At 44.1% G+C, this 115,343-nt stretch carries 91 protein-coding genes, 1 pseudogene and 1 riboswitch; of the genes and pseudogenes, 63 read left to right on the plus strand and 29 right to left on the minus strand.

Going from position 1 to position 115,343, the window contains the following annotated elements; genetic code table 11:
• Positions 1 to 126 precede the first annotated feature (126 nt).
• From mnhG to J2T19_RS21730, 6 genes are read right to left on the minus strand one after another with little or no spacing between them, the layout of a single operon-like run.
• Positions 127 to 519, minus strand: a complete 393-nt coding sequence (gene mnhG / locus J2T19_RS21705) for a monovalent cation/H(+) antiporter subunit G (RefSeq protein ID WP_145048429.1) — start codon at positions 517 to 519, stop codon at positions 127 to 129.
• A complete protein-coding gene (locus tag J2T19_RS21710; RefSeq protein WP_056692373.1) occupies positions 503 to 787 on the minus strand; it encodes a Na(+)/H(+) antiporter subunit F1 in 285 nt (94 codons plus the stop codon). The genes mnhG and J2T19_RS21710 overlap by 17 nt, the downstream gene beginning before the upstream one ends.
• Positions 787 to 1,263, minus strand: a complete 477-nt coding sequence (locus tag J2T19_RS21715) for a Na+/H+ antiporter subunit E (RefSeq protein WP_056692370.1) — start codon at positions 1,261 to 1,263, stop codon at positions 787 to 789. Before J2T19_RS21715 ends, J2T19_RS21710 begins: the two co-directional genes overlap by 1 nt.
• A gap of 6 nt (positions 1,264 to 1,269) precedes the next feature.
• Entirely contained in the window at positions 1,270 to 2,748 is a 1,479-nt protein-coding gene (locus J2T19_RS21720; protein WP_307219485.1) for a Na+/H+ antiporter subunit D, read from the minus strand.
• Positions 2,741 to 3,079, minus strand: a complete 339-nt coding sequence (locus tag J2T19_RS21725) for a Na(+)/H(+) antiporter subunit C (protein WP_024631879.1) — start codon at positions 3,077 to 3,079, stop codon at positions 2,741 to 2,743. Before J2T19_RS21725 ends, J2T19_RS21720 begins: the two co-directional genes overlap by 8 nt.
• A gap of 1 nt (position 3,080) precedes the next feature.
• Positions 3,081 to 6,035, minus strand: a complete 2,955-nt coding sequence (locus J2T19_RS21730) for a Na+/H+ antiporter subunit A (RefSeq protein ID WP_307219495.1) — start codon at positions 6,033 to 6,035, stop codon at positions 3,081 to 3,083.
• A gap of 300 nt (positions 6,036 to 6,335) precedes the next feature.
• Between J2T19_RS21730 and J2T19_RS21735 the strand changes: the two genes are divergently transcribed.
• Both J2T19_RS21735 and J2T19_RS21740 read left to right on the plus strand, forming a co-directional pair.
• Positions 6,336 to 7,976 (plus strand): sensor domain-containing diguanylate cyclase, encoded by a 1,641-nt coding sequence (locus tag J2T19_RS21735; RefSeq protein WP_307219496.1) that lies wholly within the window; start codon positions 6,336 to 6,338, stop codon positions 7,974 to 7,976.
• 64 nt (positions 7,977 to 8,040) lie between these two features.
• Complete coding sequence (locus J2T19_RS21740) at positions 8,041 to 8,562, plus strand: hypothetical protein (protein ID WP_307219498.1); 522 nt, start codon at positions 8,041 to 8,043, stop codon at positions 8,560 to 8,562.
• A 141-nt stretch (positions 8,563 to 8,703) separates the two neighbouring features.
• Here the strand turns inward: J2T19_RS21740 and J2T19_RS21745 are convergent, their stop codons facing one another.
• Positions 8,704 to 9,828, minus strand: a complete 1,125-nt coding sequence (locus J2T19_RS21745; RefSeq protein ID WP_307219500.1) for a GGDEF domain-containing protein — start codon at positions 9,826 to 9,828, stop codon at positions 8,704 to 8,706.
• Between the two features lie 203 nt (positions 9,829 to 10,031).
• On the opposite strand from J2T19_RS21745, the gene J2T19_RS21750 reads away from it, so the two are divergent.
• The 4 genes from J2T19_RS21750 to J2T19_RS21765 all read left to right on the plus strand — a co-directional run bounded on the left by J2T19_RS21750 (position 10,032) and on the right by J2T19_RS21765 (position 19,142).
• On the plus strand, positions 10,032 to 16,778 hold the full coding sequence (locus J2T19_RS21750) for a CLIPPER-2 domain-containing protein (protein ID WP_442418858.1): 6,747 nt from the start codon (positions 10,032 to 10,034) through the stop codon (positions 16,776 to 16,778).
• Positions 16,775 to 18,469: a COG1361 family protein gene (locus tag J2T19_RS21755; RefSeq protein WP_307219504.1), complete on the plus strand. Its 1,695-nt coding sequence runs from the start codon at positions 16,775 to 16,777 to the stop codon at positions 18,467 to 18,469. Before J2T19_RS21750 ends, J2T19_RS21755 begins: the two co-directional genes overlap by 4 nt.
• Before the next feature lie 197 nt (positions 18,470 to 18,666).
• A complete protein-coding gene (locus J2T19_RS21760) occupies positions 18,667 to 18,927 on the plus strand; it encodes a YolD-like family protein (RefSeq protein WP_307219506.1) in 261 nt (86 codons plus the stop codon).
• 95 nt (positions 18,928 to 19,022) lie between these two features.
• Positions 19,023 to 19,142, plus strand: a complete 120-nt coding sequence (locus J2T19_RS21765) for a hypothetical protein (protein WP_056692350.1) — start codon at positions 19,023 to 19,025, stop codon at positions 19,140 to 19,142.
• A 59-nt stretch (positions 19,143 to 19,201) separates the two neighbouring features.
• Here the strand turns inward: J2T19_RS21765 and J2T19_RS21770 are convergent.
• Positions 19,202 to 20,460, minus strand: a pseudogene (locus J2T19_RS21770) (amino acid permease).
• A gap of 171 nt (positions 20,461 to 20,631) precedes the next feature.
• Here J2T19_RS21770 and J2T19_RS21775 point away from each other — a divergent pair.
• The 3 genes from J2T19_RS21775 (at position 20,632) to J2T19_RS21785 (ending at position 23,242) form a co-directional block, all read left to right on the plus strand.
• Positions 20,632 to 21,135 carry a ferritin gene (locus J2T19_RS21775; protein WP_056692344.1) on the plus strand — a complete coding sequence of 168 codons (504 nt, stop codon included), beginning with the start codon at positions 20,632 to 20,634 and terminating at the stop codon, positions 21,133 to 21,135.
• Positions 21,136 to 21,524: 389 nt separating this feature from the next.
• Positions 21,525 to 22,262, plus strand: a complete 738-nt coding sequence (locus tag J2T19_RS21780) for a polysaccharide deacetylase family protein (protein WP_307219508.1) — start codon at positions 21,525 to 21,527, stop codon at positions 22,260 to 22,262.
• A 56-nt stretch (positions 22,263 to 22,318) separates the two neighbouring features.
• Positions 22,319 to 23,242: a hypothetical protein gene (locus tag J2T19_RS21785; RefSeq protein WP_307219510.1), complete on the plus strand. Its 924-nt coding sequence runs from the start codon at positions 22,319 to 22,321 to the stop codon at positions 23,240 to 23,242.
• 147 nt (positions 23,243 to 23,389) lie between these two features.
• On the opposite strand, the gene J2T19_RS21790 is transcribed toward J2T19_RS21785, so the two are convergent.
• The 3 genes from J2T19_RS21790 to desA all read right to left on the minus strand — a co-directional run bounded on the left by J2T19_RS21790 (position 23,390) and on the right by desA (position 26,326).
• On the minus strand, positions 23,390 to 23,989 hold the full coding sequence (locus tag J2T19_RS21790) for a response regulator transcription factor (RefSeq protein WP_307219513.1): 600 nt from the start codon (positions 23,987 to 23,989) through the stop codon (positions 23,390 to 23,392).
• A complete protein-coding gene (locus J2T19_RS21795) occupies positions 23,986 to 25,134 on the minus strand; it encodes a sensor histidine kinase (protein ID WP_307219685.1) in 1,149 nt (382 codons plus the stop codon). The genes J2T19_RS21790 and J2T19_RS21795 overlap by 4 nt, the downstream gene beginning before the upstream one ends.
• 133 nt (positions 25,135 to 25,267) lie before the next feature.
• Complete coding sequence (desA, locus tag J2T19_RS21800; protein ID WP_307219514.1) at positions 25,268 to 26,326, minus strand: Delta(5) desaturase DesA; 1,059 nt, start codon at positions 26,324 to 26,326, stop codon at positions 25,268 to 25,270.
• Positions 26,327 to 26,718: 392 nt separating this feature from the next.
• On the opposite strand from desA, the gene J2T19_RS21805 reads away from it, so the two are divergent.
• From J2T19_RS21805 to J2T19_RS21850, 10 genes are all read left to right on the plus strand, one after another.
• On the plus strand, positions 26,719 to 27,558 hold the full coding sequence (locus J2T19_RS21805; RefSeq protein ID WP_056692613.1) for a YitT family protein: 840 nt from the start codon (positions 26,719 to 26,721) through the stop codon (positions 27,556 to 27,558).
• A 194-nt stretch (positions 27,559 to 27,752) separates the two neighbouring features.
• Entirely contained in the window at positions 27,753 to 28,946 is a 1,194-nt protein-coding gene (locus J2T19_RS21810) for an ROK family transcriptional regulator (protein ID WP_307219518.1), read from the plus strand.
• A gap of 36 nt (positions 28,947 to 28,982) precedes the next feature.
• Positions 28,983 to 30,065 carry an ROK family protein gene (locus J2T19_RS21815; protein ID WP_307219519.1) on the plus strand — a complete coding sequence of 361 codons (1,083 nt, stop codon included), beginning with the start codon at positions 28,983 to 28,985 and terminating at the stop codon, positions 30,063 to 30,065.
• 128 nt (positions 30,066 to 30,193) lie between these two features.
• On the plus strand, positions 30,194 to 31,405 hold the full coding sequence (locus J2T19_RS21820; protein ID WP_307219520.1) for an MFS transporter: 1,212 nt from the start codon (positions 30,194 to 30,196) through the stop codon (positions 31,403 to 31,405).
• A 96-nt stretch (positions 31,406 to 31,501) separates the two neighbouring features.
• Entirely contained in the window at positions 31,502 to 33,742 is a 2,241-nt protein-coding gene (locus J2T19_RS21825) for a helix-turn-helix domain-containing protein (protein ID WP_307219522.1), read from the plus strand.
• Between the two features lie 468 nt (positions 33,743 to 34,210).
• Entirely contained in the window at positions 34,211 to 35,812 is a 1,602-nt protein-coding gene (locus J2T19_RS21830) for an extracellular solute-binding protein (RefSeq protein ID WP_307219524.1), read from the plus strand.
• A 121-nt stretch (positions 35,813 to 35,933) separates the two neighbouring features.
• Positions 35,934 to 36,836 carry an ABC transporter permease gene (locus J2T19_RS21835; RefSeq protein WP_056692323.1) on the plus strand — a complete coding sequence of 301 codons (903 nt, stop codon included), beginning with the start codon at positions 35,934 to 35,936 and terminating at the stop codon, positions 36,834 to 36,836.
• Positions 36,837 to 36,912: 76 nt separating this feature from the next.
• A complete protein-coding gene (locus J2T19_RS21840) occupies positions 36,913 to 37,785 on the plus strand; it encodes a carbohydrate ABC transporter permease (protein WP_056692320.1) in 873 nt (290 codons plus the stop codon).
• A 25-nt stretch (positions 37,786 to 37,810) separates the two neighbouring features.
• A complete protein-coding gene (locus J2T19_RS21845) occupies positions 37,811 to 39,496 on the plus strand; it encodes a DUF8769 domain-containing protein (protein ID WP_307219687.1) in 1,686 nt (561 codons plus the stop codon).
• Between the two features lie 121 nt (positions 39,497 to 39,617).
• Positions 39,618 to 40,583, plus strand: a complete 966-nt coding sequence (locus J2T19_RS21850; RefSeq protein ID WP_307219527.1) for a sugar phosphate isomerase/epimerase family protein — start codon at positions 39,618 to 39,620, stop codon at positions 40,581 to 40,583.
• 117 nt (positions 40,584 to 40,700) lie between these two features.
• On the opposite strand, the gene J2T19_RS21855 is transcribed toward J2T19_RS21850, so the two are convergent.
• From J2T19_RS21855 to J2T19_RS21870, 4 genes are all read right to left on the minus strand, one after another.
• Complete coding sequence (locus tag J2T19_RS21855) at positions 40,701 to 41,336, minus strand: response regulator transcription factor (RefSeq protein ID WP_307219530.1); 636 nt, start codon at positions 41,334 to 41,336, stop codon at positions 40,701 to 40,703.
• Entirely contained in the window at positions 41,329 to 43,635 is a 2,307-nt protein-coding gene (locus J2T19_RS21860; protein WP_307219532.1) for a sensor histidine kinase, read from the minus strand. Before J2T19_RS21860 ends, J2T19_RS21855 begins: the two co-directional genes overlap by 8 nt.
• 181 nt (positions 43,636 to 43,816) lie before the next feature.
• On the minus strand, positions 43,817 to 45,838 hold the full coding sequence (locus J2T19_RS21865; protein ID WP_307219535.1) for a serine hydrolase domain-containing protein: 2,022 nt from the start codon (positions 45,836 to 45,838) through the stop codon (positions 43,817 to 43,819).
• Positions 45,839 to 46,147: 309 nt separating this feature from the next.
• Entirely contained in the window at positions 46,148 to 46,732 is a 585-nt protein-coding gene (locus J2T19_RS21870) for a P-loop nucleotide/nucleoside kinase family protein (protein ID WP_307219537.1), read from the minus strand.
• Between the two features lie 267 nt (positions 46,733 to 46,999).
• Here J2T19_RS21870 and J2T19_RS21875 point away from each other — a divergent pair, with 267 nt between their 5' ends.
• A complete protein-coding gene (locus J2T19_RS21875; protein WP_186380946.1) occupies positions 47,000 to 47,335 on the plus strand; it encodes a PadR family transcriptional regulator in 336 nt (111 codons plus the stop codon).
• Positions 47,332 to 48,657: an FtsW/RodA/SpoVE family cell cycle protein gene (locus tag J2T19_RS21880; protein WP_307219539.1), complete on the plus strand. Its 1,326-nt coding sequence runs from the start codon at positions 47,332 to 47,334 to the stop codon at positions 48,655 to 48,657. The genes J2T19_RS21875 and J2T19_RS21880 overlap by 4 nt, the downstream gene beginning before the upstream one ends.
• Before the next feature lie 60 nt (positions 48,658 to 48,717).
• Here J2T19_RS21880 and J2T19_RS21885 read toward each other — a convergent pair whose 3' ends face one another.
• Entirely contained in the window at positions 48,718 to 50,541 is a 1,824-nt protein-coding gene (locus J2T19_RS21885) for an ABC transporter substrate-binding protein (RefSeq protein ID WP_307219541.1), read from the minus strand.
• Positions 50,542 to 50,652: 111 nt separating this feature from the next.
• Between J2T19_RS21885 and J2T19_RS21890 the strand changes: the two genes are divergently transcribed.
• From J2T19_RS21890 to yidC, 3 genes are all read left to right on the plus strand, one after another.
• The gene (locus J2T19_RS21890; protein ID WP_307219543.1) at positions 50,653 to 52,275 is read left to right on the plus strand and encodes a DUF4153 domain-containing protein; all 1,623 of its coding nucleotides are present in this window, start codon (positions 50,653 to 50,655) and stop codon (positions 52,273 to 52,275) included.
• Between the two features lie 92 nt (positions 52,276 to 52,367).
• Positions 52,368 to 52,718 (plus strand): hypothetical protein, encoded by a 351-nt coding sequence (locus J2T19_RS21895; protein ID WP_307219545.1) that lies wholly within the window; start codon positions 52,368 to 52,370, stop codon positions 52,716 to 52,718.
• Positions 52,655 to 53,548, plus strand: coding sequence for a membrane protein insertase YidC (yidC, locus tag J2T19_RS21900; RefSeq protein ID WP_307219547.1), 894 nt, complete (start codon positions 52,655 to 52,657; stop codon positions 53,546 to 53,548). Before J2T19_RS21895 ends, yidC begins: the two co-directional genes overlap by 64 nt.
• Before the next feature lie 68 nt (positions 53,549 to 53,616).
• Here the strand turns inward: yidC and J2T19_RS21905 are convergent, their stop codons facing one another.
• Complete coding sequence (locus J2T19_RS21905) at positions 53,617 to 54,738, minus strand: helix-turn-helix transcriptional regulator (RefSeq protein WP_307219549.1); 1,122 nt, start codon at positions 54,736 to 54,738, stop codon at positions 53,617 to 53,619.
• A gap of 278 nt (positions 54,739 to 55,016) precedes the next feature.
• On the opposite strand from J2T19_RS21905, the gene J2T19_RS21910 reads away from it, so the two are divergent.
• From J2T19_RS21910 to J2T19_RS21955, 10 genes are all read left to right on the plus strand, one after another.
• Positions 55,017 to 55,730, plus strand: coding sequence for a class I SAM-dependent methyltransferase (locus J2T19_RS21910; RefSeq protein ID WP_307219552.1), 714 nt, complete (start codon positions 55,017 to 55,019; stop codon positions 55,728 to 55,730).
• Complete coding sequence (locus J2T19_RS21915) at positions 55,714 to 56,811, plus strand: saccharopine dehydrogenase family protein (protein WP_307219554.1); 1,098 nt, start codon at positions 55,714 to 55,716, stop codon at positions 56,809 to 56,811. The genes J2T19_RS21910 and J2T19_RS21915 overlap by 17 nt, the downstream gene beginning before the upstream one ends.
• Before the next feature lie 78 nt (positions 56,812 to 56,889).
• Positions 56,890 to 57,183 carry a hypothetical protein gene (locus J2T19_RS21920; protein WP_307219556.1) on the plus strand — a complete coding sequence of 98 codons (294 nt, stop codon included), beginning with the start codon at positions 56,890 to 56,892 and terminating at the stop codon, positions 57,181 to 57,183.
• A gap of 151 nt (positions 57,184 to 57,334) precedes the next feature.
• Positions 57,335 to 58,627, plus strand: a complete 1,293-nt coding sequence (locus J2T19_RS21925) for an amidohydrolase (protein WP_307219558.1) — start codon at positions 57,335 to 57,337, stop codon at positions 58,625 to 58,627.
• 215 nt (positions 58,628 to 58,842) lie between these two features.
• Positions 58,843 to 60,204 (plus strand): dockerin type I domain-containing protein, encoded by a 1,362-nt coding sequence (locus J2T19_RS21930; RefSeq protein ID WP_307219560.1) that lies wholly within the window; start codon positions 58,843 to 58,845, stop codon positions 60,202 to 60,204.
• 89 nt (positions 60,205 to 60,293) lie between these two features.
• A complete protein-coding gene (locus tag J2T19_RS21935; protein WP_307219563.1) occupies positions 60,294 to 62,234 on the plus strand; it encodes an S-layer homology domain-containing protein in 1,941 nt (646 codons plus the stop codon).
• A gap of 441 nt (positions 62,235 to 62,675) precedes the next feature.
• Entirely contained in the window at positions 62,676 to 64,511 is a 1,836-nt protein-coding gene (locus J2T19_RS21940) for a UbiD family decarboxylase (protein ID WP_307219565.1), read from the plus strand.
• 292 nt (positions 64,512 to 64,803) lie between these two features.
• Positions 64,804 to 65,892: an HD-GYP domain-containing protein gene (locus J2T19_RS21945; RefSeq protein ID WP_145048497.1), complete on the plus strand. Its 1,089-nt coding sequence runs from the start codon at positions 64,804 to 64,806 to the stop codon at positions 65,890 to 65,892.
• A gap of 201 nt (positions 65,893 to 66,093) precedes the next feature.
• Positions 66,094 to 66,612 (plus strand): SRPBCC family protein, encoded by a 519-nt coding sequence (locus J2T19_RS21950; RefSeq protein ID WP_307219568.1) that lies wholly within the window; start codon positions 66,094 to 66,096, stop codon positions 66,610 to 66,612.
• A 17-nt stretch (positions 66,613 to 66,629) separates the two neighbouring features.
• Positions 66,630 to 66,785, plus strand: coding sequence for a hypothetical protein (locus J2T19_RS21955; protein WP_186380949.1), 156 nt, complete (start codon positions 66,630 to 66,632; stop codon positions 66,783 to 66,785).
• 36 nt (positions 66,786 to 66,821) lie between these two features.
• Here J2T19_RS21955 and J2T19_RS21960 read toward each other — a convergent pair whose 3' ends face one another.
• Positions 66,822 to 68,045: an MFS transporter gene (locus J2T19_RS21960; protein ID WP_307219571.1), complete on the minus strand. Its 1,224-nt coding sequence runs from the start codon at positions 68,043 to 68,045 to the stop codon at positions 66,822 to 66,824.
• Positions 68,046 to 68,264: 219 nt separating this feature from the next.
• Between J2T19_RS21960 and J2T19_RS21965 the strand changes: the two genes are divergently transcribed.
• The gene (locus tag J2T19_RS21965) at positions 68,265 to 68,858 is read left to right on the plus strand and encodes a TetR/AcrR family transcriptional regulator (protein WP_307219573.1); all 594 of its coding nucleotides are present in this window, start codon (positions 68,265 to 68,267) and stop codon (positions 68,856 to 68,858) included.
• Positions 68,859 to 69,040: 182 nt separating this feature from the next.
• Positions 69,041 to 69,304, plus strand: coding sequence for a hypothetical protein (locus tag J2T19_RS21970; RefSeq protein ID WP_307219575.1), 264 nt, complete (start codon positions 69,041 to 69,043; stop codon positions 69,302 to 69,304).
• Positions 69,305 to 69,339: 35 nt separating this feature from the next.
• Here the strand turns inward: J2T19_RS21970 and J2T19_RS21975 are convergent, their stop codons facing one another.
• Positions 69,340 to 70,374 (minus strand): LacI family DNA-binding transcriptional regulator, encoded by a 1,035-nt coding sequence (locus J2T19_RS21975; protein ID WP_307219577.1) that lies wholly within the window; start codon positions 70,372 to 70,374, stop codon positions 69,340 to 69,342.
• Between the two features lie 367 nt (positions 70,375 to 70,741).
• Between J2T19_RS21975 and J2T19_RS21980 the strand changes: the two genes are divergently transcribed.
• From J2T19_RS21980 to J2T19_RS22035, 12 genes are all read left to right on the plus strand, one after another.
• On the plus strand, positions 70,742 to 71,791 hold the full coding sequence (locus J2T19_RS21980; protein WP_307219579.1) for a 2,3-butanediol dehydrogenase: 1,050 nt from the start codon (positions 70,742 to 70,744) through the stop codon (positions 71,789 to 71,791).
• Between the two features lie 238 nt (positions 71,792 to 72,029).
• Positions 72,030 to 73,349 carry a hypothetical protein gene (locus J2T19_RS21985; RefSeq protein ID WP_307219581.1) on the plus strand — a complete coding sequence of 440 codons (1,320 nt, stop codon included), beginning with the start codon at positions 72,030 to 72,032 and terminating at the stop codon, positions 73,347 to 73,349.
• A gap of 615 nt (positions 73,350 to 73,964) precedes the next feature.
• Positions 73,965 to 75,350: a beta-N-acetylhexosaminidase gene (nagZ, locus tag J2T19_RS21990; RefSeq protein WP_307219583.1), complete on the plus strand. Its 1,386-nt coding sequence runs from the start codon at positions 73,965 to 73,967 to the stop codon at positions 75,348 to 75,350.
• Between the two features lie 88 nt (positions 75,351 to 75,438).
• The gene (locus J2T19_RS21995; protein ID WP_307219586.1) at positions 75,439 to 76,143 is read left to right on the plus strand and encodes a response regulator transcription factor; all 705 of its coding nucleotides are present in this window, start codon (positions 75,439 to 75,441) and stop codon (positions 76,141 to 76,143) included.
• On the plus strand, positions 76,140 to 77,123 hold the full coding sequence (locus J2T19_RS22000) for a sensor histidine kinase (RefSeq protein ID WP_307219588.1): 984 nt from the start codon (positions 76,140 to 76,142) through the stop codon (positions 77,121 to 77,123). Before J2T19_RS21995 ends, J2T19_RS22000 begins: the two co-directional genes overlap by 4 nt.
• A gap of 300 nt (positions 77,124 to 77,423) precedes the next feature.
• Positions 77,424 to 78,194 (plus strand): ABC transporter ATP-binding protein, encoded by a 771-nt coding sequence (locus J2T19_RS22005; RefSeq protein ID WP_145048517.1) that lies wholly within the window; start codon positions 77,424 to 77,426, stop codon positions 78,192 to 78,194.
• Positions 78,169 to 80,124, plus strand: coding sequence for an FtsX-like permease family protein (locus tag J2T19_RS22010; protein WP_307219590.1), 1,956 nt, complete (start codon positions 78,169 to 78,171; stop codon positions 80,122 to 80,124). Before J2T19_RS22005 ends, J2T19_RS22010 begins: the two co-directional genes overlap by 26 nt.
• Positions 80,125 to 80,334: 210 nt before the next feature.
• Positions 80,335 to 81,759 carry a 4-hydroxyphenylacetate 3-hydroxylase family protein gene (locus J2T19_RS22015; protein WP_307219689.1) on the plus strand — a complete coding sequence of 475 codons (1,425 nt, stop codon included), beginning with the start codon at positions 80,335 to 80,337 and terminating at the stop codon, positions 81,757 to 81,759.
• 201 nt (positions 81,760 to 81,960) lie between these two features.
• Positions 81,961 to 82,668, plus strand: coding sequence for a response regulator transcription factor (locus J2T19_RS22020; protein WP_307219592.1), 708 nt, complete (start codon positions 81,961 to 81,963; stop codon positions 82,666 to 82,668).
• The gene (locus J2T19_RS22025) at positions 82,646 to 84,097 is read left to right on the plus strand and encodes a sensor histidine kinase (RefSeq protein ID WP_307219594.1); all 1,452 of its coding nucleotides are present in this window, start codon (positions 82,646 to 82,648) and stop codon (positions 84,095 to 84,097) included. The genes J2T19_RS22020 and J2T19_RS22025 overlap by 23 nt, the downstream gene beginning before the upstream one ends.
• A gap of 92 nt (positions 84,098 to 84,189) precedes the next feature.
• Positions 84,190 to 85,275 carry an AI-2E family transporter gene (locus J2T19_RS22030; protein ID WP_370874925.1) on the plus strand — a complete coding sequence of 362 codons (1,086 nt, stop codon included), beginning with the start codon at positions 84,190 to 84,192 and terminating at the stop codon, positions 85,273 to 85,275.
• 50 nt (positions 85,276 to 85,325) lie between these two features.
• The gene (locus J2T19_RS22035; protein ID WP_307219598.1) at positions 85,326 to 85,733 is read left to right on the plus strand and encodes an Asp23/Gls24 family envelope stress response protein; all 408 of its coding nucleotides are present in this window, start codon (positions 85,326 to 85,328) and stop codon (positions 85,731 to 85,733) included.
• Between the two features lie 93 nt (positions 85,734 to 85,826).
• Here J2T19_RS22035 and J2T19_RS22040 read toward each other — a convergent pair whose 3' ends face one another.
• A complete protein-coding gene (locus J2T19_RS22040) occupies positions 85,827 to 86,669 on the minus strand; it encodes an AraC family transcriptional regulator (RefSeq protein WP_307219600.1) in 843 nt (280 codons plus the stop codon).
• Between the two features lie 217 nt (positions 86,670 to 86,886).
• Here J2T19_RS22040 and J2T19_RS22045 point away from each other — a divergent pair, with 217 nt between their 5' ends.
• From J2T19_RS22045 to J2T19_RS22055, 3 genes are all read left to right on the plus strand, one after another.
• Positions 86,887 to 87,891: an aldo/keto reductase gene (locus J2T19_RS22045; RefSeq protein ID WP_307219602.1), complete on the plus strand. Its 1,005-nt coding sequence runs from the start codon at positions 86,887 to 86,889 to the stop codon at positions 87,889 to 87,891.
• A 251-nt stretch (positions 87,892 to 88,142) separates the two neighbouring features.
• Positions 88,143 to 89,735: an acyl-CoA synthetase MbcS gene (mbcS, locus tag J2T19_RS22050; protein WP_370874924.1), complete on the plus strand. Its 1,593-nt coding sequence runs from the start codon at positions 88,143 to 88,145 to the stop codon at positions 89,733 to 89,735.
• A gap of 49 nt (positions 89,736 to 89,784) precedes the next feature.
• Entirely contained in the window at positions 89,785 to 91,029 is a 1,245-nt protein-coding gene (locus J2T19_RS22055) for an aminopeptidase (RefSeq protein WP_307219604.1), read from the plus strand.
• Positions 91,030 to 91,234: 205 nt separating this feature from the next.
• On the opposite strand, the gene J2T19_RS22060 is transcribed toward J2T19_RS22055, so the two are convergent.
• Complete coding sequence (locus J2T19_RS22060) at positions 91,235 to 91,696, minus strand: AraC family transcriptional regulator (RefSeq protein WP_307219607.1); 462 nt, start codon at positions 91,694 to 91,696, stop codon at positions 91,235 to 91,237.
• Between the two features lie 230 nt (positions 91,697 to 91,926).
• On the opposite strand from J2T19_RS22060, the gene J2T19_RS22065 reads away from it, so the two are divergent.
• On the plus strand, positions 91,927 to 92,094 hold the full coding sequence (locus J2T19_RS22065) for a hypothetical protein (RefSeq protein ID WP_307219610.1): 168 nt from the start codon (positions 91,927 to 91,929) through the stop codon (positions 92,092 to 92,094).
• Between the two features lie 181 nt (positions 92,095 to 92,275).
• On the opposite strand, the gene J2T19_RS22070 is transcribed toward J2T19_RS22065, so the two are convergent.
• Positions 92,276 to 92,908: a nitroreductase family protein gene (locus tag J2T19_RS22070; RefSeq protein ID WP_307219612.1), complete on the minus strand. Its 633-nt coding sequence runs from the start codon at positions 92,906 to 92,908 to the stop codon at positions 92,276 to 92,278.
• 131 nt (positions 92,909 to 93,039) lie between these two features.
• Between J2T19_RS22070 and J2T19_RS22075 the strand changes: the two genes are divergently transcribed.
• Positions 93,040 to 93,279, plus strand: coding sequence for a hypothetical protein (locus J2T19_RS22075; RefSeq protein ID WP_260866133.1), 240 nt, complete (start codon positions 93,040 to 93,042; stop codon positions 93,277 to 93,279).
• Positions 93,280 to 93,491: 212 nt separating this feature from the next.
• Here J2T19_RS22075 and J2T19_RS22080 read toward each other — a convergent pair whose 3' ends face one another.
• Positions 93,492 to 94,265: a M15 family metallopeptidase gene (locus J2T19_RS22080; protein ID WP_307219614.1), complete on the minus strand. Its 774-nt coding sequence runs from the start codon at positions 94,263 to 94,265 to the stop codon at positions 93,492 to 93,494.
• A 289-nt stretch (positions 94,266 to 94,554) separates the two neighbouring features.
• A complete protein-coding gene (locus tag J2T19_RS22085; RefSeq protein ID WP_307219616.1) occupies positions 94,555 to 94,920 on the minus strand; it encodes an iron-sulfur cluster biosynthesis family protein in 366 nt (121 codons plus the stop codon).
• A 224-nt stretch (positions 94,921 to 95,144) separates the two neighbouring features.
• On the opposite strand from J2T19_RS22085, the gene J2T19_RS22090 reads away from it, so the two are divergent.
• Positions 95,145 to 95,753, plus strand: coding sequence for a DUF1349 domain-containing protein (locus J2T19_RS22090; RefSeq protein ID WP_307219618.1), 609 nt, complete (start codon positions 95,145 to 95,147; stop codon positions 95,751 to 95,753).
• 140 nt (positions 95,754 to 95,893) lie between these two features.
• Here the strand turns inward: J2T19_RS22090 and J2T19_RS22095 are convergent, their stop codons facing one another.
• A complete protein-coding gene (locus J2T19_RS22095; RefSeq protein WP_307219620.1) occupies positions 95,894 to 96,364 on the minus strand; it encodes an SET domain-containing protein in 471 nt (156 codons plus the stop codon).
• Between the two features lie 240 nt (positions 96,365 to 96,604).
• On the opposite strand from J2T19_RS22095, the gene J2T19_RS22100 reads away from it, so the two are divergent.
• The 4 genes from J2T19_RS22100 (at position 96,605) to J2T19_RS22115 (ending at position 103,231) form a co-directional block, all read left to right on the plus strand.
• The gene (locus J2T19_RS22100; RefSeq protein WP_145048547.1) at positions 96,605 to 98,161 is read left to right on the plus strand and encodes an ABC-F family ATP-binding cassette domain-containing protein; all 1,557 of its coding nucleotides are present in this window, start codon (positions 96,605 to 96,607) and stop codon (positions 98,159 to 98,161) included.
• Positions 98,162 to 98,547: 386 nt separating this feature from the next.
• Positions 98,548 to 100,383, plus strand: coding sequence for an assimilatory sulfite reductase (NADPH) flavoprotein subunit (locus J2T19_RS22105; protein ID WP_307219623.1), 1,836 nt, complete (start codon positions 98,548 to 98,550; stop codon positions 100,381 to 100,383).
• A gap of 49 nt (positions 100,384 to 100,432) precedes the next feature.
• Positions 100,433 to 102,154 carry an assimilatory sulfite reductase (NADPH) hemoprotein subunit gene (cysI, locus tag J2T19_RS22110; RefSeq protein ID WP_307219625.1) on the plus strand — a complete coding sequence of 574 codons (1,722 nt, stop codon included), beginning with the start codon at positions 100,433 to 100,435 and terminating at the stop codon, positions 102,152 to 102,154.
• Positions 102,155 to 102,511: 357 nt separating this feature from the next.
• On the plus strand, positions 102,512 to 103,231 hold the full coding sequence (locus tag J2T19_RS22115) for a YebC/PmpR family DNA-binding transcriptional regulator (protein WP_145048685.1): 720 nt from the start codon (positions 102,512 to 102,514) through the stop codon (positions 103,229 to 103,231).
• A 76-nt stretch (positions 103,232 to 103,307) separates the two neighbouring features.
• Here J2T19_RS22115 and J2T19_RS22120 read toward each other — a convergent pair whose 3' ends face one another.
• The 4 genes from J2T19_RS22120 to J2T19_RS22135 all read right to left on the minus strand — a co-directional run bounded on the left by J2T19_RS22120 (position 103,308) and on the right by J2T19_RS22135 (position 105,990).
• Positions 103,308 to 103,778 (minus strand): DMT family transporter, encoded by a 471-nt coding sequence (locus J2T19_RS22120; RefSeq protein ID WP_239289861.1) that lies wholly within the window; start codon positions 103,776 to 103,778, stop codon positions 103,308 to 103,310.
• Between the two features lie 18 nt (positions 103,779 to 103,796).
• Complete coding sequence (locus J2T19_RS22125; RefSeq protein ID WP_307219627.1) at positions 103,797 to 104,495, minus strand: Crp/Fnr family transcriptional regulator; 699 nt, start codon at positions 104,493 to 104,495, stop codon at positions 103,797 to 103,799.
• 34 nt (positions 104,496 to 104,529) lie between these two features.
• Positions 104,530 to 104,955 (minus strand): DMT family transporter, encoded by a 426-nt coding sequence (locus J2T19_RS22130; protein WP_145048565.1) that lies wholly within the window; start codon positions 104,953 to 104,955, stop codon positions 104,530 to 104,532.
• Between the two features lie 237 nt (positions 104,956 to 105,192).
• The gene (locus J2T19_RS22135) at positions 105,193 to 105,990 is read right to left on the minus strand and encodes a Nif3-like dinuclear metal center hexameric protein (RefSeq protein WP_307219629.1); all 798 of its coding nucleotides are present in this window, start codon (positions 105,988 to 105,990) and stop codon (positions 105,193 to 105,195) included.
• Positions 105,991 to 106,440: 450 nt separating this feature from the next.
• Between J2T19_RS22135 and J2T19_RS22140 the strand changes: the two genes are divergently transcribed.
• The 5 genes from J2T19_RS22140 (at position 106,441) to J2T19_RS22160 (ending at position 114,954) form a co-directional block, all read left to right on the plus strand.
• Positions 106,441 to 107,037 (plus strand): biliverdin-producing heme oxygenase, encoded by a 597-nt coding sequence (locus J2T19_RS22140; protein ID WP_307219632.1) that lies wholly within the window; start codon positions 106,441 to 106,443, stop codon positions 107,035 to 107,037.
• A 49-nt stretch (positions 107,038 to 107,086) separates the two neighbouring features.
• Complete coding sequence (locus tag J2T19_RS22145; RefSeq protein ID WP_307219634.1) at positions 107,087 to 109,633, plus strand: diguanylate cyclase domain-containing protein; 2,547 nt, start codon at positions 107,087 to 107,089, stop codon at positions 109,631 to 109,633.
• A gap of 144 nt (positions 109,634 to 109,777) precedes the next feature.
• On the plus strand, positions 109,778 to 111,397 hold the full coding sequence (locus J2T19_RS22150; protein WP_307219635.1) for a TerB N-terminal domain-containing protein: 1,620 nt from the start codon (positions 109,778 to 109,780) through the stop codon (positions 111,395 to 111,397).
• Positions 111,398 to 111,403: 6 nt separating this feature from the next.
• Complete coding sequence (locus tag J2T19_RS22155) at positions 111,404 to 112,744, plus strand: ATP-binding protein (protein ID WP_307219637.1); 1,341 nt, start codon at positions 111,404 to 111,406, stop codon at positions 112,742 to 112,744.
• Positions 112,741 to 114,954: a DEAD/DEAH box helicase gene (locus tag J2T19_RS22160; RefSeq protein ID WP_307219640.1), complete on the plus strand. Its 2,214-nt coding sequence runs from the start codon at positions 112,741 to 112,743 to the stop codon at positions 114,952 to 114,954. Before J2T19_RS22155 ends, J2T19_RS22160 begins: the two co-directional genes overlap by 4 nt.
• A gap of 116 nt (positions 114,955 to 115,070) precedes the next feature.
• Positions 115,071 to 115,181: riboswitch (purine riboswitch) on the plus strand.
• The last annotated feature ends 162 nt before the right edge of the window (positions 115,182 to 115,343 follow it).

Here is a 115,343-nt window from a genome sequence, read left to right on the forward strand (position 1 = left end):
TTCAAGCGAAACTCAAACAGCGCGCACCGATTGAATATCGATGCGCGCTGGCAGCATAGCTTTTTTCATCTGTCTACTTGACAGGGGTATGACCACATCGCAGGTCTTTTTTTTCATGTTATGAGGTTACTCCATCATGTCCTTCTCTTCATGGTTAACCTTCTTACCTTTCAGTAATGGTTCGAGTTCATCTTGAATGCTCTGTTCCCAGAGAGGTACATCCGTACGGTAGGCAGCACGCCCGTTGAGATGCCCTGCAACAGGAGCAGTGATGAATACAAACAGGATACCTAATAATACGCGTGCACTAATGTAATTATCGAAGATCCAGAAGAAAAAAAAGGCTCCGCTTAACACACACAGGACTCCAAGAGTCATACTTTTGGTCGCGGCATGTGCTCGTAAGTAGACATCAGGTAACCGAATGAGACCAAATGCACTAAATGCACTCAGTAAAGCCCCCAGCAGAACGAGCAGACCAATGGTAGTTTCAGCGGCTGCATTAACGATCTCCATCATTTTTGAACACCGCCCCCCGTTCGATATAACGTGCAAAGGCTACGGTACTTAGAAATGCGAGAATACCAATCAATAAAATAATATCCAAATAGGCTTGTGTCTTAAGCATCATGGATAATACAGCTACAATGGCAATGACATTAATGCCTATCGTATCTAGCGCTGTAATTCGGTCAGCCATTGAGGGTCCTCGAAGGACACGATACAGACAGCCGAGAATAGCCAGCGATAGAATTAGCAATGAAATAAACAGTAGTGAGGACAACATTAACGTGTCACCTCCATTATTGCTTTTTCGAACGTGTTTTTAATATCATCTCTCAACTTTTGCTCATCCTTAATATCCAGTGCATGGATAAACAGCTTCCGTTGATTCCCTGAGATTTCGAGTGGCAAGGAACCCGGTGTTAGCGAGATCAGCAGACAGAGCAGGGTAACTTCCCAATCGGAAGATAATTCTGTTCGATAGGTGAAAATACCTGGTCGAATATCAAGCTTAGGTTTAATGATCTGACGGATGACCTCAATACTGGCTCGCACCAGTTCCCTAAACAGCAGTATAAGCAACTTAATAATTGCCCAGACGCGTACAACATACAACCGTTGCGGGAAGAAACGTCGCATGCCTCCAATGAGCAACAAACCGAGTAAATAACCCGTAATAAAACCAACACCGTTCCAGGCATTGTTCAGAAACATCCATACAAAAGCGATAATAAGATTGAGTATTATCTGAAAGGCCATACGCATCTACTCCTTCAATACGGCATCTATATACAGATTCGGATGCAGTAGAATGTCGCCTGCGCGCGAGGTTAATTGGAACATGCCTTCAGCCCCCACACCCATCACGATGATAAAAATAAACAGAATACCCGCTGGAATCAGCAAACCATTCACCGGATAAGGTCGACGGACAACGCCCGCAGGTGGCTCACCCCAGAACGCTTGGATAAAGATACGTAGTACAGAGTAGAGCATTAACAAGCTGGAGAGTACCGCAATTCCGGTCAGTCCGTACAAGCCTGTCTGCAAGCCGCCCTCGAACAGCAACAGTTTACCTGGGAATCCACTGAATGGCGGTATACCCGCCAATGCAAGTGCACTGATGAAGAACATCCAGCCGAGCATGGGATAGCGTTTAATGAGCCCGCCCATATTGTCGAGTTTAGATGTGCCTGCGACTGCAATCAATGCACCGCCTAATAGGAAGAGCAGTGTTTTGATCAGCATATCATGCAACATGTAGAAGAGCAGACCTTCAAGTGCTGTACGACTGGCCGATGCCATACCGAAGGCGACAAAACCGACACCTGCGATAACGTTGTAGATCAAAATTTTGTTCACGTCACGATAGGAGATTGCCCCAATAACCCCCAGGATCATGGTAGCTCCGGCCATCCACCCAATTAAGGCGTGGAAGAAATCCGGATCATGATAGAAGATGAGTGTGAATGTACGCACAATCGCATACAGTCCCACCTTGGTTAACAATCCAGCGAACAGTGCCGTGACTACGGCTGGTGGAGCTGCATAGGAACCGGATAGCCAGAAGAATAGGAACAATCCGGCCTTAATACTAAATACAATCAAGAACAATACAGCAATAAGTGTTACGACACCACTTTGACCGATCTCAGCAATTCGAACCGACAAATCCGCCATATTTAATGTGCCAGTGATGGAATACAAGAAGCCGATCGAAGCAACAAAGAGTGCAGAAGAAACGATGTTAATCAGGACATATTTGATCGTTTCCTGTAATTGTCGTTCCGTTCCTCCAAGCACGATTAAGGCATAGGAAGAGATCAGCATCAATTCAAAGCTTACAAATAGGTTGAAGATATCCCCTGTAAGGAACGATCCGTTTACTCCAGCGATCAAAAAGTGAAAGAAAGGATAGAAGTGATGCTCTTCCCGTTCCTTATTAACGCTTTGAAAAGCATAGAGAAGACAGGCTAACGCTATGATCGATGCGGCAACAACGAGCAGTGCAGATACCATATCGGCAACAAGCACTATACCATAAGGGGGTGTCCAGCCTCCCATATTCAACGTTTGGATGCCGGATTGGGCAACTTGAACAATTAACACCGTTGAAGCTGCGGCGGTGAGCAAAAGTCCAATAACACTGACGAACCGCTGAATGCTAACCTTACGGAAAAAAAGGATAGCGATAACGCCAGTAATTAAGGGCAGTAGAATCGGTAGAACAACAAGATTATTCATATGGCCGCCCCCTTACTTCTTCCATATCGTCGGTTTTCAGTTTCAGATATGAACGGTAGGACAGAACAAAGAAAAAGGCAGTTAGACCAAAATTAATAACGATCGATGTCAAAATAAGCGCCTGGGGCAGCGGATCAACATAACGTTCCGCCTGCTCCCCAAGTAGAGGCGGAGCTCCGGTCTTAAGGCGAGACATCGTGATTAGCAACAGATGCACGCCATGCGTGAGGATAGACATGCCGAGAACAATCCGGAGCAGGCTCCGCGATAAGATTAAGAAGACGGCGACCGCAAACAAAATGCCAACGGCCACACACATCAATATTTCCATATCAGCGATCCTCCCCGATCTGTAGAATAATAGTCATGGTGACGCCAAGGACGGCTAGATACACGCCTATATCGAACAGCATTGCCGTGGCAAGTTCAGTCTCTCCGAGTAAAGGAAGTTCAAAATATCCAAAGGTTTGACTGAGGAATGGGGCACCGAACAAAAATGAACCCGCCCCTGTTAATAAGGCAATTGCCAGACCAATCGATGTCAACATACGAAAATCAATAGGTAACGCTTTGCGTATCGTATCTGTACTGAACGCAAGGGCAATGAGAACCAGTGCAGCAGCTGTAACGAGACCGCCGATAAATCCGCCGCCTGGGTTGTGATGCCCTGCGAAGAACAAGTGCAAGGCGAAGGTCAAAATAATAAATACGACAACCTTGGTCGTGGTTTGCAGTAATACATCATTACTTTGCAAAGGAACCGTATCCCAGGAAGATGTAGTTCCTTCCCGATTCCCATATTTCTTCGTGTTATCATCTTTATCGTCAAGCTCGACGTCATTTTCATCTGTGGTTTCTTTCTTACGAAATTTCAATCGTGCGCCCAGATCTTTTGCTTCTAGATTCAGATTGATCATGGAGTAGATGGATAATGAAGCCACACCAAGCACCATAATTTCAAGTAACGTATCGTAACCACGGAAATCGACGAGCAATACATTAACGACATTTTTACCACCAGCCGAGTTATAAGCTTCTTGCAGGAAGAAGGTCGAAATGCTCTCCAATGAGGCTGTTCCGCTCGCTGCTAATGCAACAAACGTCATGACAATTCCCACAGCAATTGCCACAATGCCATTTACCGTGAGGTATCGACGACTCGACTTACCCCGCTGAAGCTCAGGCAAATGATAGAAGCAGAGTAGGAATAGGGCAACCGACACGGTCTCTACGATCATTTGGGTCAATGCCAGATCCGGTGCTCGGAACAGAACAAAGAGCAGGGTTACGAGGTATCCGACGGCTCCAGTCATGATAACCGCGGATAGCCTATTTTTGGCAAAAGGAATGGATACTGCAGCCGCAATAAGCGTAATCAGTAAGACGGCTTCATAGAACGAGAAGGGCGCGTTACCCTGGAAATTCCAAGTTATATTTTCACCCGAACGGAAGAAGGCATACACAAGAAGTGCAACTGTGAACGAAAAGATATAAACCAGGTAATTGCGCACAGAGCCATTCATATATGCTTCTGTCCATTTGCGAGCATAGTGCTGCAAATTATCAAGCACGACATGATACATATTGTTAATGGTTAAACCTTGTGGATAATGCTCATACAAGTTTCTCCATTTAGGCAAAAGTTTATATAATGTAACACCCAGTGCAACTACACCAACGGTCATGATGAGTTCTGGTGTGAGACCATGCCAGAGGGAGAAATGTACATCGAATCGTTCGTTACCACTCAGCAGTTGAGGCAACACTGCAGCCATCGCAGGTTCAATCAGTGTCATCGCGACCAGATTTGGGAAGAGGCCGAACACAATGACCAGAATGCCAAGCGTAACAGGTGGAATGAGCATGCCGATCGGAGCTTCATGCATCTTCTCGGCAGGTAGTTCACTGCGGGTGCTTCCTAGGAATGTTTTGAAAGCAATAATTAAGGCATAGATTAATGTGAATACACTCGCCAGCCAGGCAAGCACAGGTAATAGGATGCTCCAAGAGCCAAGTCCGAAAATCCGCAGATGTGTGATCTCAACCATAGCTTGGAAGAACAATTCCTTGCTCAAAAAGCCGTTGAATGGTGGAATGCCAGCCATTGCAAGTGAGCCTATAAGGGCAACCGTGAATGTGATTGGCATAAATGAAGCGAGCCCACCGAGCTTGCGAATGTCACGTGTGCCGGTTTCATGATCCACAATACCAACGACCATAAAGAGAGCTGCTTTGAACGTGGCATGATTAAACAAATGCAGCAAGGCGGCGGTTGTTGCCACCGTATACATTGCGGAGGAGTCACCGTATCCAAAGTACAGAGCGGCAGACCCAACACCGAACAGGGACATAATTAAGCCAAGCTGAGAAATCGTAGAATAGGCTAAGATCGCTTTCAGATCATTTTTCTTTACAGCCAAAAAGGAGCCATAACAGAGGGTGAGGATACCCACCCCTGTGACGAGCCAAAACCACAGTCCTTGCCCGCCAAAAATAGGCGTGAACCGCGCAACAACATAGATACCGGCCTTAACCATCGTTGCGGAGTGCAGATATGCACTAACGGGAGTAGGGGCTTCCATTGCATCCGGTAGCCAGATGTGAAACGGGAACTGTGCCGATTTGGTAAACGCACCAATGAGTATGAGTACCAATGCAGGCAGAAATAATGCGTTCTCCTGAATCTGTCCCCAGTCTGCAATGGTGGCGCGAATGCTGAACGTACCTGTCATCAGATACATCAGCATGAAACCGGCAAGCATTGCGAAGCCGCCAAATACAGTAATTAAAAATGATTTTTGCGCACCTGAAGTAGATGCTTTACGTTTGTAATGAAAGGCAATCAGCAGGAACGACGTAATACTGGTCAATTCCCAGAAACCATACAGTACAATCATATTGTCGGATAGAACTACGCCGAGCATGGCGCCCATGAACATTAATAGATACAGGTAGAAGCGATGCAAGGCTTCTTTCTGATCCATATAATAAATCGAGTAGAGTACAACGAGTATGCCGATTCCAGTGATTAGAAGTGACAGCAGAAGACTCAGACCATCCAGATAAAAATTAAAACCGATATCCAGTGATGGAATCCATGGAATTAATCCAGACAAGGTGTTACGTTCAGACACGTTAGAAATAAGACTTACAAAATAAACAAATAATGAAACTGGAACGAGTAGAACTGCCCATCCCATATGTACTTTTCGGAAAAAGCGATGTAGCATGGACAGCAACATACCTACAACAAAAGGCAAAATAACAGCAACATGAAGCAGGCTCAACATTACACCCCCAAATTCTAGTTGAAGTTCTTCTGTGTGTGACAAACATGATGAATGAACATTGTATCGCATGCTTGCTCTCTAAATACATAACCCAAGTATGTATATACAGAATCGTGACTATTTTTTGAATGGAAGAAACTCGGGGTAAATAAAAGCAACATATTATATGGGTATGTATAATAAAAAAGCACATCGATTCCGATAAATATGAAAACAAATAGGTGACATCTCGTGTGTCTTTTGCAACATGATCATGTTATAAAAGCAGGATGGTTTCACCGCTTTATGGAGGCAACAATGTCATTCAAACTTAGAACCGTACTCACTGCAATTTTTGCTACGTTATCTCTGCTTGTATCGTTAACCATCGGTTATATTTTTAGTCAAAAATCCTTTCTTGCGCTGGAAACCGAGATCGGTCACTCGTTAAGGGGAACGGCTACACAAGCCTCTGATAAATTAGATCGCTTCATGTGGTCACGTTCAAGCGAACTGGATCTGTTAGGTCGAATGGCTGCTCTGGAGAATCGGTTCGAACCTTCTGAAATCCAGATGTTACTGGATCAGCTCCAGGATAGCTTTCCCTCCTATTCCTGGGTTGGATACATGAATCCTGAAGGAAAAGTTCTAGCGGCAACCGATGGTATTTTGTTAGGAGAAAATTTGTCCGAGAGACCTGTGTATCAAGAAGGAATTAAGGGTAAATTCATTGGAGATGTTCACAATGCGGTGTTGCTAGCCAAGCTATTGCCTAACCCCACAGGTGAACCACTGCAATTTGTCGATATCAGCTTTCCATTAAAGGACACTAACGGCAAGACACGTGGCGTTCTCGCTGCACATTTGAGCTGGGCATGGGCGAAAGAAGTGGAAGAATCCATTCTTACTCCGTTACTTCATGAGGAGAAGGATATTGAATTTTTTATCGTAAGTAAGAAAGAAAACACGGTGCTACTAGGTCCCAAAGATTGGATTGGTAAACCATTAAAACTGACTGGAATTGAACAAGCACAGTTGCATAAGAGTACTTGGACTACCGAGAGATGGCCGGATGGGAAGGAATATGTAACCGGAATTGCACACAGCCAAGGTCATTTGGATTACCCAGGGCTCGGATGGACTGTAGTGATTCGTCAGGTTCAATCCACCGCTTTTGCGTCTGTATCCGATATGCTCTGGTTCAACATTTGGTCTGGGCTTGCGGTGACTGTACTCTTTGTCCTGATCGGATGGTGTGTCTCCCGGAAAATTGCTGCTCCATTGATGCGACTTACGCAAGTAGCTAATGAGCTTCGGGTAGGAGAGCAAGTACAGATTCCAGAAAACAAAGGATTTAGTGAAATTGAGGAGCTATCACGTTCTCTTAGGGAAATGGTTGTTTCACTTAAAAATAAAGACTCCGAGCTTGTTGTGATGCAGAACTTAGCGCACTATGATCAATTAACTGGATTGCCGAATAGAACGGCACTTGAATTTTATTTGGAAGAATCGCTGGAGACGGAAAGCGTGAATCATACACTCACCTTCCTTTATCTTGATCTCGACGGATTCAAACGTGTGAATGACTCCCTTGGGCATCAAACGGGAGATGTCTTGTTGCAAAAAGTAGCTCAACGTCTCAATGCATTAAGTCTGGATAAAGGCATAACCGTCAGGTTGGGCGGTGATGAGTTTCTGATTGTGCTTCGTTCGGTGGGAAGTAATCCACGAGAGGAAGCAAAATTGTATGCTGAGGAGATTATCCAAAGCCTAAACAAACCTTTTGTGATTGAATATGAACGTATTCGGATTGGATGTAGTATCGGTGGTGCGGAGTATCCAACCAACAGTGGGAATCCAAGCGAAATTATTCGCATGGCTGATGAGGCGTTATATGAGTCCAAACGTGCAGGCAAAAATCGGATGACATTTTACTCGGATTTGAAAAGTGATAGGTAGTCCATAATAATAAGCACATAGATGCTTGCTTCAGTGAAACAATGATAAGGAAGGAGGAGTGAGAATGGCCAATTCACATACTAACGTGCCATACGGCTATGAACCCCCGGTGGCGAGCCGCAAGGGTACACTCATTTTCTATGATACATTCGATCAGATCACAGACGAACAATTGGAGAACGCATTGAATTTGACGAACAGTCGTTCTTTTGCACAATTGGTGTTGTATCCCCTTCACGAGAGTACATTCAAACGAATGAGATCAGGGAATATACAGCCTTACTTCAAACGCGAGGATCGACTCCATGATTGGAAACGGGAACATGCAGATGCCCGTATACGTGTGGAAGGACTGGAGGGCAAGCGCAAGAAGTATACACCGATGGATACCGCCTTACGACATATTAAAGCAGAGTATCCAGCACCTCATTTCTTATATCTAACGACTGAAATGGCCAATCTATTTGCTTCCTTTGATTCCTTCAAGGAATGGATCAAAGAAGTACGAATCGTTATAGATGGCCCAGCTACTGAGCTGCATCCCAGATTGGAGCAAAACAAGAATCGCTGGGATTGGGCGGAGTAGTCCCCCGAACCTTCGAATTGAAAGAGCCGAATATATGCCAAAAAAGTTGTGTTGTTCAACCGTTTCACGGTTAACAGCACAACTTTTTTAATTTTGATCATGTTGATCCCCCTTTACACGTAATACACGGGGGATGACGGATTATACATTGGGCAGATCAAGGGCGGTAACGGTTTTGTTTTTGCCTGTCCGTTTAGCGGCATATAAGCAGGCATCCACCTCTTCAAACAGCTTGTCCTTTGAGAGATGCGGGCTATAGCTCTTGAGACCAACACTAACGGTAACGAATGCACCATCGAGTTCCAGATGTCCCATATGTGCAATTTTTTGCCGAATCTGCTCTACCATAGCATAAGCTTGCTCAAAAGATTGCTCAAACATTAATATGGCGAACTCTTCTCCACCATATCGAGCAGCAATATCACTCGAAGTTATATTTTTTTGAATAATCAAGGAGACTTTCTCTAATATAACATCGCCCACGCGGTGTCCATAGGTATCATTAATCGCTTTGAAATCGTCAATATCGATCAACGCGAGGTGAAGGCTCATGCCATTATTGGCGTATTCATAAGCTTTATCGTAGTAATCCTTGAATGAACTTTGGTTATACAGATTGGTTAATCCATCCGTTTTGGATTGTTTGGTCATAATGGCATTCCTGACGATCAGATCCTGTTTAGCTAACATGCTGTCCTTAAGATCATCCAGAACTTCAATACTGCTGGTAACAATGACTTGAGAAACATAAGTGCCGGCAAGCAGAAACACAGGTATGGAAACGATATCAAATGAACTTAAAAATTGACGATAGCTAGGGACTCCGAGTAATAGAAAATACCCTATCATTTGCATGGCAAAAGAGACCCATACTCCCTTTTTGTTGAAGAACAACACGGAGGAAAATATAGGCAATAAGCATGCGGCCATAATAATCCGAATGTCATAATTGACGTGTATGATCGTCCAAGCAATGATGGTGCTGGCTGCCGACATGGCATACGAGGAATAGGAGCTAAATCGTCGATCTATCCAACTAGCGAAGAGAATACCTGCACTTCCCGCCGCCGTAGGCCAAATGACGACATTCACTATAAAATCGGCTGGAGTGCGATCATAAACGAGAAATACGTAGCAAGCAATCTGAACGAGTGCATGGAGGCTGATAACAAGCCAGTAGGCTCGTAATATTTTCTTCATCCACTTGGAATGTTTGAACTCATAATCTGTAGGGATATGGCTACGTTGTGTAAAAGGAATTTTCAATATATCACCGCTGACTGCATCATAATGATACGAAACTTCTTCTCTCGTATATGATGATTATAAATCACATTGAACAAAAGGCAATCATTAAATTTGAAATAAAATGTACAAGTATACACCAAAAGAAAGAAATTTTCACCATAGAATAAACAAATTCTTAGAGGGTACGTCATAGACTTTTATAAGGCTCCATATCAAGGAATATGATTTTGGATGAAGGGGAGGTGAACTCCATTCCTCTTGTCGTTCGCTCAACCGTTAACGCTACAGGAGCAATCACTTTTACGGGCAATACCCTTGGTTTAAGTCGCTCGGATACGGCAGGGGTACCTGGAACGCAAGACAGTATCGGAGGCTTTACTACAACGAATGCTGATGTGCGATACGGAACATATCCTCTTGGGACTACAAGTGCATATCAGAGCAACAGTTCCGCAGCCGTTCTAAATCTTCCTGCTGGTAGTACCGTCTTATACGCGGAATTAATCTGGGGAGGCAGTTATATTAATGGCACGGTCAATCTTAGTACAGCCATTAACAACCCCGTCAGCTTTACGACCCCGGTAGGAACGTTTAACATTACTCCAGATCCGGTCACCTACAATCAATTTGATCTAGGGAACGGTGCTGCCGGATATGTTCGTTCAGCAAATGTAACCACATTAGTGGCGAATGGCGGGGCAGGTACATACATCACCGGGGGAGTCGTAGGCACGATTGTCATTACGAATGACGCTACAGCGAATCACGCGGGTTGGACACTAGGGGTTATTTACCAGAACGGAAATCTTCCGTTTCGAAACATGTCTCTTCGGGCTGGAGGTGTTCTTGTACAATCCACTTCCCCGCCAGTAGTCACCACATTGACCGGGTTTGCTACGCCACTATCCGGTACGCTTGGGGGCAGGGCTTTATTCAGTGCACAGGAGGGAGATGCCAACCGAACCGGAGACCAGGCGCTCTTTGGCCCGACATCAGCGACTTCGGTCGCTTTATCAGGTCCGAATAACTTGGCAGCGAATTTTTTTGCGTCTCAAATTAATGGAGATACCGGAGCGCTGAACACAACAGGTACGTTTGGGACGCGTAATCAGGTGAATGGAGCTCCTGGTTCTAACATTGTTGGTGGGCGCCAAGGGTGGGATATTACAAATGTAGACGTATCTGCAAGGCTAATTAATAACCAGTCCTCAGCGGTACTAACGCTCACCACTTCGGGAGATGCCTACATTGTTAATGCCAATGCCATACAGGTTGATATCAATGCACCCCGAATTACGGTTGCTAAGGCTTCCGTCGCCACCGGAGCTGTTGCAGGGGACAGCATCCTGTATACCGTAACGATTAGTAACGGAGGTACAGCTAGTGCCGCTAGTGTGGTACTTTCGGATACATTGCCACCGGGTCTCACCTTTATTCCAGGCAGTGTCACTGTGGCAGGCGTATCTCGGCCAACGCTGGATGTGACAACTGGTATACCTCTGGGCTCATTAAATCTATCTAGTAGTATCGTCGTCACATATCGCGCATTAATCGGACCCGATGCTAATATTTTGCAACTAGTCAATTCTGCTAGTGCGGCTTTTACTTTTCAGAGTGTAGCAGGTGGATCGGTCATCACGGGTGTAATTCCATCCAACAGCTCTGTATTACCGGTATATTCTCCTAACCTGTCTATTGTGAAATCAGCGAGTACTACCAATGCTACGGTTGGGGATCAGGTGACCTACACACTTCAAGTGAACAATGGAGGCAATGTAGCGGCAAACGTGACCCTCACGGATAACATTCCTGCAGGCAGCTCTTATGTTGCAGGCAGCTTTCGTGTGAATGGCAATGTCGTGGCAGGAGCCAACCCGGCGACAGGTGTAAATCTTGGAAGCCTTGCAGCAGGGAGTGTAACGACGGTAACCTTTCAGGTACTTGTAACGTCTCTGCCTTCGCCCCCGACACTGGTGGATCAAGCTACGGCAGTCTACTCGTTCAACTCACCTGATGGACGAACGGTCAACGGTACAGTGGCATCTAACATTTTATCTATTCCTGTTACGTTACCAAATGTATTTGTGGTCAAATCAGCAACGATTACGGACGTTGCCGTTGGCGAATCGTTTACGTATTCCATCGTTACAACGAATGGTGGCATTCAGGCGATCAACAACGTTGTGCTTACGGACATTCTTCCCGCTGGAACAGCATTTTTACCTGGTAGTGTAGTCGTTAGAGGAACGAGTGTACCATCTGCCAATCCAATCAGTGGGATAACGCTTGGCACGCTGGCAGCAGGCACTTCGGCAACAGTTACATTTCAGGTTAGTGTGCAGTCCTTACCTGCGTCGGGCTCACTAGGTAATCAGGCAGTAGTGTCGTACAGCTCTGGTGCGTTCTCAGGGATTTCGAACTCGAATTCAATAAGTACACCTGTATTCCAACCTGTAATTTCAATCAATAAGTCGGCTAGCACAACAAATGCAACGTTGGGTGATCAGATTGAGTATACGTTGGTTGTTAGAAATACAGGGAATCTAAGTGCTCAAGTGAATGTAACAGATACGATTCCGGCAGGTCTTACCTTTATTGCTGGATCTGTAACCGTGAATGGCACGGCTCGACCAGGAACGAGTCCAGTAACAGGAATTTCACTGGGAACTCTTGCACCGGGAGGAACCTCGACGGTTGTTTTTCAAACAACATTGAGCTCGATTCCTTCACCACCTACCCTACAGAATCAGGCGACATCCAGTTACACGTATCAACTGCCAAGTGGTCGGAGTTTATCGGGAAGCGTAGTGTCTAATCAAGTGCAGATCGCGGCCTCTGCTCCCAATGTGACCATCACCAAAACCGTTAATGCGCCTGATGTTACAGTGGGTGAGATTCTAACCTATACGGTGGTAGTTACAAACGCAGGCATCGCTGCTGTACAAAATGTCATTGTCTCGGATGCCCCATCCACAGGTCTTGAATTTGTGTCAGGCAGTGTAACCATTAATGGGACTGCTGCGAGAGCAGCAAGTCCAATTGCTGGTATTGCGATAGGCACATTAGGTAGCTCCAGCAGTAGCTCGAACAGTGCAACCATCACGTATCAGGCAAGAGTTACAGCGGTACCGACCACAGGTTCTGTTAGCAATCGAGCGGGTGCTGCATTTACAACCGGTAGTTTTAATGGCGTATCTTCCTCCGTTGTTGTCACAACTCCAGTTTTTCAACCGATCATACAATTGGTGAAATCCGCGAGTACAAACAATCTGACAGTAGGAGATTCGTTTAACTATACCATTCAAGTTAGTAACAGGGGGAATATCGCTGCAGTAGTGACGATAAACGACCCTGTACCCGCCGGAGCAGTATTTAACACGAATAGTGTCATCATTAACGGTGCTCCAGCCCCAGGCGTAAGTCCGAATACCGGAATTAATATAGGGCAAATTCCTGCCGGGGGCAGCGCTACGGTAACCTTTGTTGCCACCGTAACAAGTCTGCCAAGTTCAAGGCAATTAACGAACCAGTCAGGAGCGGTATACAACTTTACTCTCCCAAGCGGAAGAATCATTACAGCTACTTCTTCCTCCAACACAGTTACTGTTCCGGTATCTCTTCCCAATGTAACGGTTGTCAACAGCGATAATCTAGACTATGCCGTGTCTGGCGATACCGTTATTTATACGTCAGTCATTCGGAATAATGGAACGGTTGCGGTCAACAATGTTGTATTTAACAACCCACTTCCAGCGAATACCCCGTTAGTACCCGGAAGCGTCATTGTGAACGGGGTTTCATTCCCGCTCTCCAATCCGTCAGCCGGTATTCCAATCGGTACTCTGGCTCCAGGAGCGGAAGCTACCGTAACATTTGAGGTGAGGATTACTATGCCGGTTCCTTCGCAGATTAGCAATCAGTCTACGGTTAGCTTTACATCAGGTACATTCTCGGGATCATCATCCTCCAACACAACAGTGACCCCGGTGATACAACCGCAGATCTCGCTTGTGAAAACGGCCAACACAGTCAATGCAACCGTAGGGGATACAATCGTCTACACCGTGACTGTAAGTAACACAGGAAATCTGGAAGCTATCGTCACGTTAACGGATGCAATTCCTGCGGTGACTGCCTTTGTACCCAATAGTGTCGTTGTCGCTGGAGTGCCTCAACCCGGAACTTCACCTGTAACGGGAATCCCAGTAGGGAATGTAGCTGCGGGAGTAACAGCTACTGTAACGTTTGCTGTGATTCTATCTTCATTGCCAACACCTCAACAACTGAGCAATTTTGCCACAGCATCATTTACATTCACTCCACCGGATGGAAGGACATTAACGGGATCGGCCACGTCCAACACACTTACATTCCCTGTATCTGCTCCAAATGTGGCTGTGGTGAAAAGTACAGCATCCACCGCAGCAGCAGTTAATGATACGGTCACGTATTCTGTTCTTATCACGAATAGTGGTATTGCGCCAGTAAGCAATATTCAATTTTCTGATCCGATCCCAGCCGGGTCTTCCTTTGTTGCAGGAAGTGTTACGGTCAATGGTGTTGTCCAACCTACAGCTAATCCGGCAGGAGGAGTAGCACTTGGCACACTGGCACCAGGAGCAAATGCTACCGTAACTTTCAATGTAAGAGTCAATGAGATTCCACCAGGAGGACAGTTAAGCAATCGTTCCACAGTTACTTTTACCTCAGGTGCATTCTCAGGAACAACCTTCTCCAATACGGTAGTAACTCCTGTTTTCCAACCTATACTGTCTGCTGTCTTAACCGCAAGCACACAGAATGCAACGGTAGGAGACACGGTTAGTTACACAGTAACAGTAAACAATCAAGGGAATTATGGTGCTCAGATTAACTTGTCTGCCGCAGTGCCGACGGGTACGATTTTTGTCCCGAACAGCGTCATTGTGAATGGTCAACCACTACCTGCAGCGAGTCCTATAACAGGTATTCCGGCAGGGAATGTGGCTGCTGGAGCAACAACAACGATTACGTACTCGGTTGTCGTTGATAGTCTGCCAACGCCGCAGCAATTGGTTAATCAGGCCACTGTAGCGCTTGCCTTTACACTTCCAGATGGAAGAAATATTACAAGTTCTATTCAATCCAATGTCGTCACGATTCCTGTTTCTGCTCCAGATATCGCTGTTGTTAAATCAACAACGTCTACGGCAGTCTCCGTTGGAGATGTTGTAACCTATAGCATCGCTGTAACAAATAACGGTATTGCCAGTGTCAGCAATGTCATATTTACGGATGCGATCCCAGCCAGTACAGTACTGGTGGCAGATAGTGTTTATGTAGACGGCGTGTTGCGTCCCGGAGTTAATCCATCAACTGGACTTGCATTAGGCTCTATTGCACCAGGAGCAACGGTAACGGTTGTATTTAGCATAAGAGTAACGGCTCTTCCAGCAAGCGCGGTACTCAACAATCAATCCACGGTCAGCTTCACTTCGGGAGCTTTCTCTGCAACAACCTTCTCAAATACGGTAACGACACCGGTATATCAGCCCATTTTGACTGCGGTCAAAACAGGAGATCAGGCTCTTGCTACGGTTGGGGATACGGTCGTGTACAGCATTGCCATCTCCAATGCCGGAAACTATGGAGCAACAGTGACACTTACTGATACGATTCCTGCAGGAACCGAACTGGTTCCTAACAGTGTCATTATTAATGGAGCAAGTGCACCTGGTGCTGATCCTGCTTCAGGCATTCCTCTGGGCGTCGTCTCTACGACAACGATGGTCATGTTTTCGGTTGTAATCGTAACATTGCCGCTCAGTCAGTCGATTGTTAACCAAGCTTCCGCAACGTTTTCGTATACGCTACCTGATGGTAGAACGCTTGGAGGAAGTTTAACTTCTAATTCACTCGCGATTCAGGTATCGGCTCCTGATGTTACGGTTGTCAAAACAACACCTGCAACGGACGCTGTAGTGGGGGACACCATTGTTTATGAGATGGTCATTACGAACAACGGAATAGACCCAGTCAACAATGTATTATTAACAGACCCTATTAGTCCAGCGGTAACATTTGTTACAGGCAGTGTGCTAGTGGACGGCGTCGTTAGGGCATCGGCAAACCCTGCCTTAGGTATAGCTATCGGCACACTTGCGCCAGGGGCTTCTGCATCAGTGTCTTATGCTGTACGTGTTAATACGTTACCTTCACCGCCTCAAGTGAGCAGCCAGTCCTATGTAAGTTTCACATCTGGGGTGTTCTCTGGTGCTTCATATTCCAATACGGTCGTAACGCCGATCTATCAGCCGATTATTGCTGTAACCAAAACAGCCAGTACTTCAAATGCCACAATTGGTGACACCATTATTTATTCTTTCTCTCTAACGAATACAGGAAATCTGGCTGTTCAATTAACATTGACGGATTCCATCCCAGATGGGACCGTGTTGCTCCCGAATAGTGTACTGATCGATGGTGTGCCACAACCGGGAGCTGATCCTAATACAGGTATTGTCGTTGGTACGCTGCCTCCGGGTGCATCTGTTAATGTGACGGTTACCCTTGGAGTAACGGTGGATTCGTTGCCACAGAATCAGCAACTTATTAACCAAGCTGTCGCTGACTTTACGTTTAGCCCACCAGATGGTCGTCAGTTGTCAGGCAGCGTTGATTCCAATGTTCTTGTCATCCCTGTGTCCGCACCGAATGTGGTCGTTGTCAAGAGTACAAGTGCTATTGATGCAGTGGTAGGCGATGTTATCACGTATACTATTGTTGTAACGAACAGCGGTATTGAGGTCGTCAACAATGTCGTCATGGTCGATCCTGTGCCAACAGGCAGTGTGTTTGTACCAGGGAGTGTAACCGTGGATGGCGCAGCACGTCCAACCGCTAATCCGAATACTGGAATTACGCTGGGCTCTATTGCCGCAGGCGCTTCAGTCACAATTACATTTAGGGTTGAGGTTGTGGTGATATGAGTTCGACTTCCGATTCGTGGTCACATTGGCTGCAGAATCAATCATTGGTTCGATTTAATTCTGGTACGGCTGAACAGGAGCAAGTTGCTTATTCGAATACGGTCGTTACACCATGGGTAGGGCCAAGACTGGAAGTTCATAAGCAATGTAGTGCCACGGTAGCCACATTGGGTCAGTCCTTGATCTATCTAATTGAAATCGTCAACTCTGGCAATCGCACGGCTACCGTATATGTCACAGATCAGCTATCGGCTGAGACTGCTTTATTGCCCAATAGCGTGCTTCGTGATGGAATTCCATTGCCTGGTTCTTCGCCAGAACAAGGCTTGCCACCGAGTGAGATAGCGCCTGGAGCGAGGCTGCGGTTCCATTTTCAAGTGATGATTATTCGTTTACCCGAAAGTTTGAAGTTACTGAACCAGGCTCTTGTCCGTTATGAGTTTGTAACATCGGAGGGGAGAGCGTACAGGGGGGAGGAGAGGTCGAACACGGTGGAGGTCAGTCTCGTCTCTCCGCGTCTTGAGATTGCTCTGCAAGCAGACCGTGTTCAGACTTTTCCAGGTGACATCGTAACGTATAACATCATTGTACGTAATCCTGGATTCGTGACCGCGACAGATGCTCAAGTAACGGTCTTATTACCTTCAGGTATTCAATTTATTCCTGGAAGTGTTGTTGTGAATGACATGTTCGTTCCTCAGATGACACCAGATTCGGGAATCCTGATTGGGAATGTGTTACCAGAACGTTCGATACAGATTCAATATCGTGCCCAAGTGACAGCTGTACTGGACACAGAAGGGATTACTAGTCAGGCGAATCTAAGTTACATTTCAGCGGGTCAGCGAGAAACGGTCTCCTCCAATGTAGTTACACTTGAGGTCATTCAGCCTCGAATTTCCATCAGCAAAACGGTGACTCCAGAGCTCGCGACGGTGGAGGAGACAGTGTGTTATGACATTACGATTGCAAACGAGAGCCGTTATGCAGTAGATGCAACGATGCTGGATGTGCTGCCCAAGGGAGTGAGGTTTGTTGAAGGAAGTCTTGGTTGGAACGGAGTCAAACGACCCGGTGCCAATCCGACTCTAGGATTCAATCTAGGAACGCTGACTGCGCGCTCTACCATGCATATTCAGTTCGAGGCACAACTTGTGAGGGTAGATCAAGTGAATCCTCAGCAGCTTGAGATTGTTAATCAGGCTCGTCTGCTCTATACGTTTCGATTACCTGATTCGCGAAATGTGCAGCGGACAGTGATGTCGAATGATGCAACCATTCAATTAAAGGTTCCCATAATTACAGTCTATGTGGAGGTGTCTCCGACACTTGTTGAAGCAGGTGGGGAGGTCGTCTTCCATGTTCGAGTTACCAATATTGGCAGTTGGCCTGCGCGAGTACAATTAACGGATATATTGCCGCCGGGAGCTAAGTGGGTTGGGCGCGCCCAGGGAGAGTTACAATTAAATATTCCCGAATATTCTACACCACGAAATCTGCATTTAGGAGATTTGGAGCCAGGCAAGGAGAAAGAGCTTTCGTATGTTGTTCAAATTACCTCTGATGGAGATATAACGAAGCAGCAAGGTTCGCTAACCGCGAATTATTCCTATGAATGGAGAGGACAGCGCAGAATAGGACAGTCTTTTTCCAATGAGTATACGATTTTAGTGGAAGAAACAGACGAATAGCACCAACGAGGTTTTCATTCCCTTGTTGAGTAATTTTGAGTAAGTTGTTTGCTTCCAGAACTTGTTCAACAGTTGTGACCTTCGAATCTTCGCCAAAACATTACACGAGCGTAAATGAATGGTATACTAATTGAATATGGCTGCAGTAATCACCCTGCGGATCGGGATACCGGATTAGTTGTAGAGGAGGTCGTATTTTGGCAAAAGCAAAGGTTGCAAAGAGACCCACGCGGGATGAATTTGAACTTGAGGAGCTAGGCAATCAATTGGTCGAAGCCTACCATGAGCGTTCAGAGGTATTGTTGACGGTATGGGGGAAGGAAGAGCAGGTTCGAGGCGTAATTATCAAGCTTGATTCACGTACAAGGCTGGTGCATGTAGAGCATACCGAAGAGGAGTTTATGGCTAAGGTTCCTTTCTTGGATATTATGCGTGTAGATTCACCCAGATTTATGTAAAATAGCCCAACATATAAAATTAGGGATATTCGCCTTGTCAAAACCCTCCGTCCTGCATAAGATAACCCATACCTGTTGCAGAGGAGGTACGGTCAATGAGCGAAGTATTAGGTGGAGACACTAGAGGCTACGGATACGGAGGTTTCACTTCTGTAGGTGCCATTTTGGTTCTGTTCATCCTGTTGGTTATCATCTCCAAAGCGTTCTTGGTATAATTGCATAATGGAATGAAGTAAGCTCTGCCGCCGAGGCAGAGCTTTTTCGTATAGTGGTTTCATTGGATGGCCTTTCGATTACGACTGAGTAGCCCATAGAGAATGATGATAACTACTGGATATAATACCGCCCAGCCTACAAAAGGAAAAATGACTGCTGTAGCGATGAAAGAGACCCAACTTATCACGACTCCAGCACGATTGCCTCTAAGTAATCGAATCCCTGCTGCGCAACCTCCTAGATAGGTTAGGATAAAGGTTGCGTTCGGAAGCTGGATCAATGTGGTTAAGGAAACCAATCCCGACCCATAAATGCCGAGAACGAGGATAAAACAGATGGCCAGGAAACCGAGTGCTGCAATTGGCGTATGGAAACGACCGGATAGACGAGTTAGCCATTGGGGTGCAGCGCCTTGTCTCGCTAGTGCAAATGCCACGCGGGAAGCAGCACCGGTATAAGCGATGACCGTAGCTGTGCAGATAAATACTCCCGTTAAACCTGCGATTAAACTCCCCCAAGAGCCGAGCGCTTGACTAATAATCCATACAAGAGAAACGTCTGCTCCACCATGCAGATAACTCTGAGTACCTACTGTGGCAAGAGCCGTTAGGAAATAGAGTACGCCGACAACAATGGCGGCTATGGTCACACCTTTGATCGCAGCCTTTCGGGATCGGTAAACTCTTCAGAGAGATGGGATACAGCCTCCCAGCCGATGAAGCACCAGAATAATATGGCTCCTGCTTGTCCTACACTTACCCACCCATGGGGCACTAAGGGTTTAAAATGATTGGAATCCAGATGAGGCACAGCGAGAATAAAGGTCATGATCAGTACGGCAACAATTGCGATGACAACGCCGATTTGAACTTTGCCGGCGAGCTGCATACCGACGATATTAATGAGGAGTCCCACCGTTAACATCATGGCTGCAATGGCAATACGAGCACCTTCACCCAGTCCAAGAGCAGCCGTCATATAGCCTGCACCGGTTAGTGAAGCGACTGGAGCACCGATGGGCACAGACATGAGGAAAAACCAGCCGATCATCGTTCCTGCCCGTGAGCCAAAAGCAAGTGTAACGAAATGAGACACACCACCTGCATTCGGATAACGGGCGGAGAGAAGACCCATGGACAAAGCGAGTGGAAGGATAAGCAGAACCATCCCTCCCCAGGCTAATAACGAAGCCGGTCCAGCTAGTTCAGCAGCAAGGCCAGGGACAATTAAGACACCCGAGCCGAGAACAGCACTTACATACAGTGCAACCGCTTGCGGCATACCAATGGTTTTTTTGAGCTCGGTTGATGATTGCATAAGAGAGATGTACCTGCTTTCTAGGTGGGAATAGTGAACCTGTAACTATGACATTATATAGGAGAAACCAGCGTCTAGTCATTGACGAATTTTGTAGAAAAACAATGTTAGTCCTATGGACAATATGGTAAGATAGGAACATCCCGAGAGAAAGTAAGAGGTGTATTCACGATGAGTAAAGAACTGACAGAAGCGCTGAATGAACAGATGAATTTTGAGTTTTATTCAGCTCATGTATATCTTGCAATGGCTGCATACTGTTCCAGCAAAAGTCTAGACGGTTTTGCTAACTTCTTCATTGTACAAGCAGAAGAGGAACGTTTTCATGGTATGAAAATCTACAAGTTCTTGAATGACCGCGGACAACGTGCAACACTTGCGGCATTGCCTGAACCAAAGAATGAGTATTCTTCCATGTTGGATGTGTTCGAACATGGTTATGCCCATGAACAACAAAATACGAAGAAGTTCTACAATTTGGCGGACATTGCATTGAACGAGCGTGAACACGCAACAATGTATTTCCTGAAATGGTTCATTGATGAGCAGGTGGAAGAAGAGGCGTTGTTTGATAATATCATTCAAAAGCTCCGTCGCATCGAGAAAGACAGCAATGCATTCTATATGCTAGATGCTGAATTTGCTAAACGCTCATTTACAGCTCCAGCAGAGTGAATGGTTCGATACATTCGGCTCATGTGATGTGAGAATGATATGAATCCGTCTGAGCTTGTGCGAACATAGATTTACATACAAGAGGCCTGTGCTGTGCAGGCTTTTTTGCGTTGTGTTCTAATTAATTTTACTGAGTCTATCAAATGGGTCAAATTAGGTTAATAGAATAATATGTAATTATTTATTTATCCTGCAGGGCATTATTCAACTCAAATCTATCATTTTCGTTTTATTTTTTCGGTTAATCTGACAAAAGTGTAACTCGACCGTAGCATTTAAAGCGAGATTGATAGGCATCTTTCTTGATAGAATTGGTGTTAATCGCCAAGGGATGCAATGAGAGATTTCTACACCCGGGGAAATACAAGACACAAGGGAGACTTCAATTTATGTTACATATCCGCAGATCATGGATCACCGCACTTGCTATTCTACTTATTATTCCATTACTTCTACCACAGTCGGTTTCTGCTAAAGCTTCTTCGAAAGATAACGGAGCTAAGGCTAACAGCAAAATCATATATCTGACGTTCGACGATGGGCCAACAGCACATACGGGGCAGCTCTTAGATATTCTCGATCAATATCATGCCAAAGCCACATTCTTCATGCTCGGCCCTCACATGGAAACCTATCCAAAAGCGACGAAGCGTATCGTTGCTGACGGGCATGGCTTAGGTCTTCATGGCGTAACACATGTTCCGGGCAAGTTTTACAAAACACCTTATACTGCTCTGAAAGAAATGCAACAGGCCAATGTTAGTTTGAATAAAGTGGCTGGTGTCAAAACAAGTTTGGTACGTACACCATATGGCAGTAAGCCATATATGAAAGCTCCATATCGGAACGTGATGCTTGCACAGGGTGGATTTCATATGTGGGATTGGAATGTAGACTCTGAGGATTGGAAATACAAGAAAGACCATCAGAGAGTTTACAACAGTGTAATGAAGCAAATTCATAATGTCCAAAAAAGTGGAACAACTCCAATTGTACTGATGCACGACCAGGAGGCGACTTTGAAAGTGTTACCGAAAGTGTTGCAAACCCTCAAATCCGAGGGGTACAAATTTGAAGTATTGAACAAGAGTGTGCAACCGGTGAACTTTTGGAATGACAAACGATAAGACATACGAATGACGTAGAAATGACATTCAAGGACGGATTAGAGGAGGAACACAACATGAGAAAACAAAAACGATGGGTTATTATTCCTGTTACGACAGCAGTTCTCCTTGCGCTTGCGGGATGTGGTGGTCAAGACACCAATACAGCAGCAGAGCACACACCTTCGGCAACCGCTGGAGATCAAATAGGCTCAGGAAACAATAGTATAGACTCCACTGCTAGTCAAAGCAATGCAGGGGGAGCAACGAGTAATACAGATACGTCCAATGGAGATACCGCTACTACTTCTAATACAGAAACATCTGGAACAAAGAGTGGAAGTGCAGAGACTTCACAGCATGAGGCTACCATTAGCGATGTAGTTAAAGAAATACGTTCTCAAGTTAAAATGAAAAATGTAGTTATGCCAACTTCATTCAATTTAGAAAAAGGCAAACACTTAGGAGCATATATTGGGACGAATACGGCTGCTGATTTTCAAGTTAACTTTTATGCTACGGACAAGGCTCTACCTGTTAATGATTCATCGCTTTCCTCCAGTAGCGGTCTAACACCGCTGGCATCCTACGAAGTCAAAACTTACAAGGATCCAGATTCTACAGGAATTTTCCCTGAAACGGATCTGAACAACATCCCACAAGAGATGACAGTTGATCTTGGTCACGGCATTAAGGGCATGGTGGAAGGTGCAGCTGGCAGCCAGTACCTGACGTGGATGGAAGGTAGATGGACACTTCAGATCCGCTCTGTATCCGAGGATAATATGAACAATCCTGGCATTGCGAAGAAGATGGTGGAATATCTAGAGTCACATACCTTACCAGCACCGAAAGACAAGGGATTCGTTAGCGTGAATTATCCGAGTGGCGGTAAATCGGTGAATGTCGTTATTTCATGGCAGAATGGTCAGCAGATTCACCAATTGAAGACTTCTTTGGTACCTAATGAAGCACTAGGTATTGTGGCATCTGTGAAATAAGATCGTTATCCTGGTATCCTAAAAGGCATGTGTAGGACTACTTGGAATCAGAAGATCCAATAAAAAAAAGCTTGGCAGGAATGAGGGGACTAACCTCATTTCCTGACCAAGCTTTTATTTCGTTCTTAATGATTTAAAGCGGTGCTTTCATTTAAACCAGCCCTTTTCTTTAGAGCGAGTAATGGCTTCAATGCGGTTGCTTGCATTGAGTTTATTGAGAATAATGGAAATATAGTTGCGTACCGTTCCTGTTGTGATAAATAAATGACCTGCAATTTCCTTGGTATTCTTCCCATCTGCCATCAGACCAAGTACAGCGTGCTCACGTTCGGTGAGTGGATTCTCTTCTACATATGCCTCGTCCACCAAATCCGGTGCAAAGATGCGTCGTCCGTTCATCACTTGGCGGATGGCTTCAGCCAGCTCCTCAATTGGACTATCTTTCAGTAGATATCCACGTACGCCGCCTTTCAAAGCACGTTCAAAGTAGCCGGTTCGTGCAAACGTAGTCAGAATAATAACTTTACAGTTCAGACCTTTCATTTCTTCAGCGGCCTCCAGACCGCTTTTGACAGGCATTTCGATATCCATCAGACAGATATCCGGTTTGAGCTCTTGAACAAGGTCAAGGGCTTCTTGACCATTGCCCGCTTGTCCGACAACCTCCATATCCTCCTCCAGATTGAGCAGGGAAGATAAGGCGCCTAACATCATACGCTGATCTTCGGCGATTACGATTCGGATCATTGTTCTTCCTCCTTTATCGGTTTGCGAACCAGTTTCGGTACTTGGATGGCAATGCGCGTTCCTTCCATGTCCTCTCCAGATTGAATATCCAGACAGCCATTGACGAATTCTAAACGTTCTTTCATGCCTAATATGCCAGTACCGCGCCGATCTTGTTTACGTGTTCGTTCTATACCTATGCCATTATCCTGAACCGTCAGAATGTTGGCTGAGGGGGTCTCTTGAAGACGGATGGTGCATTCCGTTGCCTGACTATGCTTAACAACATTCGTAACAGCTTCTTTCAGACACATGCCCAGCACATTCTCGTTAAGCTGAGAGGTATCCTGCAATTTAGGATTGCCTTCCAATACAAAATCAATGGAGGCCGCCTTCAGAATTTGTTCGGCTCGGAATAATTCGTCAACTAACTGAGTGCCGCGCATCGTTGTAACCATCTCACGTACTTCCTTGAGGGCTGTGCTTGCCGTCTGCCTCAGATCATTCAATTCAATTTCAGCTTGGTCTGGATTCATACGAAGCAGACGTTTCGCCAAATCGGTTTTGAGGCCGATTAAGGAGAGCTTTTGTCCAAGGGTATCATGCAGATCACGTGCGATCCGTTGGCGTTCTTCCATTTTGACTAGATCATCTAGACGTTTATTGGCATTTTCCAATTGGCCTTCCAATTGTTCACGCTTATTTTTGTTATACGTACTGACCGGAAGTAGGATGGAGGCCATGAGACAGATGAAGACAAACGGAAATTGACTAAGTAGCAATGAGCTTTGATTGATAAAGCCATAATTAATCGTCAGAAAACTGGTTCCCAGATTCACCGAATATAATGTGATGAATCCTGCTTTATTTTTAATATTTCCAATAAAGAAAGCAAGAAACAAAGAGAAATAAGCATAGTCATAGGCGATAGTCATCGTAATGGAAATGGCAATTAAAAGTCCGATCCACATGTAAACCTGCCAGCCCTTGGTGATGAAGGCGAGCAGATAACACACAAAGAACACCAGGATGATGACAATCCCCGTAACTAAAGTCCACAATTTAGAATATTGGGAGATATAATAGAACGGCAGTATGAAGAAAACAAGCCATACATAGGGGTTTAATCCTGTGTTTTTATAAAAAAGTTGCGACCACTTCTGAATGGAAATTCTCCTCCTTGGAACTATAAGGCACTGCTCAAACACACTGATTTTGAACCGTGTCTATAGTGTACTCAAACTTAGCCTGACTGTAGCACGACTTTGGCTTGAATACAAGAAAACGAATCCGACAGAGTTAAGGCTTCTCTGTCAGACCCGCTTGGTTGGTTACACGAATTGTTGGTTGAACATAAGGCTTGCGGGGAAGACTCTTGATCTGTCTGAAACTAATAAATTGCTTAGATTCTTCGTCCCACAGGCGGAATCGCAAAGCAGCTAGACTTGAACGTAAAGTGATTGTCGTTGCTTTTTGCAAAGGTGGTGTTGAATTATGTGCCTCTTCAAGATAATAGTTCGGTACACGAGGACTCAGATGATGCACATGGTGGAAACCAATGTTACCACTGATCCATTGAAGCAGTTTGGGTAGCTTGTAGTACGAGCTTCCTTCCACAGCAGCTTTGACATAACTCCACTCATCTTCATGCTCGAAGTAAGTTTCTTCAAACTGATGCTGCACGTAGAACAACCAGATGCCGAAGAAACCAGAGAAGAAGAAAACAGGTATCTGTACCAGGACAAATGCCTGCCAGCCAATCAACCAGCACATAAGTGCATAAAGACCGATGATGAGAACTGTAGTTAAGTGAGTATTGATGCGCTCTTTGCGTCGTGCTGCCTTACGATTAAATCGGTAAGCAACGAGGAACACATAGAATGGACCAATGCCAAACATCACAAGTGGATTGCGATAAACACGATAGAACAAGCGAACCCAAGGGGAAGCGGCTTGGTATTCTTCCACAGTCATAATCCATATATCACCCACACCGCGTTTATCCAGATTACTGCTGGTAGCGTGATGAATGGAGTGCTCATTTTTCCATTGCAGATAAGGTGTCAGGGTCACTACACCCGTAATGGTTCCCAATATGTCGTTTGCACGTTTGCTTTTGAAGAATGAACCATGGCAGCAGTCATGGAAAATAATAAACGTTCGAAGTACAAATCCCGAGGCTACAAGAGCGATCGGTAATGTCAGCCAGTAGGATATGGATAAGCTATAATATGCTGCCGCCCACAGCAAGAATAATGGGATCAGAGTATTAATCATTTGTTGGATACTTAATTTGAGATTGTTTTTTTCATAAGGGGTGACTTCTTTTTTTAATGCCATTTCTTTCGTTTTGCTCATTAGCGAATGTCCTCCTTCAATCATTACAACTTTACGAGTATGAACTCGGGCTTTAAGTTGTAACTCTCGTTTCCCGTTAGAGTCTATTTGGGAAGCGTTTTTATTATTGTAAAAGAATCAGCTCGTGACAGTAAGTCATAAATGTCATGCTTTATCATGATAAATATCAAGGATCGACCATGACATTTATCATATACAGATAGGATATAAAATGCGTGTATGGCGGGGATCGAAACATATTATTAAAATCCTTTGTACAATTTGTGTAACAGTTTGTATTTTGTATACAAATTTTGGCGATGACATGGTAGAATCTATTTTGGAGTAAAACATGACAACTTATGAGTTATGAAGTATAGGTTGAATTTTTGATGGATTGGATGGAATGCATGATGAAGAAAAGAATAACGGATATTTTATTTATTATGGCGGGTGCATTTCTATTTGCGCTGGCTGTTAATCTGTTTGTCATCCCGAATGATCTGGCTGAGGGCGGCGTAACAGGGATTACGATTATTTTGTATTATCTCTTTGAGTGGTCGCCTGGATTAATGAACTTGCTGCTCAATGGGATATTATTGATTGTAGGTTATAAATTTCTGGATAGAACAACGACGATTTATACGATTGTTGCCGTCGTATTTAACTCGTTATTTCTACATTTAACAGAGAGCTGGACGATTGATTCGCATGAACTCTGGATTAATACGATTTTTGGTGGATTATTTGCCGGTCTAGGGATTGGATTGATTGTAAGAGTAGGAGGAACTACAGCAGGGACTGTAATACTAGCTCGTCTGGCAAATAAGTACTTGGACTGGAATATCAGTTATGGGTTATTGTTCTTCGATCTGATTGTAGCGTTCTCGTCTTTCTTCATTATAGGACCACAAGGATTGATGTGCACGATCGTGATGCTCTTTGTAGGTACCAAAACGATGGAGTTTATTATTGAAGGTTTGAATCCAAAAAAAGCAGTCACGATAATTTCGACCAAACAGGATGCGATTGCCAAGCAAGTTATTGAGAAGATGGATCGCGGGGTTACTGTTTTGTCCGGGCACGGTTATTATACGAAAAACCCAAAAGAAATCCTCTATATAGTTATTAGTAAACAAGAGGTATCCATGTTGAAGAAAATTGTACGTGCAGAGGACGAAATTGCTTTTATTACGATTCATGATGTACGTGACGTATTTGGAGAAGGATTTATTGAACTGTCCAAATCATAATGGGAATTAAAATGAAATATGTGAGAGCTGTGGTGTCTACACACTGCAGCTTTTTCTATGGTGAGATAGATTAGATTGTATATAAAGTCACAGACGAATTTACAGACAAAACGCTGTACACACCCCAATCTCGATGCTATATTGAATACAATTAGTTAATAAACTTAACTAACTATTATAAGGAGGTGATTCAGGTGGCTGGTACACCGCAATACATACGCAATCTGAACGAGAATCTAATTCTTGATGCCCTGATTGCTCATGGGATGTTGTCTAGAGCGGATATCAGCCGGCAGACCGGACTGAGCAAACCTACGGTATCGTCGGCAGTAGAACATTTAATTGCACGAAATCTCGTGTTGGAAACAGGAAGAGCGGAAAATGCACAAGGACGCAAAGCCACGCTCATTCGTTTCAATGAACTAGCCTATTACATCTGCGGGGTTGATATCGGAGCTACCCGAATTCGCATAGCTCTATCTAACCTGAATGGAGAAATCTTAGATTACCAAACCTATCCGATGTCTATTCAGCAGTCGGAGCCTGGGCAAGGGGAACAATTACTCCAGACGGTTCAGAAGCACCTGGATGAACTATTGCAGCATAATCATCTGAATTGGAACGAGGTTCAGTGTATAGGGTTTGGTATTCCTGGTGTTGTTCTGCCTGGCTCCGGAGAGATCAGTCGGATTGTAGACCCTCTAGCTGGGCTAGAACAAGCGTTGTCCCTGGATTCCCTATCCGCCGCTTTTCCCTGTGAAGTGATCTTGGATAATGACGTCAATCTGGCTGCGTTAGGGGAATACAGGGATGGTGCAGCATCCGATTCAGAACTGTTTGTATTTATTTCTCTTGGAGTGGGCACTGGTGCGGGTATTATGGTGAATGGTCAATTATTGCGTGGCATGAGAGGGCTAACTGGAGAAGTAGCAGAGATGATGCAGGAGGGGCGAAGATTAGAGGACGTTCTGTCTGCTGGTGGTTTGACAGATATGGCCACCAATCTACTGGATGAAGCTCAGCTTCAGCATAACGACCCAAGGATCATAGAGCTACGTAGTCAACTAACTCCTGAGAAGTTGTTTGAGGCGGCTCGTCTGGGGAACAGTTATGCTGTGGAGGTTATCAAAAAGTACTGTCAGATGCTGGCATTAACATTGCGAAATATCAGCGTGCTTCTGGCGCCACATTTAATTGTACTTGGTGGAGGGATCGGAGGTAACGGAGACGTGTTATTGCCTTACCTGCAAGAGATAATGAACGAACAATTCCCTGTTCAACCTGAATTAATCTGCTCCAAGCTTGGTGAACGGACAGTTGTGACTGGCGCGGTGCATATTGCTCTACAGCAAACCATGCTAAAGCTCCAACAAGAGACAGACGAATGATGGACTGACAATAAGGACGAGAGGTAGGGACAGAGAATGAATAATTTTAACAGTAATACTCAAGGGACTAGACCTCAAAAACCTCTTCGCGCAACAGAGCCAGTACGTTCTCATGGTCAAGCTGATGCTTTAGATCGTTGGGTCATGGGAATTGATATTGGTGGTACCAAAACATTGATGTTATTGTCATCGGAAAAACCAGGCAGTGAAGTACGGGAGCGGAAGATTCCAACCTCTGCGGCAGAGCAACCGGATGCATTCTTTAAGTGGTTATTTGATGAAGTCGCCGAATTTTGTAGGGATAGTGGAATTGAAATAGCTCTGGTAAATGGAATAGGGATGGGCTTTCCAGGCGTTATCCTCAATGATGAAGGAATTCTTCGCAATGCGCCAGTGTTCCAGTGGGCAGAGGAAGATATCAGACCTGTGATTGCAGCATATTTTAATGGAGATATCTATCTCGATAACGATGTAAATATGGCAGCCATGGGAGAATTCGATCGTGGTGCAGCACAGGGTCATCGACACTGTGTGATGGTGACGGTGGGGACAGGGATCGGTTCGGCGCTTATTCTTAACGGACAATTATATAGTGGACAAGACGGAGCTGCAGGAGAAATTGGACATTTTATTGTTGGAGACGAAGGAATTAATAGTCAGTACAAGGCATCTTCAGATACATTTGGTGCGTTCGAGCTAAATACATCAGGTACAGGCATTACGCAACAGGCACGACGTTATTTTACAGATGGAGCTGGCAATACACACTCGTTACTTCATAGCCTTGCCGATGGAGACATAAGCCAGATTGAGGCTCGGCATGTGTTCAAAGCTGCTGAAGCTGGCGATGTTGCCGCTCTTGAGATTCTGGAGGTGCCATTACAATATATGGCGAGAGGGCTGGCTAATATTGTCGCACTACTCAATCCATCCATTATTGTCGTTGGAGGCGGTGTAGCAGCTTCTAATCCTGAGTATTACTTAAATGAGGTACGCAACCGTCTAAGTCGATATACCACATTGGCTACAAAAGTCGTTGTCGCTGAACTTGGCAATACGGCAGGGGCCATCGGCGCATTGGCGGCGATCCGCTTGAGATTGCCAAACGGTAAGATGTGACCCCATTTGAACAGCAAACGGAATGTTATTCTATTATTGGAGTGGTCAGATAAGCGTTCTTAGGTTGAACTTATATACAACTTATATAGAAAGAGATGCCATTACAGGATTAAAGGATGGAGATCCGGATGAGAAGACATATGAAGGCATACACAGAGATAGAAAAAGCCGATTCCAACGAAGCAAGGCATGTATTAATGAAACTGCAGGGTCTATATTTGTTTATGGGACTTGCTGGAGGGATATTCAATCCCTATATTAATCCGATTTTGGTGGCACAAGGCTTCTCTAGTAAAGAGACCGGATTTATTATGGCGTTTGGCACACTTATATCCATAATCCTTCAACCGATATGGGGGATTATGGTAGATAAGTTTAAAAAAACTCGCTTTGTGTTAGTAATAAGTTTGCTAGTTCCTGCGTTGTTAGCGTATTTCTATAATATTGAAGTGTACATTATATTAATATTGATTTATACTTTATGCACTATATTTCAAGTAACTCAGATCCCTGTTGCTGACTCTTATGCAGTTACCGCAGCTAAGGCAGCCAATACTTCCTATGGTATGATTCGATTGTTTGGAAGTTTAGGAACAGGGCTTGGAGGATTTGCAGCCGGGATATATCTCTCCCAATTCTCCATTCATATGTTATGGCTGCCCTTTCTAGTATTTAATGTGCTAAGCGCCATTCTGGCCAGCACACTTCCCCGGCAAACCAGTATTTCTTCTTCCTCGGTGACCTTCTCCGTAGGATTAGCAAGATTGTTGCGTAACCGAACATTCCTTCTATTTTTAATCGGCTGTTTCCTAGTGAATCAAACGCTAACGGCGTTTAACTCCTTTTTTGTCATATCATTTCAAATGGCAGGTGGATCTGTTGCTATGACAGGCACAGCACTGCTCCTAGCCTCTATAACGAATGTGCCATCCATGCTTGCTGCTGCATTTATTCTTCGAAAATGGGGACATGAACGAACCATGTTATTGGCTGCAGGCGCGTATATGCTTCGTTGGGGGATACAATGGCTCTGGCCAACACCCGAAGTAATGATCGGGATTCAAGTATTACATGGGCTATCCTTTGGGTTCTTTTATATCGCAGCCGTTGAATATGTAGCTTCCGTTACAGGACGGGAAATGCAAGCGACAGGTCAAAGCCTATTTAATATGGTATTCGCAGGACTTGGTGGCATTGTAGGCAACATGTTAAATGGTTATTTATTAGATTCAGGTGGGCCTTCACTTATGTATTTGGCTTGTACAATCAGCGCTGCGTTGGGAGCATTTATTTTGTTTTTCGTTAGCAGACAGGCCAAGACTCAACAATCGTTGAACTAATTTAGAGGAAGAGAGCTCAACAATGGAGCCAAACCAGCGGTCAGAAGCATGTTCTAATTTTGTAATTACAGCATGAAGTGGAAGGAGAGGATGCTTTTGAAAATACATTTGAAACGGAATTGGTATTCAAAACTGTTATATTCATATTTTCCTATTTTTTTGCTGACAATCTCCGTCTTGATTTTTCTCTCCTTCCTGATTGTTAATGAACTCTCGCGCAACGAAACGAAAAAAGCTGATCTGATCTCAACTCGTTATATTGTGGATACATTGGAACGCCAACTGGGGGATATCGAACTTCGTTTACTGGAAGACATCGGCTCGAATAAACTTTATAGTCGCTTTCTAGAAGCGGGTCAAAGGCAACAATCAACACAATTTATTTACGATGCTGCAAGTGGATTAGCCCAAATGACGGATCAGCAAGATATGATCCAATCCATTTACCTGTATCGCACGTCTGATTCTCAAATTTTGACCTCAAGAGGTTTGGTTCGTGTGGAGGACTTCGAAGATCGTGCATATATCGAACAATCGTTGAACAGTCGCCAAAATCTGAATTGGAATCTGCCCCGAGATTATAAAGAACGTTCATTTGATACGCCAACCCAAGTCATTAGCATGAATAAGTGGTTACCTCTGCCGTGGGGTGGTGAGGGTTTACTCGTTATTTCAGTGAAAATGTATGCCGTGCAGCGTCAGATTGAAGCCATGACGAATGAACAATTATCTTTTATTCAGATAAAAGATCCCAGTGAGCGTATCATCTATAAGACACATGCAACAGATGGCTCTGTCGGTGAAGTTCTGAATCGGGTGTCTGCTGACAATCTTGGCATAGTCTTTGAGAGTGGGATTCAATCCGGGCAATTGTATGCTTGGGTATCCTTAATCTCTTATGTATGGATTGGCATCGGAGTGCTTACGATCGTTGGCGCTATCGCTGGGATTATCTATATTACTCGCCGGAATTATAGACCCATTCAGTTGATGATGAACCGAATTCAGGCGTTGCAACCACGCGCAGAAGAAGATGAAGCGACACCTTCGGTTAAGGATGAATTGGCTCTCATTGATCGGGCGTTGGAACATCTTATCGCGCAGACGGTAGATTATGAGAAGCAGCACCATGAAAACCTCCTTATTCACCGTAGACAGCTACTCGTCGATCTGATGGAAGGCGAACGAATGGATTCATTTCGCCAAAGACTGCGTCACCTGAGGCCACTTGATGAACGTTTCATGGAACCTGCAAGCGTTGCTGTATTGATTGCTGAGATGAATAGTGAGGATCTGTCATCGAATCAGAGTATATTGAAACTCGCAATCATGAATGTCGTGGAGGAGCTTGTACACAACGAGCCCAATTTAGGTGCATGGGCCGAATGGTTTGGCAATCGTAGACTTGTTGTGGTCATCACCTCGGATGAAAAGGAAGGGTTAGACCGCGAAATGCTAATGGAGCTGGCGAAACAGCTACATATGTGGATCGCGGAACATTTCCGCATTCGATTCACGTTTGGGATTGGACGCACTGTTACGGGATGGGAGCAGATTACGCAATCGTATACGAGTGCGGACGCAGGCTTACAGCATCGACTGACATTGGGGAAAGATGCCATCGTCTTAAGTGAGCAATTGCCAGATCGTGCGGAACTGCAATCCTACAAGTATTTGCAAATGTTGGCTGACATTGTTCGAGAATTTAGGTTAACCGGTGATGGCTGGCGTGTAAAATTGGACGAAATGTTTATTGCCTTTAGTGAGGAGCAGATCAAGGATAATGAGATTCGAATGATGCTTCAGGCTCTAATACAGATGTTATCGCGTGAATTTGGTGATTGGTCTGAACGATTACAGGGCCAGTTTAATGAGGAAGTTCTAGACACGCTGCGCAGCGAGATTCAGCAGGCAGATACGTTAGTTCATATCCGAGAGATTTTATTAGGCTGGCTGAAAGAGCTCTATCGGAACTATGTATCTGTTCATGAGACGAAGAGCCATAGAGCGATGATTAATGAGCTGCGAACCTATATTGAAGAACATTTTGATGATCCTGATCTGTCTCTTAAACATCTTAGTGATCGTTTTCAAATCTCTGGCAAGTATGCAAGTTATCTGTTCAAAGAAGAATTTGATATGAAATTTGTTGATTTTCTAATGAAGTTGCGAGTTGAAAAGGCATGCCGACTGCTGACCTCGTCCGATACAACCGTTCAAGATATTGCTCCGCAGGTGGGATATGCAAACGCCATTTCGTTCGGGAGAGTTTTCAAACGGATTACAGGGTTTACTCCTGGCGATTACCGCAAGCAACATGGTAAACATGAAAGCTAAGGTCTTTCCAGGCTATGTTGCTGATACGTTAACGAGGACAGATATGAGATTAAACTTAAAATAAACCAAGATGTACTTACAATGTACATCTTGGGCAATGGAGACCACGGTTAATGGTGGTCTTTTTGTATGGAGATAAATCCATTTAGACTAAACCGAATAGGAAAAGATAATGACTATAATTCGTTAAAACTTACATATTAATAACATCATGAGTTTATTCTTTGAACATATAAGTTACATATAACTCAAGAAAATTGTATAATTGCAGGATTTCAGTTTATTTTCGCTATAAACGCATCATTTGGAAGCGTTTGCTTACATTTGAAAATAGTTTATTGTGCTTTTCATAGTTTCGATGTAATAATTAGTGACATTCACAGGTGCAACAAACGGGGAGTGGACATCCGAGTTGGCATGTCATTGCTGTGAATCTAATCAGAGTGTGTGCGAAAGGGGAAAGGTCAGATGAAGTTATTACAAAAACGTTGGGGAAGAAAATCAAGTTCGGTTCTTGCAGTGGTCACCGCATTCTCTCTATTATTATCTGCGTGTTCGTCAGGAAGTGAATCTGTTTCGTCAACAGGAGGAACAGGCGCGGGGGATAAAACAACGTTAAAAGTAGAAATATTTGACCGGGGTAATACACCTGCAGGTTACACCATCTCAGATAGTTATCTAACCCGATTCATTCAAGAGAAGTTCGGCACACCGAATAATATTGATGTTCAATTCGTTCCGGTTCCACGCTCTGAAGAAGTACAGAAGCTTAATGTTCTGATGGCGAGTGGCTCAGAAGTTCCTGATATTGTATTCACGTACGATTCGGGCACGTTCAATCGTTACGCTCAACAAGGCGGGCTAACAGAGCTTACCGAACTGATTGATCAGCATGGTACGAATCTGAAGAAGTTACTTGGAGATGAAACGCTGGCTTATGGTCAATATGATGGTCAGCAGTTCGCCGTTCCAGGCAAACGTCTAGTGTTGGGTAAATACGCATCCTATGTCCGTCAGGACTGGTTAGATAAGTTAGGCTTGCCTGCTCCGCAAACGGCGGAAGAATTGCACGCTACATTGAAGGCATTCAAAGAAAAAGATCCAGGCAATATGGGGGCAAGTCTGATTCCATTCGGGATGTCCATTGCCTCTGCACAGTATGAGCCGTTACTCTGGTCTTTCATTGAACCATTGACCGAAGAACAGCGGTATACATTAACCCAACAACTCGGTTCTAATGATTATCCAACACTGTTACCTGGTTTCAAAGAAGGTCTTCAATATATGAATACACTCTATAACGAAGGATTAATGAGCAAAGACTTTGGGCTCGACAAAGACAAGAAGAAGCTATGGGAAGATGTATCGAACGGTAAGGTTGGTTTTTACTCTGAAGATGCAGGGGAAATCTATATCTCTGGCACTTACAAAAACCTGCAAACCAATCAGTCTGATGCTGTCATGACCCCAATCGATGCATTCCAAAACTCAGAAGGTAAGTTTGCTAAACCGGCATACGCACCCAATGCAATGTATGTCATGATTCCAAAATCAAGTCAGAACGGGGAAAATGCAATGAAGTATCTGGATTGGATGGCTTCGGGCAACAATCTGTTCGATCTGCAATTCGGTGTTGAAAATGAAAACTATGAACTTGTTGACGGTGTGCCGTTGATTAAAGACGACGCTTCACCAGAGATCTCCGGTCGGATCTACAATGCAGGTGACATCGCCATTATCGTTAACGGGAAGTACGTTGGAGACGATAAGAAAAATGAAGAAGCTTATGTTGTTCAGGTGGAATCGAAGTATCGCGATGATATGCGTAAATCAGTAGCGATCTCGAACACCGATACGATCCAGCCTGTGCGTTTCCCTAAACCTATTGAAGCTGAAGCGAAGTATGGTAATGGACTAAGAGATAAGTTCCAGGAGTTTATCGTAAAAACAACCATTGCTAAACCGGCCGATTTTGAAGCGACGTATGAGAATATGATGAAGGATTATATGGCAAGTGGTGGTCAGGCTATTCTGGACGAGCGTACAGCGGCCTACAACGAGATGAAATAATTCGAACGTATTACGACTGAGATATATATTGATGAAGTATGACAGAGACACGAATCTGGAGAGCAGTGATCCCACAAGACACTGACTTTCCGGAACATGTCTGATATGGGGGGAAGAGTGGATGAAGAATGGTACGTATCTCCGTAGAAACTGGCAATTGTATGCTTTGCTCCTGCTGCCCATGATTTACTTCATTATTTTTAAATACGGGCCAATGTATGGAGTGCAGATCGCTTTTAAAGACTTTAACTTCTTTCAGGGTATTGCTGGTAGTGAATGGATTGGACTAGAAGCATTTCGAGAAGTGTTCCAAAATCAGGATTTCTTCGATGCTCTCCGCAACACCATTATGCTGAACTTTCTAGATCTTATTGTGTCATTCCCGGCACCTTTAATATTGGCGATTCTACTCTTCGAACTGAAGAAGGCTTGGTTCAAAAAGATGGCTCAAACGTTGCTGTACATCCCACACTTTATCTCATGGGTTATTATCGGAGGGATCGTACTTCAGGTATTCGGCACACAATCCGGGTTCATTAACAATGTACTGATAAGCTTCGGCTTGGATCCGCTGCCGTTCCTGAGTGACAAAAACTACTGGCTCTTCACGTACCTGGCGGTTGGGGTATGGCAAAGCGCAGGCTGGGGAACCATTCTCTATCTAGCATCCTTAACGGGAATTAATAGGGAACTGTTTGAAGCAGCGGAAGTAGATGGTGCAAGTCGTCTGCGCCGAATCTGGCATATCTCACTTCCAGGCATCAAAACAACAATTGTTACCTTGCTCATTATCAATGTCGGTAACATGATCTCTATCGGTTTTGATCGTCCCTTCATTATTGGTAACGTTGCTGTACGGGAATATTCGGATGTGCTCAGCACGTTTGTATACCGTATTGGACTCCAGTCCGGTCAGGTCACTCTTGCGACTGCGGTAGGTTTGTTCCAAGCCATTGTAGGACTTGTGTTCATCTTAGGAGCTAACTATGCATCCAAGAAACTAACGGATGAGAGCATTATGTAATTGGTGGAACAGTTGAAATATCTAATTGGTTTTTATAGTTCATTTACTTATAGCTGAAGAGTAAGGGGTGGCAGGCATGTCTGAGAACACAGCCAATCGGATTTTTAACACGGTGAACGTTATTCTTATTATCATTGCGATGGTACTGTGTCTTGCGCCATTCATTCACATTATTGCTATCTCACTTAGTTCGAACCGGGCGATCGGTTCAGGGGAGGTTTCATTTTTTCCAAAAGAGTTATCATTTGAAGCTTACGCCAAAGTGTTTGCCGATACGTCGATGATTCGTTCACTTCTATACACGGTATGGTTAACGGTATTAACCACAGTGCTCAGTATGGTGATGACGATTGCAGCGGCATACCCGCTTGCTAAGAGCAGTCTCAAAGGACGGAAATGGTTCATGCTTGTTATCGTCGTTACGATGTTTTTTAGTGGTGGGATTATTCCAGAGTACATTCTGATCAAAAACCTTCACTTACTGGATAGCACATGGGGACTTGTTCTTCCGGGTCTGATTAGTCCATTTTATATGATCATCTTGATTACGTTCTTCAAAGGCATTCCGGAAAGTTTGGAGGAGGCTGCCCAGATCGATGGAAGTACACATTTTGGAACGCTGTTACGCATTATTTTGCCTTTGTCCTTGCCGGTCATGGCAACCCTAAGTCTATTCTATGCTGTTGGACGCTGGAACGGTTTCCAAGATGCGCTAATGTATATTACCAAACCTGATCTGTTTCCATTGCAATTAAAAATGTATCAGATGATCCAGCAAAACCAAATTACTGAATTGATGCAGAACGAAGGCATAGGTTCTGTTAAAGTTCTTCCGGAAAGTCTGAAAGCAGCTAGCGTCATCTTCTCTACATTACCGATTTTGCTCGTGTACCCTTGGTTGCAACGGTATTTTATTAGTGGAGTTATGGTAGGTGCTGTAAAAGGCTGAATTTTGAGGGGGATGCGCATTGAAGATGACAGAACAAGTGTTAGAGCATATGACCAAAGCGCAGCAACATCTTGTGAATCAATCGATGATTTATATGGATGGTCATTATGTTGACGAAGCCAAACTCATTCAAGGGTACGAAAATACGGAAGAGCTGGACACGCGGGGGAGTGCCCACTATGCACTCGGGCTCCTTCTTCGTAACGGTGAAGGGGATGTGCATCGTGCGGAGCAAGTGATTCAAAAGGTGCTTGCCATGCAATATGAAGCTCCAGATGAAATATATCATGGGACATTTCGTACTCGTCCAGATGTGAGTGATCCACCAAGAGGTAACTACAATTGGAAAGAGTTTGCGCCAGGAACTGCCTATTTTTTGGAGCGTACGTTCGAAAAGGTGTCAGCCAAGTTTATTGATGCATTATGGAACGAAGAATCCATACTGAATGAATCTGCAGAGCGAAAACAAGTGAAGAAACTGTTCCAATCCGCGATGGATCAGGTTTTGCCTCCAGTGTGGACAAGTTATGATCCCAATTGGCGTGAATTTATTGCCTGTGCTTTTGCAGTGATTCTCGCTGAATTCTCTCACCGATTACCGCAGCAGTTAGTTGAGCAGATGGAGTATGCGATGAAGCTGGCTGTCGCGGCTTCAGTGGATCGCTTTAAGTCGGACGTCATTCCGATGAATACGAATATTGAACTGATGCATATTTTTATCACGCATTTCTACGGACATCGGTTCAAGCATCAAGATTGGATCGCCCATTCGGCTGAGCAGGCTGAGCGTATGCTGAAAGAATTCATGGTCTATGACAGCTTTGCTGAATTCAATTCGACCACCTATTACGGGGTGGATCTCACGGTACTCGGGATGTGGAGAACATATGGAAGTACTGCACAGTTTATTGAAATTGGTCGTATGGTCGAAGCGGGGCTTTGGAACAATATTGCGCTGTTCTACAATGCTAATTTGGAAAATCTGTCCGGTCCCTTCGCCCGGGCTTATGATATGGAGATGACAGCACACAGTTCGGTGGGCATGTTCATCTATCTCCTATTAGGTGAAGTGTATGTACACTTGGCTGATGTTAATTGTGAAGTGGAGCATGGGCCTTTAATTGCATTAATAGGGGGAGAAGCGCCATTAGAGGTGATCCCTTATCTGAAGGAACATCAAGGAAACCGACTCGTACAGAAGCAGTTCATTGAATTATGTGAACGCAACGAACCTACGTCGAATCGTAATCTATGTACCGCTACAGCGTGGATCGGTGAGAAGCGAATGATGGGGGCGATGTCAGGCAGCCGCAATACCAATGGACAGATGTTTCCCGCTACGATCCATTGGCAATCGGATCAGGGTGACCGATATGATCTGCGATTGACGCGCCGGGAGGTGGGAGAAGGCTGGAATACACATCTCCGGGGGATCACATTTGAAGCTGATCTGACGGAAGATTCATTAATGATCGAGGTTCGTTTAGAGACAACGGATGAGATTGAAGTTTATTTTGAGATCAGGGGCCCATTCATAGAAAAGGATAACATTCAAGATCATCAGTGGAGCTTACCGGGGTTGCTATGTGCAGTGACGGCTGAAGCGCCTGCTCCAACGGTACTTAACTATCCTGAATATACCGAGATCATCTATCGATATGTACCCGGAGTAAGTTCCAATATGATGCGATTTAAGTTGAACTTTCAATAACGAAGTATTGTAACGTGATCAACGTTCAATTAAACGTTACCTAATTGAACATGTACAGATGAAAGATGAATGTAGCGCAGTCGCACAAATGACCGAATCACATCGATATGGAGGACATGACATGTATACCGACAAACAGGAATATTCCTTCTCGACGTGCTGGAATATTAAACGTCAGACGACAGGATCAAGCATGATTCAGGAGATTAAGTCGTTAGGATTTAGACGAGTGGAATTAAACTATAATGTTACGGCTGAACTGCTGCGGACGATTGAACCTATGATTGAGCGGGGAGAGATTGGCATCTCCAGTGTACACAATACGTTTCCTCATGTGGTTGACCCGGATTACGGTACGGATTCTGTACTGCTCGGTTTCGATGATGAGCCTCGCCGGAAACGAGCTATTGAATTATTGCTCCGTTCAGCTGAGTATGCACACCGTTATGGCGCACAGGCTGTCGTGGTTCATCCAGGGGAAGTTCCATTTGAATATAATGTGGATGAAGAACTCAAAAAAATCTATCATGACCAGGGGAAAGACTCTCCGGCATATCAAGCTTTATGGCAGGAAATGCTGGAAAAGCGGGAAGCGGGTAGTGCGCACTATTTGAAACGAATTCAACAAAGTCTGGAAGAGGTATGCGAAATTTCTGAGCAGCGTGGATATGGAGTGAATTTTGGAATCGAGACGAGATCACGCTGTTATCAGATGCCGACCTTACAGGAGGCAGCAATCCTGATCGATAATCTGAAGGGTGCACCCCTCGGACTCTGGTACGATATTGGTCATGGCATGATGATGGATCGCATGGGACTGTATGATAATGTACGTGAAGCTAATGCATTGATCGATAACGTCGTTGGTGTGCATATCCATGAAACGGTTGGTTTGTCGGATCACTGGTGTCCATATGTACATAGTAACGATATGACATTCTTTGATTCATTTCTGGATATCATTGAACATTCCCCGGTAAAAGTATATGAGCTTAAATCTGCTTGCACACCGGAAGATATTGACGCAAGTCATGAGTTAATCACAAATCGTATTGCACAGCGCCAAGCAGCGCGATTCTCTGAATAAGAACATTCTAATAAAGCATATGAGTATCCAAAATAAATAGAGCGGTCAAAACCTTCCTTTTGTTGGACTCTTGGAGGTTCTGCCGCTCTATTGATGTTACAGTTACAATCGCTGTGCTTAATTTTTGGGTGGGAGAATGATATCTCCGAGAATTCCGGCCTGATAGCCTTTCACTACCGCTCCTATTCTTGATTTGACTCCAAACTTTTGCGTAATGGAAGTGATATGATACTCCACTGTACGCGGGCTGATATTCAAATCTTGTGCAATTTCCTTGTTAGTCATCTCCATTGCAATGCGATTAAGAACTTCACGCTCTGTTGGTGTAAGGGATTCTTCCAAATTAGCAGAAAGCATTTTCTCAGGTACAAGCACATGACCCAACATGCTCTGGTGGATGGCATTTATAATTTGTCCATATGTTGCTTGCTTTGATAGATAGGAATGAACGCCTAGATCATAAGCCTTTAATTGAAATTCGTGGTAGTTGTATCCTGAGAGTAGTATGATTTTGACGGATAAGCCGTACTGCTCCTTCAACCTTTTTGTTACTTCAAATCCGTCAAGTTGAGGCATGCGAATGTCCATCACAACGACGTCCGGTTCCAACTTCTCTATTTCAGATAAGAAAAGCACAGGATCATTAAATGTCTTTAGCACATGTATGCCGGGTTCTCGATTTAGACGATTATTGAGACCTTCCATGACAAGAGGGTGATCATCAAGTAATACGACAGTTATAGGTTCACTCATTGTTGTGTAGCTCCTTTGCTCGTAAAGGCAAACAAATGTGTATCGAAGTTCCTTTACCAGGGGAAGAATGTATAGTGATTTCTCCAGAGAGATGCTGGATATTGCTGTGTATGGAAATTAAACCAAAGTGTCCTGATGTAGCTTTTGAAAAATCAAATGTGGAATGAACATCGAAACCTAAGCCATCATCCTTGACTTGGCATATTAAATCATTATCTCTAATGTACACTTGAATGGAGCAGCGCGAAGCCTGGGAATGCTTCATCACATTAATAATGAGTTCACGTATGGTTCGAAATACAGTGGATTTCAGAGGTTCCTGCTCCACTTCAGCAGAAAGAGTGTCACAGCTCAGTTCCAACATGATGTCACTCTTCACTTGAAGTGTGCGAACGAGCCATTGCAGAGATTCCTGAAGCTCACTACGATCTATGATATGAGGATACAGATCATCACATAACTGTCGAATATCCTTCTGAGAAGTATATAGGCAATCTAGCCAAACGGCGGTCTGTTCCGTATTTGTCTCACCTGTATCATGGAATTCTTCCAAATCACGTGACAGAAATATTAGGTTTTGAAGTAGTTGGTCATGTAGAAAATATGAGGTCTTTATTCGTTCAGCCTGCTGGGCTTCCATTAAAATATCATTAAACTCACGATGACGACGTATCTGTTGTTCATGGCGCGCGGTTTGACTCACACGATGTTCATAACGCTTCTGCAGATCGGAGAGAAGCCTGCTGTTCACGAGCATTCGAATTGCTTCGAGTCTACCTTGATCAATGATATCCTGTTCTTCTGCCGAAAAAAGAGTATGATTTCTTTTGTGACCAATCCCCAAATATCCAGCTATCTCTGCTCCTGGTTCCCCTGACAATTCCCAAACCTGGGCAAATCCATATTGTTGTAGTAAACCCTCAACATTCAACGTGTCGTTGTTTATATCTCCAATGGTAGCGTATGTACCTGTACCTTCTTGAGAGAATCTATTATGATCATCTGCCCAAATAATAGCTACACCTTCAATATCCAACATTTTGTGAAACATCTCGGCAAATAGGCGAAACATATCTCGCATGCTCTGCTGCTCGGCCATACGAACGGTTAACCGTAGTTGTTGACGTTCGAGCCATTCTTTATTGAGTTTATTCTTCCTACGGGAGTAGGTTTGGCTATACTGGTAAACCCAAGTGATTAGGAGAAATAAGACAAAGAGCATGCCAATTTGAATTAATTTATCTAGCTTTGAAGCAATCACGAGTAATGCAAATACGCTTAAAGCATACATCACATGGATGATTAGACGTGGCATCACCAGCTTGAAGTCAAGCATACTTCTCTGTACAAGTACGTATGTGAACATCCATGATAAAGGAATGAACCCGATTAATGTATATTCAACAGGTAACAGCGGATCACCTTGCAGCAGGGTCGGAACAGCAAAACCAAAGATGAAGGGGATCAGACTAACGATTATACCTGTCGACATAAGCAACAGCTGATTCTGCTCCTTGCGACTATAGTTTTTGCGATTAAACCATGTAATCCCGAACACAATAATTAGCGTCATACAAAAAATGAAATTAAGTAGGTTTGTAGGGCCAGACTGTGCAATTGATGTCTTAACAATAGTCATCCCGTGATTCAGCTGAATTTCGGACATTAACCAACGTTTAATATATAGGAAAACTAAGCCAGCGCTGTACGTAATGGCAACGCATTTGCTAATGAACAACAGTAACCGAAAGCGATGTTGTTGGGTGCGGAATGCAAATGATAAATAAAAAGCGATCAGCCAATAAGGCAACCACGCTGCACAAAAAGCCAAGATATAATTAGATAAGGACAGCTGAGAGGTATAGATGGTGAGTATACATATCGCCATAGACAGGTTCAGAAGATAGAAGAGACGCATCACTCGTGAACCAGGCTGGCTAAACAATGCATAACTTCCAGTAAACAAAAGCAGCAGCTCCATGGTAGATGAGAACAGAATCTTGAACAGTTCTCTAAAGCCGGGCTTCATGGAATAATGAACTGTCTGACCGAGAGGATTCTCTACATGGATCGCAGAGGCATCACTAACAGTATAGATGTCATCCTGATTCAGCAATTTAGTTATTCCTTGTGGTTCAATAGAGACAACTATCTCACCTGATCTGATCCCTGATGAAGAAGCTACACCTTCCGGGTCTACCTCGTGTACCACCCATTGATTGGTGTGAGAGAGTTTCAGAGAAAGTCCTATATACGGATGAAGATAAGAAGAGGTATGGAGATAAGTGGCTGTCAGCACAAAACACAATATTGTTACAAACCATAACACGCTCACTTTATGCCTTATGAATCTATGTAATGAAGAGGTTGGGCTCATTGAGAGAAATCATCCGTTCTTATAATGTAGATAGGTTATTCATAGAATATATGAAAAAAGCAAGCCGTGCTGCAATGGCAAGGCTTGCGATTGATCACGCTCTTTAATGTAGCAGAGTCCCTAGCATTTTGTACATCAAAACCGAGGATTCCTGTTTCAACATGGGCTGTTTTGCTTTGTAATCGACAGCACCGCTGCTCGATACCTTTACTTCGGGCCCATACAGACCAAGAGCGACAACGAATTGAATGCCCTCCGTTGCCCATGCATCATGTGAACCCATAAGGTTAGCCTGCTGGGATGGGGCTTCAAGTAGGAGAGATGCTGTCCTCCAGATCATTAGTGCGGCTTCCTGTCGGGTTATGGGTTGATTGGGACGGAACAAACCATGTGGATCTCCTTGCACAATTCCAAGTTCAAGAGCCGTTTGAATATAGGTGGCATAAGGGCTTGTTGCTGTATCTTGTAGTTTTGGAGCTTGAGTGGATAGCGTTATTCCTGTTATTCCTACAATCTGTGCGACAAATTCTCCTCGGTTTACGGGTTTCTCAGGTTCAAAGAGAGCATGATCTTGTGAGTATAGACCAATCTGTGCCAAACGATAGATATATGGAGCATATGGATGGTCTGTGGGAACGTCTTGATAATTCTGGGCTTCAGGTAGTTTCTCAGACCAGCTATCTGGTTTGTTATAGTAGAAATAGGCAATATGGCCCGAAATATCTTTCTGAAAACCTGCGAGTGTACCGTTCTCATCACGGAACAGCATGTCCTTCACAGGTGTTAGTATGTGTATGCCATAAGCATCGGTAACTTGTAACTTGTTCTCTATTGCTGAAATATCATATAACCATGCTGGCAGTCGGATATCACGGTACAGCCCTTCGTAGGAACGGAGTGTAGCTTCAGGTACGTTGTAATCGGCATAATCGCTCTTGGTATTGGGATAATAATGTTCCATAAATGCCCGGAAGAGCGCTTCTCTAAGATCAGGACCATCACTGTTGAATACGATGAATAGTCCAGTGTGTTGGTCGGGGAGTAACCACATATTGGAATGGAAGCCAGTAAGGTCACCTGCTTTACTCACAACCTGATGTCCGTGATTATACTGTGAGTAAGTGGATTCGAAACCATAACCCGTACCTGGTATATCAGGGTGTATGGATACATTTAGGGATTGCATGGCCTGTACAGAAGATGGTTTAAGTATTTGTGACCCATGGTAAGAACCTTGGTTAAGCTGAGCAAGCATGAAATGCGCCATGTCTCGTCCCGTTGTAATTAATCCGCCTTCAGGTGAACTACTGGGTACATTAGGGTACTGAGGCAGTTCTTTTCCTTCGGCATCATAAGGAATAGCGAGTTTATTTAACATTTCCGAAGTAAGAGAGAAACTACTATTAGACATTCCGATTGGATCGAAAATATGCTGCTGTACATAGGTCTCAAACGGAATACCAGACAGTTTTTGAACGATGTATCCTTGAAGGGTGTAAGCGTAATTGTCGTAACGGAACACTTCTCCGGGACTTCGAACAATTGCCGGTTTATTATCCTTTACAAATTGTTCAAGCGAATAAGAGTCGTTCGGTTCGCTAACCGAAGTTATGGGATCGGTGTAATCAAACCCGCTCGTATGGGTCATTAGATGTTTCAGTGTCAACGGAGTCTTCGTGTTGTTGGTAATGTTAAGATCATCTGTATATGCGCTTATATCTCGACTGAGATCTACCTTACCTCCTTCAACTAATTGCATGATGGCGGTTGCGGTGAATGTTTTGGAGATGGAAGCTACTCGAAACAGGGTTGAGTTGGCATCGACAGGAGTGTTTTTTTCTACATTGGAATATCCGTAACCTTTATTAAGAACAACCTGATTGTTGTGAACTACGGTGACGACAGCACCTTTTAGTACGGACTGTACTTCAGGTTTCTCCATAAAATCATCCATAAATGCTTCGGTTTCTTGAGGATTGGAGGGGCCATTCAGTGATCCGTGTTCTGCTGATACATGTGCCAAAGGTGTCAAGCTCATGGATACAACCAGCATCAAATGAACGACTTTTCGTTTCCACATGGTATTGCATTTAGAACCTTGGTTAGTTACAAAAATAGATTTCATGAAATACTCCTTTGAGTTGAGATGTGGTTAAGCTCAATAATATTCAGCCTACATTTGTAATCTATCACTTAGACAGAATTATCGATTCCGTAGTAAGCGTGAAATATTGAGGTGCTTCCGCAATCCTTTTGCGTGATTCCGCAAAGTCATAGTTAAAATTGCACGATGTAAAAAAAGGATAGGGTCAACACGAGCATCTAAGCTCGGCGAACCTATCCCTTTATTTTTTGTTTTGCTGCGTGAAAAAGAAGAATTAGAATTATAGGAAGTGAAGAATCAAGGTAAGATCATCCGCATAAGGTACGAGCGTTACTCGTATATGTCTTGTTCGAGTTTTGCAAAAGCAATCCCTGGATCATCCGCCGAGTTATCAATATACGTCACGGATTTAGCGGGAAGTGGCCAGGCCACTTGTTTCCGAGCGAGGGAAGCTATAAAGGCATCCCAGTTGGCAAGCTTCCACTCATCTAACGGAGACTGCCTTGCCATAATTCGTTCACGGTATAATGCTTCGTCCTTCAAATAAATGTAAGCTACACGTACATCAGTATCCTGAAGAGAACGACCGATCTTGGCAAGTTCCTGTTCGATCCAATCAGGTGTATCGGTTTCTTTGGTGAAGGGACCCACTACAATGCTATCGATCCCCAGTTGCACATTATCGAGCACAGCATCCATCGTAATACGATACCCGAGATCCCTGCAGAGCCGCTTGTATTCAGGTGAATCGCGATCGGAAGGGTCAAGCCCTTGCAGTGTCATAATAGCTTCAGCGGCAGGCCGAAGCAGAATATCCATATCGAAGAAAGCGGCTTTATATTTACGAGACAAAGTTTTGGCAAGTGTTGTCTTGCCGCTCCCAGCCCCACCTAGGAAGAAAATAAGTTTGCTCACAGACGGTAGCCTCCTTGTAATCCATAACATATGTAATTAGTAGTTAGCGATTAGTTTGTTAATCGTGTCTCTGTGTTGCTGCTGATGCAGACTTGCGACCACAGACACATAGATTATTTTATCATAAAAGATGGGGTTAAAAGGATAGACAATAAAGGAAGAATTAGGTAGTATAATACCTAGATTATCTATGCATAGGTTTCCGATGTATATCATTTGGAGCTTATGTAAGAGGTGTGAATCTGGTTGGAAAGGAGGTAGAACGTATTGCAGGTCAATAAACAAATGATTAAAGGAAGCACTGAAACGTTGATTTTGACATTACTTCAGGAAAAGCCGCTATATGGGTATGAGCTAATTAAGGAGCTTCACCGTCAGTCGGAGGGTGTGTTCAATCTGAAAGAGGGAACATTATATCCTATTTTGCATGCGATGGAGATTGAACGTTGGGTTGAGTCGTATTGGATGGAGGTAGAGGGCAGAAAACGTAAATATTACTCTATTCGGGATGAGGGGATTCAAGCACTGAAGAATAAGAAAGAAGAGTGGCGTCTATTCCGCCGTGCTGTGGATCAAGTTCTTGGAGAGGGGGGACTAACGTGAAGGAGTCTAATCGTGATGTAGAGCATTACTTGGATGAGATATGCAGTCAAGTCAAAGCACGTGAAGTACATAAAGATTTGCGTGATGAGTTAGGTAATCATATGGAGGAAATGATGCTCGACAGAGAGCAAGAGGGGTTCAGCCGTAGCGAGGCAGCCGCATATGCGATTGAGCAGATGGGTAATCCAGAGGTAGTAGGCAAACGACTGCATCGACTGCACCGTCAACGAATACACTGGGGGTTACTGACAGGGCTTTTAACTATGGCGTTGATTAGTTTATTAACAGTGTGGATCTATACGACGAATGTTCTACAAGAGACTTATCAGTTCTTGTACGTTAGTCATATTGTCCGTACCGTCATATGTTTACTTGTTTTAGGCGTTTTTATCTGGTTTGATTATCGGAAATGGAGAAAGCTTGCTTGGCCAATCTACATCTTGTTAAATTTAATGATGTTAATGAGTGCAATTTATCCATTGATGGAAGGCCAGAACCGTTTCTTTAAAGTTCCCGGTTTCGCTTTTGATCTGAGTAGCGCTGCTTTATGGATATTACCGCTTGCCATAGGTGCAATTATGTTGGACAAGTTGCGTTCCGAAATTAAAATAAGATTTTTACTAACCTATATTGGGCTTGTATTGCTCCCAGCAGTGCTGTTCTTCCAACTAGTTGATTGGGTGAGATTGGTACTATTTGTAGTTGTTATGATCCTATTATTTGCGTATTTTACGAAAAAATGGCTTTACACTACCGTGACAGTTATTTTTACTGCAATCCCAACTTCTATTTTAATGTTAGCCAATGATAACTACCATCGCTTAGAGAAAATATGGATTGTATTTGATCTCCAAGATGATCCTTATGGCATGGGATATTACAATCGCTCGATTATTGACATTGTTCAGTCAGCAGGATGGTGGGGCAACGGATTGGAGTCTACATTCACTGCATTTGGAATTAGTTACCTTGATTATCCGCTAGTCATGCTTATCGATGTATTTGGTTGGTCAGCGGGTGTCGTATTCGTCCTAGGCATCGTCTGGTTTATCGCTCACATGATTACAATGATTCCTAGCATACGAGATGAATTTGGTCGCATGATGATAGTGGCGATTACCATGATATTTGGAATACAGATGTTCTATTCCGTTGTAATGACCACAGGCTACGTGCCTATCGTAAGTGTGATCTTTCCTTTTCTTAGTCACGGTAGTCATTTGACCTTTGAATACGCAGTGCTGGGGTTGGTTCTTGGCATATACCGTCGCAAAGACACCATTTCTATACGAAATGAGAAACTTGCTAAATCGCAAGGCTGAAACCAATTTACTATAGATGCTCATGCTCTGTGTTCAGTCGTATAGAGTAGCTCTGAACCGTTAACGCCGTGATGACTTTACTGTGACTTCATCTAAACTTGTAGGAAACCAGATATGACGTAGGTTCACCCAACCCTGACTATTGAAGGATACACCGCGAACGGATGGTAGATAGGCTGTTTCTATCGGTTTTTCAGTTAAATGCATGAGGAGAGAATGCTCCTGTAAAAATTGTTCGATCTGATCTAAGCCTAATGTTCGATCTGTGGGGTGTCTGGAAGAAATCACGCGGGTCAGCATATTCTGCACCGTTTCCTTGCTTCGTTCATCCAGATGTTCAGATAGCGTGATGTACAGATCGTATCTGCGCAGTTCCACATCTCGATCACGGATGAGAGAGAACAGAATGAGATCCGATTCTAGCCGCAGATCGCCCTTGAATTGTTCCATCGTTCCGGTGCGAACCGTACAGGTATATCCGTGACGCTCCAGAGCCTTCGCTAATCGGGCTGCATCTTCACGATATTGTGCGATGGTTGCGATCTGGAGCGTTTTTGGGTTGATGGGCGTAATTCTATCTAGTGAGTCATTAGCATGCTCCCGATTGGTTGATACGTGCTCTGAATTATGTGAAGAGGTTGCGAAAGTCCCTTCTTTGAAAAGTAAATTACCCTCGCTGGCAACACATGCTTGCACGTGAGCTCTTATCGTCGGATCGCTGAGCGGTCCGATTTTTTGCGTATTACAGGTAATTAATTTGCGAACGGTCACACCAGCGCTAATCTGGCTCCAGTCTGCTCCCGTAGAGGATAAAGGGTTATGGACAAGATGGAAAAAGGGTGACTCCATTGCTGTGTGGTTGTTCCAATTCGTAGGTGCGCTCCATGGAATTTGCAAAATCTCTACCCGATCTAACTGAGCTCTACCTTGAAAATAAGCAGGATGTGCGTCAAGTCTACACAGATGCTCGTCCCACACACTAACCTTGAACGGACCAGTTCCCACAGGTTTTAATGCCGGATAAGGCTCCTCTTGTACTACTGAATCGGATGAGTCAGACATGGGGTGTAGACGTGGGGATACAATAGATGCCCGGCTGGTTGACAGAAAATCGATAAACATCTCATGTGGTTTGGTGAGCCGGAAGCATACCGTTAATGAGTCCCATGCCTCAATCGACAAGATGTGTTTGCTCACATCCTTGTATAAATTCCTCCGCTTCGTAGACTGTAATCTCTCGAATGTATAGACCACATCCTCAGCGGTGAGAAACTGACCGTCATGGAAGCTCACGCCTTTACGCAAATAAAAAATCCAAGTCATGCGATCCTCACTTACATCCCAAGTGTGCGCCAAACAAGGTCTGATCTCTCCCGCTTCATTGCGTTGAACCAATCCATCAAATACATGACTGGTAATGAAAGATTCAGCTAACAGATTAATATACATAGGATCAAGGGCATGAATCTGTTGTCTAATGGGCAGTCGTAGGGTATCAATTCGTTCATTATGTATTCCTTCTTCGGTATGATGTCCGGAATAACCGAGCAACCACTGGTTTAGATGATGCTGCATCGTGACCGAGCTCGAGAATGCACCAATGTGCTCTGCTGCCTGCTGGAGTTCACGACGGTTCATGGCTTGCATCATATATTCTGCCGCAATTTTCTCAGCGGGGATGAGCAGGGTAAGCGTGGATCTTCGTCCACGTCCACGCTGGGACATCCAATGGATCCAGTGGAGTCCGATCATTTTTTTGACAATGGTTAATGTGTTTCGGTGTGTGCAATCCAGCAGTTCTCCAAGTTCAGCGAGTGTGACCTCATGTTCAGATAAATGGCCAAATTGTTGATGTAACAGCAGATATTGTTGATGCAATTTCATTGTAATTCATTCCCTTCCTAAAATAAGAACTTTTCCGATTCGATATTTCTATTTATCTTCTTATTTTATCATCTAGAATGAAACGTAGAAAGTTTAATGGAGGTAATTCCCATGATTAAGAAAATATTGGATTCACCCAATCGTGCGTTAATTACGCTATGTTCTGCGTTGGTACTGGCTATTGTGCATCAGTATCTATTCTTTGACAAAGGGGTAGGTGTATCTTATCCACTGTTTGTTGTGCTTTTCTATGGTTATATGTTTGTATTTGCGAGAGATCGAGTAAGGGCATTTGCTTGGGTAGATCTGTTCATCGCGAGTGTAGTGTTGTTATTATCTTTAACTTTTGCGTTGTTCGATAATGAGCTGTTTCATGCGCTCAATTTCCTAACTATACCGGGATTAATTATCTTACATATGGCTTATCTGATTGGCCGGAAGCAGACACAATGGTGGCAGATTAGTTTAATTGGTTTAGCTGTGGATCATCTGCTGCCTCAGTCTATACGCCATTGGCCGACCATCGGAAGAACTCTGATGAAAAAAGGTGGACGCAAACTGGCTAGCAAGCAGAAAGTTGTTGTTACCAAAGTATTTATTGGTTTAATCGTATCACTGCCCATCCTAATCGTCGTAGTGGGGTTGTTAACTTCTGCCGATGGCATCTTTGATCAGTACCTATCCGGAATTCCAGCATGGTTGAACGATTTAACGTTGACACCCGGTCTACCAAGGGTGATCTGGATTATCATTGCAAGTGTGTTCTTCTTTAGCTACGTATGGGGATTTGTGCAGCCGATGGAGTATGAGTCGGAGAGGCGGGAGAACACTCATTGGAAAAATCAGTCCGTAGCACTTCCGCTCGCGCATCGTGATGAAAATGATGGAGAGAACTCGGATCCAGTCATGGTGAACCCTTCCTATGAAGGAACAATACCAAATTCGAATCTTTCGAAACCTCAGCTCGTGGAACCATTACGGCTAGATCCAATCATTATTGGAACCGTGTTATTCGTTATCAACAGTGTATATCTGTTATTTGTTTTTGTTCAATTCTCTTATCTCTTCGGGGCAGGCATGGGTAATCTGCCTTCAGAGTTGTCGTATGCGGAGTATGCCCGAAGTGGATTCATTGAACTTGTTCTGGTGACAGGCATTAACTTCTTCATTCTCGTGATTGCACTGCAATTTACACGATCAGGCGGCACAATAAGCAACATCGTGCATCAGGTATTGCTGACGTTGTTGATTGTGTGTTCTGCTGTCATGCTGTATTCGGCCTTCATGCGCCTTAGTCTCTATGAAGAGGCGTATGGATATACGTATATCCGATTCCTTGTGCATGCATTTATGATCTTTCTCGCGCTCTTGTTGTTGATCGCAGGTTTACGCATTCGGTACACAACGATTCCTTTAATCCGCTGTTATATCGTACTCGCACTCACAGCGTACGTGGCAATGAACTACGTCGGGATGGATAACCAGATTGCAGAGCGTAACATCGAGCGCTATCACCAATCGGGTCAGATTGATGCCAATTATTTGGCTAATCTATCAGCAGATGCGGTTCCACAATTAAAGCAATTTGCTGATGAGAGTTACCCGGAGCTTCACGAGCTGCTGCTGTTGAACCAATCACAGTATTTATTAGAAAGGAATGACCGCTCATGGTCTTCGTTTAACCTATCGAGAACCATCGCTTCACGTGAATTAGAAGAGCTTCGAAAGCAGTAAAATAAGGCAACGCTCTTTGCCGATCCAGTACATGCAAATTCAATATGTAAGTGTTATAATATAAAAATAAACTTATAAAGGGGGTGAATCCCTTGTTTGAATTACATGAGTTGTTACCTTACATTTTCTCCATCGGGCTCATCTTCACAGTAAGTTATGCATATATTGCACATCTACACTGTGGCATGACTGAGTATTGGATTGGAGATCGAGCTGGTGGTGGACTAGATCCCATTCTTCCGGCACTTTCTCTGCATAGCCAATACAGAAGAGAAGATCTAAGTCGCATGGTCAGACGAAGAGAAGCGCCAGATGAAGATGAACCGGATTGTATGTCCTCGTTGATTGAACGTCGTACAAATCAACGAGGAGGATATATATGGATCAACAATCAAACAAGGGATTCACTTTTACATCAGGCAGGGGACGGACGTATGGGCTGATTGCGATTTTGTTCGCAGTTATGTTATTGGCCGGATGTAGCAACAATGTATCGGAGATTAATTCGACGACACCGGGATTCTTTAATCACTATATCGTGTTCCCGCTGTCTTACCTGATTCAGCACATCGCAACGATCTTTAATGGGAGCTATGGAGTTGCCATTATCGCGATTACACTGATCATTCGATTAGCCTTATTGCCTCTGATGATGCGTCAAGCGAAGTCTCAACAAGGCACACGTGTTATTATGAACGCCATGAAGCCAGAGCTTGATGCGATTAAGAAGAAGTATGAGGGCAAGAATGATGCGGCGGATCGTCAGAAGTTATCCCAGGAGACGATGGAGTTATACAAGAAGCATAAGTTCAATCCACTGAATATTGGCTGTCTGCCACTTCTGATTCAGTTGCCGATTCTGTCAGGGATATACACTGCAATTCGGCTCACGCCGGAACTGTCGTCACATTCCTTCTTGTGGTTTAAGCTTGGTGCACCAGACTATGTACTTGCGGTTGTTGTGGCGGTCATTTATCTCATTCAAGCGAAGGTATCTCAGGCCAATATGGCACCTGAACAGCGTAAGCAATTTGCCATTATGGGTTATCTTTCGCCGGTGATGATGGCGTTCTTCTCCTTATCCGCACCAGCTGCAATGCCGCTGTATTGGACGATCGGTGGCTCGTTCTTGGTATTACAAACGTTATTGTTCCGCAAACTGTACCCAGTTGAACATCCGCAGGAGGCACCCGTTGCTCCTGTGAAGAACGTTCATAACAAAAAAGGTAAAACGACCAAAACCGTTAAACCTGCGAAACCAGCAAAATCATAATGATTGGGCATGAAACCTATGCTTGATGAGTAAGAAGCCTATTCCAAGAGCGGAGTAGGCTTCTTTTTTCATTTCATTTGATTGTCGCTTAGATGAAAACGGGAAACGAAAAACCAGATTAGCTCGCGTCGAGAATAGACACCTGTTTTCGCAAAAACAGATTTTAGATGATCCTGTACGGTATACGCCGAGATGAACATCGCTGCAGCAATTTCTTTGGAGGAATAGCTGCGAAGAACATATCCGAGCAGTTCCCGTTCACGATGAGATAACCCATGACTGTCTGCGAGCAGGGGGAGTAAATCCCGCGGCATCGCTTGTTCCAAACGGATAGCAATCTGTCCTGATTCGTCAAGTGTTCGCATACGACTCGCATGTAGCACAAGATACCGACCATCCAACAATTGGATACAGACCTTGGATTGCGAGGTAGGGGCTTCACTAGGTTCGGAATCCGGATTGGGACTAGATTGACGAAGCAGTCGACTTAGTAAATGAGAACTGACAGCGCGGACTGGACGGGGGATCACATCATCTTCTAATTGCTCTAATACACGTAATTGTGTAAGCCAGTGATCGGCAGCATCATTAAGCGACAACAATTGGAATGCATCCGAGACTACCATAATCCCCGGTTCTTGAGGACTCCCACTCAGGATCTCATCCATAAGGCTCTGCTGAGTCTTACGAAGCATTCGTGCAAGAGAACCTGTCCATTCCTGTAAAAGTTCACACTCTTCCTTCGTAAATGGAGCAGTTTCCATTCTACGATATAAGGTTAGGTATCCCCAGCAAGCCCCATCACAAATTAAGACAGCACGTAGCTCATCACTAAATCCCGCTGGTTTCAAAATCATTTCGTAGCGCGTACTACGTTCAGTTGTTTCATCCAAAGCAGCGCGAAGACTGGCCGTATGCTTGCCTAAACGAATCATATCCGCATATTTATGGAGGTCTTCTTCTGTATATTCATTCAAGAAAAGACGATCATGTATGGCCTCTATACCATCTTCCGTCACGGCACCTGTCGAGAGAAGGGTATGGGGATCAACCGTTGTGAAGCAATATGCATCATAAGGTATCCGAGTTTGGATATGTTGGAGAGCGGCCTCGCGGTAAGTACGAGAGGTCCAGGTTTCTTTTTCGAGATAGGTGATGGATTGCTCTTTACGTCCGGTATGTATGTTCATTCTTGTTGCTCCTTTCCCCTAAGAATCCCAATGTTCTGGGATAGGAGTGCTTGGATCACGCTTTTATAATGAAAGTATATCAGTTAACGCCATATTTAACACGAGAACGAAGAGAGCAGGGATGACAGGAAGCAGCTAAGCTAAGGACTTCTCAAGTGAGAAGGCTACTTCAAATGCATGCTTTTCTCCTGAATGTTTAGTGTCATTGAGATATGTAAGATGCAACGATGTTCCTCTTTTGTTAACTATAGATTCTCAATAAGGAGTGTAAAGCACAGATGAGAGAAAAAGATGATCCACAACGAATGAGCTGGGATACAGCGGACGAGAATCGTTACGAACAAACGATAGCGATGAAAATTCCAGGGTATGCACACATGCATGACCTAATGGAACGGCTGCTTGCTGCTTCGCTAATGAATGGGCCACAAGCTAGATTGCTTGTTGTTGGAGCCGGCGGAGGCAAAGAGGTGACACTGCTTGGAAGCCGTCATCCTGAATGGTCTTTTACAGGTATAGATCTATCAGAACCAATGCTTCAACTTGCTGCAAGACGGGTCGCTGAATTGAAGTTGGAATCTAGAGTGGACCTTCGCATGACTTCCATTGAAGCGATGTCGGAAGAGGTGATGTACGATGGCGCAACGTGTATGCTAATGCTTCATTTTGTCCAGGGTCTGGAAGCGAAAAAGCGGTTGTTGCATAATCTTGCTGCTAAACTTAAGCCTGGATCACCACTCCTTATTGCTGCAGTTAATGCTGACCTGCATTCACCAGCCTATGCAACGATAATGAACGCTTGGCGAGAGCATATGCTTCACGTTGGAATAACATTGGACGAGTGGGAGCGATTCGCTGATTCCTTGCGGCGAGAGTCAGATCCTATATCATCTGAGGTGATGGTTCAGTTGCTGAAGGAATGCTGGTTTGCCGATATTACACGCTATTTTGGGTCGTTCTGGGTGGAGGGTTATTATGCAAGACGTATCTAAGGTTGAAACGGTTAAGGATCAAATCTGGGTAGTCGGCGGGTATGGACAGGTTGGTCAGATGATCTGTATTCAGTTAGGAAAATCGTTTCCCGGAAAAGTTTGGGCTGTGGGTCCGAGATTGAATCGTGCTGAGGAATTCAGCCAATCTACGAATGGAAGTGTGCTCCCACTCCAGCTTGATGTAACAAAGCATATCGATCCTTTGATGTTATCAACGGTTAAGCTTGTGGTGATGTGTGTGGATCAGATGGATACTCGTTTTATCGAAGCATGTGCTGAGGCTGGAACAGATTATATCGATATTACAGCGAAATACGATTTTTTGGTTCAGGTGGAGCGATTGCATGAACATATGCAGGTTAAACAAGCAACGGTGATGTTAAGTGTAGGACTATCGCCAGGAGTCACTAACCTACTTGTTCGAGAAGCCGTAGATGGTATGGATCAGACGGAAGAGGTAGATATTACGGTGATGTTAGGTCTTGGCGAAAAACATGGCAAAGCCGCTGTGCAGTGGACGGTGGATCAGATGAATACGACATATCAGGTTACCCAAAATGGAAAGTATGCTGAGGTATCTAGCTTTGAAGATGGCAGATGGATTGATTTTGGAGAACAACTTGGATGGAGAAAAGCGTATCGATTCAACTTCTCCGATCAGCATGCTGTAGCTCGTACATTGCAGATTCCAACCGTTTCAACCCGGCTGTGTCTGGACTCTCGCTGGATCACGAGAGCGATGTCGGTTGCGAAGCGTGTAGGGTTGTTTCGATTGTTGCGAGTATCTTCGATTCGTAATGCCACGGTTAAGGCATTTGGTCTGATTCCAGGCGGGGAAGAAATGTATGCCGTTAAGGTAGATGCAAAAGGATGGAAGAAAGGAAAACCTGTTGTAATCGAGCAGCTTATTGTTGGACAGCGTGAAGCGGATGTGACGGCAGCGATCGCAGCCACTACCGCGGATAAGATGTACCGAGAAGAGCTTGCGAGCGGCGTATTTCATATGGAGCAGTCGTTCTCTATTCAGGATGTACAGCGGGTACTTCATACCCCCCTCCAGATTACAACGAAGATTAATTAAGCCTATCTGCTGATTTTGCTCAACCCCTTCGACTTCTGTTATCATAATTTCAAGATGATGCGAGGACGGAGGGAGATCATGAGCACGATTGCTGTATTACCTTATTACAAAATACAGAGAGAATTGACGGGTCTCGCACAGGAAATCGTATCCAGTGACCGTTCGATGATCCTATATGCGGACAAGATCGTAACTCAATATCGCGAGTTTAAAATTACAGAAGTGTTCGACATGTCCTTTCGTAGAATGGGGAATGAGGGTGGTTTCTTTTATCTGCATACAAGCACTGGGGTTTATCCATATATGGTCAAAATTGATCCCAAGCCCTTCATTCAGAAATTTCGGACAATGACATCTAAGCGATTAACCTAAGAAAAATCTTATCGGCTACTTCACACAAGACCGCAGAGTGAGGAATCGTCGATGATTGCTCGTATCCTATTTCTTCTTGACCTTCACGTTACGTCAAGGCTTATCCTCAGTTTGGAAGATCGAAAGCAAACGAAGAGGAGCTGTGTATAGAATGAGTATATTGATTCAGCAAGCAATGATTATGACGATGAACGATAATGATGCCCCCTTTATGGGGGATATTCGTGTTGAAGGAGATCGGATTGTTGAAATTGCGGCTCATATCACGAGTCAACCGGGAGATGAAGTGATTCATGGAAATGACATGCTCGCTATGCCTGGGTTAATAAATGCACATCAACATTCCCCAATGAGCTTATTACGCGGTTTCTCGGATGATCTGAAGCTTATGGACTGGTTAGATCGCAAAATGCTGCCTGCAGAAGCCAATATGACGCCAGAAGATATATACTGGGGGGCGCAGTTGTCCCATGCTGAGATGATAAGATCAGGCACAACGACGTATGCTGATATGTATGTACACATGAATGAGATCGCAGAGGCTGTGATGTTAACCGGGATTCGAGCTTCGTTAACACGTGGTATGGTGTTTATGGAGGATGATGGTGGGCGCAGGCTGCAGGAAGCCATTGATCTTGTACAGCGTTGGTCGGGTAAGGCGGAAGGACGAATCACAACCATGTATGGACCGCACTCCCCTTATACTTGTGCGCCGGAACCACTGCGGGATGTAATCGCCATGGCGGTAAAGGAAGATGTCCCCATCCATATTCATCTGGCTGAAACGAGCGAAGAAGTCGTTAAGATTCGGGAGAGATATGGGATGACCCCAACTGAATATCTTGAGAGTCTAGGCATGTTTGAGCAGGCACATGTACTATTAGCTCACGCTGTTCATCTGGATCGACAAGATGTTGAACGGTTAAAAGGAATGCGTGGAGGGGTATCTCATAACCCAGTGAGTAATCTGAAGCTTGGCTGCGGCATTGCCCCTATAACCGAAATGATGGCGCAAGGGATTCAAGTCGGACTTGGCACGGACGGGGCAGGAAGTGCGACCACGGTTGATATGTTCGAGGAAATCAAGGCAGCGACCTGGTTGCAAAAACTCAATTACGGTGATCCTACACGTTTACCTGCACGAAATGTACTACAGGTGGCTACCCGTGGAAGTGCAGGATTGTTAAATCTGGAAGAACAGGTGGGGGTATTGGAAGTAGGACGCAAAGCGGATATCATTTTAATAGATCTGTCAAAACCACATCTGCAACCTGTGCATAATCTGGAGTCCCTAGTGGCCTACAGTGTTAATGGTTCGGACGTAGATACAACCATTGTAAACGGTAAAATCCTGATGAAAGGCAGACAGTTGCTTACGATTGATGAAGAAATACTATTTCACGAGACTCGTACACGCGCTAAACGGATTGTTGAAGGAATCTAAAAGAAATACTGAAAAAAATAAATTTAATGGTAATAAATACCTTTTATAGAATATGAATTATAAATTATGCGTCTCGAACATACTGTTCGCGGCGCTTTTTGTCGTTGTTAGTTGGAAAATGTAGAAATTTGATGTTCAGAATTGGTCCAGAATTACTTACTATACTGAGCTTAAAGTTGTTCAAATTCGAAGGTTAATCAAGGAGGAACATGAGCGTGAAGGGGAAAACAGACAAAAAAACACTTGCTCCGTTGATGAGAAAAAGCATGTTAACTGTGCTTGGGTTGAGCATTGCTATACCGTTAGGTGGATCGATCCCTCAGGCTACGGCCGATGCCGGCCATGAGCAGGTTTTTATTAAAGGGCCTGTTTTGAACGATAGAATCGTATGGTTAAACAATTCATCAGATAACTTGGATACAGGATTGACAGATATTTGGGTTAATCATTCAGAGGTTTCTATTGACCTAAGTCAACACTTTCCAATTAATTATTTTAAGGATTTATCTGCGAGTTCAGATAATCCTCAAGTCGCACAGGCTTATGTATCAAGTAATCGACTGTATGTAGTCCCATCTAAGACGGGAACTGTGAATATTAAGTTGACTGCAAGACATGCCGTGTCTGATGAAGAGGTTTCGGACTATATTAGACTTTATGTTAATAAGCAAGGCGATGTTAACAATGACGGAAAAGTAAATTCAACAGATGTGGTTGAAATTCTTCGTTACATCCGGAATGAAATGGTACAACGCTCTAGTATCTCCAACCTAAAACTTAACAGGTTAGACGTGGATCGGGATGGAGAAGTGCAATGGTCAGACGCACGTATCTTGATGGAAAAATATACGATCAAGCAGTTAGGTGCGGAGAATAAAAATGTTGTGTTGACATTTGAACAGGCGACTGATGCTCCTTATGCACTAAACGGGAAAATCATGGGTGACATGAACGTAGGAAGTGTATTGACGAGTAGTTTCGAGTATTATGATTTTGATAATCCTACCGATACGCCAGGAAACTCCATTTATCAATGGTACCGGTCATCCGATGCTGAAGGGTTGAATAAAATAGCAATTTCACAAGCGACCACTAGGGATTATACAATTACGTCAGAGGACGAGAACAAGTATCTCTTTTTAGAGATTACACCGTTTACTTCATTTGGTAGACAAGGGAATAAACTGCTTATCCCAGCCTCGGGGGCTGTAAATGCAGAAGAAGATATTGTAAGCTTGTCTCCTGCCAATGAATCTATCCAAGTGAAAATGAATGATGATTTAGTCGTCACATATAAACGTCCAATATTCAGTACAGAACTCGGTGGTTCGATTGTCATTAAAGAATGGCCTTCCGGTGAAAATGCAGTTATCTATACGGAACCTTTTGGATTCTCAATCCAAGGAAATCAATTATCGATACATCCAACAAACTTGGAGCCGGATACCCAATATTCGGTCGAGATTCCAAATGATTTAGTACTTATTGGTGATGAAGACAATCATGACTCAGCTAAAGGTACCGGAACTGAGGATGGGATGAAATCGTGGGTTTTTAAAACTGAAGTCCCCCGTTAACAACTAAAATGTTTTCACTACTAATAAATAATCACGGAGGTTATCATATGGGTCATCCGAATAAAAAGCGTGTTAGAGTCAAGAGAACAATGTCTAATTTAATCGCTTTATCGCTCCTTTCATCACTTGCATTGCCGAGTATCGCAGGAGCAGCACCATCAGAGACGTTTAAGATCCAAATTGATAATGTCAGCGTACAAGTAGGACAGTCGGTTCATGTACCTGTAACTTTGAAAAAACCAGAACGCAATGAGGTAACCAGTTACAATATGCAGGTTGACTATGATTCAACTGCTTTGGAAATTGTTCGCATCACCCCGAAATATGGAAATAATGAGTTTCCTGGCTGTGCAGAGGACACAGAAGGTTGCTTCCAGTATTTTTATGATAATCAATCCGGTTTTTTAAGAATTATCTGGGCAGATTTTACGGCTGGAGATCACAATATTTCATCTGAACAGCAACTATTTGATATCGAGTTTAAAGCCAAAGCCAATGCAACATCGGGAATCAAACAACTTAATATAAAAGATGATTCCGAGCATTGGAACTTTACCAATTCGATCTACGAACAGCCTGCTCAATGGTCCGGAGGGGCAATTACGATTACAGGTGGAGGCTCATCTGGTGGTGGGAATTCGGGCACGCCTACACCAACTAACCCATCTACACCGTCCAACCCATCTACACCACCTTCATCGTCTTCAGGTGGAACACCTTCTACAACTACAACAACGCCAACAGCCACGACGACTCCTACAACACCTGCAGTAACCAAAGGTGTGGATATTTATGTCAATGGACAGAAACAGGAGCAGTCGGCAACAGCTTCAACAGTGACGAATGGCAAACAGGTAACGACTACTGTAAAGGTGGATAATGACAAAGTTATTACTCAAATCGGCAGTGGACTAAGATCGGTTATGCTCCCAATTACCGGCACAGGTGCTGACAGAGTAGTTGGTGAACTGAATGGTAAGTTGGTTAAGGCGATGGTCGGAAAGGATGCAGAAGTTGTCCTCCAAACGGATTTTGGTACCTACACACTTCCAGCGAACCAGCTGCAAATTGATCGACTTGCGTCTGAACTGGGAGCGGGCACTTCGCTGGAGAATATCGTAATTCAGCTGACGGTTTCTAAAAGCTCTGAAACAACTAAAGCCACTGTGGAAGCTGCTGCAGCCAAACAAAGTAACACTAGCATCGTTGGTTCACCTATCGACTTTGAAGTTAGAGCAACTGTAGGCGAGAAGCAAGTTCAAGTGAATCAGTTCGACACGTATGTAGAACGTACCATTACACTACCAGATGATATTGACCCTACCAAAATCACGACCGGTGTAGTGCTGCTATCTGATGGAAGCGTGTTACATGTACCTACCAAAGTAAGCAATACAGACGGTCACTACTCGGCTGTTATTAACAGTCTGACCAATAACACATACGCATTAGTTTATCATCAGGCCACATTTGACGATATCGCATCACATTGGAGTCGTAACGATGTGGAGGATCTTGCGTCCCGGATGATTATCCAGGGAACATCAGAGGGTACTTTTGCGCCAGATCGCAGCATTACACGTGCAGAGTTCACGGCTGTTCTTCTGCGTAGTCTTGGACTGCATACTCCAAAAGGAACAGAAGCGATTGCATTCTCGGATGTTTCGGGGAGTAGTTGGTATGCGGATGAAGTACAGACAGCAGTTTCCTATGGGCTAGTGAACGGATATTCAGATGATAGCTTCCGTCCAAGTGGTGTTATTACACGTGCAGAAGCGTTAACGATCATATCTCGTGCCATGAATCTAGTGGAATTGGAGCAAGCTTCTTCATCTGAGACGGCTGCTCTGTTGAATTCCTATACCGATGGAAATAACGTACAGACGTGGGCTGCAGATCCGGTGGCATCAGCCATTAAACAAGGTTTGGTAGAAGGCAGTGACGGCAAATTAATGGCGAATTCATCCATTAGTCGTTCTCAAACCGTAGCTATTGTCAAACGCCTATTGAGCAAGGCAGGGCTTATCTAAGTGAGATAATATATTCAATATACTTAATAGAATCCAAAACGAGTGCTCGTCCCGATAGGGGCGAGGCTTTTTTTGTTCCGATCTAGTAAGGAGCCACAGTTACACCGTTGCCCAATCATATTGCGTTTGTCGAAGCAGCAGGACATCTGATAATATAGAGTAGGTGAATCATATTCACAATTCACATCTCTTATGAGTTATTTGTATGGAAAGAGATAGATAGAATTATTCCGATGAATATCTAGCCCTGGCTTAAAGCAACTAGTGGAACTATTGAATGGTTTAAGCATAAGCATGGAAAGCTTTGTACTGAGGCCGCTCAAAGAAAATAGTGCATACAGGCTTGTGTCAGGTACATGTCTGCTAATGTATGTGAATAGTTGAACATAACAATACGTATATAATCCTATTTGAGAATCTATTGAAGAATGGAGCCGTCCGATGAAATATCGCAATATGGAAGATTGTATTAACGATCTGGAACAGCATGGACATCTGATTCGTGTGAAGGAAGAGGTTGATCCGGATCTAGAGATGGCAGCGATTCATATGAAAGTGTTTGAAGCTCAAGGGCCTGCGTTGTTATTTGAACAGGTAAAAGGTTCTAAGTTCCGGGCGCTTTCCAACCTTTTTGGCAACATGGAACGTAGTAAATTTCTATTCCGTGAGACGCTTGAAGGTGTGCAACGTGTCATGGAGGTAAGGGGAGACCCGATGAAAGCCTTGAAAAGGCCTTTTGCCCATATGGGGACAGCTCTCGCTGCTTGGCAAGCGTTGCCTAAGCAAAAATCGATTAGCTTGCCGGTGTCTGCTCAGGAGATTCAAATCTCGGATTTGCCATTGATTAAGCATTGGCCGATGGATGGAGGCGCATTTGTTACGTTGCCGCAAGTCTATTCGGAGGATCCAGACAAACCAGGCATTATGAACTCCAACTTAGGCATGTACCGTGTACAGCTTAGTGGTAATGAGTATGACATGAACAAGGAGATCGGATTGCATTACCAGATTCATCGGGGAATCGGTGTGCATCAGGCGAAAGCAGTCAAAAAGGGTGAGCCGTTAAAAGTTAGTATTTTCATCGGTGGACCACCTGCACATACGTTATCTGCTGTAATGCCGCTGCCCGAAGGACTCAGTGAGATGACCTTTGCCGGACTGCTTGCCGGACGTCGTTTCCGGTATAGTTACAAGGATGGTTATTGTATCAGTAACGATGCTGATTTTGTTATTACAGGAGATATTTATCCTGGGGAAACGAAACCGGAAGGACCATTCGGTGACCATCTCGGATACTACAGTCTTACGCATGAGTTCCCGTTAATGAGAGTGCACAAGGTGTATGCCAAACCGAATGCAATTTGGCCATTTACTGTCGTTGGTCGTCCGCCGCAGGAGGACACGGCATTTGGTGACTTGATTCACGAAATAACAGGTGACGCAATCAAGCAGGAGATTCCAGGTGTGAAAGAAGTACATGCGGTCGATGCTGCGGGTGTACACCCGCTCTTGTTTGCAATCGGAAGTGAGCGTTATACACCGTACCAAGTGGTCAAACAACCAACAGAGCTACTGACCATCGCTAACCGCATTCTGGGTACAGGACAGCTTAGTTTAGCGAAGTATCTATTTATTACAGCTGAGGATCAACAACCGCTAAGCACCCATCGGGAGGTTGAGTTCCTGACTTATATCTTAGAGCGGTTAAATCTGAAGAGAGATATCCATTTCTATACGAATACAACAATGGATACACTCGATTATTCGGGCACGGGCTTGAATAGCGGGAGCAAGGTTGTTTTTGCAGCTTATGGAGATCGAGTTAGAGAGTTATGCAAGGAAGTGCCTGAGACATTCAAGGGAATCCGTGGCTATGACAATCCTCAGCTGGTCATGCCGGGAATTGTGTCCATGCAGACGTCGCCGTTCATTAGTTATGAAGATACTGCGAAGGAAATGAACGCATTTACGGCAATGTTGAAGGAAAAAGGGGATATGTCTTCGACTCCGATGATTATTCTGTGCGACGATAGCACATTCATCAGCGAGAACCTCAGTAATTTCTTATGGGCAACATTTACTCGCAGCAATCCATCCCATGATATGTATGGGGTTAACAGCGGCTATGAGAACAAGCACTGGGGCTGTGACCAGATCATTATTGATGCACGTGTGAAGCCACATCAAGCTCCGCCACTCATTGCTGATCCAGCGGTAGAGAAAAGAATAGAACGCTTATTTGCCAAAGGTGGCAGCCTGGCTTCCATTAAAATCTAATCAACATAATTGAACTCGATGAGCAGTCCAAACACTTCATTTGGGCTGTTTTTCACATACATAAATGAAGGCGCTTAACATTATATAGGCAATTCACTGTGAATTAGCATTTTTAGCGTAATGCGCATGAGAATAAAGTCTTAGTTATTCGTGTTTCCCGTTGTGATTAAGGTCATAAGAACTATGGATAAAATGGTCGAAAAACTCGATATAAAGAAGTAGAGGGATTTTTGGAACCCATGTTACGTGGGAGCCGTTGACTATAAATGAAACATTCAGGGGGAATACCGAGTTGAGAATCCATATTATGAACCTGCAAGACGGGGATCGTCTGACTGCTGACACGTTTAGCGATGCAGGATTACACGTTTTGGGTCAAGGGACTGTACTAAAAAGTGAGGATATTACCTTACTGATGCAGCACCGTGTGGACTATGTGGATATCGAACCACGCGAGGAAGAAATTACGGAAGCTGAATTTTTTGCAGCCGCTGCGGTACATTCGACTAGAATGAATGGAGATATACCTCCCGAAGAAGAAATGAAATCGCAATTTGTGCAAACCGTACATAATTATCAATCTGCTTTTCTTGAGGCGCTCACTGTGGGGAAATTTAACGCCACGATGGTAGACGATGCGCTACAGCCAATGGTTGAAGGTTTGGATGAGCAAAAGGACGTTGTTCACTTGCTGATGATGCTAGAGCGGGACGATGTAAATAACTATACACATTCCATTCAAGTTGGATTGTTGTCCTTCTATATGGCTACCTGGTTGGGATATTCCCCTAAGGAATGTTATCAAATAAGCCGCGGGGGATATCTGCACGATATCGGAAAATGCAAAGTATCTCATCGCATCCGGAATAAAACGGAACCTTTAACACCAGATGAGCAGTTAGAGTATCAGCGCCACACCATCTATGGGCATGATATTATTAAGAGCTCCATGAGAGATGAGGCAACAGCCCTTGTTGCACTCCAACATCATGAACGTGAAGATGGCTCAGGATATCCAATGCAGATCAAGAAAGACGAGATACACCCATATACCCAAATCGTCTCCGTGGCGGATGTTTACATCAGTATGAGATCTGGGGATTTCGGAAGTAGTAATCCTAACTTGATCAACAATCTTCGCGATATTTATTCCATGGGCTTCGGTAAATTGAATGAAAAGCCCGTTCAGGCGTTAATGCAGCATCTACTGCCTAACTTTATTGGTAAACAAGTGTTACTTAGCAATGGGGAGAAGGGGGTTATTGTTATGAATAATCCATCTGATATCTTCAAGCCATTGATTAAAGTGGAATCAGAGCAGTACCGCGACCTGTCCAAGGAACGTAGTCTCTCGATCGACGACTTAATTATTAACAGCTAGTTTCAGCAAAATTAGAAATGATAGATAAGAAGTTGAAAGAGTCTCCTGTACGATCGGGAGGCTTTTTTTGGCATCATATATCATCATTACATTGTTCTTCCAATCGAGGAACGGTATACTTTCCCTGAACCCTATGATTCTATCAACGAAGTTCATCCTCATTCAGTGTATTATTGTGAACATCCAAAAGGGGAGATCTACTTGATTCAAGTTGTAACGGAGATAACCATTAACGCGCCAATTGAACGATGCTTCGATGCTGCTCGTGACATTAGTTTACATACGCAGACCGTATGGGCACATACCCGTGAACAAGCAGTTTCGGGGGTGACTACAGGTCTTATTGGGGATGGAGATACGGTAACTTTCGAAGCGACACATTTAGGAGTACGTCAGAGATTAACCTCTGAGATTGCCGAGTATGAGCGTCCCTATCGCTTTGTTGACCAGATGCTGAACGGCGCCTTCAAAAGTATGCGTCATGAACACAGCTTCACCCAGCTGGATAATCACACTACACGTATGACCGATACGCTTAAATTTGAAGCGCCTCTTGGTGTTCTGGGTTGGATTGCTGAACGAATTGTATTGAAACGATATATGACGGCATTCTTAGAGAGTCGAAATCGGAAGTTGAAGATCATTGTGGAGTCAGGTTATGTCAGACCTGTCTATAATGACAATAGTCAAAATGTGAATATACAGACAAATAAAAAGTAACTAAGGAGCGATCTTTTATGGAAAATGGATATTTTGTCGGCTGGGGAACACTTGCCTTAATCAATGCTGGACTTGCACAAGGGAAAAACAGAAGTGGTTTAAACTGGTTCCTGCTCTCCCTGTTGCTTGGTCCGTTAGCAACGCTATTTCTCGTTTTATCGAGTAAATATTAGACGCCGAGTAGTCAGTCAAGATAAAGTGTATTACTTTTAACCATGAGCGGCTTGCTTTGTTGCGAAACGGTCCCAGATCCAAAATGCAAGAGCAGCGGCGCTAACCCCTGCACCTAACCAGCATACACCGATCCAGCCTGTTAAGGCGTACATCTGCGTAGAAGCGATGGAACCCACGGCACTTCCAATGGAATAAAAGATCATATACGCAGCAGTTAAACGGCTCTGTGCCTCAGGACGTACTGCATAAATCAGACTTTGATTCGTTACATGTACGGCTTGCACGGATAGGTCAAGAAGAATTACACCTACGATCAGAAACCCTAGGGATTGATGGATATAGCTAATAGGCAGCCAGGATGCAAGCAAAATAAGTAGCGAGACTCCAGTGGTCTTTTGCCCAAGACCTCGGTCTGCGAGCTTACCAGCCCGTGTAGCTGCAAGTGCACCGGCTACACCCGCAAGCCCGAATGCGCCAATCGCCGTGTGGGAAAGGTTGAACGGTGAATCGCTTAGAGGCAAAACCATGGAAGTCCACAATATACTAAAGGCTGTGAATACAAGCATGGCTAGCACTCCGCGTACACGTAAGATGCGCATGTCACGATACAATTGAAGGACAGACAACAGCAACGTGCCATAGCGAAGTGTCGCTTTGATGGATTGCTGTTTGGGCATGATCAAGCTCATAGCAACCACTCCCAGCAAGGTTAAACTGGCAGAGACGAGATAGACTGATCGCCACCCGAGCCAGTCGTTTAACACGCCGGCAACTGTTCGAGCCAACAAAATACCAATAACAATTCCGCTCGTAACCAAACCTACAATGTACCCGCGCTCCGAAGGGGAGGCAAGGGAAGCCGCAGAGGCAACGAGAGTTTGTGTAACGACAGCCAGCAGGCCTACGATGGCCATGCCAATAAATAAAACAGAGCTTGACCCAGCTGTTCCAACAACAACTAAAGCGAGTATAGATAGGGACATTTGCACGATGATTAGTTTTCGTCGATTCAGAAGATCTCCTAAAGGTACCAGTAACAACAAACCTATGGCATAACAGATTTGCGTTACTGTAACTACAATGCCTATGGAAGAAGTCGTGATGTTAAACTCTTGAGCCATGGAATCGAGTAGAGGCTGAGCATAGTAGATGTTTGCGACAGCAAGCCCGCTGCATAATGCAAATAATAATGCGACCATTCGGGAGATACCAGGTTGTTTTTGTGAGGTGAGCTGAATTAGTTGAGCTGAGGTATTCATAAAAGACTCCTTTTTGAGATAGTAAAGTATGTATTTAACACAATGTACCGATCGATACATAATTATTACGTAAAACATACTCCACATTTCAGGAGGAAGTCAATTCATTTATTATTTTACTGTGGATCGAACTAGACATAACGATAACCTTGTTTGACATGTACTACAGTGAAAGATATATTTTATTTGTACCTAACGATATAAAAAAGGGGTGTTGAAATGGCAAGACAGCGGGAATTTGATCTCGATCGAGCGCTTGACGCTGCAATGCATATTTTTTGGGATAAAGGATACGAGGCTGCGTCACTTCGTGACCTTACAACAGGCATGGGGATTCAGCGCCCTAGCTTATATGCTGCGTTTGGGGATAAGAAGGAATTGTTTGAAACGGCACTGCGCAGGTATACAACCCAGCATGCAGCGAAAGTTCGGGGGATGCTCCAACAGGGAGAGAGTGTGATAGAAGCGTTTCGGAGACTCTTTGAGCATATTGGGTCTGAGGGGGACGTTACTGATCCTCGGCATGGTTGCTTTTGCATTAATACGATGGTTGAACTCGCGCCTCATGATCCCAAGTTTGCGGTTCTGACACGTGAGCATCAGATGTATCTGGCAGTGCTTTTTCAGGAGTTGATTGAGCGCGGTCAGTGTTCCGGGGAGATCTCCAGTCATCTACATGCCACTTCCATTGCACAGTCACTCGTTGTTTCGATGATTGGGTTGACCGTCATGATGAAATCAGCACCTGATCGTTCATTTGTCGAGCAAAGTATTGAGGCCACATTATTATGTTTGAAGAGTAACGGGGTCTAAACTCAGACTGCGCTTATATAAGGGAGATTCCGATGTCTTATGCAGAAATGAAGAAAAACCACACCCAAAAATGGAATAATATGAAACCATATTGTATAAATAAACGTAAATATATACATAGACACTCGGTATATTTGTCAAACGAATCAATAGAGTAACTACATAGCAGAGGGAGTGGTAAGATGCAGGTGGTCTGGCAACGAAGTCTTCTTGTTGCGTATTATTTGATCTGGGTTCTAGCACTTGCTACAGGCAAAATAGGATTACTATCATTTGTATTAATGACATTTTTCATACTTGCTTTCTATGCAATCGTTGTTTCATTATCTACTACTGACCAATTTGAAGTAGATCAGTTTGTATACAAATTACGTGCAGTGATCCAAGTGACGGTAGCCGTAATCCTGACAAGCCTGCTCGTTAAATTAATATTCCTGTTCGTGTGAGAGTCGGAAGCATATTCCGACTCTTTGTTCTGTGGTTATCTTTTATGAGGATCGGTAGTACGAATCATGGCAAGACTGGATTCTCGCACGATTAGACGTGGTTCAAATTGAATATGTTCATAATCCTCGGTATGGCGGTCTCGAATTCGTTTTAATAGCAATTCAGTCGCTAGTCTAGCAACCTCTTCACCCATAATGGAAACAGAACTAATCTGCGGCGATGTGACTGTAGTCCATTGGTTATTATCTACACCTACAACAGCAACATCCTCTGGTACACAAACTCCTAGCTCTTTGAAGCGATTCACAAGGCCAATGGCAACCATGTCATTAATGGCGTACACCGCATCCGGCATATGAGTTAATCCATAGAAATAGTCTGCCGCATTGGCTCCTGTGTTCAATGAGAAGTCTTCCCCGAAGTATACGAGAGAGATATCGACTTGCCCAAGTGCCTGTTCGTAAGCTCGATAACGTTCCTCAATAATATCTTTGGGTGCTCCGGCATATGCGATTCGTGTCCGACCGATCTTGATCAGATGCTCCATCACGAGCTTTCCTTCTGGCTTGGACAGTGAAACGATATCTGCTTTCATACCTGGTTCGAGTTTTTTGCCATAATTAATCAGAGAAATAGGCAGTGGAGCCTTATCAATAAGATTTGGCAAGGTTTTCGGATAGGCGAGTGGCATGAATATAAGTCCGTCAACATGCAGTTTTTTGATCGTGCGAATCGTTTCTAGCTCTGTGCGTGCATTACCGGCGGTATTAATCTGAACAACATGGTAGCCGTGCTGCTTCGCTGTTTGTTCAACCGACCAAGATATTTCAGGAATGATTGCGTTGCGAATATCAGGCACAACGAGTGCAATCTGATTCGTCTGACGAATCTTCAGACTTTGTGCAGACGTATTCGGAACAAATCCTAATTCTTCAATAGCTTGCATGATCCGATCTCTCGTCTTGCTGCTGATGCCTTCGGAGTTGTTTATCGCTCTGGATACCGTCGCAATACCTACACCTGCGTGTTCGGCGACATCCTTAATCGTGACTTTTTGATCTTTACCCATGATGATATGACCTCACTTTAATTAACGGAAACGATTCCTAATATAGGATCAATAAACGATATTTTTTGCCTACTTTATGATTATATCACTTGTACGTAGGTTGCAATACATGCTTGCAGAGACGCTATGCTAAAAAATGGATTCCATCCTGGTATAGCTAATGGGATAGCTGATTGAAAAACAGCCTAATAGTCATGGATTAGTTGCCGATACCTAAGATGTGGGTTAAATTAAAACGCAAAAAAAATCATGGAATCGACATATTTCTGGGCAAATATGTTTGACAGCGTATTTAAACTATGACATATTTAACTACGGAAACGTTTCCGATTATAATTTATACTTTATCATCTAGGAGATGAACAAAATGAAAGCACTACGTTGGCATGGTGTCAAAGATTTACGTCTCGAAAAAATTGAGGAACCTCGTCCTAACCAAGGACAGGTAAAAATAAAAGTAGAATGGTGCGGAATTTGTGGTAGTGATCTGCACGAATATACGGCTGGGCCTATTTTTATACCTGCTCAAGCACCGCATCCGCTAACAGGGGAACAAGCTCCTATCGTTATGGGGCATGAGTTCTCAGGACAAGTTGTTGAAGTGGGTGAAGGAGTAACCCGTTTCCAAGCTGGAGATCGGGTAGTGGTTGAACCCATCTATGCATGTGGTCATTGTGAAGCATGTAAACAAGGTAGATATAACCTTTGCGATCAAATGGGCTTCTTGGGTCTTGCGGGTGGGGGTGGAGGGTTCTCCGAATATGTGACTGCGGCCGAGAACATGGTCCATTCCATTCCAGATGCGATTTCCTATGAGCAAGGGGCTTTAGTAGAACCTTCCGCTGTTGCTCTGCACGCGGTTCGTCAGAGTAAACTAAAAGTTGGGGATACTGCCGCTGTGTTCGGCGCAGGTCCGATTGGGCTATTGGTGATTGAAGCTCTCAAAGCATCGGGTGCCTCCGATATATATGTAGTGGAGTTATCAGCTGAACGCAAGGCAAAAGCTGAAGAACTTGGTGCGATTGTGATCGATCCTACCGAGTATGATGTGGTGACCGAGATTCATTCACGCACAGCAGGCGGAGTCCACGTAGCGTACGAAGTAACGGGAGTTCCGAAGGTACTTCAACAAGCTATGGACACGACTCGAATTGGTGGGGAATTGATGATTGTTAGCATTTTTGAACAGGAAGCACCGATTCAGCCTAACTCTATCGTAATGAAAGAACGCACAGTGAACGGGATTATTGGCTACCGTGATGTATTCCCAGCGGTGATCAGTCTGATGGAGAAGGGCTTCTTCCCAGCAGATAAACTGGTTACGAAGCGAATTTCACTTGATGAAGTCGTCGATCATGGTTTTGAAGCATTATTAAAGGAGAAGAATCAGGTGAAAATTCTAGTCAAGGCCGAATAATATAGAAGAAGAGTGCTCTTAGCCTTCATCCTAGGTAGCTTCTAATAAGTACAATTTCAGTTTCTGCTCAATGCACCAGATAAACGGCGTATAGACAACCCATCAGAATGTGGTTGTCTATTTTTTTGCACAAAACGGGCGAAATTTGTTGCGTAGGTGTATACTGCTACATAAAATACAAAGATACAATTTGTATCGTCGCAAATGAAGATATTTAAATATGAAGGAGGAAGAGGATATGCAGAGTGGAACGAAGTGGACGGCTCTTATTCTGTCTGTTGTAGCAGGTGTAGGTGGAATGATTATCGGCAACGCTAAATTGAAAAATAATAGTCCCACAAGTGTACAACCAAGAGGTGAACGTGCCGTTACCAATGCAATAAGCAGAACGACAGATGTTGTAATGTCTACTGATGTAACCGCTGTGGTTGAGCCCCTAGGTAAACCTTTCAAGAAAGCACCGTATGCTAATAATGTCTGGGATCTGCAGCTCTATAGGGGAAAGATTTACATGGGACATGGGAACAGCAGCAACGAAGGGGTAGCCCCTAACGCTGGTCCAATCCCTATCATCTATTATGATACGATAAGTTCTACCTTCCAGACGCAGACGGTGAGCAGCAGTAATCCGGGAATTCTGCCTACGACGAAGATGTTCGTAGATGAAGAGCAGATAGATATATACAAAGTGCTTGATGGTAAGTTATTTATCCCAGGTAATGATTCGGATGGAGAGAGCTGGGGGTTAGGTAACTTCTATCGGTTGGACGGCGAGATCTGGACGAAATATCGTAATTTACCGCTTGGCGTACATGTGTATGACCTAGCCTCATATCGAGGTAAGTTGTTTGCTGCCTTGGGCACAGAAGATAAACCGACGGTTCTCATTTCACATGACCAAGGAGAGAGCTGGCAGCACTACGGAACAATTAATACGTATGGGTATAGAGCGTATACGTTGTTCCAAATCGGTGGCAAGTTATATGCATCAGGCATGATGTATCCGGCGAACAATATTTGGGGAGATAGAACCTATATTCTAGAGATTAATACAAATCTTCAAAAGAGAGATGTTGTTATCTATGGAAGTAGAATGTTGCCTGGTCTAACGTATCAACTTGGAACAACTCCTTACAATCGAATAGGGAAGAATGTAAACTTCGATAACAAATTGTTGTATATCGCAGGTCAGGTCTTCAATGATGGACAATTGACGCCAAGATCATTAAATGTTATGACAGCGATTAATCAAGCACGACGTGTTATTTTGCCGGATACTGCTGCACTGCCAACTGACGTACTCGCGCGTGAGGGCAAGGCGTATGTGCTGACGTATACTAGACAAAATTTGAACTATATTAATCGTGTATATGAGACGACGGATCTAGTGACGTGGACTGAAATTCTTTCTTTTGAACAGGATACGTATGCGAGGTCGTTTGAGGAGAGTGAAGGAGACTTTTACTTTGGCCTCGGAACTGATCCAGACGTACTTTCTGCTTCTTCAGGTAAATTGCTTCGAGTGAGACGCGACAATATCGCTATCAATTCTAATTAAATCATTAAAAGGGATATTATGGATTATATAATATGCTTCATCCACATTATTGGTTACGGAAGAACAGCCGATAATCCAAACAGCGAGCAGATATATTACAGCAGATCTACGTAAGATGGACACATTGCTGTGAAGTCTGCTCTATTTTTTATTCCAAAAAAATAGCAATCAACAAGCATAAAAGCATAAACGAAAGACCAAGAACCAAGAAGAATACTAATAAAAACCCCAATAAACACCAATGATCACGAGTGAAAAATAATAAAATCCGACAAACAAACAAACAAACAAAACAAACCCCAAAAAGAGGATTTATAACCTCCTATAATAATAATTTCAACATATGAAAAATTCACAATAGAAAATCATATTCTCCCCGCACCTACTTTCCTGCTTAATCTTCCTTCGCACACGCGCATTGAAAAAATACAAAATAGTACCATACCTCATCTGGTATGCCAAGCTTTTTTTTGTGGTAATTCGTTCTTGGACAACCTATTTAAATCGTTGGCACGATTTCTGTCCACGGTATTTTGAAAATGGTACACCTTATGATAAGGTTATGCCTGAAAAGCAATGCAGTACATACTACTTATCTAGGGAGGATGAACATCCTTGAATCACAGTAAATCACACTCCAACACCATACTCACACATCTAGCCAAACGATATATGTTATTGCTAATCATCAGCTTATGTGTGCTATTAACCGCTTGCGGACAAACGAATACATCGGCTACCTCACCAGAATCGAATTCAGGAACTAGCGATAACGCATCACCTTCGCCTGAACCAAATAACAATCCGAATAATGGAGAGGGAAATGGAGCGGGCTCGGACACAGACGAGGAAACACAGACTGAATCTGATCAAGTGACTCCATCGCAGGAGGAACAAGACCCGGTGAAAGAACAGCTTAGCCAACTGTCATTAGAAGAGAAGATTGGGCAGATGATTCTCGCTGGAGTACAGGGTACGGAGCTTGATGATCAAGGCAAGAAAATGATCTCCGATCAAAAGGTAGGCGGCATTATCTTCTATGCCAATAACGTTACCACTCTTGATGCTACAGCTAAGTTTATACAATCCATTAAGCATGCCAATCGTTCCAATCCAGTACCAATCTTCATGAGTGTGGATCAAGAGGGTGGCAAAGTGAGCCGTATGCCCGATTCTGTGGAGTCCATTCCTTCGAATCGTACAGTTGGAGACACCAATCAGGCCAAGCTGGCAGAAACGATGGGTCAATTATTAGCGAGACAAGTAAAACTCGTTGGCTTTAATCTTGATTTTGCTCCAGTGCTTGATGTGAACAGTAATCCGAAGAACCCGGTTATCGGTGATCGTAGCTTCGGTAGTTCTGCAGATCTTGTCGCTAAGATGGGTGTGGCGGAGATGAAGGGGCTGCGCAGTGAAGTCGTCATTCCCGTCGTGAAACATTTTCCTGGTCATGGGGATACGTCCGTAGATTCTCATCTGGATCTGCCGGTGGTGAACAAAACGTTGAAACAACTTGCAGAGCTTGAATGGATTCCATTCCAAGCGGCCGTGAAAGAACAAGCAGAAGCCGTTATGGTAGCACATATTCTGTTCCCTAAACTTGATCCAGATCATCCAGCTTCCTTGTCAGATGTCATCATCGGTGAACACTTGCGAGGCAAATTCGGCTATGATGGAGTAGTAATCACAGACGATCTCAGCATGGGTGCAATTGCCAAGAATTATAAGCTGAACGAAGCTGCAATAACGACGGTACAGGCAGGAAGCGATATATTACTTGTAGCTCATAGTTATGAGAGTGCGAAAACGATCTTTGATACACTTTTGAATGCAGTACGAAATGGTAAAATTTCAGAGTCCCGAATTGATGAGAGTGTATATCGGATTCTATCACTGAAGCAACACTATAAACTTTCGGATGAACAGCAAGCTTCTGGCAACCTGAAGCAATTGAATACGGATATCAAGGATTGGCGCAATGAGATTCATGTGCAGAAGTGAAGCTAAGCATTAGATAAGGAAAGGGCAGTGATCGCAATAAACCCTTTCCTATTTATATTTTGATTTCTGGTTAGAGGTGATGCGCAATATGTATACGGTATTAATTATTGAAGATGATCCCAAGATCGCTGGTCTGCTGAAATCTCATATTGAGCGATATGGAGATAGAGCAGTCATTGTTGAGGATTTTGAACTGGTTCTACAGCAGTTTGAGCTGCTCCAACCTCATGTTGTCCTAATGGATATTAACTTACCGAGTTATGACGGATACTACTGGTGTCGACAGATACGTTCACTCTCGACTTGTCCAATCCTGTTCATCTCTGCGCGGAGTGGCAAGATGGATCAAGTGATGGCACTAGAGAATGGTGCTGACGATTATATTACGAAGCCTTTCGAGCATGAGATTGTAATGGCTAAGATTCGAAGCCAGCTTCGACGAGTGTATGGGGATTATGCTACTCGCCATGAGGAACGTAAAGTGGAGTTGCATGGTTTAACGATTTTCTTGGAGAGTATGGAAATGCAGTTGGGTGAACAGAAGGTACAATTGACGAAAAAGGAGACGATATTGCTCGAAACGTTATTGCGTCGTAGTCCGAAATTAGTCAGTCGAGAGACAATATTAGAAAAGTTATGGGACGACTCCTTCGTAGATGATAACACGCTTAGCGTCAATGTCACTCGTGTGCGCAAGCGTTTGAATGAGATCGGTATTACAGACGCCTTGGAAACGGTGCGTGGATCAGGTTATCGGCTGAATAGTAATTGGAAAGACATCGCACGCACATGAAATTATTCATTAAAGAACATATTGCGTTAACCTGTTGGGTAGTTGGGATGTTATTCACTGTAGTGGCGGTATTCTGGTACGATGGTTATGATCACGGGTTAACCGCAACCTATGCTGTTTTTCTAGGTCTCATTGTGTATATCAGTTATTTAACGTATCGTTATATGTCTCATCGTGCATTTTACACTCGGCTGTCTCAGCCAATGGATTCGTTAAAAGAGTTCGTTCCGCTTACTGCATCGGTGCCTTTGTCAGCCGCATTGGCCAAATTGCTAGATTCGCAATATAGTCATTATCATACGGATTTGCACCGAATGGAGAAGCGTAAGCAGGAATACGTGACGTTCATGAACCAATGGATTCATCAGATGAAAACTCCGCTGTCTGTCATCGAATTAACAATTCAGGATCATGAGGATGATGATCCGCGTCTCAGAAGTATTCGGGAGGAAGCGGATCAGATGAGACGCAGTCTGGAGAATGTTCTATATGTTGCTCGTCTAGAAACATTTGAACAGGATTTTACGGTAGAACCTGTATCACTTAAAGCGGCGGGAGAAGCTGCGATTCACGAGTTAAAGCGCTTCTTTATTCGCAATCATGTCTATCCCGAAATGCAGATGGATCCATCTATTGTGGTACAATCCGATGCCAAATGGATAAGGTTCGTTCTCGTTCAGCTATTGTCCAATGCCATTCAGTATTCCACGGGCAATGGGCAGAAGATATATGTACGAGCTTACGAGCTTGAAAGTTCAATTATGCTTGAAGTACAAGATCATGGGGTGGGCATTCCCACATCGGATCTTAAACGGGTGTTCCAGCCTTTCTTTACAGGAGAGAATGGCCGACATTTCAAAGAATCCACGGGAATGGGGCTATATATCGTAAAAGAAGTGTTGACCCAGATGAATCATCAGATTGAATTGCAGTCCGTTCAAGGAGAAGGCACAACCGTGAAGATTAGATTTAATACATGAAGCTATGGAATTTCATATACTGAAGTTCATATCAGAACTAAAAACTATGTGTGAAATGAGAAGACGTCCGAAACTCTATGAGAGGAAACGGCGTCTTTCTGTTTTATTTTCTGAATGAGACGATATTGAGCCGTAACCTTACATTATTGTCATGTAGATGAAAGGTTAAGCCATAGGAGAAAAACAGCGATTCAGATAGACTGAATGTATAAGTTGAAAGAAAGAGCTATGGAATGGAATGAACATTCAACATGCTTAATCCAACGTAATGAGATACAGGTTAAGAGGAGTGATTATCTGATGGAAATATGTTCAGTGCAACAGATTAGCAAAATTTATAAAGGAATTGTCTCACATGAAGCATTATCAGGTATCGATTTAAGTATTCAAGAAGGCGAGTTTGTAGGTATCATGGGGCCATCGGGTAGTGGGAAAACAACGCTGCTGAACATGATCTCCACGATTGATCATCCAACATCAGGGGAGCTTCGGATCGCAGGGCAGAACCCGTTCCAACTAGGGCACGACGAGCTCGCATTGTTCAGGCGTAGACAGTTGGGATTTGTTTTTCAATCCTTCAATTTGTTGAACACCCTGACCGTGAAGGAGAATATTGTATTGCCACTCACGCTGGATGGCGTTGCGCTTCATGAGATGAATGAAAGAGTGGAGCGACTTGCAGAGAAGCTGGGAATCACAGCAATTCTGGATAAGCGCACATATGAAATTTCTGGTGGTCAAGCACAGCGGACAGCAATTGCGCGAGCACTTATCCATGCACCCAAGCTGATTCTGGCTGATGAGCCGACAGGGAATCTAGATTCTAAGGCTGCCCGTGACGTCATGGAAATGTTAGAACAGCGCAATCGGGAGGATCAAGCGACAATGTTACTGGTTACTCATGATGCTGTGGCGGCGAGTTACTGCAGTCGGGTTGTATTTATTAAAGATGGCAAGTTGTACAACGAAATACATTACGGCGATAATCGAGCGGCTTTTTACCAAAAGATTATTAATGTTTTATCCCTAATGGGAGGGTCAGGACATGAATTTTCGCCAGTTCGCTATTAATAATGTCGTTCGGAACAAAAGAATCTATCTCGCTCATTTCCTGAGCAGTACATTCTCTGTCATGATCTTTTTTATCTATGCCTTGTTATTATTTCACCCCGATCTGAGCGAGGGGTTGAAGGGCTCAAGTGAAACGGTCACATCGCTTGCCAATCAAGGATTTGTTATTGCTGAGTTTATTATATTTATCTTTTCATTTCTATTTTTGCTATACTCCGTGGGTTCATTTCTCAAGACACGTAAAAAGGAATTTGGTATCTTCCTGATCCTAGGCATGACGCGCAAGCAGATGAACCGACTTTTATTTATGGAGAACATGTGTATCGGCCTTGCCGCTATAATTACGGGAATCACGCTGGGGATGATCTTCGGCAAATTGATTTTGCTCATCTGTAGCTCCATGTTAGCTGTGGAAAATGGTTTGCCGTTCTATTTACCGTTGAAAGGTATTGCACTTACGATGGGCGCATTTCTGTTGCTCTTCGTGGTTATCGCCATGTCATCATCGTTGCTCATTCGCAAAGGTACGCTAATTGAGCTTGTCAAATCAGAGGAAAAACCAAAACCAGAGCCAAAGGCTTCCCGATTGCAGGCATGGTTAGCCGTAGTTTTCATTGCTGGAGGGTATGCGGGTGTCTTCACTTTTGTCTGGGGATCGTATTCATTTCCGATATTGTTTGGAAGTGTCTTACTGGTCATTGTAGGTACGTACTTCCTATTTACACAACTTAGTGTGTATCTTATTCGTGCCCTCAAGCGTAATCAACGACTATTTTTCCGTAAAACGAATTTGCTGTTCCTATCGGAGCTTACCTATCGAATGAAAGATAATGCCATTATGTTCTTTATGGTAAGTGTGATTTCAGCTTCATCTTTCACAGGGATCGGTACCATGTTAGCGATTGCTGATCCTGGTTTGTCGTCCATGACGAATCCATATGCATTCACATACATGAATTCATGGAATACTGAAGTGGCTGAGAAGCAGCTTAGGAAGATTGAGGAAACCTTAATTGAACATGAAGTACCTTATGTTCGAGGTAGCTATGAACCACTTTATGAGAACAATAACGGCAATCTAATCAAGTTAAGTCAATACAATTATTTAGCAAAAGCACTTGGTTACGAAGCGAGGGAGCTAAAGCCGGATGAGGCGTTTTTAACACCAGGCAATCTTACGGAGCGTAAAAAGTTGCGTGCACAGATGGATTCAGGCTTCTCACCAACGGAAATGAATCTAGAGGTGGAAGAGCAGCATGAACAGGTTCGATTAACTGCTCCAGGTACCGAGATCGTTATTCCTGTAGATTATGAAATGAATCTGTATGTCGTTTCTGATGAGTTGTTTGAGAAGATCAAGCACGCTTACTTTGAGCAAGCGGAATTGGACGAAACGTTCTACTCCAACCGCACAACCCAATTTGTCGTTACCGATTGGATGGGCACACGTAGCTTCGCGCCTGAACTCATTGAATCTCTTAGATCAGAGCCGCTGGAGCACGGTTACTTCTCGGTTAGCGCTCTTGTTGTAGATTGGCTGAATTCGAAGCAGACGAATGGGATCATTCTTATCCTGAGCGGCTTGATAGGCATCGTGTTCTTTACTTTTGCTGCAAGCTTCACGTATTTCCGTCTTTACGCTGATCTGGAGCGGGATGAAGAGCAGTACCGTATGATTGGCAAAATGGGATTAAGTCGCCCAGAGCTTCGCCGAATGGTCACACGTCAACTATTACTGATGTTTTTCCTGCCCATTCTGGTTGCGATCATTCACAGCTCCGTCGCTTTTATCGCATTGCAGCAATTAGTTGATTTCTCCGTCATGGGGTATACACTTCGAATTTTCTTGGTGTTCTCCTCCATGCAAGTGCTATATTTTGTACTTGTACGCTGGCGTTATCTACGCAACATGTATACGAAGTTGTCCTAGGGCTTGTTATAAACCTTACTTAAGGACATCTTTCATTGCTTAACGTATACGCACATATTTGTAACATCTTTTCAACTAACACCAGGCCTGCGCTTGGTGTTGGTTGACTTTCATAAGCAAAGCGAAGTACTATTTTCTTAGATACATAATGTATCATTCGAGAAGGGATAGAACATTTCCTTTGAAGGAGGATTTAGTTTGAGCATAACGATGTCTCGTGGACAAGCTTACATACACCGACTTAATGATGAACGTAACGTATGGTTAGATGGTGAGCAGATTAATGTAACTAGTCACTCTGCGTTCCAAGGTACATTACAGACCGTTGAAGGTTTATTCAATCTGGCGGATGAACCGGGATCAAGAGATACCGTAGCTTATTGGGATGAGCACATCGGTGGGTATGTGCATCGAGCTTTTCAAGTGCCGCGTTGTAGGGAAGACCTTGAGCATCGTGCTGGCGCATTTCGATTGTGGTCTGAACGTACGTATGGCGTCATGAGTCGATTATCTGATTATGCGCGCTCGCGTCTGACCGGCTGGTATGCAACTCGGGATGCCATGGGGATTCATGACACTTATTATGCGGACAAAATATCTAGGTATTACGAAGAAGCGAAACGCCGTGATCTGTTCCTGACGATTGTGCAGCGTGATCCACAGATGAATCGTTCTTTACCGATAGGTGAAGATGAGGATGCGATGCTACGTATTGTACGAAAGAACGAAGAGGGCGTTGTGATCCGGGGTGCAAAGATGATTGCGACTGCGGCTCCTTATGCCGACGATATCCTTATTTATCCTGTACAACGTATTCCTGGGGATAAACCGGAGCTGGCTCACATGATGATTGTGCCTTTGAACAGCCCGGGCTTGCACGTATTGTGCAGAGAATCGTTCGCTGCAACGGATAAGCATTCTTCCCACCCATTAAGTCATCAATATGATGAGATGGATGCTGTCTTATTTTTTGAAGATGTATTGGTTCCTTGGGAACGTGTGTTACTCCATCATAATCCAGAAGCAGTATGGCAGATTCGTTGTAATGTTGCCTCCTCCTCGTTAGCCTACCATCAAAGTGTCATTCGTCTGTATTCCAAACTAGAGTTCGTTACAGCCATCACCTCCTCCATTGCCCAAGAAATTGGCGTGGACTCCTTCCTTAATGTGCAAGAGCAGTTGGGAGAGATGGTCAGCCAGATGCAGACAATTGAGGGGTTAATCATTGCTGCGGAAGCAAAAGCCAAGCCGGACGTGTACGGAAATTGGCTCCCTGAATTTAAGTACATTGAAACTGCACGGAACTTGGGCAACCGTTATTATCCACGCTCCATCGAAATACTGAAAACGATCGCAGCAGGCGGACTTATTCAGATTCCATCCGGAATGCCAGGTACGAACAAGCCCTTGGAGCATATGATTCATCAGTATTTAGGTGGTGTCACGATATCTGCACAGGAGAAAACAAGACTCTTTCAACTGGCTTGGGAACTTACGGGAAGTCCACTGGGTGCCAGACATGATCTATATGAGCGCTTCTATGCAGGTGACCCACTCCGCAACCGTGCGAATCAGTATATGCAATATGACAAACAGCACTTGATAGATCGGGTTAAGCCTTGGCTGAAAGCATAATATAACGTCCTAACCTGTGACTTTGCTAACGATTTCGTTTGAAGCAGTCAGATCGTAGTACAAAATTCAACCGCCTGGGTTTACGAACCTGGGCGTTTTATTTAGATTATCTTTAGAAAGGGTTTAGGTTGTATTAAGAGACGTAGGTTATAGTGTAGGTATATGAACATTCTAACTTAACACTGAAATGAGAGGGATCGTATGAGATACACATTGTTGATTGCAGATGACGAACCCGAAATTGTGGAACTGCTTCAACTGTATTTGGAGAAGGACTACAACATTCTAACCGCTGCAAATGGGGAGGAAGCATTGCAGTGCATACATTCAGGCCCAATTGACCTGGTTATCTTGGACATTATGATGCCTGTAATGGATGGTCTACAACTGATCAAACAGATCCGGGCTACCTATCATATGCCAGTACTCTTTTTGTCTGCGAAGAGCCAGGATCATGACAAGATTTTGGGACTTGGACTAGGAGCTGATGACTACATATCCAAACCATTCAACCCACTTGAGATTGTGGCAAGAGTCGAGGCTTTGTTAAGAAGGGTCAACCAATTCGATGCACTGGAACTATCGGCATCTCAAGAGGCAACCCGCACGCTTGGTGAGCTATCCCTTGATCGTTCCAAATGTATGTTGTATCGGTCGGGACGACCTGTGACGTTAACGTCAACAGAGTATAAAATTGTGGAACTGCTGTTAGAACAACCGGGCAGAGTGTTTACCCGCAAAAAAATATACGAAGCAGTGTGGGGAGAGTACTATGCACATGAAGACAGTACCATCATGGTACATATCAGCAACATTCGCGAGAAGATTGAGCGTGATTCCAGGCAACCCGAATATTTGAAGACGATAAGGGGATTAGGATACAAAATTGAAGCGCCTATGGAAAACTAGAGAAAAGAGACCGCTGCATACGTCGCTGACACTGGACTTTCTGTTGTTTAATTTCTTTTTGCTATTACTCGTACTGGTTGTATACATTATCGTATCCCTTGATGTCGTTGATTTTCGCATTTCTGATCATATCGTTGATCCTGATCTAAATGTAGAAGCACATGTATATGTGGCTGAATTGGAGAAGGCACGCAATCAAGATGGATCCGACATAACATCCAATATTGAGACGCAGCGGCTAGAGGATAGCGGTGGATGGTTAGAAATATTGAATGCAGACCGCTCCGTAATCCGCTCGGTAGGCAATAAGAAGGACACAATTAACCAGTACGCAGAATCCGAGTTATTCGCCAAGTTAGAAAATCGCAGCGACCAGCCCTACTATTATTCCATTTCCCCATTCTTGGCTGAGGGAGAAGCAACATACCTTTTGCTCAAACTTCCACGTGATCTCGTAAGCATTCGCATGAATGATAACCAACTGATTACGAATCTGAAGCATCCCTTGCCCTTTTACATCTTAGTGGGTATTGGACTTCTGCTCGTACTGACGATTGTATACAGCTATTGGGTCGCCAAGCGAATTAAGAAACCACTTCGCGTGTTGTCGCTGGGGCTTACGCAAATGATTCGGGGGAATTACAGTACGCGCATGTCCATCTCTGCCGAGAAGGAGTTTGTGCAGATTGGTGAGACCTTTAACTTCATGGCAGATGTGATTGAGAAAACGTCGGCCGAGAAACGTTACGCGGAAGAAAGTAAGCAACGACTCATCGTGGATCTATCGCATGATCTCAAGACACCGATTACGTCTATTCAAGGTTATGCTCAGGCGCTGGCCGAGGGTCGGGTTGGGGATGCAGAGAGACAGCAACGGTATCTAGGCTACATTCACAATAAATCTGTACAAGTTGCACGAATGATCCAGAATATGCTGGAACTGCTCAAGGTGGATTCACCCGATTTCCATATGAACATCAAGCAGCGGGAGATTGGGGAATTTGTGCGTGAGATTATGGCCGATACGTATGGGGAAATTGAGCAAAATCAGTTCGTACTGCATGTTCTTGTACCAGATGAAGAGATCTATGCCAAATATGATCCGGAGTTGTTATCTCGAGTCATCCAGAACTTGATTACGAATGCACTTGCATATAATCCAAGAGGTACAGAATTACGCGTAGAGCTGATCCCTCAGGATACGCATGTGTCTATTGAAGTCGCTGATACCGGGGTAGGTATACCTCAGGAATTATGGACAACGATATTTGACCCGTTTGTTCGAGGAGATGCAGCGAGATCGGGAACGGTTGGAACCGGGTTGGGTCTCGCTATTGCCAAACGAAATACCGAAAAAATGGGTGGACATTTAACGCTGTCACAACGAGGACGGGAAACAACCATTTTCACCATTGTCATACCAAAATAAAAGAGATGTAACCGAGGCTTATGTAATTTCGCCATCACGTATAGAAGGCTCGCCTTACACTCGCGCATTAGAATTGGAAATCTGGAGGGGACATATTGTCTAAAGTGAAAAACTCGTTTGTACGATTCAGCATTGCATTAGCTCTTGTGCTAATCAACATCTATCTATTATCTAAAGTGAGTTTCATATTCCAGCCATTAGTTACGATGATTACAGTGATTACTGTGCCGATGATGCTTTCCGTGTTCTTTTATTATCTACTGAGACCCTTGGTTAATTATATGGAGAGAAAGAAGCTTAACCGAACGGTCAGTATCCTGCTGATCTATCTGATCTTTGGCATTCTAATTGTGCTGTTTATCGTGGGGCTGTGGCCATCATTGCGTCAGCAATTGATTAATCTGGTGGAAAATGCACCAAACCTGCTTAATTCACTAAGTGTTCAGCTCAAATCATTAGAACAAAATGGTGTAATTGCGACCTTGTTCCCGGATAATTCAACGCCGTTCTCTCAAATTACCGAATACATCAACAAAGGATTCAACTTCGTGACGGACTACGTTAGTGGTCTCATCTCGCTCCTTTCCAGTTTTGCAATTATCCTGTTCACCTTCCCGATCATTTTGTTCTACATGCTGAAACAAGGAGAGAAGTTTGGTCGTATCCTCGCATCGATTGCGCCCAAACGTTTTCAGCAGGACAGTCGTGAAGTGGTATTGGAGATCGATCAGGCACTCAGTGGATTTATCGTAGGACGAGTGCTTGTAAACCTGGCATTAGGTGTATTAATGTATATAGGTTTTCTTATCATCGGTTTACCTTACGCACTGCTGTTGACCGTCATTGCTGTCATTATGAACTTTGTTCCATTTATCGGTGCGATCGTATCTTCGATCCCCATTGTAATTATGGGGCTGGTCGTATCACCGTCTGTGGCGATCTGGTCACTCATTATCATTCTTGTTGCTCAGCAGATTCAAGATAATCTTGTTGCTCCGTATGTATTCGGCAAAAAGCTGGATATTCACCCGCTCACAACCATAATTTTGGTACTCGGTGCGGGGGACTTGGGCGGAATTATAGCTATTCTTATCATTATTCCGTTCTATATGATTCTTAAAATTTTGTTGGTACGTATCTACAATTTGTTCTTTAAGGAAAAGTGGCAAAATGCCTAGGGAGTTTCAGACACGACCTAATTCAAATTCATAAGAATGGAGCGATCCACATGACTGAAATCGTACCTGTAACCTATAATGAACCTGAATATATTGAACCACAATCTCAGCCAGCGCTAATCGGTGCAGTTCATATCGCTACAGATGTTGTATCCAAAATTGTAGGCATCGCTGCACAGACAACCGCAGGAATATCGTCTATGTCTGCAGGCATAACCGAAGGCATTGCCAAGAGCATTAGTGGCAAGAGCCTGCAAAAAGGAATTGATGTGACTGTAAAAGAAGAGCGTGCATCGATTCAATTAAGAATTGTTTTGCAGTATGGTTGTCGTATGCATGAGGTCTGCCGTGAACTGCAGCATAATGTGCAGCAGGCTGTAGAGAATTTCACAGGTCTATTCGTTGACGAGATTAAGGTTCATGTAGTGGGAGTATCCATGCAGGAACAGCAGGTGTAAACGAGGTTTAATGGTGATCCGGTATCCGGTTAACATCATCTAAAGTTCAAATTTTATAGTATTCGCTCAAATACGCGAAACAGCACATTCCCTTTAACTAAGAAGTGGGGAAGGTGCTGTTTTTTGTTTGCGATACTGTGTCGGAGATTGTCCCATGACCTTTTTGAACATTTTGGAGAAGAGCAATTGATCCAGATACCCGACTGATCGAGCAATGTCACCAATACTTAGGCTGGGATCAAGCGTCAATTCAGCCGCTCTTCGCATGCGATAATTCACCAGGTAGGATTGAATGCTGCTTCCGATCAGATCTTTGAAGAGTGAGCAGAGGTAACTTCGTTGTAAGCCAACATGAGAAGCAATCGCTTGAACCGTAATCGCATTGGCATAGTTCATCTCAATAAAATCAATCACCTGCGTAACATACGTATCTTTCGTGTAATCCTGCACGACGGGATGACTTGTCTCACTAGCTTGATCAATCAGCACCGCGAAGAATTGATATAACAAGCCGGTCATACTAATTTCCCAGCCTTTATGTGTATTTCTAGAGCTAATCATGCGATGTAGGCACGAGCGCAGTTCATCATCATTATGTAGTTCGAAGATCGGACGCTGTTCAGATAGGCAAGCTTGTTGTAATAACGAAACGACATTGCTACCTTGAAAAGCCACCCAGCTATACTCCCATGGTTCGTTTTGGTCAGCTTCATAATGAACAACAGAGTGAGGCACGATGAGAAATCCTTGTCCTTTGTGTAACTCGTAGGTTTGCCCTCCGACCTGGAAAGTGCCTTTGCCATTCAAAATATAATGAATTTTGTAGTAATCACGCATCGCTGGGCCAAAGCTGTGCCCTGGTGTGCAAGGCTCGGTGCCATAATGGAGCAACTGCAGCTCCTGGAATTGATCGTTCTTGAACATATATGTAATCACTTGAGGTCACTCCTATTCCGAAAGACTATATCTTGCATTTTAACATATTGGAAAGCGAGATGTATGCTTAATTGTTTTGTTCAACATAGCATCGAATGATGATATAACAATCATTTTGCCATACGTAGGTAGTGAAATGCCATATGGTTTTCAGTGGGGATTGTCTAAGATAAAAGGGTGATCAACAATAACGCATAAGCAGAAATGAGAGATAAGCATGCCCTACACTGCAAGTAGTGAACGATACAGTGAAATGAACTATGTCCGCTCCGGTAAATCCGGAATTAAGCTGCCTCAGATTGCATTAGGATTATGGCAAAATTTTGGCGACAATCGCACCATGGATGTTCAGACAGAAATGATCCTTCGTGCCTTCGATCTGGGTATTAATCATTTTGATCTGGCTAACAATTATGGACCACCTCCTGGATCGGCAGAGGAGAACTTTGGTGTGATCTATAAAAAGCATCTGCGTCCTTACCGGGATGAACTGTTGATTTCAAGCAAGGCGGGATATCATATGTGGGAAGGTCCTTACGGCGAATGGGGTTCTCGCAAAAACTTGATTGCTAGCCTCGATCAAAGTCTCAGCAGAATGGGACTTGAGTATGTCGATATTTTCTACCACCACCGTCCAGACCCTGAGACACCACTTGAAGAAACGATGGCTGCTCTTGATCATATTGTAAGACAAGGAAAAGCTCTGTACGTGGGCTTGTCCAACTATAATGCTGAGCAGACCCAAGAAGCGGTTACCATTCTTCGCCGTCTGGGCACACCGTGTCTGGTTCACCAACCGAACTACTCCATGCTGAATCGCTGGATTGAGGGTGGTCTTCAGGATGTGTTGGATGAACAAGGCGTGGGTTCGATTGCATTCTGCCCTCTTGGCCGCGGACAGTTAACGAATAAGTATGTTGAGAAGATTATTGCAGAACGGGCTAACCCAACAGGGAATTTGAAAGTAGAGGCTTATACCGACGAACGGATTGCCAAGTTCGAAGCGCTTCAGGCTGTTGCTGAACGTAGAGGACAGACGATATCCCAGCTTTCACTAAACTGGATTCTACGTGGCAACCGTGTGACCTCAGCTCTGATCGGTGCAAGCCGCGTGTCACAGATCGAAGAGAATGTGGCAGCTCTCAAGGCTCCTGAATTAACAACCGAAGAGCTGAACGAGATCGATCGCATCTTAGAGGGAATTGGGAATTACCCTTGGTAATGTGATAGCAAAGTGAGGTCGTAAAGAGTAAGTTCGTAATTGGAGAGCGCCTTTCTATGTAGAGAAAGGCGCTTTTGGTTATAAACATTGGAATTTGGTGTAACCTGTTAATAAAGAGTTAATAACAGCCGACAGATAGGCTGTTATTTTTTATTTTTGTAATGAGAATTCAGTTCATAGCACCTGGTCCTAGGATTTGAGGTATAATATATAGATGCTTTACATTTTGAAACATGAAGGAGAGGCTCCATTTGAACTTTGAACAGTGGATTTCGCCTGAAAGCTATAACCTGACATCCGAGATGGAGAATCACCCGTCAGATCGGATTGCACTTAGATGGCTCAGCGATCATCAAGAGTTGGAAGAGATCACATACGGTGATTTATTTAAGCAAGCCAACCGTCTTGCTGGTGGATTACGTGACTTAGGACTGGAGAAGGGTGATAGAGTACTGGTCATGGTACCACGCCGTATTATTGCCTATGTCATTTACATTGCTTGCCTGAAGCTGGGCATTGCGGTGATCCCTTCTTCCGAGATGCTGCGAGCGAAGGATTTGGAATACCGTCTGCGGCACTCTGAAGCCCGTGCAGTAATTGTGTGGTCTGAGACAACAGCAGAAGTGGAGAAGATGAACGCAGACCTGCCATCCCTCGCACACCGGATCGTTGCATCACCTCATGGTGAAACTGGCGTACCGGCTGAAGGCTGGCTGAACGTGGAACAGTTAATGCAAGGTCAATCGGATGAGATGGCTGCGGTAGAAACACATCGTGATGATATCGCGATTCTTGCTTACACCTCAGGAACAACTGGTAATCCCAAAGGAGTTGTACATAGCCATGGTTGGGGATATGCTCACCTGCGGATCGCTTCTTCATTATGGCTGGATATCCAACCATCAGATACCGTATGGGCAACCGCAGCACCTGGATGGCAAAAATGGATCTGGAGTCCATTCCTCTCTGTTCTCGGAAGAGGTGCAACAGGTCTGGTCTACAACGGTTCATTCCAGCCGAAGCGTTACCTACAACTCATGCAGGAACATGAGATCAGTGTGCTCTGTTGTACACCGACGGAATATCGATTAATGGCAAAAACAGATGATCTGGGACATTATGACTTGTCCAAGCTTCGTAGTGCCGTATCTGCTGGTGAGCCGCTTAATCAGGAGGTTATTGAGATCTTCCAACGTCATTTCAACCTCACGATTCGCGACGGATATGGACAGACTGAAAGTACGTTGCTTATTGGAAGCTTAAGCGGTGCGCCTATTCGAATTGGCTCCATGGGTCAATCCATCACACCAGAGCTGATTGAGATTATTGATGAAGATGGGCATCCGCAGCCAGCAGGACAAGTTGGAGATATCGCGGTCCATAAAGACATGCCTGCTTTGTTCCGCGAGTATTATCAAGATGCAGGACGCAAGGAAGCCAGCCAACGGGGCGATTATTTTGTAACAGGAGATCGCGCACGTAAGGATGAAGAAGGCTACTTCTGGTTTGAAGGCCGTAGTGACGACATTATTATCAGCTCAGGGTATACGATTGGGCCATTTGAAGTCGAAGAAGCTCTTATGAAGCATGCGAGCGTGAAGGAATGTGCGGTGGTGGCGAGCCCAGATGAGATCCGAGGGCATGTGGTGAAAGCCTTTGTCGTTCTTAGAGATGAATCATTGGCTTCAACGGAACTGGTACGTGAGTTGCAAAACCATGTCAAAGAATGGACAGCACCTTACAAATATCCACGTAAAATTGAATTCGTCACTGATCTGCCAAAAACAAACTCAGGTAAGATTCGCCGAATTGAACTGCGTGAGCAGGAAAAACGAAACGTATAACTGAGATCTAGAATCACTTTAAAATCTTGAAACAGGAGTGAATATATTCATGAGCGCATTTGAACAATCTTTTGAAAAATCGCTAGAACAATATGCCGAGTTGGTAGTCAAAGTCGGTGTGAATATTCAGAAAGGACAAGACCTGTTGGTCACTGCACCAATCGAGACATTAGAGTTCACCCGCTTGATCGTACAGAAGGCATATGCGGCTGGTGCAAAGTATGTGCAAGTAGACTTTGATGACGATAATATTACTCGCAGCCGTTTCGAGCACGGTTCGGATGATAGCTTTGATTACTATCCTGCTTGGAAAGGCGACATGATGGAACGATTCGCTGAAGCAGGTGGAGCGACATTAACGATTAAAGTTCCTGACCCTGAGCTGTATAAAGGTATTGACTCAGACAAGGTTTCCCGTGCAACAAAGGCTGCTGCGGAGGCACGCAAAGGATATTCCAAATACACGCGTAACCATGACATTAGCTGGTGCTTGATCAAAGCGCCAACGAAGGCTTGGGCAAACAAAGTCTTTGCGGATATACCGGAAGAAGATCGCATTAACGTGATGTGGGAAACGATCTTCAAAATGAACCGTGTTGACGGCGGAGATGCTGTGCAGAACTGGAGAGAGCACCTGGATACACTCAATACCATGAGCGATTTGTTAAACAAGAAAAATTACAAGAGTCTGCACTACCGGGCACCGGGAACCGACTTGAAGATTGAACTCGTCGACAACCACATCTGGGGCGGTGGCGGCAGCGAAAATAAACAAGGGGTCTACACCGTGGCAAATATGCCGACGGAAGAGGTATTCACAATGCCTAAGCGCAGTGGTGTGAATGGTTATGTTAGTAGTACCATGCCGCTGAATCTGAACGGACAGCTTGTAGACCAGATGCGAATTACGTTTAAGGATGGACAGGTTGTTGCTTATACAGCAGCATCTGGTGAAGAGCATCTGAAAAACCTGTTTGCTACAGATGAAGGTGCACGCTATCTCGGTGAAGTAGCACTGGTGCCGCATGATTCTCCAATCTCTAACCTGAATCGCATCTTCTACAACACCGGTATTGACGAGAATGCTTCCTGTCATTTGGCTGTCGGAAGTGCATACCCGTTCAACATGAAGAATGGCACGTCCATGTCCAATGAAGAATTGCTTCAACATGAATGTAATGTGAGTCTGACACATGTGGACTTCATGATCGGCTCTGCAGAGCTTGATATTGATGGTGAATTGCAAGATGGAACGATCGAACCGGTATTCCGCAAAGGTAACTGGGCATTCTAATTGGTTCATAAACTAATTACATGATCGTACGAGGGTACTGATAAAAGATGATTAATATAAGAGAGTTTGTATAAGGATATTGCTACAACCGTGTTAAGGGAGAAGTGACTTCGGTAAACGAAGTCACTTTTTCTATTTCTATTCATTAGTGAGCTTAATGAAAAAGCAATTTAATAGAGTTACCGTCCTACTGACATACAAGAGTTTAGACCAACTTTACAGGTACACAAATCTCACAGAAATGATTTTTCAGAAGCTGATAGCGGTATCGTTCCATAACCGGTTTGGTATGATCGAGCGTGTGATGATTTTTTTGCAAATGGGGGATGATCTCATTCCATGCTTGCTGCATATCCTCTGCCGTGTGTCTGACCTTACAGATCAGGTACTCTCCGCCAGACAGCTCACTCGTTTCGACAGCATCAGAATGCACAGGCTCAAGTTCAGTCATGACAATAGCTGCATCGTATCTACAATGCTGTGCAGGTGTGCTAGCCGGGTCATCCTGCGGAATGCCGAGTAGAATAGCTGATTCGGTGAGTAGCTCCTGATCATTCGCCCATTGTTTTAACCTATCCATAGCCTCTACATTGCCTGCCCCGTAAGGACCGACCTGACGGACATAAGCAATGCGATACGATTGCAGCGTTTCGAAATACATTTCCATTGGATAGCTTCCTCTCTATATTGATTTCTGTTACATGTTGGATAGTAACATGTTATAAAAAAAATTACACAACTGAATCAATTACATAATACCTTTAGCTGCTTAAATCAAGGTTGGATATAGATCAAAACGGTTTAATTTGTCTATATCTAGTTACAAAAAATTCGTTTTAATGAGTTGAAGAAGCATGGAGACAGTGGGATCAGCTCCATGCCCGTGCACTTGAGATGATGGCTGAGGCGCATCCTGATGAAGATGTGAATGAATTAGTTTTGGCTGATGCTGAATTCCAGCCTGATCGTTATTTCCGTTTAGGTTATGATGCGGGAGATACTCCAGCTGGGCAATTATATATCTATGCGAGTTTGATGGTAACTTGGAGGTTGCAAACGATCTAGTCTATGAAACGTATTGAGGACATCCACGATTAAAATTGATAGATTCATGTATGAAAATAGAACATGATATGATCTATCTGTATTCAAAAAGGCTATTCCCAGATAAGCGTGGTCTGGTGAATAGCCTTTTATTCGAATATCTCAGATGAAATCGGATTAAAGTACGGTGGTCAATCTGATGTTATTCGGCACTCATTTTGTTGAAGCTAACATATTCATGAATCGGTTTACGATAACCACGAGGGCGCTGCTTGGCTTCGGACTTTTTGCCCATGGTGATCAGCATCGCAGGTACATAATGTGCAGGAATATCCAAGCTACGTTGTAGCTCTTCAGCGTCAAAGCCGATCATCGGGCAGGTATCCCAGCCACGATCCTGTGCGATCAGCATCAATTGCATGGCAGACAGGCTGGCATTGCGAATCGCATCCTCACGTTGGAAGAACTTGCCGCGTGTTTCATAAAATTCAATGACGCTCTGCGATTCCTGTTCATATTGGAACGGGGTGAGAGCCCCGAGATTCAACAGACCTTCGTTAATTGTCCGGATATGGTGGTGTGCGTTGACATCGCCTAAGACGACAATTACAGCTGAGGCTGTTTTTACTTTATACTGCTGGGAAGCTTCATAGACTTTCTCTTTCTGTGCGGCATCTGTAACCACCAGATAGTGCGTATGTTGCAGGTTGAAGGCAGAGGGTGCAAATTTATTTAACGCGAACATTTCTTCCAATTCAGCTTCAGAAATCTCAATCCCCTCTTCAAAAATAACGGCCGATCTACGCTCTTTGATTAATTTCTCCAGCTCACTCATGGTAGGTTACCTCGCTTATGTATGTTTTATAAACTGACTATAACACACTTAGTTACTTTATGTAAGTGTTATTTTCGAATAAGACAAGGTGGGTTTGCCATATTGTAAAATAAAACAGTCTGAGGTGATTCATGAAAACCTTCATTACACGTCTAAAAACAATGAATGCTCATCCTGAATTCCGGGTGTATGTCATTGAATCCTCTGCCATAAAACGTTTTTTCGTCTTGGAAATTATTTTGGGAACTCTCGTATATAATCTTGCTCTGTACTTATCTCACAATGCATTGTTAGCCGGAGTCGGTTCCTGGGCTGGGACAGAAGGCGTGAAACGATTGCCTGTAGTGTTCAAAAGAATAGCTTTTGCATGACTAGCTGTGATGACAACGTAATGGATGATGGAGAAGTACGTGATTGGGTGTACGTAAGAATAATGAAATAGGGGAGCAAAAAGAGATATCAATACCTCTTTTTGCTCCAATCATAGCTGATCTATATGGATGATGAGCATAGGTAGTGTCCTGCCACCAACAGCCTTTAATCCATTAGATGATATTAATGAATGTGTCTGGTGTTGCTGAGCTTATATGGCACGCTCTAAATATTGTTCAAGCGTCAGTTTCTGACTTGTAATTTCACCTGCGATATATACGCCGACATAACGTACATGCCATGGCTCATACGAATAACCTGTTAATTTTTCCTGATCTTTGCCATAACGAATGATGAATCCGTATTTGTGCGCATTAGCTTTCAGCCACTTACCTTCTTTGGTATTGCCGAAGCTTTGCTGCAGATCGTAACCAGCAGAGGCGCTGGATATATCCATGGCAAGTCCAGTCTGATGCTCACTCTGACCTGGACGAGCGCTTGTTTTATTCGCAACGGCTTCCCCTTTAATACTCGCATTGCGGTCAAAGATAGACTTCTGAGTGGCATAAGAGCGGTATCCTGACACGGCTTTGATATCTATGCCGTCTTTTTTTGCAGCAGCAAACAATTTCTCAATCGCAGTCGCGGCAACCTTACGCATTTGCTTCTTCGGGCTGGAACCAGAGAAGCTAAACGGAATATTAGGCACAACTAGATCTTGAGGTGTGTAAGTAGAAGGTAGATTTCTCTTTTTGTTAACAAGCACGACCGTGCTAGAAACATTTGTTACAGTTGCTACATTTTTAATAGTTTTAATCGTACGTCCTGGTGCATTATCATGCAGAAACTGTGTGAAGCTAGAGCTTGCAGCAGATGCTACTGGAGTCAGTGTATGATTTAGTGGGAACGTAGTAAATGCAGAGCCGGCTACTACAGAGCCAACAAGTATAGTAGAAATAATGGATTTGCGAGACAAAGATTTCATGATGTGTGTTCCTCCTCGGTTATATCAATCTATATACCGAGTATACTAGAGGATTATATCCATAGGTTCTCCAATTGTTTCCGAGTTGTAAACAAAGTTTATTAATCTTCTATTTTGATTGATAATAGAGATGGAGGGAATGGATTAAATGGAAGAAACGATGGAAGAGATGCAAAAGGAGATAGAGTTACAATAAAAGGATAAATAGATATAAAAAGACGTTGCAATAACTGCAACGTCTTTTGGGTGCGAATGCACATCATCGCACTTCACTTAATGGACTGAGTGGTTATTTCAATGAACAAGCGTCGGATGCGCTTGAACTGCCAGCGGCTACGGCGCGAATATCTCTCACACGCACGTTGCTGCTAAGTACACCAGCATCACTGCTTAATGTGAATGAGGCGTAATTTGGCTCTGAGTCCAGTTTCATCTGCTGTTCAAGGTTCAATTGCTGTTTGGGATCAACATAGAATGGAACCAGGTTGGTCTCAATCTGTTCATCTAGTGCAGCGGGTTCATCGATAAGCAAAATGACAATGATTCCATTACAGCCGCATCCTTCGGTATCATAAAATACTTTGAAATACCCCGGCTGATCATTCAAGCTCTCTGTTAGCCGAGCAGCAGCATGATCTGTAATTTGAATATGCATATCGTTACACTCCTTTATAGGTTGACCGCAGTCATGAATGTAAATGGTTGAAACTTACTTCTTCTTTCATTATACCACTTTGGCAAAGAATCAACGCAATTTTTTGATCATGAGCGTGAAACGGAGGGTATTTAGTATTAGGCCTGATATTTATTAAAGGTTCAGCAAGATTGATTGCCGAAGTATGAAGTATTCGGATGTTAAACATAGAAAGGATGACAATGATGACATTAAATTTACTCCAGCGTCAGGCAGGGACATGGACAACAGAACCGGTCGCTAGTCGGATGGATGGTGAACGGCTTATTGTAGAAGCGAAAGAAGGAAGTGATTTCTGGGAGAAGACCTTCTATGGATTCGTTCATCAAAGTGGACATGCTTTACTTGAACCTTGGGAGGACAACGAGGCGATTGAGGTTTCATTTGATCTGAACTCATTTACCGAATTGTACGATCAAGCAGGGCTGATGCTCTGGCATGGTTCGAATCAATGGATTAAGGCAGGTGTCGAAGTGAATGACGGCGTGGTTCATGTTGGTGCGGTCGTCACTGATACCTACTCGGATTGGTCGTTATCGCCTGTGCCCGAATGGGGTGGAAGGATCGTTACGATTCGCGCATCATATCATAACGAAGCTGTTGTGATTCGTGCCCGCACGGACGAGCATGCATGGCGAACGATTCGGGTTGCCAGATTCGCATACGCTGAGAACAAACAAGCAGGGCCATTTTTGTGCTCACCGAAGCGTGCAGGATTTGAGGTTGCATTCACGAAGTGGAGATCAACAGCACCCGATGAGGATTTGCATACTGACCCGCCTATGTTAGATTGAATGAATGGAATGTGGGCACACTCAAAAAAAGACGGTGCTGGATAGCCCCGTCTTTGTGCTTGCATTTTATTTGCATGATCGTTACTTATCTATAAAAATAGAACATGAACGAGCATGAAGAAGAGTGTACATAATCTGCACTACTTTGGATTCGAATCTTTAGCTTCTGAATTGGAGTCTGCGTTACCCTCACTCAATTCCTCTGCTTCGTTCAACTCACGCATGCGTTCCTCATAATCGTCGAGGAACCATAATGGGTCCATATTGTCTTCTTCACCGTTATAATTAATCAGTACTTCGTCACCAGCTTGAATGTCCGTATACGCATAAAAATCAAACGTATGATTTTCAAAGTTGATCTCATAAGTTGCGTTCGGCTCGTAAGAGTGGTTAATCAAGCTTCCATATCCAAGCAGGATGGCTGTATGATTAGCCCCGTATTCGAATACATAATCTTCGAGAATTGTTTTCTCAATATGCTCATGATCTTCGTTAGGATAAGGGACAACCGGTGCCTGGTGGAACAACTGTCCTTTAGGAATATGAACGGTAGCAAAAACCCCGCGGTTGAATTCGCCATCGCCTAATTTGGATTGTTTTACTTCAATCATTATGTTCACCTAATGCTCTGCCTAGAGCTCCGTTCTTATTAATAGTTTAAGGTCAAATTTTACCCCATCTCATCTTATATGGCAAATGCTAGCCTGTGTGCGTTATGATCAGATGAATTCTAAGATGAAACTGTCCAATAGAAGACATCTAACTTAAAATTTTAAAAGTTGACGTTGAGTTGTACAGGATAGAACGCTTATAATATACAAGAATAAGTCTATATAGAAAAGGTGTCATGAATGAGTATATTAAATGTAGAAAAACTAAGTCACGGTTTCGGTGACCGTGCTATCTTTAATGACGTTTCTTTCCGCCTCCTGAAAGGCGAACACATTGGATTGATTGGAGCCAATGGTGAAGGTAAATCAACCTTCATGAACATTATTACAGGCAAACTCCAGCCAGACGAGGGCAAGGTGGAATGGTCCAAACGGATGCGTGTAGGTTATTTAGATCAGCATGCCGTATTAAGCAAAGGACAATCCATCCGCGATGTACTTCGTAGTGCGTTCCAGTATCTGTTTGATATGGAGCAAGAAATGAATGACATGTATGGCAAAATGGGAGATGTGACTCCAGAAGAACTTGAGCAACTACTTGAGGATGTAGGCACAATCCAAGATACGTTGACGAATCAGGATTTCTATATGATCGATGCTAAAGTGGACGAGACAGCACGTGGTCTTGGTCTTACAGACATTGGCTTGGATAAAGACGTTAACGATCTAAGTGGTGGACAGCGTACAAAGGTATTGCTTGCTAAGCTGTTGCTTGAGAAACCAGACATTTTGCTCTTGGATGAGCCGACGAACTATTTGGATGAGCAACACATCGAATGGCTGAAGCGTTACTTGCAGGAATATGAGAATGCCTTCATTCTGATCTCGCATGATATTCCATTCCTGAATAGCGTAATTAACTTGATCTATCATATGGAAAATCAGGATCTGACTCGTTATGTCGGAGACTATGACCATTTCCAAGAAGTCTATGAGATGAAAAAACAACAATTGGAGTCTGCTTATAAGCGCCAACAACAGGAAATTGCTGACCTCAAAGATTTCGTTGCGCGCAACAAGGCAAGTGTGGCAACGCGGAATATGGCGATGTCCAGACAGAAGAAGCTTGATAAAATGGACGTGATTGAGCTGGCGAAGGAGAAGCCGAAGCCACAGTTTAACTTCCGTGATGCAAGAACTTCAGGCAAGCTTATTTTCGAGACGAAAGGGCTTGTGATTGGTTATAATGAACCCTTATCCAGACCGCTTGATTTGCGGATGGAACGTGGTCAGAAGATTGCACTTGTCGGCGCAAACGGAATCGGTAAAACGACACTGATGCGTAGCATTCTGGGAGAGATTCAAGCTCTGGAAGGTACTGTCCAGCGTGGAGAACATCTGGAGATAGGATACTTCCAACAAGAAATGAAGGACGCAAACTACAATACCTGCATTGAAGAGATCTGGCAGGAGTTCCCTTCATATACGCAGTTTGAAGTACGTGCTGCTCTAGCGAAATGCGGATTAACTACGAAGCATATCGAGAGTAAAGTTGCCGTGCTTAGTGGTGGGGAAAAAGCTAAAGTTCGTTTGTGCAAGCTGATTAACAATGAAACCAACCTGCTTGTACTCGATGAGCCGACGAACCATCTGGACGTTGATGCGAAGGAAGAACTGAAACGTGCGCTCAAAGCATACAAAGGCAGTATTTTGCTAATCTCTCACGAACCTGAATTTTACCGTGACGTTGTTACCGAAACGTGGAACTGCGAATCATGGACTACAAAGGTATTCTAGAATCCGAAGCAGTGAAGCTGTCTGAGAAAATAAACGTTCAACTTGAATTAGAGTTGATGAGCAACGTAAACCATCATTGGAAATGGATCAATCCATGCCAATGATGGTTTATTTTTTACGAAAAAACAAGGGGAAACAATAAGTCAAATGGTAGAGTTAGTTTTTAAAGCATCGATTTCACAGCGTGACTCATGAATAAAACCATCCTCAGATGGAGAGGGTGGTTTTGTTGTTTTTTGTCCTTTATTAGAGAAACTGATAAATGGTATAAAATCATTGAAATTGACCCTCAACCATGGGTGTGATAGGTTCAATGTAGTAGAAATTTATTAATATGATCATTTTAGTAGGAATTAAAATCGAAGCAATGCGTGAGGTGGACAATGGTGGAACTACAAGTGACTAACAGCCCTTTTAATCAGGAACAGGTGGATTTGCTCAATCGCCTTCTTCCGACTCTGACCGATGGTCAACGGGCTTGGCTGAGCGGATATATAGCTGCACAACAAGGAAGCGTAACAGGGGCGTCGGGTTCGATTGCAACCCAGACTGTTCAGACGGGAAGCCTTGTGACTGAAAATACACCTGTTGCGTCAAAAGAAGTAACGGTGCTCTTTGGCTCTCAAACGGGGAATTCCAGTGGACTATCCAAGAAATTGGCTAAAAAGCTCGAAGAACAAGGGTTGCAAGTTACCTTATCCTCAATGGGAGATTTCAAACCGAACGGACTGAAAAAAATTGAGAATCTCCTAATCGTGGTGAGTACGCATGGTGAAGGTGAACCACCTGATAATGCGATCCCATTCCATGAATTCCTAAACAGCAAACGAGCGCCTAAGCTTGATAGCTTGCGTTACTCAGTTCTGGCTTTGGGAGATACGTCATATGAGTTCTTCTGCCAGACAGGCAAAGATTTCGATAAACGTCTGCAGGAGCTCGGCGCTACACCACTTGTCCCACGTTCTGATTGTGATGTTGATTTTGACGAACAGGCTGCTGAGTGGATGAACGATGTATTGGCTTCATTAAGTACTGCAGCGACTTCGACCGGTTCAGTGACGAGTGAAGCAGTTGTAGCTGCAGGTAACGGCGGTGAATCTGAATTTAGTCGTACGAATCCTTTCCAAGCAGAAGTGCTGGAAAATCTTAATTTGAATGGTAGAGGATCGGATCGTGAAACGCGCCATGTAGAGTTGTCACTTGAAGGTTCGAACCTGAATTATGAGCCCGGCGACAGCCTAGGCGTATTTCCAGAGAATCACCCTCGTCTTGTTGATGAATTAATTGCTGCGATGGAATGGAATGCAGATGAACGTGTTAATGTGAACAAAGCAGGGGATCAGGTATCGGTACGTGAAGCGTTATTGCGTTATTTTGAAATTACTGCTGTAACTAAACCCGTAGCTGAGCAATTAGCTAAATTAAAACCTGATAGCGGTCTGTCAGCACTACTTGCAGATGATTCGGAATTCCGCAAAGTGATGAACAGCTGTGACCTGCTCGATATCGTTCAGGATTATGGACTGCAAGGCATTCCGGCTGGGCAGTTCGTAGCGGTATTGCGGAAGATTCCAGCGCGATTGTATTCGATTGCTAGCAGCGCTAAGTCATTCCCGGATGAAGTCCACCTTACGGTGCGCACCGTTCGTTATGAATCACGGGGAAGAGAGCGCTACGGAGTATGTTCCGTACATCTAGCTGAGCGCATTGAAGCAGGCGACACATTGCCAATATATATTCAGCACAACCCTAACTTTAAACTGCCAGAGAATCCCGACACCCCAATTATTATGGTAGGTCCTGGTACGGGGGTAGCTCCATTCCGATCTTTCCTCGGAGAACGTGAAGAGATTGGAGCGGAGGGTAAATCGTGGTTGTTCTACGGTGATCAGCATTTCTCTACAGACTTCCTCTACCAGACGGAGTGGCAACGCTGGCTCAAAGACGGTGTTCTCACGAAGATGGATGTAGCCTTCTCGCGTGATACGGAGCAGAAAGTTTATGTACAACATCGCATGTTGGAGCACAGCAAAGAGCTGTATCAATGGCTTCAAGAAGGTGCGAGTGTATATGTTTGCGGAGATGAGAAAAGGATGGCTCATGACGTTCACAGTGCACTTGCAACTATTCTAGAGCAAGAGGGCGGTCTAACTCCTGAGCAAGCAGCGGAATATCTGACAAGATTGCAACAGGAAAAACGTTATCAGCGGGACGTGTATTAATTCATCCGTTGCCACAGGGCACCCCGTAGAAACGAGAGGAGAAAGCAGCATGGTTTATAATAATTTACTTAACCCACAGCGCACGAACAGTGATGTGGAAGATATAAAGATTAAAAGTGATTACTTGCGCGGAAGTCTTACTGAAACGCTTGCTGATCGCATTACCGGTGCAATTCCTGAGGACGATAACCGTTTGATGAAACATCACGGTAGTTATATGCAGGATGATCGTGACCTTCGTAATGAACGTAATAAGTCGAAGCTTGAGCCTGCTTATCAGTTCATGCTGCGTGTCCGTGCTGCAGGCGGAATTGTAACACCTGAACAATGGCTTATGATGGATCGTGTCGCGCACAAATACGCCAATAACACGATTCGTCTGACCACACGTCAATCCTTCCAGCTACATGGCGTATTGAAATGGGATCTCAAAAATACAATTCGTGAAGTAAATGACTCCTTGCTCAGCACACTTGCGGCATGTGGAGACGTGAACCGGAACGTGATGTGCAATCCGAATCCTAATCAATCGGAAGTACATGCAGAAGTATACGAATGGGCTTGTCAGGTGAGTAATCATCTTGACCCACGCACTCGTGCATACCATGAGTTGTGGTTGGATGGAGAGAAAATCATTGATTCCCAGGAGAACGATGAAGAAGTAGAGCCGATCTATGGCAAAGTGTATCTGCCTCGGAAGTTCAAGATCGGTATCGCCGTTCCACCATCTAATGATGTTGATGTATTCTCACAGGATCTTGGTTTTATCGCGATTGTGGAGAATGGAGAACTTCAAGGCTTCAACGTCTCTGTCGGCGGTGGCATGGGCATGTCTCATGGTGATTCCAAAACGTATCCGCAGGTGTCTAAGGTGATTGGGTTCTGCACACCAGAACAGATGATTGAGGTTGCTGAGAAAACAGTGACAATTCAACGCGATTACGGGGATCGTGCCGTACGTAAACATGCGCGATTCAAATACACGCTGGATGACCGCGGAGTAGAATGGTTCATTGAGGAATTAAGCAGCCGTCTAGGATGGAGTCTGGAAGCGGCACGTCCATTCCATTTTGATCATAATGGGGATCGTTATGGTTGGGTGAAGGGCAGCAACGGTAGATGGCACTTTACGCTATTCATTCAGAATGGCCGGGTGAAAGATATCGATGGATATCCTCTTATGACGGGCCTTCGCGAAATTGCTAAGATTCATACAGGCGATTTCCGCCTCACTGCCAATCAGAACCTGATTATCGGTAATATTAGCAGCCAGAAGAAGAAAAAGATTGAAGCATTGATCCAAGAATATCATCTGACTGACGGAGCACACTATTCAGCGCTACGGAGAAGTTCGATGGCTTGTGTGGCCTTGCCAACGTGTGGTCTTGCTATGGCTGAATCCGAACGTTATCTTCCATCCTTGATTGATAAGTTGGAGCCGGTATTGGATGAAGCTGGCTTAAGAGACGAAGAGATCGTTGTTCGTATGACAGGTTGCCCGAATGGCTGTGCAAGACCTATGCTTGCAGAGATTGCGTTTATCGGTAAAGCGCCTGGTAAATACAACATGTATCTCGGGGGCAGCTTCACTGGGCATCGTTTGAATAAATTGTACAAAGAAAATATCGGCGAAACTGAAATTTTGGAGACGCTGACTCCAATGATTAATCAATATGCGACACAACGGAATGAGGGCGAGCATTTCGGTGACTTTGTCATCCGTGCAGGTTATGTTACTGAGGTGCTGGATGGTCGTCAGTTCCATGCTTAACCTCGTCCCAAATGCTGCGCTATAGTAGCAGCGTATTCTGTTTCATATTAAATGTAAGAAGCATTCCTTCACGGGGTGCTTCTTGTTGTGTTTTTATAATTCGAAGGTAAGTTATGTTATCGGAGTGGCAAGTGTACATATTCCTTATTTCAATTTATATGGACAAATTAACAAAGATGATAGTCCGCTATATAGCATTGGATCAGAGAATAAACTATGGCTAAACTTTAAACTCGGATCAATAACAGTCGTCATTTTTCCCATTATTTCGTGGGTATTAACTTGTTGAACTACGCTCAACAAGATATAATGACAAAGTAGAAAGCAGATTACATGTTGAAAGTGAGCGGAAACGATATGGGTCGTAAATGGAATAATATTAAGGAAAAAAAAGCTTCAAAAGATGCAAACACGAGCCGGGTCTACGCCAAATTCGGTGTTGAGATCTATGTAGCTGCCAAAAAAGGCGAACCAGATCCGGAAGCGAACCGTGCACTGAAAGTCGTGCTGGAACGTGCGAAGACGTATAATGTACCCAAAGCCATCATTGACCGTGCGATGGAAAAAGCAAAAGGCAGCGGGGATGAAAACTATGAAGAACTGCGTTATGAAGGCTTCGGTCCTAATGGTGCAATGGTAATTGTAGATGCACTGACCAACAACGTGAATCGTACAGCGCCAGAAGTACGCTCTGCGTTTAACAAAAACGGCGGAAACATGGGTGTCAGCGGTTCCGTGGCATACATGTTTGATCCAACGGCTGTAATCGGTGTAGAAGGTAAGAACTCCGAGGAAGTGCTGGAGATTCTGCTCGAAGCTGACGTAGATGTTCGTGACATTGTGGACGAAGAAGATGCGGTTATCGTATATGCAGAACCAGATCAATTCCACGCCGTACAAGAAGCATTCAAAGCTGCGGGTGTAACTGAATTCACGGTTGCTGAGCTGACGATGCTGGCGCAAAACCACATTGAACTTCCTGAGGATGCACAAGTGCAATTTGAGAAGTTGATCGATGCCTTGGAAGACCTCGAAGATGTTCAGCAAGTGTACCATAACGTGGAGTTTGCAGAGTAAGCTGCAAATTCACGGAAAGTTGTATATTTAAAAGGACGGCTCATTGATTACAATGACCCGTCCTTTTTCTGTCTACCTATGTCCTTGGTGCTGAAGCACGCGAGGACTTCATTGAACCGCCAAACTTAAAGAGTACAATTCCGCCTACAATAACGAGCACACCGATTAATTGATTCCACGAGAATGGGATCTGCTCTAAGCCAAACCATCCCATGGCATCAAAAAGAAGTGCGAAGCTTAACTGGGAAGTTAGCACAATTGAAATGGCATACGTTGGGCCTAAGAGCTTCATGCCTTGCACAAGGCAAAATACCACACCCACACCGATTGCTCCGCTAAGCCAGTACCAGGGCTGCATATGCTGGAGGCTAAACGTATTTTTGCCCTCCACAAGGATAGAGATTAGGAACGAAGCCAAAAAGCCGGTAAACAGTACCATAGTCGTTGTAGACCACGAGCCAGTACGCTCATTAACTTTACTATTAAAGATCGTCTGTAAACTGACAAGTGCGCCTGCTAGCAGAGCAAGCAAAATACCTGTAATCATCATGGGTTGTAATGCTCCTTATTCGTAAATGTTATGACCCGCCACTTCCCGTAGACCTGCCCGATCTTTGACGAGGATAAAGCCTGGGTTACGCTCAATGAGACCATCCGCACACAGTTTTTGAATAACACGATTCAAATGCCGATAACTGGTGCCGATCAGATTCGCGATATCCGTTAAATTGAAAGCATCCAATTCTTCATGAAATACAGTGCCATCCTCCTCGGTAGAGATGGAGAGAAGGTAACTGGCTAACCGAACTTCCACAGGATACATCAGATTAAAGTTAGAGAAGTTGGAGTCGATATAAAACTTGTGGGAGATAATTTTTAGCAGAAATTTGAGCATGGGTGCGTATTCGCCAGCATATTCAGCCAGATAACGATAATGGATACGCAGCATAACTACGGGTGAGACCGCTTGAACCGTATTAATAATGTTACTCTCCCGAACATATTCGACATCACCAACGACTTCCAAAGGTGTCTTGAAACAGAGCACTAATGTTTTATCTTGAGCTGATGTAGTGAAGATTTTGATCTTGCCTTCGACCAGCACATATAAATATTCGGAGGCCTCTCCTTCGCGACAGATGAGTTCGCATTTCTCAAAATGACATAACGTCATATGTTCACGTAGTGGCTCATAGAATACCGTCTCCAGTTGATACTGTCTAAGATAATGAAGTAATTTTTCGTTATTATGGATTTCTTCCATTAGGTATGCACCCCCACCGACCTAAACTAGCTAACTATAGCTTCATGATAATGACTCCTGTGATCATAAGTGCAATGCCCAGAAACTGTGGTAGTTTCATCTTCTGCTTCACTACACCAAACCATCCATTACTATCCACTAGAAATGTTAACGTCAATTGTGCAATTAACAGAGCAGAGATGGTGAAGGTCACACCCATTTGCTGAATCGCTGATACTTCACTGAATATAATGACAGCACCGAATGCGCCACCTGCGAGATATAACGGCTTCACTTGCTTAAGTCCCTGTACGTTAGCATCACGTACAACGATTAAAATAAGTGCTGCCAGAATAAATCCGGTGAGCTGGGTAATTGTAGCGGCTTGCCATGTGCCAATGTCTGTACTAATCCGAGTATTCGCAACGCCTTGTAGCGTAATACAAGCGCCGCCTAATATTGCAAAAATAATTCCTCTCATGGTGGTACTCTCCTTATCCTGCATGTTGCAACAGTTCCAGTTCAATGTAGACTGTCGATAAACTTCCGAATTCTATTAAATGACAAATCAGCGCTGTAAGCCAAGGACAAATGTCCTGAGCTTCAAAGTTACAGCATTTAGATTACACGAAGAGAAAACAAAAAGCCACTCACAAGGAGGGCTTTGAATAACATTCCAGTTCAATTGAAGATGAAACGATTTACATATAGCAACTTGTTATAACACTTTAAATATGGGTTGATCCGCTACAAAATGAATCGGTACAGTAGGGAACACTGTAGATAATCTATCAGCCAAAAGTTTCATACCAGACGCTTCACTCTCCGCATGTCCCATCATAATAAGTGCCTTGTCTTTCCCTTGTTGTACAGCGTCTCGCACATATTCTGGGGTCTCCCACTCGAAACCTTCGCCTGCAATGATAAGATCAAGCTCTTCATTCTGAAATAGAGGGATGGTCAGAGGCGCATTACCGCGAAACCCGACAAGGACTGCTGCACGCTTACAATCCATGGTTGGGCTACCAGCAACGCGTACGTATTCAAGACCTAAGGTTTTCTTCATATGGTTAGCGATATCCTGAACCGTTGTACCAGCCGGAAGTGAAAGAATGTCAGCTTCGGGTCTGTGTCGCTCCACATAAGCTGACCATCCCAACGCCTGAATTAATCCTTCCGTAATGCCGTCTGGCTGGTATCGATGAATAGCATCATGACAGCGATATATCGCAACATTTGCTTCTTCCATTAAGGTTCTTTTGGCTTCATAGACAGGGTCATTCATGAGCCAATCCGTCTGGCTGTGATGGTTGTAGAAGGGAGGTTCATGGGCAATGATCAGATTGGCATTCAATCGAATAGCGTGTTCAATCACATGATGTGTGGGCATAAAGGTGACAAAAATGCCTTGTACGTCTTGATCAGCTGAACCAATTAATAGTTGATCAACTGTATTTTCCGGTAACGTTATGTCTGTCGTGAGATGTTGGATTACATCTTGAATGGTTAATTTCATATGTATAATTCCTCCAGTGACAGGTGATATGAACAGTGTATCATGCGAGGGTAGAGTGAACTACCTTGTAGAGTGAACTACCTTATAATGAGACGAACTGGAGACTCTTGGTTTGGGTTTACATAGATGAGCGTGAGCATTCATAGTCCAGAATTCAGGAGGTTTGTTTCAATGCGGAGACCCTTGGATAATGAATGAGTTAAGGATGTTTTTTGGCTTTTGGGGATGCAGGTTAGATCTGGATTTAGTTTACGCTTGTGGTAACAACCACAAATCGAATATCAGCTGACATGCCGGGGATTGTTGTAGTTTTCTCACGCAAGAAAAAGTATACTAGCATAGTATCTTTGTCGGATAAAATGGAATATCTAATCCTATCTAAACTGATATTACCTGCAATAAGTCTTGTTTATGGATGAAGAGAACTTATAAAAAAGGATGATGATTTTCATGACAACAAGCAATCTTATGGAACGTCTCAAAACAGAGACCGCTCATTATCATAGACAAATTGAACTTAACCCTTATGCTAAAGCGATTATGAATCAAACGATAAGCTTGGGAAAGTATAAGCAATATCTGGAGAAATTCTACGGGTTTATTAAACCGATTGAAGAACAGGCTGTGAACATGCCTTTTTGGAATCACACAGGTCTTGATATTGAAATCAGAGGTAAAACGGCTCTTCTGGAGAATGACTTACGGAATTTAGGTTCAAGTGAAGAGGACATCCGAAATCTGCCCTTGTGTGAGCAATTGCCGGACATTTCTTCTCCTGCTCAATTGTTCGGCTATTTCTATGTAATTGAAGGTTCTACGAACGGTGGTCAGATTATGACCAAGCGATTGTCGCAGTTTTTGCCGATTGAGGCTGATCGTGGTCTTGCTTATTTTAACGCCTATGGCGAAGACACCAGAACGAGATGGAAAGAGTTCATGGAGCTTCTTCTTCAATCTGTTTCGAAGACGGAAGAGCATGACGAGATGGTGCATACAGCTTCTGAGACATTCCGCCTATTGGATCAGTGGATTAATACAGCAGATTAAGTGACAGTTATCGTAGAAGAACAACTGCAATGGAGGGGATTTATAATTCATGACCGAATCGAATTCGAGCAAAGAAAACAAACGGCTAAACCGTACGCTGCTGAGCCAGGGCACGTATACGAATGATCCGATAGATTTAAATAATTGCGATAAAGAGCCCATTCATATTCCGGGTTTTATCCAGCCGCATGGTGTGCTCTTGGCGGTGAACGCCTCTCATACACCTACTATTGTTCAATGTAGCCAGAATACAGAAGAATATCTTGGTCTGACTACAGATGAGATTTTGGGACTTCCACTTGAATCATTGGTTGGTAAGGACAGTCTAAGAGATTTGATGAGCTACACCTTCCATGCCGCGGTTACATCCGACCTACAGTACATGGACGTGACGGTGGATGTATCTGGAGAGCTACGAACTTTTTTGACAGTTATACATGAGAGTGAAGGTTTGTTAATTTTGGAGATGGAACCATCCAATCCTGACGAGAAGGCTGATGTAGAGACCAGTGATTATTTGTGGATTTCCCGTTTTTTTGGACGGATTAAGAGCACAAGTAACCGCACGCAAGCTAGTCAGATTGCAGCAGAGCAAGTGAAGGAAATGCTGGGGTACGATCGAGTCATGATTTACGAGTTTGATGAAACATGGAACGGAAAAGTTATTGCTGAGGCACGCGAAGAACATCTCGAACCTTTCCTCGGACATCACTATCCTGCATCGGATATCCCTAAGCAAGCTAGGGAGCTGTACCTACGCAATTGGTTGCGTACTATTGTAGACGTGCATTATCAACCGGTAGAGATTGTACCACTGCTTCAACCTTTGACAGGTAAACCTCTTAACTTAAGCTTATCCGTGCTTCGAAGTGTATCACCTCTACACATTGAGTACTTGCAGAATATGGGTGTGGGTGCTACGGTGACGATCTCTCTCATCAATGACAACCATTTATGGGGGCTGATTACGTGTCATCATTATTCACCAAGGTATGTGCCGCATCGCATTCGTAACTTGTGCAATTTCTTGGGGGCATTCTTTTCCAGCGAATTGTTTCAACGTCATCAACTGGACGAGTATCAGGCTGAGATTCACACACGTGAGCAAGCTGCACGAATCTCGAATATCTTTATAGGCAATACAAGCCCAGCAAGAGTGGTGGAGGAATTACAAGGTGAACAGCAAACCTTGCTTAACCTTATGGGAGCTTCGGGAGCAGCCGTTTGTTATCAAGACAAGTTACTGCTCTATGGGGATACACCAACTTGGGAGCAGGTGAGGGGACTCGCAGCATGGCTGGCGGGTGAGTCTGAGGATTACAGTTATCATACGTCCCAGCTTAGTTTGGAATATGAACCAGCTAAGACGTATAAGGAAAAAGCATCCGGTATCGTATATGTCGCTATATCCCCAGGCCAGCATCACTACATCATCTGGTTCCGACCAGAAGTCGTACAATTGGTTGATTGGGCAGGAGACCCGGCCAAAGCGGTGATCAAAACGGATGATGGGATTCGATTGTCTCCGCGAAAATCGTTTGAGAAGTGGAGGGAAGTTGTGCAATCAACATCCTATCCTTGGACAGCTAAAGAACTTAATGTTCTGCCGTTGCTCAAAACGATCGTACGCCGTCAAACCGAGAATCAGTTGGTACAGGCTGAGGAGCAGGCATTGCAGAATGCCCGTATTTTGCGTCAGAATGAGCAGCGATATTTGCAGTTGATGGATTTCTCGCCAGTGGCTTTCCTCACATTAACAGATGGGAAAATAAAATACTGTAATAACCGTGCAGCCGAACTACTTGGGTTTGAAGCGACCAAAAGCCTCATTGGTATGGACTTTAAGAAACTGGTACCGGAGAAGACGCAAGGAACGCTGCAGAAAAGCATTGATGAGATACAACTCAACAGCACACAGTTGTTCACGAACCAATTGTATTTCGTTACAGCCACGGGAACATCGTTGCTGCTTGAGATCACTCTTGCTTCGGTCACTCATGGAGGGAAGCCATCATTAATGGTGCTCCTTAATAGCGGTGCTTCGCATCACGATCAGGATCGTTATAATCAAACAACACATCAGCTACAGAATGTCCTCAATACGGATCCACTAACGGACATGCCGGTTCAAGCGATATTTAAATCGCAGCTCCAGGATGATTGGGATGAATGCTTACGTGATAACTGTAGCTTAGGATTGCTGTTTATTGATATAGATGATTTTCGTTCATATAATGCGACGTATGGCTTACAAGGCGGAGATCTGTGTCTGCAATGGATCGGTGAAGTGCTTACCGTTGTATGCGAGCAATATGATGCCTTAATCTCTCGCTTACAAGGGGGAACCTTCATGTTGAAGCTGAAGGGAACGACTTCTGACCGTTCTGCTGAACTTGCAGAAGAGATTAGACAACATGTGCTCGCGCTGCAAATCCAGCGTGATTTATCGGATCCAAATGAAATCGTAACGGTTAGTGTTGGAGGAGCGGTATTGGTTCCTCAGGAGCAGTTAACGATATCTGATCTGATCGAGAGGGCTAGTCAGGCGCTGCTACAAGCCAAAACGGAAGGCAAAAACCGTGCTGTAGTCGTTTAGAATCTTATGAGATATGGCGTTTGAACTGGCAACAGTTCAGGCGTCATTTTTTGTTCACCATTGGAATAGGACAAGTGTTATAATGAGCGGTATGGATACACTTGTTCGTATTCTCTACTAGAGGATGGGGTGAAGTATGAAACAATGGAAGACAATTCAAGACAATTGGAATTTACCGAGATTGACTTAAGTGAGGATGTTAGGACAACTGAAGTTCCTATACCTGATCGATCAACTTTGGCTCGCGCTCCTTTGGATAAACAAGTGACGAACGGGGGCGTTTTGTCCTCGGAGCGAAGGTTCGCTGAGGAAGCACGACAATATGTTGAATTGCGCGGAGAAGAGGCCGCATTTGTACCTTTTATGAGTTACTGGCCAACCTATGGTGTGATGAGCGAGTCACAACGAAGCTGGTACTTCTACTGGCGAACTGAAGTACGTGCCGAACGATATCCGGATACGGACTTATCATATCTTTTTGTTCACATCTACGAGTTAATTAATGGTATTGGATGGCAAGATCCAGAGTGGGGATATGAGCAATTAAAACGATTATGGGTTAATTATCGGGAACGGTTCCCTCAACTTGATGTATACATGCAGGATTGGCTTGTCGACTATGGGTTCGTGCATCAAGTGCATATATCGTTAACTGAGATTATGGAGATCACGAGTGGTTTTCTTCCAATGGAGATATCAGATATGGAGCTTCATCGGTTGCTGACGAGCGACATGTCGAAATTGTCGTTAAAATTACTTAGCAGATATTATGAGTATGACATCACACTCAATAAATTTTATAGAGACCAAGGTCAGAGTGCATTGGAACGATATATTCCACAAGTGATGGTTGTCATGGAATCCTATCTGCAACGAACGCGTGGAATAGGCTTGATTGATCATTTGCAGTTGACGAAGGAGAAGAGCATCCAACGTACGTTATTTCGCAAAGCTGTTTATGATGATACGTTATATGGGAACTCGATTGACCTTACCTTTGTTCCTGTTGGTGAAAGTGTTCCATTCTGTTCATTGGTTACGAGGATTTTCCGTTGCACTGAAAATAAATTACGGGAATTACTCGGTTTCAGAGGCAGATTGCGTGGCAAGACCCTCGATACGGAGTTTGCTCAAGTCATTGAGCGATATTTAGATAAGGTGTTTGCTGCTGAGCAAGAAGAGCTTAAGGAGAAGCCAACGGTTCGGATTGATCTGGAGAAGCTTGCCGTTCTGCAGCAGGAGAGTGACTATGTTCGAGAAGCTCTTATGATGGACGAGCTAGCCTATTCAGATGACAAGCTTGCGCTAGACAACCAACTTCTGAATCAACACCAAGGGATGCAAGTCATCGGGGAACAAGTCACATCTAAGAAAAATGAATTCAGTACATCTCCTCAGCCAGAGGATGTCAACGTACAGCGTACAACAGAAACTATGGAACCCGACGATGGTAGTATCGATTTGGAGACAAAAGAAGAAGTCTTCACTTTAGAATGGGAGGATTCTTTCATCGCTGAATTGGATGATGAATGGATTCTTTTCGCAAATGAGATAGCTCCACGACATGTGCAGGTGATATATGCATTATTAGGTGATGAACCTGACCGTGAACTGATGCAGGTGGCTGAGCGGAATGGTACAATGCCTGCGCTTTTGCTTGATGAGATCAACGATGTAGCTATGGAAACGATCGGCGATCTACTCATTGATAACGACCGGATTGTTCCGGATTATATAACGGTGTTTGAACATGTGAAGAGGTGATATGTAATGACAGAATTTAAAATACCGAAACGAATCACAACGGCTCTTGTCAATTCTTTAACGGCTGGTGTTGTGCCGCGGATTGGATTGGAGCAGATTGCGGTTGGTCGGAAGCCTGAAGTAGAGGCAATTTTGCAAGATATGGATAATATCGCAGAAGGCGGAGCTGCTTTTAAACTGATTACAGGTCGATATGGTAGTGGCAAAAGCTTTCTTCTGCAAATGATTCGCAATTATGCGATGGATCGTGAGTTTGTCGTGGCAGACGGCGACCTGTCCCCTGAGCGAAGACTTGTGGGAACCAAAGGTCAAGGACTGGCTACATATCGTGAGCTGATGACCCGCCTGTCTACACGTACACGACCGGATGGCGGCGCATTGGAGCCAATTTTACAGAAATGGATTGCAGCACTGCAGCAGCAAACGATGCAAAATAACGGATTAAGACCAGACGATCCAGCACTTGCCTTGCAAGTAGAGCAGCAGATCTATGCGGTAACGAATGAGATGCAGAATCTGGTTCATGGATTTGATTTTGCTAAAGTGTTGGCTTCGTACTGGAACGGCTATAAGCTCGGTGACGATGATCAGAAGCAAGCGGCTCTCCGCTGGTTAAGAGGGGAATATGCAACCAAGACAGAGGCCAAGAAAGAACTGGCTGTTGGGGTGATCATTGACGATGATAACTGGTATGATTACTTCAAATTATGGTCTGAATTTATTGCTAAGATCGGATATAAAGGTCTGCTGCTGTTTATTGATGAGGCAGTTAATCTGTACAAAATTACAAATAGCGTATCTCGTCAGAGTAACTATGAGAAGCTGCTCACGATGTTTAATGATACGATGCAAGGTAAAGCCGAGCATCTGGGCATTTTTGTAGGAGGAACCCCACAGTTTGTGGAGGATGAACGTAGAGGATTATTTAGTTATGAGGCGCTTCGCTCCAGATTAATTGACGGCCGTTATGCAGTAAGAGATTATGCGAATTATACAGGGCCTATTCTGAAGCTATCCATGTTATCTCATGAGGAAATTCTAATTCTACTACAGAAGCTTCGCCAGATTCATGCCTTACATTTTGGATATACCGCAAGTTTGCGTGATGAAGAATTAGTTGATTTTATGCAAATGGCAGTTAACCGACTTGGAGCCGATGAGATGCTCACGACCCGTGAAGTGGTGAGAGATTTTATGGATGTGTTGCACACGCTGCATCAGAATCCGGAAGTGACGTATACTCAATTGCTGGGAGAGCGAGCGGTTAAACCTGAAGGGTCGAGTAAAGCAGGCACTTCATCATCCACGGATGAGCTAGATGACTTTCTCGCGGAATTTGAGTTATGAGTGAAACAAACCCCTTTTATCGCTTAGCGCCGTTTGTACAGGAATTTATATATAAAAAAAGATGGGAGTCTCTTCGTCCAGCCCAGATCGAAGCGTGCAATATTTGCTTTCATACTCCACATCATATGTTGATTGCGGCGGGCACAGCCTCTGGCAAGACGGAAGCAGCTTTTTTTCCTGCGTTAACCGAATTGTATGAACGTCCATCCAAATCGGTTGGGATTTTGTATATTGGGCCTCTAAAAGCCTTGATTAATGATCAATTTGAGCGGTTGAAGGATCTGTTGTCTGAAGGTCATATTCCAGTGTGGCATTGGCATGGAGATGTAGCTCAAGCGGAGAAAACACGTTTGGTGCGAAATCCGTCAGGTGTACTCCAGATTACACCAGAATCATTAGAAGGTCTGTTGATGAATCGACCGAATGCGATTCCAGCTTTGTTTCATGACCTGAGATATATCATTATTGATGAAGTGCATGCCTTCATGGGAGCGGATCGGGGAATACAGGTACTGAGTGAGCTGGCTCGTATTGAACGTATGGCAGGGTGCAAGCCTCGCCGTGTTGGCTTGTCCGCAACGCTCAGCGATTATGATGCAGCGACTGCTTGGCTTGCTGCTGGAACAGATCAGGGTGTAGATGTTGTCTCTTCACCCGGTGGTCGAAAATTACGCCTTCGGGTTGAACATTTCTCATTCCCGGATGCGCGTGATGAAGAACAGGCAGAACATCTGCACAATGCCCGTAAAGCATATTATGATTTTATTTACGAGTGTACCCATCGGAAGAAGGCGTTAGTCTTCACCAACAGTCGGACAGATGCGGAAGTTACTATTCTTGAGCTACGGCGAGTTGCCGCAAGAAGACAGGAGCGTGATGTATTCCACGTACACCATGGCAGCATTTCAGCGATGCTGAGAGAAGAGACGGAGGCTGCGTTACGCACAGGAGCAGGGCCGGCGGTAGCCGCTGCAACCGTAACACTGGAACTCGGCATAGATCTTGGAGAACTTGAGCGAGTTGTGCAGCTTGGTGCGCCTTACAGTGCGTCGAGTTTTGTTCAACGACTAGGACGATCTGGTCGCCGGGATGATATGGCTTCAGAGATGTTATTTGTATGCCCAGAGGAAGAGGCGGAGGATGCTGAGCTTCCTGCATGTATACCGTGGACGTTACTTCGTGCGATTGCAGTCATTGAATTATATGTGAAGACGAAGTGGGTTGAACCACTTGAGGCTCGTAAAATGCCGATGGGGGTACTCTATCACCAAACGATGAGTATGCTCAAAAGTATGGGGGAAGCCGAACCAAGAGAGCTTGCAGAGGCTGTCCTTTCGCTTGCACCTTTTGCCCAAATCAACCGCAGTCAGTTTGATGTATTTCTAAATTATCTGATTGATACCGATCATCTGCAGTGGACAGAAGAGCAGACGTTAATTATTGGACTAACCGGCGAGAAAACGGTGAATAATTATCGTTTCTACGCCGTCTTCAAGGATGATGAAGAGCATAAAGTGTTGAATGGCTCTGAAGAAATAGGCTCCATTACGACTGTGCCGCCACCAGGCTACTGCTTCTCTCTTGCAGGTAAGCTGTGGAAGGTCGAAGAAGTGGATCGTAAACATAAGTCTGTATATGTTAAGTCTGCGAAAGGCAAAGTGGATACATTATGGCTCGGCGCAGGCGGCGATATTCATACGATGGTAATTCAGAAAATGAGAGAAGTGTTGTCCAGTTCAGCCATCTATCCTTACCTATCACCGCAGGCAGTGAACCGACTAGAGCGGGCGCGTAGGTTGGCTCGCGAGACTGGACTCCTGAAGCAAGTCGTCATACCGGCAGGCGGCGATTCTCATTATGTGTTGCCATGGGTGGGTAGCAAAGCATTCCGTACATTGGAGCGACTTATGAAGCATAATCTATCAAGCAAACTAGCGTTAAGATCTGTGGTGCCCATGGAGCCTTATTATTTTGTAGTCTCTGGTCAAGTAGATGCACGCACATTGTTAGCTGAAATTATGAGTGAATGTCGTGCAGCTGAAGATGCATCTGCGTTGCTTGCTGAGGATGAATCGCCATACCTTGGTAAATACGATGAGTTTGTAGCTCCGCCATTAATTCGCAATGCCTTTGCGGTGGATGGTTTGGATCTGCGTGGACTACAAGCAGGCTTACAGCAAACGCTGGAATGGAATACAACGGATGTATAACGTATGTAAGCGAAAGAGGTTATACAACATTCAGTATCCATTTCTAAATTTGTAAAACAGGGTTGACACCATCTCACCTCCCATGTAATATATGAAAAGTCGTCACAGAAGAACACATCACAAAAGCATATTCATTTCGTATAACCTCGCAGGCCGAAAGTGTACACAGGGCGAGGGTCTCTACGGGAAGCCTATACTTCCTAACTACGATGGCAAGGGATTCATGTATTCCTTGTACGTAGTTAGGATTTTTTTGCATTTTGGATGTTTATTTCTAAGCCGGGATTCTTAGGAATCTGGAGAGAACAGGTGTCTTTCAAGATTGTTCTGTCCCCAGGTGACAAGTGTAAAGAGACGTTATTCTATTGAAATCGATATTGTTGGAACAT

Origin of the sequence: Paenibacillus tundrae (genome assembly GCF_030812775.1) — a bacterium.
Lineage (GTDB): Bacteria > Bacillota > Bacilli > Paenibacillales > Paenibacillaceae > Paenibacillus > Paenibacillus tundrae_A.

Bases quoted from the DNA above. Each gene is read 5' to 3' on its own strand.
- mnhG (WP_145048429.1), bottom strand. From the start codon at position 519: ATGATGGAGATCGTTAATGCAGCCGCTGAAACTACCATTGGTCTGCTC.
- J2T19_RS21710 (WP_056692373.1), bottom strand. From the start codon at position 787: ATGTTGTCCTCACTACTGTTTATTTCATTGCTAATTCTATCGCTGGCT.
- J2T19_RS21715 (WP_056692370.1), bottom strand. From the start codon at position 1,263: ATGGCCTTTCAGATAATACTCAATCTTATTATCGCTTTTGTATGGATG.
- J2T19_RS21720 (WP_307219485.1), bottom strand. From the start codon at position 2,748: ATGAATAATCTTGTTGTTCTACCGATTCTACTGCCCTTAATTACTGGC.
- J2T19_RS21725 (WP_024631879.1), bottom strand. From the start codon at position 3,079: ATGGAAATATTGATGTGTGTGGCCGTTGGCATTTTGTTTGCGGTCGCC.
- J2T19_RS21735 (WP_307219496.1), top strand. From the start codon at position 6,336: ATGTCATTCAAACTTAGAACCGTACTCACTGCAATTTTTGCTACGTTA.
- J2T19_RS21740 (WP_307219498.1), top strand. From the start codon at position 8,041: ATGGCCAATTCACATACTAACGTGCCATACGGCTATGAACCCCCGGTG.
- J2T19_RS21750 (WP_442418858.1), top strand. From the start codon at position 10,032: ATGATTTTGGATGAAGGGGAGGTGAACTCCATTCCTCTTGTCGTTCGC.
- J2T19_RS21755 (WP_307219504.1), top strand. From the start codon at position 16,775: ATGAGTTCGACTTCCGATTCGTGGTCACATTGGCTGCAGAATCAATCA.
- J2T19_RS21765 (WP_056692350.1), top strand. From the start codon at position 19,023: ATGAGCGAAGTATTAGGTGGAGACACTAGAGGCTACGGATACGGAGGT.
- J2T19_RS21775 (WP_056692344.1), top strand. From the start codon at position 20,632: ATGAGTAAAGAACTGACAGAAGCGCTGAATGAACAGATGAATTTTGAG.
- J2T19_RS21780 (WP_307219508.1), top strand. From the start codon at position 21,525: ATGTTACATATCCGCAGATCATGGATCACCGCACTTGCTATTCTACTT.
- J2T19_RS21785 (WP_307219510.1), top strand. From the start codon at position 22,319: ATGAGAAAACAAAAACGATGGGTTATTATTCCTGTTACGACAGCAGTT.
- J2T19_RS21790 (WP_307219513.1), bottom strand. From the start codon at position 23,989: ATGATCCGAATCGTAATCGCCGAAGATCAGCGTATGATGTTAGGCGCC.
- desA (WP_307219514.1), bottom strand. From the start codon at position 26,326: ATGAGCAAAACGAAAGAAATGGCATTAAAAAAAGAAGTCACCCCTTAT.
- J2T19_RS21805 (WP_056692613.1), top strand. From the start codon at position 26,719: ATGAAGAAAAGAATAACGGATATTTTATTTATTATGGCGGGTGCATTT.
- J2T19_RS21815 (WP_307219519.1), top strand. From the start codon at position 28,983: ATGAATAATTTTAACAGTAATACTCAAGGGACTAGACCTCAAAAACCT.
- J2T19_RS21820 (WP_307219520.1), top strand. From the start codon at position 30,194: ATGAGAAGACATATGAAGGCATACACAGAGATAGAAAAAGCCGATTCC.
- J2T19_RS21830 (WP_307219524.1), top strand. From the start codon at position 34,211: ATGAAGTTATTACAAAAACGTTGGGGAAGAAAATCAAGTTCGGTTCTT.
- J2T19_RS21835 (WP_056692323.1), top strand. From the start codon at position 35,934: ATGAAGAATGGTACGTATCTCCGTAGAAACTGGCAATTGTATGCTTTG.
- J2T19_RS21840 (WP_056692320.1), top strand. From the start codon at position 36,913: ATGTCTGAGAACACAGCCAATCGGATTTTTAACACGGTGAACGTTATT.
- J2T19_RS21845 (WP_307219687.1), top strand. From the start codon at position 37,811: ATGACAGAACAAGTGTTAGAGCATATGACCAAAGCGCAGCAACATCTT.
- J2T19_RS21850 (WP_307219527.1), top strand. From the start codon at position 39,618: ATGTATACCGACAAACAGGAATATTCCTTCTCGACGTGCTGGAATATT.
- J2T19_RS21855 (WP_307219530.1), bottom strand. From the start codon at position 41,336: ATGAGTGAACCTATAACTGTCGTATTACTTGATGATCACCCTCTTGTC.
- J2T19_RS21865 (WP_307219535.1), bottom strand. From the start codon at position 45,838: ATGAAATCTATTTTTGTAACTAACCAAGGTTCTAAATGCAATACCATG.
- J2T19_RS21885 (WP_307219541.1), bottom strand. From the start codon at position 50,541: ATGAAATTGCATCAACAATATCTGCTGTTACATCAACAATTTGGCCAT.
- J2T19_RS21890 (WP_307219543.1), top strand. From the start codon at position 50,653: ATGATTAAGAAAATATTGGATTCACCCAATCGTGCGTTAATTACGCTA.
- yidC (WP_307219547.1), top strand. From the start codon at position 52,655: ATGGATCAACAATCAAACAAGGGATTCACTTTTACATCAGGCAGGGGA.
- J2T19_RS21905 (WP_307219549.1), bottom strand. From the start codon at position 54,738: ATGAACATACATACCGGACGTAAAGAGCAATCCATCACCTATCTCGAA.
- J2T19_RS21910 (WP_307219552.1), top strand. From the start codon at position 55,017: ATGAGAGAAAAAGATGATCCACAACGAATGAGCTGGGATACAGCGGAC.
- J2T19_RS21915 (WP_307219554.1), top strand. From the start codon at position 55,714: ATGCAAGACGTATCTAAGGTTGAAACGGTTAAGGATCAAATCTGGGTA.
- J2T19_RS21920 (WP_307219556.1), top strand. From the start codon at position 56,890: ATGAGCACGATTGCTGTATTACCTTATTACAAAATACAGAGAGAATTG.
- J2T19_RS21925 (WP_307219558.1), top strand. From the start codon at position 57,335: ATGAGTATATTGATTCAGCAAGCAATGATTATGACGATGAACGATAAT.
- J2T19_RS21935 (WP_307219563.1), top strand. From the start codon at position 60,294: ATGTCTAATTTAATCGCTTTATCGCTCCTTTCATCACTTGCATTGCCG.
- J2T19_RS21940 (WP_307219565.1), top strand. From the start codon at position 62,676: ATGAAATATCGCAATATGGAAGATTGTATTAACGATCTGGAACAGCAT.
- J2T19_RS21955 (WP_186380949.1), top strand. From the start codon at position 66,630: ATGGAAAATGGATATTTTGTCGGCTGGGGAACACTTGCCTTAATCAAT.
- J2T19_RS21960 (WP_307219571.1), bottom strand. From the start codon at position 68,045: ATGAATACCTCAGCTCAACTAATTCAGCTCACCTCACAAAAACAACCT.
- J2T19_RS21965 (WP_307219573.1), top strand. From the start codon at position 68,265: ATGGCAAGACAGCGGGAATTTGATCTCGATCGAGCGCTTGACGCTGCA.
- J2T19_RS21970 (WP_307219575.1), top strand. From the start codon at position 69,041: ATGCAGGTGGTCTGGCAACGAAGTCTTCTTGTTGCGTATTATTTGATC.
- J2T19_RS21975 (WP_307219577.1), bottom strand. From the start codon at position 70,374: ATGGGTAAAGATCAAAAAGTCACGATTAAGGATGTCGCCGAACACGCA.
- J2T19_RS21980 (WP_307219579.1), top strand. From the start codon at position 70,742: ATGAAAGCACTACGTTGGCATGGTGTCAAAGATTTACGTCTCGAAAAA.
- J2T19_RS21985 (WP_307219581.1), top strand. From the start codon at position 72,030: ATGCAGAGTGGAACGAAGTGGACGGCTCTTATTCTGTCTGTTGTAGCA.
- J2T19_RS21995 (WP_307219586.1), top strand. From the start codon at position 75,439: ATGTATACGGTATTAATTATTGAAGATGATCCCAAGATCGCTGGTCTG.
- J2T19_RS22000 (WP_307219588.1), top strand. From the start codon at position 76,140: ATGAAATTATTCATTAAAGAACATATTGCGTTAACCTGTTGGGTAGTT.
- J2T19_RS22005 (WP_145048517.1), top strand. From the start codon at position 77,424: ATGGAAATATGTTCAGTGCAACAGATTAGCAAAATTTATAAAGGAATT.
- J2T19_RS22010 (WP_307219590.1), top strand. From the start codon at position 78,169: ATGAATTTTCGCCAGTTCGCTATTAATAATGTCGTTCGGAACAAAAGA.
- J2T19_RS22015 (WP_307219689.1), top strand. From the start codon at position 80,335: ATGTCTCGTGGACAAGCTTACATACACCGACTTAATGATGAACGTAAC.
- J2T19_RS22020 (WP_307219592.1), top strand. From the start codon at position 81,961: ATGAGATACACATTGTTGATTGCAGATGACGAACCCGAAATTGTGGAA.
- J2T19_RS22035 (WP_307219598.1), top strand. From the start codon at position 85,326: ATGACTGAAATCGTACCTGTAACCTATAATGAACCTGAATATATTGAA.
- J2T19_RS22045 (WP_307219602.1), top strand. From the start codon at position 86,887: ATGCCCTACACTGCAAGTAGTGAACGATACAGTGAAATGAACTATGTC.
- J2T19_RS22055 (WP_307219604.1), top strand. From the start codon at position 89,785: ATGAGCGCATTTGAACAATCTTTTGAAAAATCGCTAGAACAATATGCC.
- J2T19_RS22060 (WP_307219607.1), bottom strand. From the start codon at position 91,696: ATGGAAATGTATTTCGAAACGCTGCAATCGTATCGCATTGCTTATGTC.
- J2T19_RS22065 (WP_307219610.1), top strand. From the start codon at position 91,927: ATGGCTGAGGCGCATCCTGATGAAGATGTGAATGAATTAGTTTTGGCT.
- J2T19_RS22070 (WP_307219612.1), bottom strand. From the start codon at position 92,908: ATGAGTGAGCTGGAGAAATTAATCAAAGAGCGTAGATCGGCCGTTATT.
- J2T19_RS22075 (WP_260866133.1), top strand. From the start codon at position 93,040: ATGAAAACCTTCATTACACGTCTAAAAACAATGAATGCTCATCCTGAA.
- J2T19_RS22080 (WP_307219614.1), bottom strand. From the start codon at position 94,265: ATGAAATCTTTGTCTCGCAAATCCATTATTTCTACTATACTTGTTGGC.
- J2T19_RS22085 (WP_307219616.1), bottom strand. From the start codon at position 94,920: ATGCATATTCAAATTACAGATCATGCTGCTGCTCGGCTAACAGAGAGC.
- J2T19_RS22090 (WP_307219618.1), top strand. From the start codon at position 95,145: ATGACATTAAATTTACTCCAGCGTCAGGCAGGGACATGGACAACAGAA.
- J2T19_RS22095 (WP_307219620.1), bottom strand. From the start codon at position 96,364: ATGATTGAAGTAAAACAATCCAAATTAGGCGATGGCGAATTCAACCGC.
- J2T19_RS22100 (WP_145048547.1), top strand. From the start codon at position 96,605: ATGAGTATATTAAATGTAGAAAAACTAAGTCACGGTTTCGGTGACCGT.
- cysI (WP_307219625.1), top strand. From the start codon at position 100,433: ATGGTTTATAATAATTTACTTAACCCACAGCGCACGAACAGTGATGTG.
- J2T19_RS22115 (WP_145048685.1), top strand. From the start codon at position 102,512: ATGGGTCGTAAATGGAATAATATTAAGGAAAAAAAAGCTTCAAAAGAT.
- J2T19_RS22120 (WP_239289861.1), bottom strand. From the start codon at position 103,778: ATGATTACAGGTATTTTGCTTGCTCTGCTAGCAGGCGCACTTGTCAGT.
- J2T19_RS22125 (WP_307219627.1), bottom strand. From the start codon at position 104,495: ATGGAAGAAATCCATAATAACGAAAAATTACTTCATTATCTTAGACAG.
- J2T19_RS22130 (WP_145048565.1), bottom strand. From the start codon at position 104,955: ATGAGAGGAATTATTTTTGCAATATTAGGCGGCGCTTGTATTACGCTA.
- J2T19_RS22135 (WP_307219629.1), bottom strand. From the start codon at position 105,990: ATGAAATTAACCATTCAAGATGTAATCCAACATCTCACGACAGACATA.
- J2T19_RS22140 (WP_307219632.1), top strand. From the start codon at position 106,441: ATGACAACAAGCAATCTTATGGAACGTCTCAAAACAGAGACCGCTCAT.
- J2T19_RS22145 (WP_307219634.1), top strand. From the start codon at position 107,087: ATGACCGAATCGAATTCGAGCAAAGAAAACAAACGGCTAAACCGTACG.
- J2T19_RS22150 (WP_307219635.1), top strand. From the start codon at position 109,778: ATGGAAGACAATTCAAGACAATTGGAATTTACCGAGATTGACTTAAGT.
- J2T19_RS22155 (WP_307219637.1), top strand. From the start codon at position 111,404: ATGACAGAATTTAAAATACCGAAACGAATCACAACGGCTCTTGTCAAT.
- J2T19_RS22160 (WP_307219640.1), top strand. From the start codon at position 112,741: ATGAGTGAAACAAACCCCTTTTATCGCTTAGCGCCGTTTGTACAGGAA.